Below are 115,343 nucleotides of genomic sequence, written 5' to 3' on the forward strand. Positions count from 1 at the left end.
CTTGCGAGAACCAAGTCTCAGGCGTCCTACGAGAATTGATTTATCACGGTGATCATTATCGTCTGGTCGTCGAAGTAGAGAGCGTTGGTCACTTCATCGTTAAAGTACCTAACGATAATCGTAAACACTTGCAGTTAACGCCTGGCGCAATTTGTCGTATTGGTTGGCAAAGTGACGATTGCCATGCTCTTGATGGGACACAAACTCAAAGTAGCGAGGTAGCAGCATGAGTCGAGAGCTAACCGCATTAGATTCTGTATTGGAGATCGAACGCCAAGTTCATGAGCAAGAAACCAATCTGAAAGCGCAGTTGCAAAAGGCGGAGCGCCGAAAAAAGCTTCGCTCCATTATGCTCACAACGCCATTGGTGTGTTTTATTCTGCTTACGTTTGCTTTTCCTATCCTCGACATGCTTTATCGAAGCGTGGATAACCGAGAAATATCCCTTTCACTACCACAAACTATTCAAGCCTTAGAAAGTTGGGATTATCAAGGTCAGCCTCATCAAGAAGTCATTGAGGCATTCTCTGTTGAAGTACTTGCGCTTTATCAAAGCAAAGAGCTACCGAAAATAGCCAACCGGATGAATATTGAAGAGTCTGGTATGCGCAGTTTACTCATGAAAACCGGCAGAAAGTTGTCTCGTTTGACGTCGCTGCCGATCTCGGTGACACAGCTAGCTAAGCTGGATAAGCGTTGGGCTAATCCTAAATATTGGGCGGCGTTTAAGAATCTTAGTGGCGCATTAACATTCAGTCACTATCTTGCAGCGCTAGACTTGCAAGTGAATGAGTTTGGAGACATTGAGCCCCAACCAGAAAAACGCCAAATATACGTCGACCTTTTCTTTAAAACTTTTTGGATGTCTATTTCAATCACCTTAATTTGTTTGGTGATGGCGTACCCCGTTGCTTACCTGCTTGCCAATTTACCTGATAAGCGCGCGAACTTACTTTTAATTATTGTGCTGCTGCCATTTTGGACATCATTGTTAGTCAGAACCACGTCTTGGATTGTTCTGCTGCAAAACCAAGGGGTCATTAATGATCTCCTTATTTGGTCGGGTTTTACTTCTGAGCGAATTCAGATGATTCACAATACCTTCGGAACGGTGGTGTCTATGGTGCACATTCTGTTGCCTTTTATGATCCTGCCTCTGTATAGCGTAATGAAAGGAATTAGCCCAACTTATTTCCGTGCCGCTCGTTCTCTAGGCGCGACGCCTTTCATTGCGTTCATCAAAGTTTATATGCCGCTTACGTTACCGGGGATAGGTGCGGGGGCCTTGCTTACTTTCATTCTTTCTATTGGCTTCTACATTACGCCCGCTTTGGTTGGTGGAAGAAACGGACAGATGATCTCCAATATGATTGCCTATCATATGCAGACATCACTGAACTGGGGGATGGCTGGCGCATTGGGTGGACTGCTTTTGTTCGTTGTACTGGTTCTGTTTTATATGTTCAACCGTGTGGTTGGCATTAGCAACCTTAAGGTAGGGGGATAACCATGGCATTACCAAACTATGCATCAAAAGTAGAGCGAGTTGCTTACGCAGGTTACTTAGCTTTTTGTGGGGTGGTGCTGTTCTTTTTAATCGCTCCAATTCTGACCATCATCCCGTTATCGTTTAATGCAACGCCTTACTTTACTTTTACCGAGGGGATGTTAAACCTTGACTCGGCAGCGTATTCTACTCGCTGGTATCAAGAAATGTTTACTAGTGATCAGTGGCTGTTGGCGCTGAAAAACAGCACGTTTATTGCTTTTATGGCGACACTCGTTGCAACAGGGCTAGGAACTCTGGCGGCGTTGGGTTTAGCCAGTAGTAACTTGCCTTTTCGCAATACGATTATGGCGCTGTTGATCTCACCCATGATCGTACCAGTCATTATCTCTGCTGCTGCGATGTACTTTTTCTACACACGTCTTGGCTTATCACAAACTTATCTAGGCGTCATTTTGGCACACGCCGCGTTAGGTACGCCTTTTGTTGTCATTACCGTTACTGCGACCTTAAGCGGCTTTGATCATAGCCTGGTAAAAGCGGCGGCTAGCTTAGGCGCAAACCCTGTTTATACTTTCAGACACATTACCTTTCCGCTGATTCGTCCGGGGATGATTTCTGGCGGCTTGTTTGCCTTTGGCACATCGTTCGACGAGGTTGTGGTGGCGTTATTCCTGACTGGGGCAGAACAAAAAACCGTTCCGAGGCAGATGTGGTCAGGAATTCGAGAGCAAATTAGTCCGACCATATTGGCGGTCGCTACGTTGTTGATTTTTATGTCGGTGTGTTTGCTCGTGACATTAGAAGTTTTACGTAGACGTAATGTACGCATTCGAGGCATTCAAGAATAACCAAACTTTTGCTTTGTTGGTCACTTTGCACTTTTGTTTAGGGGCACCTCAATTTTTGATCAAATGCGCCTCATTGTAGGCGCTTGTCTTTTGTGTTTATCATCAGCGATGACTGACATGTCACTCCTGTAGATTAATGCCAGCCTGCTCGAAACGTGCCAAAGGCGACTTGTTTGATCGCTGATACCAACTAGCTGGCATGTTTGGTTTAAGTCGGGCTTTCTCTTCCTTGCTAATCACAACATAGTGCAAAAACGCATTAAGTGTGGTTACCATCACGTTAAACGTCATTTCCCCATCTTTGCTGATGGATTTCAATAACCCAACGACGGTTTCCTCAGAGACTAACGGTTCAACCACCGCCTTTTTTCGCTCTTTTATTGATGTTGAAGCGGGCAGTCTTGCACGTGCCGTCTCCCAGCAAACTTTGTTGGTTTTACTGACAAGGTTGTGCTTGTAGCAGTAGTAACTGAATAAAAAGCGTGGCAGGTTTTGCCAGCGTTCGGCTTGCACTTCTAACCAAAGGTGTTGTAGCTCAATATCAGCGTCGGTCATAGGAGTTGTTTAGCAAAAAGAAAAGAAACCATTTTATAGCTTTTGTGAGGAGCAATAAAAGATATTTGAATGGAAAGATAAACAACTAGTTGATCAATATTATTAAAGCAAATCGATTTCTGGCAAGCCCGTGCAACGGCAACTCGAGTACCAAAAACTGATACCGCCACATCTAGTTGTTAACAAAATGTTTCTTCTTGTCTTGCGAGTAGATTATATGGAGATGCTCTTGCAGTAATAAGGGCAGTGGCGATGCAAAAGACGTAATGCATCTAAGGAAAACTCAATATAGAAGAAATTAGATGGAACTGAAGACTTTGAGTGTCGCGATTGCGACAACATTAACCAGCACTGGCGTATTTGCGTTAAGCGAGCCAGTTTCTCTAGTTACAGAGCAACATGCACATTCGGCTCATACACACGGTGTTGAATCCAATCGAGTTGAATACCAACCAACCGCAACTCTCCCTATTCAGCCCTCCAAGGCAACTCGAGTACAGTCACTTGAAAGCCTTGATGAGTCGAGCACTGCTTGTGATTTGGAAGCATTGGTTACCGAAAGCAGTAACCAATTGATCGGCGAAATTTTAAGTCAGGGCGCGACGTGTGTGAACCAGCTATTCTCTGCTGAAAGTCGGATTCAAGAGTCGGTATTTAGCTCCGATCATATGTACAACATTGCGAAGCGTACTACGACATTGGCGAAGGGGTATACAGGTGGCGGGAGCGATGAACTAGAAACGTTGTTCTTATACTTACGCGCAGGTTATTACGCCGAGTTTTACAATGACAACATCTCATTTATTGAATGGGTCACCCCAGCGGTGAAAGAATCCGTGGATGCGTTTGTTAACAACGCAAATTTCTACGAGAACAGCGACCGTCACGGCAAAGTGCTTAGTGAAGTCATCATCACTATGGATAGTGCGGGCTTGCAGCACGCGTACTTACCGCAAGTGACCCAGTGGCTTACACGTTGGAATGATCAATACGCCCAGCACTGGTATATGCGCAATGCGGTTAATGGTGTTTTCACTATTTTGTTTGGTGGGCAGTGGAACGAGCAATTTGTGCAAGTAATTGGTAACCAAACAGACCTTGCCAAAGCTTTAGGCGATTTTGCTCTGAGGGCGTCATCAATCGGTGCTGAAGATGAGTTTATGGCCGCGAATGCGGGGCGAGAGCTCGGGCGTCTGACCAAGTATACGGGTAACGCGAGTTCTGTTGTGAAGAGTCAGCTGAGTCGAATCTTTGAACAGTATGAAATGTATGGTCGGGGTGACGCGGTTTGGCTTGCGGCGGCGGACACCGCCTCATATTACGCAGATTGTAGTGAGTTCGGAATTTGTAATTTCGAAACTGAGCTAAAAGGCTTGGTGCTATCGCAAACTTATACCTGTAGTCCGACAATTCGAATATTGTCCCAGAATATGACGCAAGAGCAACACGCGGCCGCATGTTCTAAAATGGGTTACGAAGAGGGTTACTTTCATCAGTCTTTAGAAACGGGTGAACAGCCAGTAAAAGATGACCACAACACTCAGCTCCAAGTCAATATCTTCGATTCAAGCACTGATTATGGTAAGTACGCAGGGCCAATTTTCGATATTAGTACTGACAATGGCGGTATGTACTTGGAGGGCGACCCTTCCCAGCCGGGGAATATTCCCAACTTTATTGCTTATGAAGCCTCTTATGCGAACGCGGATCACTTTGTCTGGAACCTAGAGCACGAATACGTGCATTACTTAGATGGTCGATTTGATCTCTATGGAGGGTTTAGTCATCCAACTGAAAAAATAGTGTGGTGGAGTGAAGGCATTGCAGAGTATGTCGCTCAAGAAAATGACAACCAAGCAGCACTTGAGACGATTTTAGACGGCTCGACATATACCTTAAGTGAGATTTTCGAGACTACTTATGATGGGTTTGATGTCGATCGAATTTATCGTTGGGGGTACTTAGCTGTACGTTTTATGTTTGAAAATCATAAAGATGACGTAAACCAAATGCTGGTGGAAACACGCCAAGGGAATTGGAGCAATTACAAGGCAACGATCACCCAATGGGCGAATTTATATCAAAGTGAGTTTGAGCAGTGGCAGCAAGCCCTTGTCTCAAATGGTGCACCTAATGCAGTCATAACCGCAAACAACAAGGGGAAAGTCGGTGAAAGCATTACATTTAGCAGTGAAAACAGTACAGACCCAAACGGGAAGATCGTCAGCGTCTTATGGGACTTCGGTGATGGCTCGACAAGTACACAAACCAAGCCGACGCACCAATATGGGAGTGAAGGGGAGTATTCGGTCAGTCTAAGTGTGACAGACAGTGAAGGCTTGACGGCAACCGCCACTCATAGTGTTGTTATCTCAACGTTGGGCGGTAATGACACATTGCCACAAGACTGCGCGGTGCAAAGTAAAGTAAGCGGTGGGCGCCTAACAGCAGGAGAGCCCGTTTGCTTGGCAAATCAACAAACCATTTGGCTAAGCGTGCTAGCGGTGAATGAGAGCTCAAATCTGGCGATAACGACGGGGAATGGTACGGGCAACCTAAAGCTTGAATACAGTAACTCTGGTTGGCCGGATGATACTAATCGTCACGGGTGGTCAGATAATATTGGTAATGGAGAGTGTATTACGTTGTCAAATCAGAGTAACTACTGGGGCTACGTTAAAGTCTCTGGTGACTTTGAGAATGCCGCCATCGTCGTTGATTTTGATGCTCAGAAGTGTCGTCAGTAGGGCATTTTAACTGCATCATTTTAATTTAATTGATCGCCTCGCTAACATTGCGGGGCGTTTTTGTTTTTCACGCCGTTATCTCTATAAAAAAAACCAGCCCGAAGGCTGGCAAACAAGGAGTTTGAGATGAAAATGAAAACGTTATAAAGCTTGCTGATATCCTATTTCTCAATAAGTTGGGTTGTGCGTTGAAGCCAGTTTTTATCTTGCGTATCAAGAAAAGGGCTAAGTGCTTGATAGACTCGTGAATGGTAATGATTGAGCCAGTCTAGCTCTGCTTGATCTAGCATTGATAAATCAAGGGCGTTGGTCGCAATTGGAGCAAGAGTGATGGTATCAAAACCGTAGAACGTGCCGAACTCATTTTGTTCTACTTCTACAACTTTAAGAATGTTCTCTATTCTTACCCCGTACTCACCTTCGCGATAAACGCCTGGTTCATTGGTAATGACCATACCCGGTTTTAGTTCAACCTCGTGGTGGCTTTGCGAGAAATTTTGTGGCCCTTCGTGAACATTCAAGCAAATGCCCACGCCGTGTCCAGTGCCGCACTTGTAATCAATACCATGTTGCCATAAGACGCCACGCGCCATGATATCAAGATTGGCACCCGTAGAGCCTTTCATGAATCGAGTCTGAGTCAGTCGGATGACCGCTTTGAGCACCAAGGTATAATCTTTGCGCTGCTTAATGGTCGGTGACCCGAAGTGGAAAGTACGGGTGATGTCTGTTGTCCCGCCAAGGTATTGGCCACCAGAATCGACGAGAAAGAAGTTGCTTTCATTGACTGCCGCATTGCTTTCTTCATCGGCGGCATAATGCATTTTTGCCCCGTGAGCCGCGAAGCCTGCGATAGTGCGGAAACTGTCACTTACATAATGTCGGGTTTGACGGCGATAGTGATTCAGTTGTGCCTCAGCAGATAATTCTGTAACGAGTCCGCTTGGAACTTGCTCTTCTAGCCAGTTCATAAACCTTACGATTGCCACACCATCGTCTGTTAATGCCTGTTCTAGGCTAGTTAGCTCGGTCGCATTTTTTATGGCCTTCATTGCCGTTACAGGGCAAGCCATTGGCTTTAGATTCACATTCCGTTCAATCGAACTCACCAATAAGCTGGCTGTGTGGGTCGGGCTAAAAGCGAGCGATAATCCCTCACATTGCTGATTCAAATACTGACTTACGTAGTTGTAATGGCGAATGTGTACACTCTGCTCGGTCAGTGCTCTTTCAACGTCTTGAGGCAGTTTGGCCTTATCAATAAACAGTGTCGCAAGTGATTGCTCTACGATTAGATAGGCTTCAGAAACTGGGCAGTAATTCGTATCACCACCTCGAATATTCATTGTCCACATGACATCATCTAGCGTTGACACTAATAAGCTATCTACTTGGTTCTCGGTTAACCAAGAACGGATTCTCGCTAACTTATTTTCTGTGTCAACGCCAGCAAAAGCGGTGGGGTGCTCGAATACGGGTGCACTTGGGCGAGGTGGTCTTTCAAGCCAAATCGGTGTGAGTAAATCCAGGTCGACAATGATCTTAATGTTTTTCGTTTCAAAGGCTTGTTTGAGGCCTTGATAAAAAGCGTAACTGATGGCGCGCCCGTCAACCGCGACAATACTGTTTTCTGGGAGCGTGGTAGCCAGCCATTTGGCAATTGTCGGTGTTTCTAGTTGTTTGGCTTTAAACAGTTCAAGTCCTGTGCCGTGTAACTGTTCTTCAGCTTGAATATAGTAACGACCATCAGTCCACAGGCCACCACCTTGTTGGGTAATGACGACATCGCCTGCTGAGCCGGTAAAACCTGAAATCCAGCTTCGCGCTAACCAATGAACCGCTGAGTATTCACTGTTATGTGGGTCATTGTTGGTCACGATATATGCAGACACGTTGTGAAAGGACATTGCCTCACGCAATAACGTAAGGCGTTGGTTTACTGAGTTAGTATTGTTCATTAAATGGTTCCTAAAGTCATATTTGAGCAATAGATATGATGCTGCTCCGAGCCTGTTTTTATTGGGTTCTGTTGCCCGCATACTTCGGTGGCTTCTGGGCATCGAGTACGAAAAACGCAACCGCTCGGTGGATTAAGTGGAGAAGGAAGGTCGCCGGGCAATAGTTGTATTTCACGGTCACGTGCTAATTGCGGATTAGCTATCGGGACAGCAGATAACAGTGCTTTGGTGTAGGGGTGTTGTGCATCATCAAATACTTTATCGTAACGTCCTACTTCCATAGGTTTACCAAGATACATCACCATAACGCGGTCGCTGATATGGCGCACCACGCTTAAGTCATGCGCAATCATCACCAGTGTTAACCCCATTTCTTGTTTAAGATCATCTAGAAGATTGATGACCTGAGCTTGTATGGAGACGTCTAGCGCACTAACGGGTTCATCACACACGACCAAATCTGGATTGAGAATTAATGCTCTGGCAATGCCCACACGCTGGCATTGACCTCCGGAAAATTCATGTGGATAGCGGTTTCGCTGGCTCGCCAAGAGACCCACTTTATCCATCATAGCGATGACACGCTTTTCTACCTCTGCCCGTTTAAGCTTTGGCTCGTGGGTGAGCAGTGGTTCGGCGATGCATTCTGAGATGGTTAACCTCGGATTCAAACAAGCGGATGGGTCTTGAAACACCATCTGAAATTCTCTGCGTCGAGAGGAAAGCTCTTTTTTACTAAACCCGAGCATGTCTTGACCTTTCCAAGTCAACTCGCCATGTGTAGGTTCAATTAAGCGAAGTAAGGCGCGTGCAAGTGTTGATTTTCCGCAGCCTGATTCCCCCACAATGCCAAGTGTCTCACCTCGGTAAACATCTAAGTCGATACCATTGACCGCTTTCACGATTTTACGTCGACTTGTAATAAGATGACGTGAAACAGGAAAGTGGACGTTTAAATCACGAGCAGACATGAGGACTTCTTTTTTATTCATAACGCCTCCTTAAGCTTTTATTTGAATGGGAGTGATAACACTGGGTGCTTTAACGTGACAGGCAATGGACTGGCTCGTGTTTAATGGAGAAAACCGTGGGGTTTCGTATTGGCAACGCGTCTCTCGATGCTCGCACCGCTCTCTAAACGGACACCCTTGATGGTTAATCAACGCACTTGGTGGGTTACCTGGGATGGTTGGTAAACGCGGCATATCTTCAGTGATGGAAGGAATCGCCTTTAGCAGGCCTTGAGTGTAGGGGTGCGCAGGTTGAGCGAACAATGTCTCGGTATCTGATTGCTCCATTTTTTGACCACCATACATGACCAATACGCGATCACACATCTCGGCGACGACGCCCATATCGTGAGTGATCAGTAAAATAGCCGTATTGAACTCTTGTTGTAAGTCTCGTAATAGCGTCAAAATTTGAGCTTGAACGGTTACATCTAACGCGGTGGTTGGTTCGTCTGCAATTAACAACTCGGGCTTACACAACAAGGCCATCGCTATCATGATTCGCTGACGCATTCCGCCAGATAATTCGTGAGGGTATTGATTCATCCTAGTTTCGGGAGAGGGAATACGCACCGCATCCAACATGTGAATCGATTCAATTTTTGCTTGTTTTCGGGTCATTCCTTTATGAATAATGAGAACTTCACAAAGCTGTTTGCCAATTTTCATAAATGGGTTGAGTGACGTCATCGGATCTTGAAAGATCATTCCGATTTTCTCTGCACGGATGCGGTTGAGCTGCTTTTTAGACATCGCGAGTAAATCATCACCGTGGAACATTGCGCTTCCAGACACGGCGCCGTTATCCGCGGTTAACCCCATTAATGCGAAAACAGACTGGCTTTTTCCCGAACCTGATTCCCCAACAATCCCAAGAGTTTCGCCCGCTTTAATCGAGTAGGAGAGATTACTGACCGCTTGCACTTGCCCATCTGGCGTATCGAAGCGCACGTTCATGTTTTCAATAGATAGCATGGGTTTGTCCTTATCGGTCTTTCGGGTCAAGAGCATCACGCAAGCCATCGCCGATGAAGTTAAAACAAAAGAGGGTGGCAACTAAAAACAGAGAGGGAAAAAGCAGCATCCACAATGCAACGTCAATTGTTTTTGCGCCTTCGGAAATCAGGATCCCCCAGCTCGTGTCTGGTGGTTGAACACCAAGCCCTAAGAAGCTTAAAAACGATTCGAACATAATGAATCCTGGTACCATTAAGGAGGAATAAACCATCACGATCCCAAGAACATTAGGCAGAACATGGCGTCGGACAATTGTCAATTTAGAAACCCCAATAGAGTGTGCGGCTTCGATGAACTCTCGCTTTTTTAGACCGAAGGTGACACCACGTACAACACGGGCAATGCCCAGCCAAGATACCATTCCGATCACGATAAAAATCAGGTAGATGTTGTTGCCAAAAAGGGTAACAAACAGGATAACCATAAACATAAATGGCACCGAATCGAGCACCTCAATAATGCGCATCATTACGCTATCGACAACGCCGCCAAGATAGCCGGAAATACTTCCCCAAATCGTACCAATAACAACGGCGACTAAGGCGCCGACAAAACCCACCAAAATAGAGAGCCTGCCGCCTTGCATCGTGCGAGCAAAGACATCTTGCCCGAGATCATCGGTACCAAAGTAATGGCCACTGCTCAGTGAAGGTTTCCCTAGCTCGTATGGATCGATGAGCACTTCCCAGTCAATTTCATCATGGCCAAAAGCGGCAAGAGAGGGGCCGAAGGTGATGCATAAGGTAATGAACGCCAAAACATACACTGATGTCATCGCGGCTCTGTTTTTACGAAATCGAGTCCATGCATCCTGCCAAAGACTGCGACCTTCGACGGCTTCAATATTGTCGACGACTTGATCTTGAAGAGCTTGTGTATCCAGTTTTTTTATCGTTAACATGCCGGACTCCTAAACGCGTATACGAGGGTCGATAATCGTATATAGCAAGTCGACCACAAGGTTAAAGAAGATAGTGAGTGAAGCGACAATCAGAGTAATGCCCATTACTAGGCCGTAGTCGCGGTTGAGAGCCCCAGACACAAAGTGTTGTCCCATGCCACCTGTACCAAAGAAAATGTCGATAATTACCGAGCCTGTCACGACAGACACAAACGCAGGGCCGAGCATCGCAACGACGGGAATCAGGGATGGTCGCAAAGCGTGATGGAATAAAATGTAGGTTGTGGACAAACCTTTGGCTTTTGCCGTTCGAATGTATGGTTGGTTGAGCGTTTCAATCATTGCGCCACGCATGACGCGTGCAATACTCGCAATGGAGCCAATCGCTAGGCTGAGCACGGGAAGAACAAGAAAAGCCAGCTTTCCTCCTTCCCAACCACCAGCAGGGAACCAGCCGAGCTGAATAGCGAAGATCATGACTAAAACTGGAGCAAGCACGAAAGCCGGAACCACAACTCCAGTCATCGAAAGTGTCATCAGGCCGTAATCTAGGCGGCTATTTCGGTTCAATGCCGCAATGGTGCCAAGCAACATGCCAAGTGGAACGGAAATACAAAAGGAGAGCACGCCTAATACTGCTGAAACTGGCCATGATTGTGCGACGAGCTGTGTAACACTGAAGTCTTGATAAACGAAGCTCGGACCGAGATCTCCTTGTATGAAATTACCAATGTAAATCCAAAACTGAGTAAGGAAGGGCTGGTCCAAATGGAATTTTGCTTCGATATTCGCACGTACCACCTCTGGCATAGGCCGTTCCATATCAAATGGCCCCCCTGGTGCAATGTGCATCAGCCAAAATGATACGAGTGCGATGAATAGAAGCGTGGGGATAGCGATAGCTAATCGCTTAACAATGTACCAAATCATGATCCATCATCCTTTGGTCATCCGAAATCACTTCGAAGGGTTATGAATAAAAAAATGGTCTGAGCTCAGGTTGCCTTCTCCACCGAGAGATATGAGGAACGGCAAGTAAACATTGAACTTGCCGACTCAGACCGAAAACATGCTTTTAGTGGGCTGTTACATAGACATTCTTGCGGTAGTACGACGACTCAGGGTTTGTCAGTTCGTAGCCGCCCACGTAAGGCTTGATGAGGTATTGATCGTTACCCGGACGATAAATAGGAATAATGGCCATGTCTTCAATCAGCATGCTTTCTGCTTGTAAATACAGTTCTGATGGGTTGCTCATGGTCTTTGAGCGAGCCATTAACTCGTCGTATTGCGGGTTGTTATAACGAGAATCGTTGTACTCACCACTAGAAACGAAGATATCCAACCATGTAGAGGCTTCATTGTAGTCGGCCGTCCAGCCGCCGCGAGTAATGTCGGTCGGCTCTTTAAGTGCGTAGAACACTTTCGGTTCTAGCTGTTTTATCGTGACTTGCGCACCCAATCGGCTTTTCCACATGCCTGCCATGGTGGTTGCCATTTTTACGTCCATCGAGAAAGTTGGTACGGTAAACGTTAACTTAAGCGGATTGCTTTTATCGTATCCAGCTTCTGACAGTAATTGCTGCGCTTTTTCGATACGTTTATGGCGGTTCCAAGTTGCGAACTCAGGAGTGTGAGATTTAAAACCATCTGTTTGAGGTGGCACAAGGGTATACATTGGAACCCCACCGTTTCTCAAAATAGCACTCGTTAACAGTTGACGGTCAATGGCATATGAGAGGGCTTTACGAACCCGAACGTCTTTTGTTGGCCCTTGCTGAGTGTTGAGGTAATAGAATGTGGAGCCAAGAGACGCACTGGTGCTTGCCACCTCTTGTGGGCGTTGTTGAATTAACTTTTTCTTCTGAGCGGCAGGAATGGAAACCGCTTGGTCTATCTCACCAGCTAGGTAGCGGTTTAGCACTACGTTTGCATCACCAATTGGTAGCCAAGTGACTTTTTCCAGCACTACATTGCTTGCGTCCCAATAATGTGGATTTTTAACCATCACCAGTTTTTCGTTAACTTTCCATTCAGAGACAGTAAACGCACCATTTGTAACGATATGCTCAGGCTGGGTCCAACGGTTGCCATGTTTTTTAACGGTCGCTTTGTGAACGGGGGCAAGCACTGGATGACTTAATAGTTTCGTAAAGAAGGGAATAGGCTCTTCGAGTGTTACCTGGAATGTTTTTTCATCCAGCGCCTTCACGCCCAAAGACTCAGGCTCGGCTTCGCCCTTCATAATCGCTTGCGAGTTTTCGATATTTGGAATGGCCGCAAACCAAGCGTAGGGTGAAGCAGTGCTTGGATTCAGTAAGCGTTGCCAGCTGTAGACAAAATCTTGTGCAGTGACCGTTTCGCCATTTGACCATTTTGCATCACGTAAGTGGAAGGTATAAACCGTATTGTTGTCATTGACTGACCAAGACTCAGCAACACCAGGAATGGTTTTACCTTGCTTATCTTGAATGACCAGACCTTCAAACAGGTCTCGACCGAGATTAAAAGCGGGCTCTGCGGCTTGCTTGGCTGGATCAATAGAAGTAACTTCAGCTCCATTGTTTAGCGTAATTTCTTGTGTCTCATCGAGGGTCACACCTGCGGGATACGGCGCGGCATAGCTTGATGTTGCCAGTATTGGACTCATCATCGACGCTAATAAAAGCAACTTAGGTAATTTCATCCTTGTCTCACTCTTTTCATCCTGAAAGATGCCAAAAATGTATATTGTATAAATTGTCTACACAATCGAGTTTTAACATTACTGTAACAGGGTGTCAGGTGTTGAGCTGTCTGGTCTCAAAAAGTGAGCTAGGGGAATTTCTTTGAAGATCTGATATCAAGTTGGCATGACGGGAAGTAATTTTGCTTCGATACAAATTAAAATCCCCTTCAAACACAGGCTAGAAGGGGAAGATAGTCAGTCTCTCTTCAAAAGGCACGACGTTAACTGACTAGGAAATGTTTCACGAACTCAGTGATTTTGACCATATCACTTACCGCGATAAACTCTTCTGTCGTGTGTACTTTTGCCATGCCAGTTGAAAGGTTGACCGTTGTGAGACCTTTCTTGTTAAAGTTGTTGGCATCGCTACCGCCGCCAGTGCCTTTTGTGAAGGCGTCAATTCCCAACTCTGAAAACGCTGCTTTTATAGCGTTTACGTGTGGGTGGTTTTCTTCAATAACAAAAGCGTCGTAGGCTCGGCTAGATTCAATTTCGACTTCTGCACCGTGTTTTTTACAGACAGACTCTAATGTTGAGATCATATGATTGACCTGAGCATCTAGTTTATCGCCATTCAGGGAGCGTGCTTCTGCCACGATTTTTAATTCAGGCATAACAATGTTTGTGGCCTGACCGCCGTTAACCATACCGATGTTGGCTGTCGTTTCTTCGTCGATGCGCAGCAGCTTCATTTGGTTGATAGCATCAGCCGCCACCATGATCGCACTGATGCCTTCTTCTGGCGCAAGCCCTGCGTGTGCTGGTCGACCTTTGATTTTTGCCATGATCTTTTGCTGGCCTGGGGCTGCGGTCACAATGGTGCCAATAGGGCCACCCGTATCTAACACGATTGCTTCCGTTGAAGTGACGTGTGACATATCGAAGTATTGTGAACCGAATAAACCGCCTTCTTCATACACGGTGAAAGCAAGTTCTAACGTTTTGTGCTCACGGTTTTCCGCTTGAATACAACGAACGGCTTCCATGATGGCAGCAATACCAGATTTATCATCGCCACCGAGAATCGTATGGCCTTTTGAACGGATAATGCCGTCTTCGATGAGTGGCTCAATGCCAATACCTGGAGTGACCGTATCCATATGACAGCTCATTAGGATAGAGCCGTCTTTTTTGCCGTCTAAACGGGCGTACACGTTAAAACCGTTAGAAATGTGCTCAGGCACTGGAAGCTTGTGCACGGTAAAGCCTAGCTCGCCTAGCTGTTCTGCCAGTGTTTCTGCAATTTGTTTTTCGTTTTTTGATTCGCTGTCGATACGTACTAGTTGGCAAAAGTGTTTAACTAGGCGTTCTTGATTAATGTGTGTCATTAGATGTCTCTTTTTCTGATCGAGCGTGAAGCCTTGTGGCTCGGCTCGATAGGGAACAGAGCACCACTTATGGCACAGTTACTTTTGAATAAAACTGAGGTGAATCAATAAAGGGGTATCCATGACACGATTCTGACCGATGAGTCTTTCGAACTGTATGAAGCGTCACGAAACATTACTTTTGATGTTTTGTAGGACCAAATGAATGAAGCAGATAGAAATAGGGGGCAATAGGCTTTCTATCCCTCTTTTACTTTTTGAGCTACGTTGCCAAGATAAAATGCCAAGGTAACAACTTGTTTACATTTTTTGTGTTGGCGTAAAGCCGAAAATATCAATCTAATATATTGAAAATAAGCAGTTTGTTTGATGTTTACGAAAGTGGATTCGATGTGTCCTCTGTGTGTAACATATATTTTACAATTAGGCGTAAAAATCGCCAAGATAAAGATTTCTCCCCACGTATTCCAATTTCTCAAGACCTGCGCCAAGTTAGAAAAATAAGTCCAAACAAAAGCTACTGAGACAAGGAGAAAGTCATGGTTGATGCATACAACCCACTAGGAACAGACGGATTTGAGTTTGTTGAATATACCGCTGCAGACAACAAAGGCATTCAACAGCTTAAAGATCTGTTTATATCGTTAGGTTTTGCGGAAATCGCAAAGCATCGCTCAAAAGAAGCGTGGTTATATCGACAAGGTGACATTAGCTTTATTGTGAATGCGCAGCCGCATAGCCAAGCTGAGGGATTCGCCAAAGTTCACGGTCCGTCGGTTTGTGGCATGGCATTTCGTGTGAAAGACGCCACCGTTGCTCTGGCGCATGCGTTAGAGAATGGCGGTAAAGAATATAAAACGGAAATTGGGCCGATGGAGCTAAGCATTCCTGCTATTTATGGCATCGGTGAAAGCTTGCTTTATTTTGTCGATCGTTATGGAAAGCAGAGCATTTATGATGTCGATTTTCGTTTTTATGATGATGCTGATGAGCGTTTATCAAAAGCGAATGTTGGTCTTTACGAAATCGACCACTTAACGCACAACGTTAAGCAAGGCAACATGGATGTCTGGTCTGGTTTCTATGAGCGCATTGGTAACTTCCGCGAAATTCGTTATTTCGATATCGAAGGTAAGCTGACAGGTCTTGTCAGCCGTGCGATGACCGCACCTTGCGGCAAAATCCGAATTCCTATCAATGAGTCGTCAGATGATAAATCACAGATTGAAGAGTTTATCCGTGAATACAATGGCGAAGGTATTCAACACATCGCATTGACCACAGACGACATCTACGAAACGGTCAAAACCTTGCGTGAGCGAGGCATGGACTTTATGCCAACACCAGATACTTATTACGAGAAAGTCGATCAGCGTGTTGAAGGCCACGGTGAAGATGTAAGCAAGCTTCGTGATTTGCAGATTCTTATTGATGGTGCGCCAACGAAAGATGGCATCTTGCTACAAATCTTTACTCAAACCGTTATCGGCCCTGTGTTCTTCGAAATCATCCAACGTAAAGGCAATGAAGGCTTTGGCGAGGGTAACTTTAAAGCGTTGTTTGAATCGATAGAAGAAGACCAAATTCGCCGAGGAGTATTGAGCGATGCATAAATGGATCACATTCCCTCAACGGGAGGGAGTGTGCTCTAAACAAGCGCATGCTGACTTCCCGGAAGAGGCAATTTATGAACGTGAGGCAGGTCGAAGTGGCTTCTTCGGCCCCGCAACACATTTTCATCATCAACATGCCCCAACGGGGTGGTCTGAGTGGGAAGGCGAGCTACGTCCACGAGCATTTGATTTTAATCTAGTCGAGAAAGCCAGCCATATTACCCCTTGGGCAGTCCCGCATCTATTACACAACGCGAATTGTAAAGTTCGTGTTTGGCGTATGGATGAAAAAATGGACTTCTTGGTGAGAAACGCGGATGGCGACGAACTGCTATTCATCCACCAAGGTACGGCAGATCTCTACTGTGATTATGGTCATTTGAAAGTGAGCGAAGGGGATTATGTCATGATCCCGCGCTCAACGAGCTGGCGTTTAGAGCCAAGCGAGCCGATGTTCATTCTGATGATCGAAAATACCGATGCGGCTTATACATTGCCCGAAAAAGGCATGGTTGGAAACCACGCGGTGTTTGATCCAGCGGTTTTAGAAACGCCGTCGATCAACGATCAGTTCCGTGCTCAATATTCTGAGAATCAAACACAGGTTCAGGTGAAACGCCACGATAAAGTCAGTGTTATCACTTACCCATTCAACCCGCTGGATGCGATTGGCTGGCATGGTGATTTGGCGGTAGTAAAAGTGAACTGGCGTGATATTCGTCCACTTATGTCACATCGTTACCATTTACCGCCTTCTGCACATACTACATTTGTAGGAGCAGGATTTGTGGTGTGCACCTTCGTTCCTCGTCCAATTGAAAGTGATCCTGGAGCGCTCAAAGTACCGTTCTACCACAACAATGACGATTATGACGAAGTCTTGTTCTACCATGCAGGTGATTTCTTCAGCCGTGACAACATTGAAGCGGGTATGGTGACATTCCATCCAGCAGGATTTACACATGGCCCTCACCCAAAAGCTTTCAAAGCAGGGCGAGAGCATAAGAAGACTTTTACCGACGAAGTCGCGGTCATGATTGATACGCGTCACGCACTTCAGTTTTCGGATGAGCTGGAAAAAGTAGAAAACAAAGAATACGTCTATAGCTGGCAAGAGAAGTAAGAGGCAAGGATGAAATTAGCAACCAAGAAAAATGGCACTCGTGACGGTTTGTTGATGGTCGTGAGCAAAGACTTAACGCGCTGCGTACCTGCGACAGAAATTTTCCACCCTATGAACTTAGCACCGACGATGCAGGTGGCACTTGATAACTGGGATACGCTAGCACCACAACTGGAAGAGCTATACGTTGCACTGAACAATGGCACGGTTGCAGGGTATGAAGAGTTTGAAGCGCACTACTGTGAGTCGCCGCTTCCTCGCGCTTATCAGTGGGCTGATGGCAGTGCTTACGTAAACCACGTTGAGTTGGTTCGAAAAGCTCGCGGCGCTGAAATGCCAGAGAGTTTTTGGACGGACCCGTTGATGTACCAAGGAGGCTCTGATGCCTTTATTGGACCTTGTGACAACATCGAGTTTGCGAGTGATGAATGGGGTATTGATTTCGAAGGTGAAGTTGCTGTGGTAACTGGTGACGTACCAATGGGCGCGAGTGTTGCAGAGGCTCAGGAGTCGATTCGTTTGATCATGCTGGTGAATGATGTCTCACTGCGTGGTCTAATTCCGGCAGAGTTAGCTAAAGGGTTTGGTTTTTTCCAATCTAAACCTTCTTCTGCGTTTTCTCCTGTGGCAGTAACACCTGACGAACTAGGCGATGCGTGGTACGAAAACAAAGTGCATTTACCACTGGTCTCGACCTACAACCACAAGCCGTTTGGTCGCCCAAATGCGGGTATCGATATGACGTTTGATTTTGCAGACTTAATTGTTCATGCGACTAAAACGCGCCCGCTATCTGCTGGGGCAATTATAGGTTCTGGCACGGTATCTAATAAGCAAGGCACCGAACATGGCACTTCGATTGAGGAGGGTGGTGTTGGTTATTCATGTATCGCGGAAGTTCGCATGATTGAAACCATTCGTGATGGTAAGCCGTCGACTAACTTCATGTCGTTTGGAGATTCTATTAGATTGGAAATGTTCGATGCGGATGGCAACAACATATTCGGCTCGATTGACCAACAAGTTAGCCAATATCTCAAGCACTAACAGTGCTGGTTGGGAGACGATATGAGCGATAGCATGATTTTATACGGATACTGGCGATCATCGGCGGCATATCGTGTGCGTATTTGCTTGAATCTTAAAGAGTTATCGTATGATTCAAAATCGGTACACTTGGTGCGCAATGGTGGCGAACAACATAGTGACGAGTACCATGAGTTAAACGCTTCTGAACTGGTTCCTTTGCTGGTGGATGGGGAGGTTCAGTTAACCCAGTCACTGGCGATCATTCAATACTTAGAAGAACACTACCCGGATGTCACTGTGATCCCCGAGCAAACGCCGCTTCGATACCAAGCGCTAGCTTTGGCTCAGGATATTGCAATGGAGATTCATCCCCTGAATAACTTAAGAGTTCTACAGTATTTAGAGGGGGAGTTAGCTTGCGAGCCAGAGCGCAAAGTCGCTTGGATTCATCACTGGATCCACAAAGGTTTTACAGCATTAGAAGAGAAACTTCAGAAGCATCGTAAACTAAATGGTGATTGCAAGTTTAGCCTGACAAGCTCGCCATCTATTGTCGATATTTGTCTGGTACCACAATTTTATAACGCACAACGCTTTGGTGTAGATACTTCTCTTTATCCAACCATTAACGCTGTTGTGCAGTCATGCAATCAACTGCCAGCTTTTATTGATGCGATGCCAGAGAATCAGCCAGACGCTAATAGTTGATTCTTAGCATACATAATGTATTAACAAAATTTAAACGAGCCAATCCAAGTGTGTGATTGGCTCGTTTTTATTGGTGAGCAAAATTTTCTGTTTCTCGCTATCGTCGTGGCGCCTCAAAATTGCGAGGTTTTGTTGCTCTGCATAACATTTCCATTTACGCTTTGAGCAACGAGTTGTTTTGGATGCACTTTATTTATGACCAACATTTTTATCATTGTTGTTCTTCTGGTTTTATTCTTCTTTGTTATTCAAAAGTACGTGATTAAGCACGATGACACGCGTGATTATCCTTATCGCTCGAAAGGCCCTCTGCTCAGAGGTCAAGAGGGTGCGTTCTATAATGCGTTAAGAGCGGCGGTCGGGGAGCATGCCGTAGTATTCGCGAAAGTAAACATGTCCAGTTTGGTTACGCCAAAAGAAATCAAAAATAAGAAGCAGTTTTTTGTCGCGAACAATCGTATATCTCGAAGCTATTTTGATTACGTTATTTGTGACCCAAGGACACTAGAGCCGCGCGTTATCGTTGAATTGGATAATGGGCAGGAGCTAAACAAGGGTAAGATAGAAAGACAAAAGTTATTGATTCATGTTTGTAAGACGGCCAACCTGCCTTTAATCGGCGCTTCGATAAAGCACAGTTATCAAGTTGGGCGATTACGTCGTTTGCTTGCGGCACACATTGATTTGATTGAGCCCGATAAAGAAGTGCGCTTTTGCAAAAAATGCGGCAGTCCGATGATCATTAAAACCGCAAGCCAAGGTGAGTTCAAAGGGAGACGTTTCTTTACTTGTAGCCGTCAGCCGAATTGTACATACACCGAAAATTATAACGTTGTGTTTGAGGCGGACGACTAAACACGACAATTAACCAGCAGAAACAAGGGGCTTTGATTAGAGATGATCAAAGCCTTTTTTGTATCAGTCATCAAGGCAGGGCCTATACTTTGAAAAAGAGGGCAGAATAGGGCAGCCATATGCGATACGGATGGATTTTATCGGCGTTGTTCATCGCATCGAATGCTAGTGCGATACCTAATTTGAAACCACTGGAGTGTGAATTGACAGAGACACCCCAAGATCATTTCTTGTTTTACCGAGAGCAAATGGTTTACCACAGTGAGCAGTTTGTCATATTTCAAAACTTCAAAGGCAGGGTGAGCACTCAAGTAGACGTCAAAACAGGAGAGTTGATCCGTACAACCTATATCGGCGAACCATTTAAACCTAAATATCAGATTTTGTTCGGCACTTGCCCTAAGGTATCGCAAATCTTACAGATTTGGATGCTCAGTGAAGTGCCTTACGACAATTAAGTGAGATAATAAAAGTTATATAGATCACACTTTTAATCCATGAAGGATTCAGCTTTGCTGATAAAATCATCTGAAAACGCGTGTTGAGTTTACATTTTCGCCAAACGGTTCAAAGTTGGTAAATTTGTGCTTGCACCACCGTTCGCTTATAGCTAATATCCTCGTCGTTCCAGAGAAATGCGTCCGTAGCTCAGCTGGTTAGAGTATCGCCTTGACATGGCGGGGGTCGGTGGTTCGAGTCCACTCGGACGCACCATTCTGAATTGAATGGTTAGGAACATAAAAATTTGGGTCCGTAGCTCAGTTGGTTAGAGTACTACCTTGACATGGTAGGGGTCGGCGATTCGAGTTCGCCCGGACCCACCAAATTTTAAAAAAGCCCACCTTTTGGTGGGCTTTTTTGTGTCTGTAATTCATTGATACTCAAGTAAAACTACTTCTTTTCTTGTCCCTTGTTTTTGCTCTGCTTTAGCCCCTTGTTAGAGATAAAAGCGCACTACTTGATCCGCAACACAACCTCAAAACCCTAAATGCAATGCATAAGGTGTATACGCTTCAAACCCACTAGAGCCGTCTATAAATCATGTTGCGTGCCACTAGCCGTGGCATTAGAGACAATGACTATTAATCTAAATTATCTGGCGTGTGAAGATTAGTGCCGCATATTGTACATTTGTAGTCACCAGTCGCTTCGCCTTCCATTAATGAGCCAATTATTGCTGCAAATAGACCAGAGAAGAAACCTTTAGCTTTTTTCTCGGTCTTTTCCTGCGCTTTAGAGAAGCTTTCGTACCGATGTAGCGTTACTTCTTTACAATTACAGCAAAACGCTCTTGTCTCTTCAGAACCGTACATTTTTACCAATTGATTTACTCCCTGTAAGTTAATTTCCCCAAGTGGCGTTATGTTCAAGGGTAAGTCGCACAAGACTGATGTGTGACTTACCCTAAACACTAAAACTAACGTAATGTAAAACACCACATGTTATGAATGATTATTTAACGCCTTGTTATCCGAGCTTGCTAACTCTGCTGATTGAATAGTTGTGGCAATAAGCTCTTCAAACAGCTCTAATTGCCCAGCAGGTATCAATTGATTTTGTATAGCTTTTCGTTTGTTTGAGTCAAATAGCCGCTCTGTTAACCAACCAATTAGATACATCAGTGAAAGGCAGCCACCGGCCGTCGCTACATTACCGTCTATCACGAGAGGCAGATCCTGAACATCTCCTCCCATACTTTGTAGAACATCCTTTGCATCTGGGTTTGTTGTTAATCGCTTGCCTTTTAGTAAACCGAGTTCATGGAGGATGAATGATCCCGCACAAATCGAACCTATTAGCTGCCTATTTGGATCAAGATTCAACGCTGACATAAATTCAGCATCTTTTAAAGCGGCTGGAATACCCTGTTTGCCGCTTGTAATAAGAACGACATCTTGATTCGTCACCTCAGAAAGGTGTCCGTCTGTTTTAACTTTCATACCGAGGTGGGAATGATGTTCAGATTTAGTTCCAAGTATACTTACTGTCCAACTGTCGGTTGTGCGCCCCAGCAAGTCATACATAAGAAAGAAATCGACATCCGTGAAATCATCAAATAAAACAACGCCGATTTTATACATAACATTTATCCTTTTGGACTTACTCGTAAGTCGCAAAATGTGTAGTAGGAGGGGAGGGGCATTCAATACGCAAGCTTCTGCTGAGCACCTTAAACACCAAAGGCGGTGCAAACTAACAATGCCATGTGTGCCAAATCCCTATTATAAAACTTTGTTATGTTTGTTTTATGAGCCCGCCCAGAAAAACTCAACCCTAATACCACTTAGGTCGTAACACATTAAATGTTTTGCGGGTCCTGTTTTAACAAGCTCGGGACCAAACTCAATTTCGATTCCCGACGCCATAAATTGATCACGCAACTCATCGAGTTGCTTCTCAGTCTCTACCAGTAAAGCTAAGTGATGCAAACCAATATTCGTTTTTCTGTCAAATGGAGTGGCGGCATCAGCCTTAGCCGCCCATAGTGTAAGCATGATATGCCCATCACTCACAAATATTGCCGGGTAGTCTGGATTTCTTTTTACTTCACTCCAACCTAATTGTTCAGTGAAAAACTTCGCGCTTGCTTCTAGGTTAGATACGGTTAAACCTACGTGGTGTATGCCTTTTGTTAACACAGTCACTTTGTTTCCTTACTCGTTTTAATGGCTATCAAACAAAGATAACTCGATAAAAAGTAAGCATCAATACACATATATTGATTAACTTCGTCAATCTATTCGAATACGGTAATCCAACTGGAAACATAACATTGTAAACAAGAAACCCAATCTTGAACTAAAAATTAAACTTAGAGTTCATTCTTAAGTACTGTATTAATCAAATACATTAATAGCCATAATATTTAAGCCAGCCTATAGGGCATATCATTCCATTAAAGGTTTGAATGTTCTTATCCAAGCTAACGTCTTCCAATTTGTAACAGTGAACAACATTACTAGTCGAAGTAGATGCTGGTGTTGAATACGTTACAGGTTTAGAAGCGTTTGCTTTATGTATTTCATGTGCTCGCTGTTGGTCTATCGCCACTTGATTCTTATGATTGTTAACTTCTCGCAATCCAGATTCTAGGGGTAGGTGCCAATCCTTACATGTTGTTCCTAAACCATCATTCTGAGACTGATATTCTGATAACGCTACACGAGCTTCATTTACAGACTGATCGATATCGGACTGATCGACTAGCCAAGTAGAAAAAGAATAGTTAATGGCCTCTCGATAGTTTACCGATTGCTCTAAGCTATAAGCATCGGAATGAAAACAGGCTTCTACTACTGCCCATTGAGTCGATAGGTTTGATAATACGTTTTCAGGTATAGGCTGTAGCTGGCTTTGCGTAGACTGGCAACCGGTTAGAAGAAAAGGGACAGGGAGTAGTTTTAGAAAAAATTTTTGGTTCATTTTAATCTTAAAATTAATGCAATCCTTTTCATTATCATAATACAGGACGATTGAAGAAAGTAGCATTTCTATCAGTAAGGGAATGTGGCTAACGCACTGATAAGGTGTGAGTAAAGCGATATCAAAGCCCTCAACACACCTTAACTACGAATACTACCGCATAACAAAGATGCTATGCGGTAACGGTAGTATTCAGGCTTGAACAGTTTGTCGCACGTTGCTCTCGCCTGACAGCACGGAAATTCTCTCAAAATCTCGACTCGGGAAGTCAGGGTCTACGTACACAAACATACGACTTATCATTTTTCCTTCAAACTCAAATACACTACAAAAACGCCCTGTGGAAACTTTGTTGTCCGGCCAAGAGGTACCATCACTCATTACGCCGCCTTCCTGTCCTTCAACAATGACCTTGTTTCCAGCAGTCGTTATTTGAAAGCCGTCTATGTCGTGCCAGATACTAATCAACGAGCTACCAATCCTATTGCCAAACTCCACTAAGGCACTCTTTCCTTTCGCTTGCCCAAATTTAGGAAAGAAAAAATCAACATCCTCTGAGAATAGATCCAGATAGCTAGGATCACCGGCATCTATTTTCTCGAAATACTTAACTACTAGCCCAACTAAATCGTCTTTTTCCATAATTATTTCACACCCATATTAGCTTTACGCACAACGCAGGGTTAAGTAGTAAGCGGAGCGACCACTCAACCTGAACGTTTGCATCTTAAACACCGAGTACATTTAAACTGAAATTGCCAAGAGTTGCGAATCTTATTGAAGTGCTTTGTTAGATGTAATCCGTTTAGCCTACGTATACTCCATTGAAGTACTCGACGCGTTCTAACGTCATTCTTAACTTACACTCTTCAATCTGGACACCTTGCCAGGGTGAGGGTGTGGAAGACAGGCCCGTAAATTCACATTCGGCGTCTCTGTATTTTAGCCAAGCTCTTTGGGCCTTTCGAAATGGCTCTACCAGTTCGGTCTGAGACCATGTTTCCCTTAGTGCTTTTTCTTCCTCACCTATTCTAGCGATTGCTTCCTTGTAACTTTCGTTAAGCTCTTTATCTGCAGATTCCATCTTCTTTTCTACACACTGATAACCAGCCATAACGCCACCGCCTTTTACTTTGCAGGGATCTTCAACATCAGCAGAAGCCAAGCAAGGTAAAGAAACCAACGCAAATATCATAAGTAATTTGTTCAAAATTGCCTCCAAGCTCCGAGTGCTTGTTAAACCGTTATCAGCTATTTTTCCTTTTTAATCATGCAGCTTTTTGTCTGTGCCTTCAAAGATAAAATAGAAGGTTAGTGATTCTAATGCCTAAACAGAAGGTAAAAGAGATTGATACACGGGTTAAATGACTCCTTAATCTGAGTTACTTTTAGTGGGCGTTTTGTATCAATCTTTTCTGTGGAATCATTAGTTTGATGGCGACTGAGGACGTTAAGATGACTCCCATTGAATTTATTATCGCCCTGAAACACCTAGGTTGAATTAAGTGGTGACTATTCCCCTCCAATCATGAAGTTGGTTCAAAGGTAGGGCGATAAATGTTGCGATTCGTAATAAAAATTTATGCCAAGTGCAGTTCGCTATCGCGGCTTATATTGAGTTGGGCAATAACCTCTAATGATGTCTGAGTTTCGTAGCTTGTTGTGTTTTGTATTGCGCCCCGAAACCCTTTTACGCCACAATTTAAAGCTACTTGATTTGAGCCGGCTACGCATAAACTGAATCACGTCGGATTCATTCAAACCAAATTGGAATTCGATAGCCTCAAATGGGGTGCGGTCTTCCCATGCCATTTCTATTATTCTTGACTCAGTTTCCGAGGTCAGTTTCATTTCAAATAACCTATTTTAGAAAAGAGATTTCTACGACGGAAATTGAGTCTTGGTTCAAATGTTCTTATATGCGTGCTTAGTGTTTAGCGACTTAACACCTACAAAAACTTCTCAATAAGGACTTCGTCTACGTATTTCCCACGAACTTTTGCATGCTTCTTCGCGGTCCCTACGATTTCGAAGCCTTGTTTGAGATAGGCTGATAACGCTCGCTCATTATCGCTGCGAACGTACGCAAATAGTTTTTCGTAACCCTTTTGTTTGGCTACTTCGAATGTCGATTTGAAAAGCTGTTTAGACACACCTTGGCCACGAGCACCGTCACTAACAAACGTACCAATTATGCCAACATGGTCAAAAGCTTTTGTATATTGTGCAAAGGGCTCGATATTTTGGAAACCAATGACTTGTGAGCTATTTTCGGATAAAGCGACTGTAAACACGCCCCGTTCTGGGAAATGAGTAATGAACTCTTTTTCTTCTTCAGGTGTGAAAGGCGTATCTAATACAGTGTATAAACCTTCAATAATGATGGGGTTGAGGACGTTTGTAATGCCTTCAGCATCACCTAAAGTTACCTGACGTACAATTAAATTCATGCCACTTAGCTCCTATTAAAATTAGGGCTGTTTTGTACATGAGTTGGAGACTTGCGGCAACAAGTAACGTCATTAAGTCGTAAAGAATATACCTATTACACTTAAACGGCGGTTAATAGTGCTGATTGTTACTTTAGTATTTCTGATATATCACTTTTTAAGTGACGGCTTAACTTCTACAGAATATTTCCACATCACGATCCCGTTTTCTACAAGATCATAACTCGCGCTTTGACCCTCGGAGTTGATTACAAATACCGGCATTTCCATCCTTGACGTAGCGCCATCTCGGTTGCATGACATGGTAGCTTCAAGCTGTACGCTATTTTTGCTCGGTTCTGAAAGGGTTCCTAAGTACGTGCAGCCGTCGACAAAACTGGTTTTGCTTTTTCCTTTAGAGGATATTTCAAAAGTCGGAAAAATGAATGTTGATTGAGGCTCTGTTACTACGACATTGACTTGATAGTTCGTCGCTGAAAAAGCATTGAAATGAGCTCCAAGCATAAGTAAGAACAAGATTTTTGATTTCATAAACTCTTCTTTATTTCGATATTACTAGTTTGGTTACGGCGCTATTAACGTGACCACTTAATCTAAAACTTTACTGCGGAAGCATTAAAAAGGATACAAAGGTAGAGTAGTTGAATATGGTTAATCGGCCGTAAATAGTTTTATTAAGCGATTTTACATACCTAAAAGAGGTAAGTTCTTTCGCTTTTGATAGGTTAATGCTAATTCTAAACAGGTCTTGATTGAAGCTTCTGGCAAAGGCGCTGATAAAGATAGAATTATTGCTCGATTACCCTGAAACTCAAGTGAGTCACTATACAGTTCGCGGAATGTGTCGACGAGCTTAGTTTGGCAATTAAAGAACAGATAATAACGACTAGGCGTTTTCTGTTTCCAATCCATCCTTACCGGGCTACCTGTTTTCACACTGTAGCTTGGCTCTCCCCATTTTAGAGATTCTTCAACTTCCCCCAGTTTTAATTCAGAAGCGATAGTTAAGACGATATTTCGTAGCTCTTCTATCCGAATACGCACATGTTTTGGATACTCATCAAATCTTGCCTTCACTGCATGGTTCATTGGTATCTCCTATAAATAGCGCTGTTTTGGGGTGAAGCCCAAGCATACTTTGGCTATGTAGCAATTACGTCATAATGTTATTAATCAATAAATCTAGCACATAGCCAAAATACTAAGCGTAAGGGTTTCCCTCGGTTACGTTTAGGATGCTCTGGGTGAAAACATGATGATTGACATGCCAAGCATAGCGACAGAAACCCCCACTATGTCCCAGAGCGTTGGTCGAACGCCGTCGATACACCACAACCATAGAATTGCGACAAAAATATAGACACCACCGTAAGCGGCATAAACTCTGCCAGTTGCGGTAGGATGTAAAGATAGAAGCCAAGCAAACATAGCAAGGCATAGCGCTGCTGGTACCAAAAGCCAAACTGACTTATCTTCCTTTAACCAGAGATAAGGTAAGTAGCAGCCTAATATTTCTGCAATGGCGGTTATAAAGAAAAGCCCAATGGTTTTGACTTCAGTCACTTAAACATTCCTATCTTTCTCTACAAATATATGATGCTTGTTAAATGGGCAATTGCTCGGCTCATTACATTTCGCCCAGCTTAATCTTGGATTGAGCCTCACTCACGGTTTGTTTACCGAATAACAAATCCATCATCGAAATGATTCGTTTGTTGTCTTTACCCCATTTATCTGGATTCGCGCTGTTTGGTGCTTTAAATTCAACTTGTCCTACTTTTTCGTTATTTTTGTAGGCTTTAATCTGAGCATCAGCGATAAATGTTCTAAAATCCCAGCTCCAGCGTGATACGTAAGTAAGTGTCAGCTCAGAGCTAACAGGAGGCGTGCCATCGCTTACGACTGTGCATTTATGGGCGGTATCCAAACACCAGTCTTGCATCGAATCTAAGAAAACATCTCGCGTGGCGTTGTCTTTTACGATGGTGATTTCCTTGCTCTGATTTTCTTTCGAGATTGTTTCTACAGTATACTTTGGTGCCGCACATGCAGCTAATAGAATAGGCAAGCTTAGAATGATGAGTTTTTTGTGCATCTTATGTCTCTTTATTTAAATTTATATATTCAAACAACTTCAAGATACTGAGTTCAACGAGAATAACTAACAAGCATGGCAACTGTTATTAACAAAACCTTTAGAGTAGAAGGGTTTGTTTCGGGAGTATGCCAATGTCTCGAAGCAAATTATTAGTAAGAGATTGCTATTGCGTTATGTTAACTCTTGAACTTATGTCCGTATCAATGTCCAGAATTCTTCGCATTGAAGTTTTTTGAAGTGCAATTCTAACGGAATTTTAAATTGCTGCATAATGCTCAATTAAGAGGAATAGGGGAGCTTATCGTTAAACATAACGTGTAGTGCTGTAAATTCGTCCCTAAGACTAAGCTAAAAGGGCCTAATGTTTTAAAATAGCTTCTTGTCTATTCTGTTGTGTGAGTTTTCAATGTTGTCTCATACTAGCCACTTAAAAGAGCGCTGTAAGAACTCGTCTGCATTATCAAGGACGATTTCGCCGTGAGCCATAACCAATATATTAGGTTTCCAAGACAGCAATTTATTTAAGTGTTTTCGAGCCTCTTGTTTGCTAAACATAAAACTTAGGCGCCAATCCAAAGGCATTTTTCCATTCGGAGCAAGAATACCGGCCCCTTTAGCCACAAACCGCTGCCAGTAGTTAAAGTTCTGGCCAGAAAAATTCTCGACGAGGTCAGTAACAATTAAGGTCTTTGAAAGTCGATGATAAAACACACACTCTTCCATTAATGGAGAGCCAGAAAATAGTTCTTGTTCAATCTCAGAGTTCCAAGTATTACCGCCTTGGTTAAGTGAAGCGTGAAAGTGTATATCACGGCACTTCTTAATGACTTCATTTGTGCCATAAACTTCTGCGCTAGGATAGGCAGATACCCATTCAGATAAGAACAAGTGGTGTAAATGATTAGGAGCGATTAAGTATTTCACTTGGCCTAGATTGTTGATTTGCTCTCTAATCGAATTTGATAACTTAATTGGACTATGAATCCAAAGGCCACCATCAGAAAGCCTAACAATAGTCATACGAGTGGTGTATGGGAGTCCTAAGAATTGGACGGGATCTCCGTCAAATATCCATATCTCATGGGCTAACTTTTTCATGTCTCTCCAACCGTTAACACTGTATTAAGGCGGCATTTAAGTTACTCAAAAGCTGCCTTGTTGCACAATAAACGCTTCGCTAAGCGTAAACCAAAAATATTAGGTTTACCAAACCCTTATTGAGTGCAGCTGTACATCTTTGAGTATTTTTATACTGAACGCGCGTAAAGTAGTTTTAAGAGGATCATTTGACTTGATAGAACAAAACCCCGCTATTTTTGAGCAGGGTTTTGCAATTAGATAAAGGGGCTAACCGATGATGAAGAAGAAAATCGCGGTTGCAACAATACCAATCAACGCATAAGGAAACTGTGTGGTTGCGTGTTGCATTGCTGTACAGCCTGAACCTTGTGCAGATAACACGGTTGAGTCACTAAAGAAACAAGAGTGGCTCCCTGCCGCTGATGCTGAAAGCAGCGCTGCAACGGTTAAGTGTAGAGGCACACCAAGCTGTTCGCCCAAAGGTAGAACAATTGGCATCGCTACTGCAAACGTTCCCCAAGACGATGCCGTTGCAAATACCAACGCGCCCGTAATCATAAAGATAATCGCAGGGAAGTAAGACGCTGACAGGTAAGGGCTGACGGTCTCAATGACATACTGCGTGACGCCCAATGAGTCGTTGACCGATTTCAACATGAAACCACCAATAACGGTCGCAAGCGGCAGTAGCATAACTTTAATGCCATCATAAACAGCTTCGAACATGTCGTTCATCGAGATCAGTTTTTGTGCGCCGTAAAAGCTAATAGTAAAGATTAACGCGACGAAAACACCAGCAAGTAGATCGATACCAAAATACCAACTTGCGGCAACAAGTACGATCATTGGTAACAAGAAGTTGACAAGGCCCATGGTTGGGTTGGTATGTGCAGATACATCGGGACCAAAGTCGACATCTGTTGCACCGTCTGGACGAACTTGACCATTCTTCGCACGCTTTTCTGCCTTTTTCATCGCACCTAGATCTGGGATCTTTTCCATTGCAACCAGCAAAACAATCACCAGCGTTACCCAGCCGTAAGCCATGTATGGAATAGCTTCAATGTATGCTTTGATACCATCTCCCGCTTCTGCTACTCCGTTTGCTTCTAGCAACGAACTGAAGAAAATTGCCCAAGTGGAAATCGGTACGAGGATACAGATAGGCGCGGCGGTTGAATCCACAAGATATGAGAGCTTTTCACGCGAGATTTGGTAGCCGTCCGTAACTTTTTTCATTGAGGAAGAAATTGCAATCGCATTCAAATAATCGTCGATAAAGATCAGAATACCTAAAGCAAAGGTCATCAGCATCGATTGCTTACGGCTTTTTACTTTCGTGACTAGCATGTCGGAGAAGCTTAAGATACTGCCGCCTTTCTCCAAAATAGCAATTAGGCCGCCCATCAAACCACAAACTAGGATGATCCAGGCAATAGTTTCATCCATCATTACACTCATGGAAATATCAACAATCTGTTCCACCGCTTCAGTTGGGTTAAGCAGAAGAACACCGGCAATAGCGCCGCTAAAGAGGGCTTCCACAGTTCGGTGTGTTGTCAGCGCAAAGACCAATACCAACGCCGTTGGTAAAAGACTCATCCATCCGTAGGCTTCGCCTTCCTCATGGTTCAAACCGATTGTGGTAAAAAAGACAAACGTCGCAACCGAGATTAAAGAAACAATAATGTGTTGAGAGTTGATTTTAAGAGGCGCATCCAGCGCCTTGGTCTGCGTAGTCATAAAGTTCATTTCCTTTGTTTATGCCGAGTGCAACATCCAGTCGATTTCCAATGGAGTAATCGCTCGCTCAAATTCTGCGAGTTCACTCTGTTTGCAAGCTAGATACAAATCGATAAAATCTCTTGAGATGTATTGAGCTAGCTCACTGTGCTCCAGTCGCTCTAGAGCTTCTGACATACGCAGAGGTAACTCAATTGCATCATCACTGAGAGTCGGTGGACATTGATCTTTGGTGTAGCTTTCACTCGCTAATACTGCGGAAAGTACTACTGCAGCGAGAATGTATGGGTTAACGTCAGCGCCTGCTATACGATGCTCTATACGGCGATTTTTGCTATCGCTGATAGGCACACGCAACGCAACACCGCGGTGGTTTTCTCCCCAATCGGCTTTGGTCGGGACGTAAGCGCCAGGAACAAAGCGACGGTAAGAGTTAACGTTAGGACAGATTAGGGCCATGGCATCGGATGTTTGTGACAGCATCGCTGCCATGGTTTGATAGAAGAAGGCGCTCGCTTGACCGTCTGGCTGGCTAAAGTGGTTGTTACCATCTGTATCAACCAAGCTGAGGTGAATGTGCATGCCATTACCCGCTTGCTCACTAAAAGGTTTCGCCATAAATGTGGCGTCAAATCCGTGCTGATGAGCGACTTGGCGAATCAAGCGTTTTGCGATGATGATTTCATCACATGCTCGAAGTACATCTTTAGAATGGTTGAAGTTGATTTCGAACTGCCCTGGTGCCGATTCAGATAGGGCTCCGGAAGTGTTTAAACCTTGTTCTAATGCAATTCGATTAAGGTCGGCCAAGAAATCCGCGTAGTCATCTAGTCCATCAAGGTCGTAAACCTCGGTATCTTTTTCTCGAGTTTTTTTCGTGGGGTTAATTGCCGTTAATGGTTCGCCATTTTCGCCGCGGGTTTTGTCTATTAAATAGAACTCCAGCTCGAGCGCGACACAAGGATATTGGTCTTTAGCATGCAGTGTTTGCAATATAGAAGCGAGAATGTTTCGGATGAACAGTGGGTTAGGGTGCTGCCCGGTTTCATCCATCATACTAAGCAGTAGCTGACCAACTTGTTCTTTTGCCGTCGGCATTAAGGTGCCGCTGATTGGATAGCAGAGATTATCTGGCTCTCCGAGATCTTCTCCCAACCCGGCCGTTTCAACGACGTTACCTTTGGTATCTAGGGTGATGGTCGAAAGGGGGAGGGCAACACCTTTATTCAGTTTTTCTAGAGCATCTATCGGGATGCGTTTTCCTCTTGGGGTGGCATTTATATCGGTAAAGATGAGATCGATAAATTCAATATCGGGCCATTTTTGTTTAAAATTTTGTACTTCCTGTAGATACGATTCCATTTTCTTCTCCAAATAGCCTGACGAGTAGAAATTAGAAATAACCAAATTAACAAATAAGTTACAGCACTCTGAACGAGTTGTTTGTTTTTCAGGTTATTTTTAATTTAAACATGCACTTACACTGTGCTTTTGATGTTTAACGGCTGGTTTTTATGTCTTTCTGTTAACTATTTTGTAACAGTTGGTTTTGTTTTGTTCAATATAATGAGCATAAATATTCAGTTTTGAAGCCTAAAAAGTGCGTCAGATCACGTTGTGACGATAATAATGGTCATCTGTGTTGATAATTTTGTACATGGTTTGTAGGGTTTGTGTTAAATAAATTGAACATGGACATATCATGGCAGATACACACAAACCCATCATTGGTGTGGTTAGCTGCGCTAAAGAGTTGGGTGGCTATCAGATACAAGCGGTCAACGACTTTTACCTTCGCGCCATAAAGGATTTTGGAGGACTACCGATTATGTTGGCTCCCGACATGTCGGGCGATGACGTAACCACCATCCTAGACATATGTGATGGTTTTCTTTTTCCTGGCAGCCACTCTAACGTTGCGCCACATCGATACAATGCAACGCACGAAGAGAGCTACAAAGATGAAGCTCGTGATGAGCTCTCATTCACGTTAATTCGTCATGCGGTTGACCAAAACATTCCGTGCCTTGGTATTTGCCGCGGCTTTCAAGAGATGAATGTCGCACTCGGTGGCTCGTTAAACCCAGCCGTTCATGACTCCGGCTTCAATGACCATCGTGAAGCGCCTGTTGAAGATTTCGAACAAAAATACGCGCCAGCACACGCTGTGCTAGTTCAAAAGCAGAGCTTATTTGAACAATGGCTGGTGCAAAATCATTGGGAAAATACCACCTTCTTTGAAGTGAACACACTACACAACCAAGGCGTCGATCAGCTTGCTCCTCTATTACAAGTAGAAGCTAAAGCCCCGGATGGCTTGGTAGAAGCATTTAGTCTTCCTAATCAAAAATTTTTCGTTGGCGTGCAGTGGCACCCAGAATGGGAAGCAAAAACCAATCATTTCTCTCAAATTTTGTTCAATGAATTTATGATGGCTACCTCTCGTTAAACGTTTGGAGCTGTATGAATGGACAATCAAGAGATTGGTAAAAATATTGTTCAGTTACGAAAAAAACATGGATTGTCACAAAGGGAACTAGCCGAGCGCGCTGGTATTACCCACAGTGCAATCTCATCCATTGAAAATGGCAAAGTGAGCCCGTCGGTCAGCTCACTACAAAAAATCGTTAATGTATTTTCTTTATCGTTATCAGAGTTTTTCACTTTTGAACAACCTTCGAACGATGAAGTGAAAGTAGTCATCAAGCCGTCAGATCTTGTGGAAATCGGGAGCGAGACGGTGTCCATGAAACTGGTAACGAATGGCGACAAAGATCAAGTCATCGGATTCTTGATCGAGGAATACGCACCTTATGGAACCACTGGTGCGGCAGAAATCAAACACGAAGGCGAAGAGATTGGCACCGTATTAGAGGGTGAAATCACTCTGGAATATAAAGGGCAATCTCATGTCATAACAGCGGGCGAGTCGTACATTATTGATACGACGAAGCCCCATCGATTTACAAATCACACAGACAAGGCTTGTCGAATGATAAGTGCGCATACGCCAACCACATTTTAGTGGGGGCTTGCCTTGTGTGATCACAAGGAGAGCGTATGAAAACCCAAGAGCAATGGATTGAACTAAAAAACAATCTAAACATCGAAAACAGGGCGTACATTAACGGTGAATACAGTGCCGCTTTAACAGGGCAAACCATCCCGGTAGTTAACCCAGCAACAGATGAGATATTCACCGAAATCGCCCGTTGCCAAAATGAAGATGTTGATCTCGCGGTTTCATACGCTCGCCAAGCATTTCAATCCGGTCAGTGGAGCGAGAGCAGCCCAGCTCATCGCAAAGCAGTGCTTAAACAGTTTGCTGACTTGATTGATCAACACCAAGAAGAATTGGCTCTGCTAGAAACGCTTGATACCGGTAAGCCTATCTCTCACAGCTTCTCTACCGATATTCCTGGCGCGGCGAGTGCATTACGCTGGTACGCAGAAGCAATCGACAAAGTATACGGCGAAGTTGCCCCAACCGAAAAAGATGTACACGCTTTTATTTCTCATCAACCAATTGGTGTGGTTGCTGCGGTTGTACCGTGGAACTTCCCCCTTTGGCTTGCGTGCTGGAAGCTTGGTCCTGCTTTAGCCGCTGGTAACAGCGTGATTCTAAAACCGTCAGAAAAATCTTCTCTCACCGCGATATTTCTAGGTCAACTTGCTTCTCGAGCGGGCTTACCAACAGGCGTTTTCCAAGTCATTACGGGTTTTGGTCATGAAGCTGGCGACGCGCTGGCGAAACACCAAGACGTAGACTGCATCGCCTTCACAGGCTCGACGCGCATTGCAGGCCAACTGATGGTCAGATCGGGTGAGAGCAACCTAAAGCGCGTGTTTGCAGAAGCGGGCGGCAAGAACGCGAACATCGTGTTTGAAGATTGTGATGATTTAGACCGCGCAGCAGCAGAAACCGCCGCAGGGTGTTTCTACAACCAAGGTGAGGTGTGCGTCGCGGCAACCCGCCTGCTTGTTCACGAAAGCATCAAAGATCAGTTCTTAGAAAAAGTTATTCAAGCGTCGAAAGCGTTCACGCCAAAAGACCCAATGGACCCAAGTTCATCCATGGGAGCGCTTATCGATCAAGATCATAAATCAAAAGTATTGGAATACATCTCGTTAGGTGAATCAGAAGGTGCAAACGTACGTTGTGGCGGCGATGTCGATGGGCAAGGTGCATTTGTTTCCCCAACCATTTTAGACAACGTCGACAACAAGATGCGTGTCGCTCAGGAGGAAATTTTTGGTCCGGTGCTGTGTGTCATTCCATTCAAAGACGAAGCGCAAGCAATTGAGATCGCTAACGATTCGAAGTACGGCTTAGGTGCTGCACTTTGGAGCAGCAATATCAACCGCGTTCATCGCGTAGCAAAACGACTGCAAGCCGGCTCGGTTTGGGTCAACAACTACAACGAAGGTGATATGACGGTCCCATTTGGCGGATTCAAAATGAGCGGAAATGGTCGAGACAAGTCTCTCCACGCGATTGAAAAATTCACCGAAACCAAAACCACTTGGATTCGCCTCCATCCTTAAGCCTGCTGACGATTACGATAAATAAAGGAATAGTTCTATGAACAAGCATACGGATTCGTTCTACGCGCACTCTGTGCCAAACATGCCGGAATACCCACAGTTGCAAAACGACATCGAGTGCGATGTGTGTGTAGTCGGTGCGGGATTTTCTGGTCTTTCTTCTGCACTACACCTTGCAGAAAAAGGTTTTAAAGTCGTTGTGCTAGAAAGCGCAAAAGTGGGCTTTGGAGCAACTGGTCGTAACGGTGGTCAAATCGTTAACAGCTACAGCCGAGATGTTGACGTGATTGAAAGCCGTTACGACCAAAACCAAGCCAAAGCTCTGTGCGATATGATTTTTGAAGGCGGCGATATCATCCGTGGTCTGATCGACAAATACGACATCAACTGTGATTACAAGCAAGGCGGCTTGTTCACGGCACTGAACAGTAAACAACTCAAAGGGCTAGAAGAACATAAGAAGAACTGGGAGCGTTACGGCAACGACCAACTGACTCTGCTTGACGCAGGAGAGGTAGAACAAGCGGTAGGTACGAAAGTGTACACTGGCGGTTTGCTGGATATGCGCGGTGGTCACATTCATCCGCTAAAACTGGCATTAGGTGAAGCCGCTGCGTTTACGTCTCTAGGTGGTCAAATCTTTGAGCAGTCGGCGGTCGTGTCGATTGACAAAGGGATTAACCCAGTAGTGAAAACGGCGAAAGGCAGCGTGAAGAGCAAGTACGTGGTACTGGCAGGTAACGCCTACCTTGGTGGTTTGGCACCTAACATCAGCAACAAAGCGATTCCGTGTGGCACACAAGTGGTGGCGACTCAGCCTTTGAGTGATGAGCAGCTAAAACAAGTGCTGACCAGTGACTACTGCGTTGAAGACTGTAACTACTTGCTTGATTACTTCCGCTTAACCGCCGACAAGCGTTTGTTGTTCGGAGGTGGCGTGGTTTACGGCGCACGTGACCCAGAAAACATTGAAGCATTGATTCGTCCGAAGATGGAGAAAGTCTTCCCACAATTGAAAGGCATCAAGATTGATTACACTTGGACAGGTAACTTCTTGCTGACTTACTCACGCATGCCGCAATTTGGCTCGTTTGCAGACAACATTTACTACCTACAAGGCTACAGCGGTCACGGTGTAACGTGTACTCACCTAGCAGGTAAGTTGCTGGCCGAAGCTCTGACCGGACACGCTGAACGTTTCGACGCGTTTGCTGCACTGAAACATTACTCCTTCCCGGGTGGCCGCCACTTCCAAATTCCGTTTACGGCAATGGGCGCGGCTTACTACAACCTACGTGACAAACTGGCGATTTAAGAGATAAGGAATATCCAATGAGCAAAGTGGTGAAATTTGCAGCCCTTCAACTGACGAAAAGCTGGGATCTGGAAGATAACCTAGCCAAAGCAAAAAAGGCGATTCGTGAAGCAGCACAAAACGGTGCGAACGTGATTCTTCCGCAAGAGCTGTTCGCTGCGCCTTACTTCTGCAAAAAACAAGAAGCGAAGTATTTCGAGCTTGCAGAAGAAACGGAGAATTGTCGTCTTATTAAAGAGATGAGTGCGTTGGCTAAAGAGCTCGGCGTGGTGATTCCTGTCAGCTACTTTGAAAAAGCGGGCAATACGTTTTTTAACTCGCTAGTAATGATAGATGCCGATGGCACGGTACTAGATAACTACCGCAAGTCACACATTCCTGACGGCCCGGGCTACAGCGAGAAGTACTACTTTAGCCCTGGCGATACCGGTTTCAAAGTGTGGCAAACCAAGTTCGGTAAGTTCGGTGCTGGCATTTGCTGGGACCAATGGTTTCCAGAGCTTGCACGCAGCTTGGCTCTGCACGGCGCGGAAGCGATTTTTTACCCAACTGCAATCGGTTCTGAGCCTCAAGATCCGACACTGGATTCACGTGACCACTGGCAACGTACAATGCAAGGTCACTCGGCAGCAAACCTCGTTCCAGTGATTGCGTCAAACCGAGTGGGCACTGAAGTCGATGATGGTATCGAGACGACGTTCTACGGCTCTTCTTTTATCACTGACCACACTGGTGCAAAAATTGCCGAAGCACCGCGTCAAGGTGAAACCATCATTTACGCAGAAATCGACCTAGCTACGACAGCGAAAGCGCGTCACGCGTGGGGCTTGTTCCGCGACCGTCGTCCAGACCTTTACACCAGCGTTGGCAAACTAGCCGTTTAAAGAGGCGTTAAAATGAAGTTATCGACAACACCAGCGCAAGATGGCTTCTATTTTCCGGCTGAGTTTCAGCCAGTTAGTGAAGTTTGGCTAGCGTGGCCAGAAAGGAAAGACAACTGGCGTGATGACGCATTACCCGCGCAAGAAACCTTTGCCAGAATCGCGAACTTAATCGCGGATGTGACCAATGTGTGCGTGGCGGTATGCTCGCACAACTTTGACCGAGCGCGTCAAATGCTCCACTCAGACGTACGTTTGGTGGAAATCCCATTTAACGATGCGTGGATGCGCGATATCGGGCCGACCGTGCTTGTTAACCGAGCGGGCGAGCGCCGTGGGATTAGTTGGCAATTCAACGCGTGGGGCGGCGAATACAACGGGCTTTACGACAACTGGCAGCAGGACGATCTTGTCGCTGGCTCGGTGTGCGACATCATCGGTATTGATTATTACCGCGCACCGTTTGTACTTGAAGGTGGGGCGATTCACACCGATGGTGAAGGCACCCTTTACACCACAGAGGAGTGCTTACTCAGCCCAGGACGTAATCCGCAGTTGAGCAAAGCGCAAATCGAAGAGCAGTTAAAGGCGTACCTCGGTATCGAAAAAGTCATTTGGTTGCCAAATGGTTTATTCAATGACGAAACAGACGGCCATATCGACAACCTGATGCACGTTATCGCCCCGGGTAAAGTGGTACTAAGTTGGACCGATGACCCAAGCGATCCGCAATACGCGTTATCTCGTCAAGCGGAACAAGTACTGAAATCTCAGCACGATGCGAGAGGGCGCGAGATTGAAATTGTCCGTTTGCCATTACCGGGTCCGTTGCATTACAGCGAGCGTGAAGCCAATGGCATTGACGCCAGTTCAGGAATGAGTCGACAAGCTGGCGAACGCCTAAGTGCCTCTTATGCCAACTTTCTTATCGTCAACGAGCATGTGTTCTTGCCGATGCTGGACGAAGAGACCGACGCTATGGCGATCGATATTTTGCAAAACGCGATGCCGGAATACCAAATCATCGCGATACCGTCGAGAGAGGTTCTACTCGGCGGAGGGAACATTCACTGTATTACGCAGCAGATCCCTGCTTAAACATAAACTCGCCGCTGGCTTAGCGGCGATGATGAGTTGTCAAAAGGAATGACCATGCAACAGATACAAAACCAAAGCCTTGTTTCGTTTATGGTAGCGAATCCACAACAGGGCATTGCAGTGACTAATCCGGCGACCGGAGAACTCCTCGGGTACGCACCAGTCTCAACCGAAAACGACATTTTAAATGGCATTGAACGTGCCAGTGTGGCGCAGAAAGAGTGGGCGGCACTGCCAGCAAAAATGCGTGCTGGCATGCTCAATCGTTGGTTCCAACTTCTGTTAGAAAACAAAGCCGACCTTGGCCGTTTGATGACGTTAGAGCAAGGTAAGCCGCTAGCGGAAGCTCAAGGTGAAGTGCTTTACGGTGCGAGCTTTATCGAATGGTTTGCTGAAGAAGCGAAACGTACCTACGGTGAGACGATTCCTGCCCCAAGTGCAGACAAGCGTTTGGTGACCATCAAACAGCCAATTGGTGTCGCCTGTGCGATTACACCGTGGAACTTCCCAATTGCGATGATCACGCGCAAAGCAGGTCCAGCTTTAGCGGCAGGCTGTAGCTTTGTCGTAAAACCATCTGAATCTACGCCGCTGTCTGCGTTTGCGGTCGCAGAGCTTGCCTATCAAGCGGGTATCCCTCGCGATGTGCTGCAAGTGGTATTGGGGGAAAACTCCCGTCAGGTCGGTGCTATCTTCACTTCGCATCCGTTGATTCGTAAGTTGTCTTTCACTGGCTCTACCCAAGTTGGTAGTGTGCTGATGCAGCAAAGCGCGGCGGACATTAAACGTACCTCAATGGAGCTCGGTGGCAACGCGCCGTTTATCGTATTCGATGATGCCGACATTGATGCAGCCGTGGCGGGTGCGATGGCGTCGAAGTTCCGTAACGCAGGCCAAACGTGTGTTTGTGCGAACCGTTTCTACGTACACAGCAAAGTGTATGTCGAGTTCGTTGCTAAGTTTGACGCTGCGGTTCAGCAGCTCAAAGTTGGTAACGGATTGGAAGAGGGGGTCAACATTGGTCCAGTGATCAGCGAGTCAGCGAAGCAAGGCATTCAGACGCTTATTGATGGTGCTATCGAGCAAGGCGCGAAGCCGGTTTCAGAACTTAAAAAGCTCGATGGTCTATTTATGCAGCCAGTGGTTCTCAAAGACGTTACTCACGACATGAAGATTGTCTCCGAGGAAATCTTTGGCCCTGTCGCGCCAGTGATTCGTTTTGACAGTGACGCACAGCTGATCGAAATGGCGAACGACACCATTTACGGTCTTGCGTCGTACTTCTACAGCCAAAACATCCACCGTGTTTGGAAAATCGCAGAAGCGCTCGAATATGGCATGGTTGGCATTAACGAAGGCATGATTTCTACTGAAGTCGCTCCTTTCGGCGGTGTTAAGCAGTCCGGCATCGGACGCGAAGGAGCAAAACAAGGTATCGATGAATATATGGACGTGAAATATCTCTGCTTTGGCGGCAACTAATTAAGGACAAAACAATGACAAACCAACAACTGCACGAAAGAAGAAGCCAAGTTATCGCTCAAGGCATGGGCGCACTGTACCCACTTTACGTAGAGAAAGCAGAAAACGCTTACGTATGGGATATCGAAGGCAACAAATACATAGACTTTGCAGCGGGTATCGCGGTAACTAACACCGGGCATTCTCACAAGCGCATTAGCGAAGCGGTAAAAGCTCAGCTGGACAATTTCTCACACACGTGTGCGATGGTTACGCCATACGCGTCATTCGTAGAGCTGGCTGAAAAGCTGACAGAACTTGTACCAGGTGAGACTAAGAAGAAAGCGATCTTTCTAACCACTGGCGCCGAGGCGGTCGAAAATGCCGTAAAAGTGGCACGCGCTCATACAGGCCGTAGCGGCGTGATAGCGTTTAAAGGCGGCTTTCACGGTCGCACAAACATGACGATGGGGTTAACTGGTAAAGTTGCGCCGTACAAAGCGGGCTTTGGTCCTTTCCCGAACGAAATCTACCACGCGCCTTACCCAAATGCGTTTCACGGCATCAGCGTTGAGCAAAGCTTACAAGCGATCGACGATTTATTTGCTTGTGATATTGAACCATCACGTGTTGCGGCGATCATCTTCGAGCCAGTACAAGGTGAGGGCGGCTTCTACAAAGCACCTGAAGCGTTTGCACAAGGCTTGCGTCAGCTATGTGACAAGCACGGTATCATGCTGATTGCCGATGAAATCCAAACAGGGTTTGCTCGTACCGGTAAAATGTTTGCAACAGAATACCTAGGCATTGAACCTGACCTAATGACAATGGCGAAAGGCATTGCTGGTGGTTTCCCAATCTCAGCGGTGGTTGGGAAAGCGGATGTGATGGATTCTGCACTACCTGGTGGTTTAGGTGGCACTTATGCGGGCTCGCCACTTGGCTGTGTTGCTGGTCTTGAAGTACTGAAAATTATCGAAGAAGAAAACTTGTGTGCTAAAGCAATGGGTATCGGTGAAGTGGTCAATGCTCGTATGACAAAACTGCAACAGTCAGTGCCTGCTATCGGTGAAATCCGTACTACAGGTGCGATGATGGCGATTGAATTTACTGATCCTGAAACGGGTGAGCCGCTACAAGAGATGACCAAAGCGGTGATTTCTAAAGCGCAAGAAAACGGCCTTATCCTGCTTTCTTGTGGAGTAAAAGCGAACGTGATTCGTCTGTTACCTCCACTGACCATCGAATCTGACGTGCTAAATGAAGGCCTAGATAAGTTGAAAAAAGTGATTCTTGAAGTGGCGTAATTCACGCGCTTTTAAATAGCAATAACAAATCAAGGAAGCGGTTGACATCAATCGTTTCCTTTTTGTTTTTTAGCGTATCTGCTGCCTATCTAAAGAGCATTGCTCAAGCTCCAAGTCGTCACTTTTATTACGGATGACTTAATAATTGTGCTCGTTCTTACTTTCCACTTAGTCGCTACTTTGTTCTCCTCGAATGTGGTTTGGTGCTCACATTCTAAATCCCGACATCTGAAAGCCACTTGAGCCTATCATTTTATTGAGCGTCATTCCTCACTTTTTGGACTATAAAAATGAGATAGTATTCATATCCCACTTAGGTTGCTTGACAGATTAGCAGGACGAACTTTGATAACAAAGAATACAAGGTATGCCACTTTACTCGGCTTAGTTCCCATCGCCATATTTGTAGTGGCCTTTCATTCGATAACCAACTTTTACGTCAACTCGGTAAAAGCGTCGAAAATAGATGCTTACGTAGATTATTTAAATCAAAGGTCTGCCTATTTGGACGGAGCAATAGTGAAGCAGATTGCTCAGTTAGATTTTACTTGTAGTGATAGTGATGTAAGAACTTTACGCGACTCACGTTTTTATAACCGTTACATTCGTTTTATTGCGATGACCACAGAAGGCGGAAAAACGTGTTCCACGGTTGGTAGTGAAGTGTCTCGCCCATCTAGTAGTGAACGATTTCAGATGGATGAGAACTTTTTCGCATCACTTATTTTGCCGCAACAGAATGACCAAATAGAGTGGATGGTCATTTATGATAATGAACACGTTGAAGTTTTCTGGGTGCTTGATAACAGTTGGGTTAACGAGGTAATAAAAACGCCTTGCAAAGACTGCCTATTTGTAGAGTTTAAGTATGATGAACCAATATTTGGTGATTTAACGATAAGCCGTGGCAAAGCGAATATTGCAGGAGAAGAAAGCGCACTCTCAAAAGAGTTTTTCTTTTCAGGAGAGTCTCAAGCCAACATGCTCATCAAGATATACAGCGGTGAAAAACTTAAAAATTATGCTCAGGAAAGAGTACTTTTGTGGGGCGGTCTTGTAAGTGTGCTTGCTGGTCTTGTGACTGCCTTTGCATACATATCTGGTAAAAGCTTGAGAAAATCCATTACAGGTCTAATTGAAAATGGGATTAGTAATGCAGAATTTATTCCTTACTACCAGGCGATTGTCGATAGTCGCGATGGTAAGACAGTAGGATATGAAGCTCTGATTCGATGGTCGCGGCGTGATGGAATGGTGCCACCAAATATGTTTATTGGTGCTGCAGAAGAAAGTGGCCTGATTATCCCGATGACGAATCAGCTTATTCGTAAAATCATACAAGACTTAAGTGACTTACCCGAGCATACGTGGGTCAGCATCAATATTGTTTCCTCCCATTTAGAGTCAGGTGTATTAACGAAGTTGCTGTCGGAGTTAAATTGGCCAATCTCTAATAGAATTCATTTTGAATTGACCGAGAGAATACCAGTAAAAGACACTGAGGCCGCGAAAAAAGAGATTTTGTATTTAACGAATAAAGGCTACAAGTTCAAAATTGACGATTTTGGTACCGGATATGGTGGCTTTTCTTACCTACAAGATTTGGGCATCCGGTGTGTAAAAGTGGATAAGATGTTCATTGATCCAATAGGATCTGACGACCAAAAGTTGAAAGTGCTAGACTCAATTGTGTCTGCAGCGAACAAAGCGGAATGTGAGATGATTGCAGAAGGTGTAGAGAGCCAGGCTCAAGTCGAATACCTGGCTCAGCATGCGATTTACCTTATTCAAGGTTATGTTTACGCTAAACCAGAGCCCCTGACTAACCTTGCAAGTGCTTAATAGCCATAACGTCATAACATCCCGCTTTAAAGGTGCCAGTTTCCTAGGTTAGCGCTGATTTCTGCTGGTGGGCTCACGCTTGAGGATTCCTAACACTCTCATTACTCCTAGAGTGTTAGGAATTAACGTTACTTAGGAGGAGAGTGCGGCTCTTTTCGTTTTGATTGACGTAATGAGCTGAGGTAGTAATGACATTACGATCATTCCCAGCATTAAGCTGTATTGCAGAGGAGTGAACGTTTCCCCCAATAGCAGTAGGCCCGAAACAATGCCTGCGACTGGGTTTGCAATACCACCAAAGGTAAAATCTACGACCGACATCCGCTGTAATAACCATACATACATGCCATACCCTAATGCGGTGTTCAGAATAATTACCCACAGTAACCCTAGAATATTCGTCATGGATACGTCCTGAACGACCGTAGCATATGGCTCTGGATTGTTTATCGCCTGCACACTTGTTGCGATAGACATAATCACGCCACCCAAAATGAGCTGCCATGTTAACACTGTCCACCAGTGCATTTTTGTACCTAGTGACTTTGTTACGCTACTTCCTATCACGATGCACATAATGGCGGAGATCATCGCAAGTAAGCCCACGGGGTCGAGAGAAATAGAGCTAGGATCAAATAAGAACCAAGCTAAAGCAATCAAAGTTGCGCCGCTTATCGCTTGAATGCCACTAGGTTGACGTTTGTAGACCGCCCAACCAAACAGCATCGCAAAAACGGGGACCGAAACCATACCAACACCAGAGATGGCAGAAGGAAGCGTTAACGCCATGACAAAAATAAGACCAAAGAAGCAAGCGATGTTGATGGTTCCTAAAACAAGCAGCACCTTCCACTCACTTCTTTTTGGAAACGAGGGCTTTATTGCCAGCAACAAAAGACCCGCAGGCAGTGCCCTTAGAGCGCCAAGTAAAACGGGAGGCCAGTCCGGTAGAGTAAACTGAGTAACAGCGTAAGTCGTCCCCCAAAAAAAGGCAGGAATCATCGCAAGTAAAATGTTCATGTTAAATATCTTTATGTAGAGATAATTAAATGTAACGATATCGGCAAGGTGGCTTTTTGTAAAGTATCTTTATGTTAAAATAAAAAATATATGATGTTTGGAGAGAAATAATGGATGCAATTGATAGAGTGGTAGAGCAGTGGGCTAGGGAGAAGCCAGACCTCGACACTGAACCGATGGCAATAATGGGTCGACTAATGCGAATTGCAAAACACATGGAATCTAGGGTCGCCGAGCTACATAAGAAGTACGATCTGAAAATGGGTGAATTTGATGTGTTAGCGACACTGCGTCGAGCTGGTTCACCATATTGTCTTACTCCTTCAGCGTTAATAGAGTCGATGATGCTCACTTCGGGTGCGATGACCAATCGCTTAGATAAACTTGAGAAGAAAGGGTTTATTACCAGAACCCATAGTAAAGAAGACCGACGTAGCGTCACCGTTGAACTAACAGAGCAAGGCTTAACCTTAATTGACAAGCTAATTTTGGAGCATGTAGACGTTCAGCAATCGTTATTGCATGGTCTAGAAGGCAATGAAAAAGCGCAGGTTAACCAGGCGTTAAAATTGCTATTGCCACAATTTGAGTGAGAACGCAGAAGGAGGTAGGGGATATGAAAAGCAAAGAACTAGAACAATACTTAAGTACCTTCATGTGTGCAGAAAGTGATTTCCCATTTGGGCCTGAAGCGGTTGTATACAAAATCAAAGGCAAGATGTTTGCCATCATTGCAGAGAGAAACGGTCGGGAGTATGTCAGCGTAAAAGTAAAACCAGAAGATGGAGAAGTCTTAACGTCGCAGTTTACGGATATTATCCCGGGTTATCACTTAAATAAGCGTCATTGGATAACGGTTTATTTTAACGGTGATGTCGAGGATGGGTTGATTCAAGATTTGTGTGAACGCTCTTATGCTCTTGTCGTTGCCAAGCTGCCGAAAGCACAACGAGCGTTGCTTGGTGAGTAATCGGCAACGCACTGGCCTCTGTTGTCTTGTCGCTCGTTGCTCGTAGCCTTTACGGAAAAATTCGCACCTTTTTCATCCTCGGGCTATATAAGAATAAGAAGGTGGAAAAGGGGAATGATATGCGAGCATTATCTGAATGGCTAAAAGAATATGGTGAGAGTCACCAAAACCCTATCAACCAAAAGATTCACACAATCGCAGTTCCAGGTATTTACCTTTCTGTGGTTGGACTTATTTGGTCGATTCCCCAGATTTCATTATTAGGCTTCGAACTTAATTGGGTTTGGGTAGCGGTGATCCCCACTTGGGTTTTCTATTTTCGTTTGTCTCTGAGCGTATTCATGATGATGATCGGCTACACATTAGCGTGCATTGGCCTTATTTGGTCTCTAGAGGTATTGATGTTGCCCGTTCTGCATATTTCTATGCTTTTGTTTGGCGTATTGTGGATATTGCAATTTATCGGTCACAAGATTGAAGGTAAAAAACCGTCGTTTTTTGAGGATTTACAGTTTCTACTCATCGGCCCGATTTGGGTGTTCAGAAAACACTAGCGATAAGCAAAATCAGGCATCATCCGAATGACACAAGACATATAACGTTCAGAGATTATGTAGCTCTTACTACAGAATACCTCTCCTTCTTATTGCCACGACAAGCATTCACTTTAGATACGCACTATGATTAAAGAGGTGCCAACGCACTTTACGCTATCGAGATGCTTAAACTTACGGCAAGTTTACTTTAGGGGGGGATGAATGTACGATCGACAATATAAATATGCCTATTGGAGAGAAGAGCGTAAAAAAGGCAAATGGCACTATATATTAAAGTCCTTCTTTATGATTTGTTGTGCATTACTGCTTGGTAAAGTCATCGGTTTGTTCATTTTTGGAGAGCTGCATTCTTTAAGCGACATTTGGGAACAACTCCCAGCGGATGTTTTTATTATGATGCTCGTGGGCTTTCCAATTAGTGTCCTTGGTTGGTACCACGAAGAGTCAAAGTTTTTCCGGGCACTGCGACGCAAAGAAAAGCGGTTAAAAGGCAATCAAAATAAACCGAAATAGAGTAACCTTTGTCTCTGTTTGGATTGCCACTTACCTATCTGATCGATTCTATCCCTTCCAGTTGTTTAGCGTTTAGTTACGTGTTGCAAAAAGCCTTCTTAATACAACAAACAGCCCCCAGTGTTGTGGAAGTTGGTACTGTAAGAAACATTAAAAAACGAAGTTGAGCATTAGCGTATAAAGGCTCGCACTGTCATCCTTTGGGGCTGATGAAAACGCGCCAGAGCTATTATTGTAGGCGTTGAACCTTTGCCATTCTGCGTTTAGGGAAACGTTGTAATCTAGGTCGTATCTCAATCCGAGTAAGAAACTGTCTCCACTTTTTTTATCCCGACTATTAAACTGCTGACCGTAAACAATATAAGGAGTCAGCTTGTTTACATTATAACTTGTTGTCGCGTACCAAGATGAGGAAAGATTGCTGGTCTGTCCTTCTGCCATAATCACAATGTTATCGAGCTCGTATCTTAACCCTAGAGAGAACAGATCGATCGTGTTGTTTTTTTCTGTTTCAACTAGACGGTCAATGATTGTGGTTCCGCCACCGGGAGTGGACTGCTCAATGTTAGAGAGCGTCGTTGTTTGATCATAATCGCCGTGGAGGTAGGAAAAATTCCAACGATAGCTCTCTCCGCTTAGCGTTAAGTTCATCCCTGCAGTATTGTTTGACTCAATTTCCAATTCAGTACGTTCATTGATGGTTACGTCACTATTGTCTTTAAACCCGACAAACGGCATGGCAGTAAGTACGATTTGCTCATTGAGGTCATGAATCCAGCGTGCAGATAGGCCGTTATAAGCCGTGATACCTAGAATGCTGTCATATACCTCATTCGGTGGGCGGGCTTGGGTAAAAGCGTGGCCGACATAGTTGTACTCAGACATCAAAAACAGTGGCAGTCTTAAGCGTCCTCCTCGTATTTCTATGTTTTGATAGGTATAAGCCAAATACGCCCACTCGAGCTGAGGCGAGCTCCAATGGTCTTGCGGGCGCTTTACGACTTGTGCGGATGCCCGAAATGCCTTGTGAAAATAATCGAGCTGCATGCCGAAAGTGGTATCGCAATCGAAACAAGATTCATCGCCAATAAAGCGGTTAACTAGTAACGTAGTTGGGTTATCGGATTTTGCCCACGAAGTAGAGCCAAAACCACTTAAAGAAAGTTGTTCTGTTAGTTCAATCGTGGCTGAGCTCGGAAAGGTCGCGATACTCAGCGATAACATGGTTAAATATTTTTTCATATCAATTCTCCGAGCTAACCACACATAAAACATGAGCATTACTAGGGACGCTCGATGTTGGGGCATAACCAATTCTATTCGGCTTCTCTTGCATCCATGCTATGAGGTCATCAATGCTGGAGCGTGCAATCACTTTTGGCGGTCTAGCTTTACCTGAAAAAGACAAGCTTGCCCAATGCGCGTTCATTTGCGCTAAATTTTTGTTGAGAAGATAACGATAGAACTCAGCTCTTTCTGTTGATGTCGCAGGCCAGTCAGAGAGTTCAATTCGCTGGCCTTGTAAAAGTTGCGTCTTCCCTCTGTACAACTTTCGCGCTTTATTGACAGTGAGCGGAGAGAATTCGTCATTAAATGAGAAAACGGCGTAGCTCTCTGCAGCGAGAGCTTGGCAATTTAATGAAAGAAGGGCAATCAGAATGAACAGATAGCGTTTTATGTAACGCAAAGGAAAAGCAACGCGAGAATGATTTCTACTCATAGAATCCACCTACATTGCTTGTTCAATTTGATACAACAGTTTTTCTTTGCGCACAGGCTTTGGTACGTAGGCATCCATTCCTGAATCAAAGCAGCGTTGAATATCATCATCAACGACGCTTGCTGTTAATGCGATAATGGGCGTCTTAGCTAATCCTTTACTCGCTTCATAAGCTCTAATTTGCCTAGAAGCTTCAAACCCATCCATTATGGGCATCATGCAATCCATCAAAATAACATCAAACTTTCCATCTTTTTGGAACATTTCGACTGCAATTTGTCCGTTTTCTGCGACTTCGAATTGATAGCCTGCTTTAGATAGCAATAGAGAAGCCACTTTCTGGTTCACTCTATTATCTTCGACAAGCAAGATGCGTTCGGAGCGAATAGGCGTTACCGTTGCTTCTGGTTGCTCAGAACTTGCAGGTAGTTCATGAGTTTTATCGGGGGTGGTGTTCTCTTGGTGTGGTTCAGCAGGCGTCGTGTTGGAAACACGTAACCCAATTGCCTTATCTAACTTCTCTTTAAGCAACCCTGCTTTAAACGGTTTGGGCACATAGTCATCCATTCCAACGTCAAAGCATTTTTGTATATCGTCATCGACCACACTTGCCGTTAGAGCAATAATCGGAATTCTGAAAGCGCGTTTTTCTTTTACTTCTATTTGACGAATTATTTGGGTGGCTTCAAATCCATCCATTACGGGCATCATGCAGTCCATTAAAATTAGGCTGTATTGATTCTGTTGAAATTTCTCAACCGCTTCTTGTCCGTTTACAGCGACATCAAAGTCGAAGCCAGCTTTTGTGACGTGTAGCCCCGCGATTTTTTGATTGACCGTATTGTCATCAACAACCAAAATTTTCGGCAGAGATTTAACATGTTGCGCTGAAGTGCTCTCTTGTTGTGCGTGCGAGAAATTTGCCGCACAACTTTCAAGTGCTTTAATTAAGCGCTGCCCTAGTAGTGGCTGAGTGACCAAGGCGCTGATACTGTTTCTAAAGTCGAATTGTGGGCTATGAAGGTGCTTGATGAGGCAGACACGAATGTTTCGTTTACAAAGGCTTTCTATCTCATCGATATGCATCGCCGCTGCATTTGGTGATGCTTCTACATGAATAACGATAACGCGCTCGTTATCAATCCACGTTGGCAACGCACTTAAGGTATCTACTGACTGCGTTATATTGATGTTGAAAAAACTTAACTCGTTACGCAGTTTTTGTTCTAGTTGAGTACTGCTGCATACAATCCATATATCGTTGTGATTCAGAGCGTGATAAGCGTTAAACTCTTGCGTCACAACAGGAGCAGTTAGTTCAAAGAAGAAGCGACTGCCTTTACCTTTCTCGGATTCAAGTTGAATTTCTCCACCCATTAGCTCAACTAATTGCGTGCTAATGGCAAGCCCAAGTCCAGTTCCCCCAAATTGTCGGGTAGTAGAGTTATCCTCTTGGGCAAATGGAGCAAATATTTTCTTTTGCTGCTGGGCATCAATACCAATCCCAGAATCTTTAACGGAAAACTCGATGACCGCTTCACCATTTTTAATTTCGCGGGTGATGACCGATAGCTCTACACTGCCTTGTTCGGTAAATTTTACCGCGTTAGACATGAAGTTCATGACAACTTGGCGTATACGATGGTCATCCAACATTACGTGGTAAGGCGTGTTACGGCTAATGTTGACTTGCACATCGATGCCTTTTTCCTTTGCTTTCGGTGAAATGATAGAAGCAATGTCATAGATAGACTCTCGAACACAAGTTGAATGTGGGCTAATGAGCAACATCCCAGATTCAATTTTTGAGAAGTCTAGAACGTCATTAATTAAACTCAAAAGCAGTTGGGAGGAGGTTTCAATCGTGTCGACGTAATCGCGTTGTGTGGCAGTCAGGGAAGTATCGGATAACACTTCAGAGATGCCAATAACGCCATTTAGCGGCGTGCGGATCTCGTGGGACATGTTGGCCAAAAAGCTACTTTTGGCTTTACTCGCCTTAATTGCATCATCTTTTGCTTGTTCTGCATCTTCTTTAGCTTGTGTGAGCTTTAGTCTGGACAACATCCGCTCATCACTAAGCTTTTTTACCTCTCGAGCAAACTTACTCAGCTCGTCTTTACCCTTTATTAGTTGAGCAAGAGGTGAATTTTCAGTGTTACTTTGTTCATTGCTTTCGTTACTGAGAAATTTGAGGACTAGATTCAAGTTTCCAGTAACTTTTCGCACCAATCTTAGCGTTAAACTTACGACCAACAGCGTTAAAAGGCTCATCATTGCGATAAAGGTAAAGCGGTGCTGTGTCGTCGTGTTGATTGTCTTTGATATATCATCACTCAGCTGTTGTTCCATTTTGTCGTCAACACTTTGTAATAACGATAAGCGTTTGTTGAGTGCAGATAACCCCGCATCAATCTCATCCGGGGTTAATGATTTGAGTTGAGCTGGTTGCAATAAATAAGCACGAAACTCTTGGCTTTTGATAAAGACTTCACCCGTAAACGTCTCAATGAGCAGATCTACTTGTTGTTGATTGGCATTTAGCGTCACAAAACGCTCTAGAAATAGTTGTTGGTTCTGGATTAAAGATTGGATAGAAGCCTGTGTTGTGAGGTCATACTCGTTATTTTCCTCTGAAGATCGAATCAAATATTCGCTTAATCTATGCTCTTCAGTGGACCAAAACATCAACCATTCAAGTTGCATCAAAGAAGAAAGGTGAGTGTTTGTTTCATAACTCACATTTCTAAAATAGACTTTGTCTAAGCTCATGAGGATTTCTTTGAACGTATCAGCGCGCCACTCTGCCGCATCTAACTTTTCTTCTTGATTTTGCGAAGAGAGCATCGAGAGGGTTGCTTCCTCAAAGCTTGTCAACTGGTTTAGTATCTCAGCGTTTTCACCGAATACTGGTGCAGCGGTGTCGCGTAACAATTGAGATATCTGCTGAGTTTTTAGTTGCTTATCTATTACATCAGGGTTATTCGGTAGGTGATAAAGCGAAGATACGCGGTCGATGTAGACAGAGAATAACTGTGCTTTTTGTAGTTCCTGAGCCTGGATAGAAAGGCTTTGTACATGTTTACCCGCGAGGACAAGCAACAATAAAATTGGCAGCAAAACCAACCCAAATAGCTTTTGTTTTACCGACAGGTTGTTCCAAGAAAAGATTCCTACCACGCGCATTTCCATATCCAAGAAGTTGATATGAAAAGTGTAGTTTATTTATCTCAGATGTTAGATTTTAAGAGAAAATTCATATTAATGAGGTGGGGGAAGTGTGACCGATATTGCATTACGAGTACTAACGCGCTAAGCGGCAATAGTTAACAAAACGGCGTTCTAAGCAAAGTGATTGACGCTTTGAGCGCCACTCCCTCGTTGGTATTCAAATGCAATCAATTCCTCAGCAGGTACAGGCCTACCTAAGAAAAAGCCTTGTACGACGTCACAGTGGAGAGACTCCATTCGTGTGAGTTGAGTTTGAGTTTCTACGCCTTCGGCTACTACTTTCATTCTTAGGTTGTGAGCCATGGATACAATCGCGCGAACTAATGAATCGTCTTGATCGCTTTTTCGGATTTGAGCGATAAATGAACGATCAATCTTGAGCCCGTCAAAAGCCATATGTTGTAGGTAGGCAAGGGCTGAATACCCCGTACCAAAGTCATCTAGCCAAACTTCCACTCCGATACTTTGTAGTTTTTTAAGCACATATTGAGCTTTCTCTGTATCATCAATAAAAAGTGACTCTGTCACTTCAACATGAATGGTTTGAGGGGCGACATCATGTCGTCGTAAATACTTAGAAAATAATTGACTTAAATCTTGGCGATAGATTTGTCTTGGGGACAAGTTTAATGCGATGTGAAAATCAGTACCGAAATGTTCTGCCCAAATTGCCCGCTGAGCAACTGCCGTCTCAATGATATGTTCTCCAAGCTCCAATATTAAATCACTTTGCTCTGCGATCGGGATAAACGATTCTGGACTGATATAGCCTTTCTCGGGATGATTCCACCTAACCAATGCTTCGACCCCAATTAGGCGATAGGTTTTTAGATCAAATTGTGGTTGATACCACAGCTCGAATTGAGACAAGTCACGTACTGAACGACGCAGTTCTCGTTCTATGTATAAACGTTGTTTAATCGTTTCATCAAACGTGGAATCGTATATCGTCATAATGTCTTTACCGCGTCTTTTAGATTCCTGCGCCGCAAGAGAGGAAAGCTGTAAAAGAGACTCAGCGTTTGAACCAAATTCTGGATACACAGCAATTCCGAGGCTTGCCGTAATTTGAATATCGTTCTCTTCCAAACTAAAGGGAGAGAGTAGTTGGCGATGAATAGCGTGCGCTTTTTCTCTAGCTTCATGATTGTCCGAGCACGGAAAGGCCAGTACAAATTCGTCCGCACCTACTCGACTTACGATGGTAGAAAGGCGGTAAAGCGGCTTAAAATAACTCGGCAAACGGCTTTGAAGCTCTGAGGCAAGATGGCCTAGCAATTTATCCCCAATGTTATGTCCATAGTTATCGTTAATGTGCTTAAAGTCATCCAAGTCAATAAACACAACCGCGAGTGAGGGGGATTTGTGGTCAGTTATTTGCGTTTGAATATCAATGAGTAACTTTTCTCGGTTTGGCAGGGAAGTCAGAATATCGTGGTACGCCATGAACTCAACTCGGCTGGTGTATCGGTTCACTTTGTTTGACATTTTGTTGTACGCCGAAATAAGTTCTCCCACTTCATCTTTGCTTTGTATGTCGGTGACTGGCAGCGCTTGGGTATTTGACTCTGAAAATTGATCTTTTAGTTGCTTGAGTGGTTTAGTTAACGACCGCCCCAAAGCATAAGCGATGATGCTACCGAATAGAACGGATATCCCACTGATCGTTAGCAGCAAGTTAAACATCTTCTGTTTATCGTTTGAGGTAATCGCTTGGACTTGTTCAATGTTCTGTTCTTTCTCTTCCAGTAGATGTATCAAGTTAAGCTCAAGATACACCGCCCCAAGAGTAATGTTTGATTGCTGAATCGGCGCTGCGATCTCCAACTGATGCTTGGAAAAGGAAACGAGAGTTCTAGATTCTTCTATTGCTTTCAAAATAAAAGGAGAGCGGTAATGAGGTTGGGCAAACATCCTTAGCTGAGTAGTGCCGTCGTGAAAGATTAGCCCTTCATTGTCAACAACATGTATTTTCGAGACATCTGGCTGGCTCAATGTTGCCTTAATTTGCTCATACGCTTGACTGATATTGTCTGTATAGAGTGGATCAAAAAGCTGTTTTGATAATAGCTCTGCATAAACCAACCCTTTTTGCTTAACGTAAGATTCTGTTTTTTCTTGAGAGTTGTTCGTGATCTGTTGAGTTAAGCTATTTGAATACGCATCGTAACCGTGCATGTATAACGCAAGATTTATCACCACAACAAACAAGACAACGAACATTGTCGAGCAAATGTATTTGGTTTCGAGTGAGAGCTTTTGAAACATCAATCCACCTTCGGTAACAAGTGAACTGACTTGCGCACTGTACTTAAGGAGGCTCGCATTTCTGGAGTAAGCGCGCTGAATTTTTTGGTGTTCTGAAACTTTTTAAGTGCGAGAGAGCCTTCGTGAGTTGTATCCATATCAAGCAGTATGGACGTGATTTTACGCTGTTGCTCTAGGCTCATGCTTGGAGAAGCGAGAATTAAATCCCTGGGTATTTCAACAGAACGAGAAAAAATCGCTAGTTTGTCTTTCATGTTCTCTGGCAAATCTTTGGGATTGTTCCAGTTGAAGTTACTGAATGCTCCTGCTGCAACTCTCTGTTTATATACCCATACAGATAGGTTGATTTCATTTGACTGAGCGAGTTGCTCATCAAGGAATAAATAACCAATGCTGTCTTTGGCCGGTTTGTCATCAGGAGAGGGAAGGTATTGCAGTTTTTCTCCGTGATTCAGCAATGTAATCGCAGGTAGGTAATAGCTGCTGGTAGACGTGCGCTTTTCGAAAACAAGCGTTTTTCCGCGCAGGTCAGAAAATGACTCAATGCCACTCTCTTTATTAGTAAAGAACACCGTATGATATTTTTGCAGGCCTTTTTTCCATCGTATAGCGAGGACTTGGCTATTAGACTCCTTTTCTAAGGTCATCGCATTAAAGGGGGTCGCCGTTGCAATTTGAACGGTGCCATTTTCAAGCGCAACCGCGAGCTGACGATAATTTTTAAATACCTTTACCGCCCCTTTTGCGTAACCATATTCAGCCATATTTTCAGTTACATACTGGGTAAGGGGCGTCGCTTTTTTGATTTTGCTTTGGGCTTTATTCGACACAATGCCAAACGTGAATGTTTTCTCAATATTATCTTGTGCACTGACGACAAAAGGTGAACTCAGCAAAGTGAGTAATAACAGAGTGCAGGCAGGTTTCATCCGGCTTCAACTTCCTTCTGGTGCATGTCAGTAATATTTAGTATTTATCAATGTGCCGAAATCAATCTTAAAAACAGTATGATGTACAAATTTCGTTGTGTGCGCACTTTTTATAATGTGACTTGGTCACTTATTCCGTTCAAATAGTACCGAATTTGACGTTTATGTACAGGATGAATGTATCACCGTGAGTCTGAATTCACTGGATTCTTGGTCAAGCGCTGTATTGGCTGTGAGCTAATGCGCCTTATGTATCGCTATTTTGTACTAAGAAAATTTTTCCAATTGTTTTTGATACTTTTTCTCGAGAGCTTCATTGCCTGCTGCACGTTCAAGTTGAATCATGAGTTGCAAAGAGGGCTTCTTCACGCCATACATTTGATTGAATCTCATTAATCGAATTCTAGCTTCAGTATAATCACCGCTATCAATTTCTATTTTAGCGAGTTGCAAAATCGATTTTGGTCTATGGGGATCATGATCGATAGCTCTAGTAAAGTAGTATCTCGCTTTGTCTTTATCTTGTGATTTTAGAGCACAAAAAGCTGCATTCTCATAGCTCGCTGGAATAAGGTAGTAATAAGGCTGCTCAATGGCTCGATTAAACATCTGATCGGCTTTTTCGAAGGCACCTCGCTTGCAAAGAAAAGTACCGTAGTTATTGAGCACATTTCCGTTTTTAGTGTGTTGGCGTAGAGAGCGTTTATACATCTGTTCGGCTTTAATATCTTCACCAACCGTTTCGTAGTAGTGAGCCATAGATAATTGCGCGCGATAGTATTGAGGTGCGTGGTTTAAGGCTTGTTGTAAGTTATCATGCGCGCGAATCATGTTACCGCCGTCTAAATAACCTAAGCCAAGTGCGATACGTGATTCTGCCATTGCCACAGGATCGGCTTTAACGACAGGGCTTCCATCTTCTTTCACCGTCACGCAACCCACGAGTGCAAACTGAGACAATAATATTAGTGCACCGAGCTTTGCTGTTTTCATTCTTTATCCCTACATCCCTGAATCTTTCTGCATGATATGAATTACTTAGCAAAAGCCTATTGAGGAAAAAACACTATGCGATCAGGTTTGCAAACTGTTATGAAAAAGCCGCCATATGGCGGCTTGGTTCACATATTACATTTCGGTAATGATGAGTGCTTTGTTTGCTTATTTTGAAGCTAATCGTCTTTAGTGAAAGCATCTTCACTGAAGTGATCGAGGTCGTACGGTGTTTGCTGATAAACACAGTAGTTCAGCCAGTTTAAAAAGAGGAGGTGTCCATGGCTTCTCCAGCTTGCAATTGGTGGGTTATCTGGGTTGTTGTTTGGGTAATAGTTGACAGGAATAGCGGGCTCCATACCTTCGCTTAAATCTCGGATATATTCATTATGTAAGGTGTGAGAATCATACTCAGGGTGTCCTGTGACAAAGACATTGCGTTTGTCTTTTGTGGTGGCCAAGTACACACCTGCGACATCCGATGTCGCTAAAATGTCTAAGTCAGTATGCTCTTCTAGAAAGTGAGGCGAAAAATCTGCGTAACGCGAGTGAGGAGCCAAAAACGTGTCATCAAATCCACGTAAGATAGGGTGAAATTGATGATGGATTTGGTGATGATACACGCCTGAAAGTTTTTCTTTACGCGTTTTTTTAGGTAGATCGTAGAGTAGCTTTAGTCCTGCTTGCGCAGCCCAGCAAACATAAAGAGTGGATGTCACATGATCTTTTGCCCACTCCATGATGGTTTTGAGATGATCCCAATAAATGACATCTTCAAATTGCACCAAACCTAATGGAGCTCCAGTAATGATCATGCCATCGAAGTTTTTATCTCTCACCATTTCAAATTGGCGATAAAACGTGTCTAAATGTTCAGTTGGCGTATTTTTACTCGGGCGGTTATCAATGCGCAGTAATTCGACGTTAACCTGTAGTGGGCTGTTTGAGAGTAGACGCAGAAACTGAGTTTCAGTCTCTATTTTTTTTGGCATCAGATTAAGGATCAGCACTCTTAAAGGACGTATTTCCTGACTCGCTGCACGCGTTTCACTCATCACGAAGATGTTTTCTGTCCTTAATACATCGGTAGCTGGTAATTGATCTGGAATTCTAATTGGCACGACTTTCTCTCCCTAAGTATAGTCAATCTAGACGTCTATACTTCTAAAGCTAACTTAATTAAGTTTAGATGTCGATACGAAATCCGACTTTTCAATCTACTCTTTACATTATGGTAAACCGTACTCGGGGTTGTCACACAATTGTGACTAAAGCAGAGTTTCTGATGAGATAGGTTTGAAACGCAGTGTGTACTATTTGCTGGTAATTATGCGATCACGTTAATATGTGAAGGTGACTTCGTAGTAAGGAAGTCTCAAATTAATGAGCCATACTAAAAACAATCAGCTCACCATTTTGCATTAATGTGCATATTTGGAAACATCGTCAGTGGAGGACATTATGTTCGGTATTTTCAAGAGAAAGACAAAGATTCAGAGCATAGCTCAAGAAGTTCCTTGCGTGCTACTGCATTCGTTTGGTGATAAAGACATTTATACGCCGGAAGAGATTGATCAAGCTCTTCAAAAGCTGGGTTATGATAAGAGCAAGGATATCAGTCATTATCAGTATGCGTATGGAATGTTTGCCGATGAAGCCTCTTACGAGCTCCTAGAACTAACGGATGAGCTAGGTAATTATGGTCATTTCCAACGTGAAGTAGGTAAGATGCTACTCAATACACCTGAGCCGATTGATATGCATATCTACTTTGAAATTTCTCGTCAGCACCAAAACGTCAGCCTTTCACCTGGTCATCAAAAAGTAAGCGAAAGTGATGGTGTGTAAACATCGTTAGTGGTATTCCATCGTGAGATGAGTTGGGTATAATGCGCGGCCTAATTATCCGGACATGTTGTCGGTTACATTTCTGTTGAGCGTTAATGCCTTATGTTCAAAATGCTTGTCTCTATGCCACCAATGTTGGCGCTGTCGATAGCGATTGTATGTGAAGTGATTGCCACTTCTTATATTCCCAAAACAGAGCAATTTACGAAAGTAATGCCGAGCACAGTCGTTTTGATTGGTTACGGCATCGCTTTCTTCTTGCTTTCCGTCACAGTGCAAACAATGCCTGTCGGGGTTGTTTATGCCATATGGAGTGGTGCTGGGATCGTTTTGGTTGCGACGGTTGGTTACTTTGTTTACGGACAGCGGCTAGACTTACCAGCCCTAGTTGGTATTGGGTTTATCATCGCTGGTGTGTTGATCGTAAATTTATTATCCAAAACAGTAGGGTACGAATAACGCCACTCTACTTGTTAAGTGAATAAGAAGCCGCAGCGAGAAATTGCTGCGGCTTTTTAGTACAAATTCAATCGCTAATGGCGAGTATTGATATGATGTCTTATTGTTGCATTCATCACGGTCGCATTATGTGATTGAACAATAGGCATTATTTAGCGCATTGAAAATACAAAGTTATGTTTCTTCAAACTTTAGGAAAGGGCAGTAGATAAATCACTCCGATAGATGTTAACGTGGCGACTCATCTTTACTGCTTTTTCATTCCCTACATATTTCTGCAAAGTTCTTATTGTGTAGTGTGTCGAAGAACCATAGAATCCGCGCGCTTTAATTTATGTTATTAGCGTTATCAATGATAAAAGTGCAGTCCATTATCATTGTTTTTATCACTTATAGATGGGCACATCTGACAATACTTACATGAACAAATACAAAAAGCCTGCATTCAAGGCCGAATTTCTTTTGCCTCGTTACTGGGGAACGTTAATTATCATTAGCGTGATGTACTTACTTAGCCTCCTTCCTTTTAAAGTTCAACTAGCTTTGGGACGCAACATTGGTCGTTTAGCTATGCGAATCATGAGAAAACGTCAAGTTACTATCAGACGCAATCTTGAGCTTTGCTTCCCTCATATGGAAGAATGCCAACGCGAAGCAATTCTAAAAGACAACATCGACAATACTGGCATCGCACTTTTTGAGACCGCAATGGCATGGTTTTGGTCAGATAAACGGGTAAACAAACACGTCACGATAAAAGGCATGGAGCATCTAGAGGCTTTAGAGAAGTCAGGCAAAGGTGCATTAATGTTGGCCGTACACTCAATGAATCTAGAGTTAGGTGCTCGAGCTTTTGGCATTAAAAAGTCTGGAACCGGTGTTTATCGCCCAAACAATAATCCGTGCTTTGATTATTTTCAGTATAAGGGACGCTCTCGCTCTAATCGTACACTGATTGATCGTAAAAACGTCAAAGCCATGCTTGAATCACTTAAAACGGGTGAGCGGGTTTGGTATGCACCGGACCACGATTATGGTAACCGACGCTCGACATTTGCACCGTTATTTGCCGTTAAAAATGCTTGTACTACGACAGGTACAAGTTTGTTGGTTGATTCTACAGATTGCGCCATTGTGCCTTTTACGATGGTAAGAGGAAAAGACGGACACTATACCCTAACCATTAGTGCGCCCGTCGACGGTTTCCCGAAAGAGGATCATCAACGTGCCGCCGCATTCGTGAATCAAATAGTTGAAACATCAATCATGGCAAGTCCGAGCCAGTATATGTGGCTTCATCGTCGGTTTAAAACTAGACCAGAGGGTGAGGACTGTTTGTACAAGCCTAGGCTCATCCCTAGCTTGGCATAACACATAGAGAGCCTACAAAAAGCCCAAGGAACATACGAACCTTGGGCTTTTACTTTCTATTCTTTTCGCTTTATAAGTAGCGATCTTTTAGGTGAGCTTGAAAGTGTTTAGCATTCAGTGTTTCACCCGTGGCTTGTTTTACCAATTCATCAGTGGTGAATAAGCTACCTTTACTCCAGATGTTTTCCGAGAGCCAATTGAATATCGGAGCTAAGTCGCCAGAACGAATAACCGCATCTACATCGACGGTTTGTTTCATTGCTGCCATAAATTGTGCTGCGTACATCGCACCGAGCGTGTAGGACGGGAAATAGCCAAAACTTCCGTCTGTCCAATGTATAGTGATAACTTACATTTTGTGGTATGGTGTAACTATGAGAAAAGTATACAGTTATATGCGCTTTAGCCGCCCAGAGCAGGCTAAAGGCACATCAATCGAACGCCAGTCGAGTTTCGCTGAGCAATACGCTCTTGCGCATGGTTTAGAGCTTGATAAGAGCTTAACTATGATGGACAAAGGGCTTAGTGCATTTCATGGAATGCATAAGACTAAAGGCGCGTTTGGTCAATTCTTAGCAGCAGTAACGGCAGGCAAAGTTCCGTCTGGCTCAGTGTTGGTGGTTGAGTCATTAGATCGTTTAAGTCGTGAAGACCCGTTGATTGCTCAAGCTGCGCTCACCGATTTAATATTGTCTGGTATCACAGTCGTTACAGCCGCAGATAATCAAGTTTATTCTCGGGAAGAGATTCAACAAAACCCATTCAAGTTAATCATGTCCCTTGTGGTAATGATTCGAGCGAATGAAGAATCTGAAACTAAACAGCGTCGGTCTAACGCTTTCTTAAAGAGTGCTTTGAATCAATATCAAGCGAATGGGAATATTCGACGACTCGGTGCTGACCCTAGTTGGCTTGATTTCAACAAAGACGATAATACGTACTCCTTTAATGCACGTGTAGACGTAATTCGCCGAATACTAAGTTTGTACAATCAAGGAATAGGTTCTCTCAAGATAGCTAGGCAACTGACAGAAGAAAGCATACCGACGCTATCAGGTAAGCGTAACGCTTGGGGACAGACAACAGTTGCAAACATCGTTAAGTCTCATGCTCTATATGGAATGAAGCGAATCAACGTTCAAGGTGTTGACTACGATCTTGAAGATTTCTATCCCGCGTTGATTACAAAATCAAAGTGGTTGGCATTACAACAACACAGATCAAAGCGAAGTAAAACAATGCATGGTCGAGGTGAGGTTGTTCACTTGATTACTGGTCATGGTAAAGGGTTTACAACTTGTGGGTATTGCGGTGGTGGGTTAGGTGCTCAAACACAAAAGCAATATAAACGCTCGGGTGAATACAGTAGAACCGTTACAAGATTACATTGTTTAACGCATAAAGAAACAAGTTCATGTTGTTCATCTGTGTTTCTTCAGCCTGTAGAAAGTGCGGTATTGTTTGCAGTTTGTATCGGTGTTGAACCTCAGTCTTTAGTGCCTACCGTTAACAATGTTAACTACTCTGCTTTAATCGACGAAGTAGAGAACAAAGTTAAACATATTGTCGAGCAGGTTACAGCAGGTGCACCTTGGGATTTGTTCAAAGATGTTCACGACAGACTGAAGTTGGAAAAGCAAAAACTGATTAAAGAACGCGATTCACAAAAGCCAGATGTTAATCAAAGTGATGTTCAAAAATGGGTGAATAAGCTGGTAGAATTGGCTGATAAAGCACGAGCGAATGATAAAGAAGCTAGATTGAAATGTAGAACGCTAATCAACAGCATTTGTAAGAGTATCGTGATTAAGTTACGGGGTCATGATTTAAAATCAGAGCCAGTGGTTACGATTACGTTTGTTACTGATGAGCAGTTTGAATTTAAAGTCGGCAAGAATGGAGCAGTAAAGTTTGTTGATAATGGTATGGCAATCAACAGAAGGCTAAAACCGCTACTGGCTTAGTATGTTCATTGATGATTTGAGAGGGAAGCTTTTCGCTTCCCTTTTTAGTTTTGAATAGGTCTACTCAAACAGCGAATTGGCATCGGTGCCTAACACGACACAAAAATCCCTGATCATCTCGTCAGTCACACGAATCATTCCACTTTCAATCTTGGCAAGCTTACTACGTGTCATATCAATGCCACGCAGACTACATTCCCGCTCTACGTCTGCTTGAGACCAATCCCTACTTAACCGTATCTCTTTGATTCTAATGCCAGTAATGTTCTTTTTTTCTGTGACTTGGTTCATGATTTCTTCTGCACCATTATGGGTGCAAATAGAGTTACATATAAGATAGTGCTTCATTGCACCCATATGGGTGCTTGATGTTTTTATTTGAGATATTTATGAACAATGAAGTGAAAAAAGTGCAATTTGTTAAAACTGGTGTAGTCAGTGCGTTATCGGTAGTTGTATTGGCTGGCTGTCAAACTACTACAGTGCAGAGAAATGCTGAGAAGCAAATTGAAGGCAATCGATATCAATTTGTTAAGAACCCTAAAACGGTTGAAGAAGTATTTGGTGACATGACTTGTAACGAGTTTATGCAAATAGACAAAGGTCAGAAAGTTGAACGTTTTGGCGATTTGAACTCTACTGGGTTATTAATAAAACAACGTAATGCGGCTTATATTACTAATTCAATGTTGGCTGCCATTCATTGGGACAAGCGTAGATTCAATCACCCATACGGCAATACGTTGAGTGCTGAAACTACGAGAGAGTGCTTAAAAAAGGGTAGTGAGTCATTTGTTCATCAAGTGATTTCAGAGTCTAAGTTTTTAACACCAGATGTGATGACCGATCACGGCGACTACAAAGTAGCGAGTACAAATGATGTTCTTTATGCTGTGTATACAGGTTCTAAAGAAAGAAACGCAGTACTTCAAGTGATTCCTAGCGCTATACCTAAAAAGGGGAGCCGAGAATATAGAAATAGAGATAAAATAGCTAAGATTAACTCATTCTACATTCATACAGATATTAAGTGTGAAGACATGAATTACTACAATGTTTTGCCTAGTATCAACAATAAAAAGTATTACGTTCAGAACACTTGTGGTGAAAACAAAAGAATGCGTACGTTCGTTAGATACAATGCTGGTGATAAGTCTGCTTTGAATCTTCATGAACTCATTTCAAAAACGAATGACGACATCGTTATTGATTATGATGGAATGAAAACCTATCGTTTTAGTTCAAAGGGTTATACTGCTGCTTTGAATCAAGGAAGAAAATTAAATCAAGTGTTTCAGTTTGGCTATGAAGATGAATGGTTTAATTACAAAGTGAAGCAATCTGCTTTGTTAAACAAGTAAAAAACAAGACTCGTCTTTATTAAATTTTACTTAATTAACGTCGTATTCAATAAAAGCCGCCTAAAATGGGCGGTTTTTTATTGGTTTCAATCTGTTGAATAAATATATCTGTATTAATGAACAGGTTGAACAAGTATGAAAAAAGAAAATCTTCATTTCACTGATAATGAGAAAGCCAAAGAAGCAGGGCGACGCAGTGGTGCTGCGAGGCGCAAGAAAGCCGCGGAACTACAAAAGCTAGAACGCAAAGCAGAATTGCGAGACATCGAAAATCGAGAGAAGAAGTTAAAAGATATGTCAATGCCTTTGACTGGTGCTGGTGACATCGACACAAGTCAAATTCTTAAAATGGTGTTGTCTGGTGCGTTTGGTGTAGTACTAGCTGAAAGAGCAATCACAGCGATCTGTGAAGCTGAAATAAAACGAGTTACTAACCGTGCGTCCAAGTTGGAATTATCAATCATCAATGACTTGTCGCGGTCGGAAAAAGAAGCTCTTCTTGCTTCACTTGAAGCTGATTTGGAGGCGCTATGAGTTTCTTAAATTTAGTTCGAACTAACAGTAGCAAAGAAGAAGATGAACAGGGATGGACTGGCAATTCTCTTGATTTGTTGAGAATGGTCGGTTCTTTAGATGAGTATCGTCGAGAACAGCTTAAAGACCAAGAATACCAAGAAGAAGCTGAGAAACGAATCAACGCCATTCGAGAGAAGATGAAACAACACGAGCAAAGTCGTTTGGTGTCGCAAGAAGAAGCGTTACTTGAGCAATCAGAGCGAGAACGGAAACGTAGAGAACTACTTGAACAATTGGGTGGTATAGATGAATAGATTACTAGCTGGGCTGTTAGTCATTGTTATGCCTTTAGCGATTTCAAATATTTCGTTTTCAAATAACTATGGTGAACTGCATTCAACACTTGATACTCTGGCGACACAGCAAGAAGTGGTGTTGGAAAGAACAAATATCATTCTTGATGATATTGATCTTGTAAAGGCAACGACTAAACACAATGGTGAGCGAATTGAATCACTTGAAAGACTTCTTGCCGATTAAACTAAGCCCTCGTAGAAATACGGGGCTTTTTGTATTCATTTGACTACTGTCTAAGAACACACTTAGATGAATACGGTAACTGTATTCATTACGGTTGCTATCGGCCATGAATACAGCCTATTGTAGTCGTATCTAGAGTTCAATGAATACGGTGAGTGAAATATGAGCAAGGTCGGTTACATTCGTGTGTCTACGGTACAACAAAATATAGTTCGACAATTGGACGGTATTGAACTTGATAAAGTGTTCGTCGATAAATGTGGTGGTTCAACAACTGATAGGGAAGAACTCAAGCGTTTAAAAGAGTATGTACGTGAGGGTGACACGGTTGTTGTTCATGATATCTCACGTCTTGCTCGTGATATGAAAGACCTACTAGGTTTGATTGAGTTCTTTAACAATAAATCAGTAGCGGTTCAGTTCATTAAAGAGAATATGTTGTTCAGTGCTGACAAAAGCAACCCAATGAATGAGCTATTACTGAACCTACTAGGATCTGTCTATCAGTTTGAGCGTCAAATGCTTCTTGAACGTCAGGCTGAGGGTATTGCTAAAGCAAAAGCGGCAGGTAAGTACAAAGGTCGTACTGCCACAGTAGATAGGCAAGCTATCATTGATTGCCTCGAAAGCGGGCTATCGATTCGCAAAACTGCTCAGAAGCTAGGTGTCGGCGTGTCTACGGTACAGAGAGTAAAAGCAGCAGTTTAACGACACTCTTGTACAAAGTGAAATAGCGGCATAGTGCCGCTATTTTTGTATATAAAGCCGAATAAATGTGAAGTTAATCGATAAAAGTTAAGTTTGTATTTGGTATGTTCAATGCTTTTATTTGTTGAGTAGTAACATGAAGTTAAAGCAATCAACGTTAGACGCAATCAAACGCTTGGGTAAAATTAATGATGGGCTTATTTTGCACGAAGGAAAACAACTTAGATCGCAAGATAACCTTAACAAGGTTATCGCGTATATTGATATCGAAGATGAGTTTCCACGTACATTCGGTGTGTATCATGTAGAAGAGTTTTTGAAATCGATCAAGCTGGTTCATGATGCAGAACTTACTTTCGAAGATACACACGTACTGATTACGAACAAAGAAGGAATAGAACTGGTTTATCAATACGCTGACACTGATTTCGTCACCGAAGCTCCTGAAAAGGTGAACTTCCCGTATGTAGATCCGCAATCTCACGATGAAGATTTTATTAACTTTTCTATTGATTATGATGCCATCGAACAAGTTATTAAAGCTTGTAAAACTCTTGGTCTAGGGCATATTCGATTTTACTCAGAATCAGAGTCTGAAACCATTTATATCTCTGCATACGATAGGTCAGGTTCGAAGAAGCACACATTCAAAATTCCACTTGATAATTTTGATTCAAAGCGTGTCGTTGAAGCCGTTTTTCATCTTGATAGATTAACAATTCTAGCTAAAGGTGACTACTCTGTAAGTATACACACGGCAGGTATATCTCAATTCAAAAATGACACTCACACTTATTATCTAGCGACTGAAGCCGTTTAAGAGGACTACAAAATGACAGAGCAATTGAATGAAGTAGAAGAAAATAAAGAAGTCGAATCTAAAGATAAAGACCAGCAACTAAAAGACTTACTGCAAGAAAACGAAAACGCACTAAAGGCACAGCGAGAGCGAGACGAAAAAATCGCGAAACTTAAACTTTCAATAAAAGAAGATGCGTTAGATGAATTCGAAAAAACGTACCATAATTTGAATATAACACCGCAAGATTTAGCGAAGCGCTTCGGGTTTAAAATTGCTGAAGAGAAAGAAAAAGTTGAGCCAGAGAAGACAAAAAGTAAACGCAAAACTCAAGAGCATATTTCATTCTTGTATATCAAGGACGGTGTTCAATACGAACGTAAAAGCTCAAGCCCTAGAACATTTCTAGTAGAACCGTGGAAGTCGTTACTATTCGACGGTAATATCAATGATCATTGCACGTTGTGGTATGCAGATGTTCCTGAAGAAGAAATTAAAGTTAGTGGTAAGTATGACGAAGCCGTTAAGACTGTCAAAGTTACACGAAAGTACTTTACTCAGGCTATGATTAATGACGGGGAAAAACTACCAGAGAAGAAGATCGACATTGAACGTATTGATAATAAAGTAATTCAAGATGTTGAGGCATTAAAGGCTTCAGTTCGTTCAATGATGTGAAATGGACACTACGTTAATGACGAAAAGCTAGTTCGTCTACTGGTTCAAAATCTAAACAAAGTGAAGAAGCAGTATGTCAATCAACTAAAAAATAGTCTTGATGTACACGCTTTTGATAACTTCAAGAAACATTCTGATGATGTCGGTTTAGACTACGGGGCAGGGGTTCATACTTATGGTCAAGTTAATGCTGACGATATACTTTCAAATTATGTTGAATGGTATACGTATTTTGATGACTCAGCACTTGCTGAAGAGTCATTTAGGAAAGCTCATGACGATAGCAAGATCTGGTGTGACATTGAACTAAGTGAAGATGAACTAAAAGACGTAGTACAACCTGATTTAAATGAAGTTCGTTTAGAGCTTTTAAAGACTCGAAAATTCAAATCTGACGCTGATAGCTCAAATGTTCAGTGGTAACGATAGCCCCGAGAGTTCGGGGCTTTATTCATTTACATTCACGGTATAGATTTACACATCTTTCTTTAAAACCAAAACACAATGATAGAGGAGTGCTTTGATGATATGGTTCAGGCTATGAACTTCACGAAATAGAAGAAGCATTTTTCTCAAGAAGAGCATAAAGCTCATTTCAATAGTTTTATCTCTAGTCAGACCTTCTTTAGCCGAACTGTATGTGATGATTTGAGTCGCTTCGTCGTATTCATACTTGTAGTGCGCTATGCCATTCCTTAAACGCGTGTCTATAGCATTTTCATCAAAATTGAAGAAAGAGTTATCTATAGCAGCGAGTTTTCTTCCTAAGTCAACGTTGGCATATTCGGCTAAAGAAGAAAATTCTTTTATCACTTTATCTTTTTTATTTATTCGAATTTCGTCTGAAAACAAATTGAAGTCACCTCGATGTATCAAATTGTTTAAACCTGCGACTAAAACTAGTTGTCTTGAATACACTTCGGCGAGGTCTTTATATGTATTATTACAATTGTCGAAGCTTTCTGTTGAAACTCTAGCAGGAACGTCACCAAGTTCTTCTTCAGAGTAGTCATAATACAAAGCTGGGCGAAGAGGTAGTTCTAATTTAATTAATTTAGGGTAAAGGCTTATACAGTCATGGTGAACTGTCTTTAGAAACCCTGTTTTGAGTAGACTATCGAAGAAGGCGTTTAAGTTTTCGTTGTGTTCAGTATACAATGTAGAAAGCAATTTCGGCATCCCCTTACTTAGTTCAGTATTGTGTTCATGCACTGTAAGAGGAGAAGACATAATCGAAGTAGCAGAATACAGAGCAGCAATAACATCTTCTTTTTTGTGAGACTTGAGTTTTACAAACTCTAAATCAGCAAGGCTTTTAACTACTTTCTCAAATGCCTTTATGTCGTCACGTTTGTATTGAGATATTAGTCTACGCAAGTTTCGGTGTTGACCACTTAATCTATTAAGCAAATCTAAACGAGTAAACAAATGGCGATAAGAATCTTGTCCTATTGAATGGATAACACGCATAAACGCAGTATTCCCTTGCTCATAGTTACCGAATGACACTGGAAAGTCTAAGTGTAGGTCTATAAAAGGGTTCTCACCTGAAAATAGACCTTCAAAGTTTTTTATTTCAGTAGCACCTTCAAGATCACCACAGCCTAGAGTGAAAGTAATTTGCTCGTGACATTCTGGACACGCGAACTGAAATGGTTGGACTTGACGGTTAGACATTCCAATACGGCAGTCGATTAAGGTATCGCAAGTGTCACATTGAAAACGAGTACAGATATTCATGTTAAATCACAGATTGTTATGCTTTAACGTCAATTTTTCTCGTTTGTAAGCCTCAGTCAAGTGAAAAATGTATAATTAGTATAAGTATTCTTGCTAATGTGACCGGTAATAACTTTTACATAGAACCGTCCCATTTTTAATATTTTCAAGGCTCTATCTGTTCTTCAAGCATTTCAAATTGCGCTTCCTCTTCAGACCAGTTTTTCTCAGCTAAGGCAGCACTGGCTAAGCGGTATTCTTCTTCGGTGATAATGTCTTCGGTTTGTTGAAAGTTTTCATTGCAGAACATCAAGGGATAAAACTGAGTAATTTTCTCAATCGTGAACCTATCTGGCAGCAGTCTCATGCCTTTATCAAGTAGCTTAACTAGGTCTTCAATGTATTCAACATGCTCAGGTTTAACTAATGGCTTAATCGTTTTTAGTAAGTCTCGGTTGTAGTTAATCGCTAATGAACTGATCATTTTGTCGATTCGTTGTTGGTCTACTTCTGGATCATTCTCGAATAAAGCTTCAATCTCATTCTCTTCGACGAGAAGTTCAATTTCTTCTACTTGCCAGTTCAAAGTTAGACTAGCCTCAACAGGAATACGTTTTGGTTTCGACTCAAGCACTTCTTGTCCCTCGTTGTTATTTTTAATAATCGATAGTATTTCGTCTTTTGAACGACTAAATGTATCGCAAGCATTCTGGACAATTGCGTCGAAACTGAGTTCATCATTGATTAAAAGAGTTGAAGTCTCTTTTAGTTTGCCGTGTACGTTTTTTGCGTCACCGTTATGAACTTCACCTATTTTGTTTTTATCAACACATGTAACACAAGCTATTTCAATTTCATGAGTATTGATATCGGCAAATAGTACTTGGGCGGTAGTCGCGTCAAGAGCAATAAAGTAATTACCAGTAGCTGCCGTATATAAATCGGAAGTGCTGTGTAGTTTACGGGAAATCTTCTTAGACAGTTGATCATGCTTTGAATCAAGCTGTTTATCTTTGCGGTCGTACTCAATCAATGTACGGACATTCAACTTATCGGTTTTGTTCAAAGTTACACGTTTGACCAAGTCTTTGTATGCGCGTTGACCTGTTTGTTCTTGCAAACGAACTTGAATCAAGTTGTTATTGGTGAATAGTGTTGCTTTTTTAGTTAATGATTGATTCATTTTTCTTCTCTCTATTCTCTTTGGAATTTGTGTTAGATAGTTTGGTGTCAGTTAAGTCTGCAATGATTCGGGTAATTGATTTGTTGTTGTATTCAGGTAGTTCTTGTAGTGCTTCAGCTATAGCAATTGGAATGCTGACTTTTAAGTATGCCTTATCTCTCATTTTCAATTTCTCTCACGATTTTGTAGATAGTCGATGTTGATATTTTGTATTGCTTGCTTATCTCATCGATGGTCAATTCGCTGTTCAAGTACAAGTCGTAAATGACTTGCTTTTGTTCTGAGGTTCTACGTGGCTTTCTGATTCTCATCTTTTCAATTTCTCTCTTTTTCATGTTCTTACAATTCTATTTATATCGATGAAATCGATGAACGATGTGGTTTTAGTAAAAAAGTTGAAATTATTTTCAAATAGACAAGGTGAGGAAGAGGAGTGGGTTATAACTTCGCGTACGTTTTGACGTACACTTTGACTAAATCTCGCGTACGTTTTGACGTACACTTTGACTAAATCTCGCGTACGTTTTGACGTACACTTTGACTAAATCTCACGTACGTTTTGACGTACACTTCAAGTACACTTTCGCGTACGTTTTAAAAGGAATACTCAATTAAAAACAATAAGTTATGATTTGACATTCAAGGGGAACATAAACACAAGCAACGAGAAAGAGAACGAGAGTCCAGGGAGGACAACAAGAAGAAAACGGGGAGCGAAGCGACCGACGCGAAGCGTCTAATTGGTCGTTTTTGGAACGCGGCTTCAATAGGTCTTCAATTGGGGCTTCGCCCGTTCGCCTTCGGCTCACCTTGTTATCGCTTCGCTTATTACAAGTAGGTGGTACTTGGAGTAGTGTTGAAGTGGTTTCGACTGGTAGACTAAGAGACTGCTACGCAGTCACCGTCTTTCGATAGCACTACGTGCTACCGGACAGTTTAGTTTTTGATTGCTTGTTAGTTATCTTTGACTTGTATAGCGTAAGCTAGATGCATCTTCAATGCGATTCTAAGACGGTTTCAACTGGCTAGTAGTGTGCTTTGTTAAATAAGTCTTTAAATTCGCTTAGAATCGGTTCTAGACGGTATTTGACTTGTATAGCGTGAGCTAGTGCTTTTCAACTAGAACTGACTCATTTCTAATATTACTAATATCTCTAACTTCACTAAAACTACTAATACTACTAAGATGATGCGGAATTTTTCGGTTCTTCCAATTTGGTTCTTTCAAGTCTTTAATTGGTGCCTTCGGCACGTTCGCTTCGCTCACAATGTCTTTGACTTGTATAGCGTAAGCTAGATGCTCTTCAACGCGATTCTAAGGTGGTTTCAACTGGCTAGTAGTACGCTTTTGAATGAGCATTTAAAAACTGCTTAGAATCGGTTCTAGACGGTAAAATGCTTTTGGCATACATTTGCGTTTTATAAATACAGTTGAATGTTTTCAGAATGCTTGATTGTAAACCTTTTAGATGTTTTTAAGCTGTCTACCAGACTGCTTATATAAATACGATTGAATTTGTAAATTCACTTCAATCGTAAAACCTCTCGTTTTGTTAAGCAGCCTTGCGGCTGCTTTTTTTTGGCTTGAATTTTAAGGACAGCTAAATACAACAAACGAACAAGAGGTAAATAAAAATGCTTTGTCCAAGCTTATTATCAAGTCAAAACATCAATCCAGAAGAACACTTTTCTAGTCAACAATTCGACCGTTCTTATTTTGTTGAACGTATCTGGGAACAAATCTACGAAACCGATCAAAAGAGAAAGAATGGTTTAACTGATAACGATTGTCAGTACTTTGAACGAGTGTTAACGGCTATCTCCGAATGGAGCCAAGAAGAGTTATTGGAGCTCGCAGATGCAACGCCTAGTGAGTTTAGAAAAGAATTCAGGGGGTGGTAGACATGCTTCTTGAGCCAATCAGATCCGTGACGCATGAACCAGCCATACGTTTCAAGACTGAAGTAAGAGAAGCTCGTCAACGTGTCGTAGACCTCGCTGTAGCTGAAGTCCGAAAGAAAGCGGAGCAAGGTCAGATTTCAGTAGTGTTGACGCTTGACCACATCGTAAACGCTAAGTATCAGCTAGTTGATTGGTTACGGTCGTATTTTATCAAGGAAGGGTTTAGTTTCAGAGTATGTCAACGCCAGAGCGTGTAACGGTCATGATCAAATGGTAATGTTGATTTTGAAAATAAATGAATTACACTGTATATAAAAACAGTTGTTCGCATTGTGTAAATGAGTGCATAAACATATAAATTCAATAGATTAGCGGTTACAATCACACTTTATTTCATCAACGTGTTAACAATTATATGAACTTTTACGCATTACGAGTTTCACTGGTCGCAGCCGATCCTCAGTTGTTTATTGACGAAAACATGTCTAAAGATATCTTTTCATTTGAAGATGCTCTTCGTTATTCGGTTGAAAATCCACCCCAAGATGAGCACGGTGATACGATCTGTTCGATAAAAGTTCAAGTTGAAGGGCGTGAAGAAGGGGTAATGGCTGGCATCGTTTCAAGAGCTAAAGCACTTCATGGTCATGACAAAGAGTTTAATGAGTATAGTGTTGATGACTTTCCACCTTTGGTTTGGTTTTGGGATCGACAACAACAAGTAATACTGGTAGAGAAAAAAACGAGCGTTTTGTCTACGCCAACCGCTGCTTGCAAAGTATTTAAGAAGCTAGCAAATAACTTAGAGTTAGTTGAAATCGGTCTTCGGGCAGAGATAGAGCCAGTCTTGAATGAAAAGGATCATAGTTTTTGGGAAGAGTATGATCGTTTTGAGTTTGTTGAATCAGTTTCTTTCGAGCTTACGCCACCTAACCTTTTCGGCGAGACTGAAAAAGAAATGAAAAAGGCTTTGAAAGATACGGCAGCAAATACAAATGCAAACAAAGTCACCACTATTTTTGAAAATAAAGATAAGCAACTAAATCTTAAAAGTGAAGGTTGGCTTAACAACATGGTCAACTGGTGTCGAAAAGGTGGTGGACATTGGCTAATGAAAGGTCGTCTTTTTGGTCATAAGAAACAGATTACTAGTGTAAAAAGTGAGAAGACTGCAAAGGTAGTTGTCATGGAAGGCAAAGGCGTTACAGAGTTGACTCTAAGTGGGTATGAGGCTCATGATGTGAAAGATATTCTTGATTTGTATAGACCCCAATTCCAATATGAAGATATAACTGAAGAACAGCAAGATGAGTAGAATCGTATTTACATTAGCTACTATATTGGCTGTCAGCCTAGTCTTTTCTAGTGATAGCAAGGAAGCATATGTATTAATCGAATCAGCTACACCAGGTATTCTTGGAGCGATTCTAGGTGGTTTAACTGCTGGTATCTCTATTATCTTTAGTGTGTTGCTTACCTCCGCATCTGCACCTAACTCTAAAGTGGAACTTGGGAGGTTCAAAGGGTTTTTATCAAGCTTGAGGAAAGATATCATATGTCTTCTTCTCTGCTTGGTTGCTTCGTTACTGCTCCCATATTTGAGAGTGACAGGAATTCCCTTACTTAGTTACCCAGTTCACGAATTAGTGCCAAGTAGAGATATGTTTTATACAGCAGTAGAGTTAGCAGTTATTGCTGTATCAGTCGCTATTATAATTGAAGTATTTAATGTGATGTTTACATTGTTCTCTCATTTTGCGACATTGTTTGATAACAAAGACTCTTAATAGTCGCTATTACTTTTTGAATCTATCAATACACATACTAAGAAGCGAGCATTAGCTCGCTTCTTTCATTATTACTAATGCCATTTCAATGGCTTGTAGTTCTTTTTCCAGTTCAATAACTTTCTTCTCTCGTCTAGTCACTGCTGACTTCAACACTAGATTGTCGTAGTTGTCTAGTTCTTCAATAATGGCTTGGTGAATTCTAATCAAACCTAGCAGTTCCTCTTTCTCGACTTCAAGTACTTCTTTATTCATTATCTTCACTCAATATCTTTTCAATAGCTTGTTCTATCTGCTCAAATGAACCATTCATTCGCGCCTTCCTCAAAGCCACTAAATCAGACAACTTGCCAGCTGAATTGTTAAGAATTGAAGTGGCATCATGTTTTAACAAATCATCGGTAAAGTCAGACACGTCCATTTCTTCTTGAACTCTATCTAGTTCAAATAAAGCATTAAAAACAGCAAGTTGAGTAGTTACTTTTGAACCTAGTACGGACTTAATCGAAACGTCACGAGCTAATTGACCGATAGCTGTTGCTGAACAACTAGCTGCTTTAGTTCTCATTAACTGCTTTTCGTGATCAAGTACTTGTTGTGGCGTACGGCAATGAATGACTTGCCAACGTAGTTCGCCAAGTGCATCAACTTGACCAGTACTCAAGTACTGTGATGCGGCAACTGAGTCATCAATAGCGCGGCTATGTTGTTTAAAGCTAGTTAACTCGACAGGCTTAACCGTAATGCTTGATTTAGTAACCTTCTGTTCTTCAGCTTCTTCTAAGCGTTCCAATTTTAACTCGGCAGAGTACAAGGCGGCTTCAAGTTCAGCGATTCGTTTTTGTTCTTTAGTTAGTCGCATGTCCAATATCCTTTAATTATTTTCTATTGATTCGAAGCCAGTCTCGGAAAGCGTGACTATCTGTTTTAGCTACTGGTTTAGGCATGCTAGAGTAGTGCTGACACTCGCGCATGAACTGGTCGAGGTGCTTGCCATGAAGCAAGTACTTAATATCATCGGCTAAGTCTTCCATATTCCTTTTACTGCCTATTCGTTTTTCGACTGTTGCTAGGTATTCAATTGATTTGTCTTTTAATACGATTTCAAATTCGTGTTGATATACCTTTACAGCGTTTGGTGACTGTTGTTCAAGTGTTGCTAATCGACTAACAACGCTATACAGAAAGCCACTGTCCAACGCTGAAGCTGCCTTTTTTAATTCTTGAAAATACATGTTTAAATCCCGTTTTTTATGATTATTGTTTGTGCCTTCGCTAGCCAGTAGTTGGCAGCTAACAAATCTTCTCGTTGTGACACCGTAATGTCTTTACGTTCTAGTTGACGTTGAACCCAGTTCTTAAACTGAGAATCAGTAAACGTCATTTGCTCGCGGTCTAACGTCGTTCTACCAACAGCGAACTTAAGATCGTCGTTTGCTTTGTCGTAGGCGTAGAGTACTTGTGACTGTTCTTTAGTTCGTTTGCGTTCTTCATATTCGGCTTGCCTTTGAACTTGCTCTAGTTCATTTGAATGAGCAGATAAGAGTATTTCAAGCTCTTCTTCGTCTAACCATTGATTAAGTCCACCAGCAACACGACAAGAAGCTTGAAACGCTTCCGGTGCTTGATATTGAACAGCATCAAGAACAGCACTAGCAAGCCAACGATTTGAAGTATCACGCTGAACGTGATTGAGATTAATTTGCTGCATAACCGAGTCCTTTTAAACGTGCTTTAAATCGATTAACGTACTTGGTTACAGTGTTCCGTGAGCAATTGTTTTCACGAGCTAATGAACTAATCGATTTGATACCAAGACAAGACAATATTGCCAGTTCGGCACTGGCTATCTCATCAAACCGTTCTGGTCTGCCACCTGCTTTTTTCATGTTATTGCCTCTTTTGTAAATTAGAATTGCCGCATTTCGCACCAACCAGCGCGGCTCACTGGGTGGAATCATTCGGTGCAATGAGAAGATGCATTTCTCATTTCATGCTTGTATTTATAAGGGTTATTGAGCAGAGGTTTTTGAGCATGAAAAGCCCTCGACGTGGTGCGAGGGCTAGAGGGATTAAAGTTTAGCGTTGATGATGAAATGTAGTTGTTTACTAGCGGCTTCTACGTTTTCTATTGCTAGAAATGCAGCTGCCTTTGATGTCTGGTCACAGAGCTTTTCTATTGCCTCAAGTTTGCGAATGGCTTCGGCGTATAACTTCTTATCGATTTTGCCACCACGAGCGAGTTTACCGCCTCTAGTGCTTGAACGGCGGTAGTCTTCTAGAGTCGTTAAAAACTGGCTGGTCATCTGCCTTGTTTGTATTGCAAGGACTTTAAGCTGCTTAGATTGATTGGTTTGGTCGTTGGTGTCGTTAACGACTGTTTTAGCGAGTTGTTGCAGTTCTTCAAATGAAGCAACAAGAGTCGTTGTGTATGAGTTGATCTGACGACTTAACTTGGTTGCTTCACTTGGCTCAAACAAGCTTGATAAAGCGCGTTCAAGTAGTAGTTTTAGTCTTTTGTTGCGTACTTTACCTGTTTTAGCTGTGTTCTTTCGTAACCATTTACGAGCAGCGTCAAGTGTACGTGATTCCGCAAGGTATTCGTCGAATGTCAGGGTGGTTGGTGTTGGCTTCATGTAAATATCTCCCATTTTGAAGATATTTATGGTTGGGTCAAAATTGCGTTGATACTAGGGAGAATTGCGCGTAATGCTAAGCTGTAGTCCGATCATGTTTCCATCAAAAATATCTATGTATTTCTTTGATTTAGTGATGAATATAGAGGAAAATGCGTAGATATACGCGAAAAAGGGTGGGGTGGCTTTGTTTTTAACTACTGAACAACGTTTAACTGAAAAGCTGAACGAAGAAAAGGGATATCTTTGGAAAGCGGTTGAAGAACTCAAAGCCAAGATTGACGAAACCAATAACCAGTTGAACTTACTTGAGCAGAGCGCACCTGATCATTTTTCCAAGGTGCTTGGTGCGAGACAGAGAGTCAGCGAAGTCAAGAATAAGGCTGAAGAGCGCTTAGGAGAGATCGACGCCATCTATAAAAGCGTTGAAGCGGCAAAGGAGCTTGTAACATCGTTGAAAGAGGAAGCTGAGTCAAATCTGGCTACTGTTAAAGAATATGAATCAACAGCTTCCGATAAATCAGAGTCTATAGCTCAATACCACGAGCAATATTTGGACTCTAAGGCGGAAATAGATGAAGCTCTAGTTGAACTTAATCGTCTTGTTGCTGAGAAAGAGCGTTTAGCTGCCAAAGTTGAGTCGCTATCTGAACAAGTGACCAGTACCGAACTGGTAGCAAATAAGTTGAAGTCTTTACTGACTACTGCAACTAAGCAAAAAAGTGAATTTGATACTCTTCATGGAGAAATCTTTGGTTTTAAATATGAAGATGAAAACGGCGAAGAAGTTGAACAAGCTGGTTTAAAAAATGAGCTTGAGATTGCTTATTCTAAAGTCAAAAGTGACGTTTCTTCATTGAACGAAGAAGTTTCAAACATAGAACAACGATACAATGAAAAGCTAGATACTATCGAAGGGAAATATCAAGAAGGCTTACAGTCTTTTGTGTCTAAAGCCGAAAAGCAATACAGTTCTATCGTCGAGCAGATAAAATCACTTCTTCCCGATGCTCTAACAGCCGGTCTTTCTGGTGCATATATCGACAAGATCAAAGTTGAAAAAGAACAACTGGAGAAACATGAAGCTTCATTCAATAAAGCGATTGGTTGGTTAATTATATGTTCTTTGCTGCCCGTTGCGTTCAGTATGGTTCGAGTGATTTTTTTAAATGAGCCGTTTGAATCAGTTATTCAAGATGCACCGATGATTTATTCGATGATGCTACCGGTTTATGCACCAATTCTTTGGGTGGCTTACTCTTCAAATAAGAGCTACAAGCTTAGCAAACGACTAATCGAAGAGTACACACATAAAGAAGTTTCGAGCCGAACATTTGAAGGGTTGTCAAATCAGATTGACAACATCGGTGAAGATGATACGAGTGGTGAGTTGAGAACTAAATTGCTTTTCAACTTACTTCAAGTTAACAGTGAAAACCCAGGTAAATTAATATCTGATTACAACAACTCTGATCACCCAATCATCGACGCTATCGATAAAAGCTCAAAGTTAGCCGATGCGATTAATCGACTAGATAATGTACCTTTGGTTAGTCCATTGCTACGACATCTTAATGCGAAAGAAAGAAACAAGATTGAGCAAAAAGAAAAAGATATGTTGAATGTAGTTGATGTAGCGATGATTCCCGAAGGTAAGGCTCAAGAAGAAGAGTCGTCCAATAAAACAACCTAAGTCGGCTAATTGAACAACTTGTAAAAGGTTCGTTAGCTTGAATACTAACGAGCCTTTACATTGAGAATTAGAGGTAACGACTTCGTAAGTGTTCTTTAAAGTAGTTGGCGTTCAGTGTCTCGCCAGTTGCTTGTTTAACTAGCTCATCGGTAGTTAATAAGCTGCCCTTGCTCCAGATCTTCTCTGACAACCAATTAAAGATTGGCGACAAGTCACCAGAGCGTATAGCTCCGTCTACATCAACAGTCTTCTTCATGGCAGCCATGAACTGTGCGGCATACATAGCACCTAGTGTATAACTCGGGAAGTAACCGAATGCACCTTGAGTCCAGTGAATGTCTTGTAAGCACCCGTCTTTGTAGTTATGCACTGTACATTTGCTTTCTGTCCAATGGATATCTTGCATACAGCCATTTTTGAAGTTTCCTTCGGTTGATAGCCCCAAGTACGCTTTCATCTTTTCGTTCCAGAGTTCTGGTACATCTGTATGTTTGATGACGCCGTTCATGAGATCTCGCTCAATTTCATATCGAAGAATAACGTGAGCAGGATATGTTAGTTCGTCAGCATCTACGCGAATAAAGCCTTTTTCTACGCGAGTGTAAATTTTGGCTAAATTGTCTTTTTCGAATTCACTACCAGAAAAATGGTTAGAAGCCAGTCGAGCGAGGTGATCGATAAACGCGCTGCTTCGTCCTATTTGCATTTCAAAGAAGAGTGATTGTGATTCATGAATACCCATAGAGCGAGCTTCTCCCGCGGGTGTTCCTGATAAATCTTTTGGTAGCCCTTGCTCGTATCGAGCATGGCCGGTTTCGTGGACAATCCCCATCAATGATTGGACAAACTCGTTTTCATTATAACGTGTCGTAATACGCACATCTGTCGGTACACCGCCACAAAATGGGTGGGTACTCTCATCAAGTCGACCGTGTTCAAAATCGAATTGAAGTAGCTTCATGACTTCCAAACCGAGCGCTTTTTGCTTTTCCGTAGGGTAGTGCGCAGTTGGCAATAAGATGTTGTCTGATTGTTGTTTTTCAAGCGCTTCATCGATCAAAGTAGGAAGCCAGGTTTTCACGTCAGCAAAAAGAATGTCTAACGACGCAGACGTTGTGCCAGGCTCATAAACATCGAGCATGGCATCATAAGGAGTCGTGCCATTTGCTTCGGCTCTAATTTGCGCTTCTTCCTGCGATAGCTTTACGACTTCAGCCCAGTTCTTTTCAAAACCAGCCCAGTCGTTTTCTCCACGCTGTGTACGCCATGCATGTTCACATTTGGAGCCAGCAAGAGATTGAGCTTGAACTAATGATTCTGGTAGTAAGTTAGCTTGCTGCCACCCACGCTTCATTTCTCTTAGGATAGATTTTTCTTTTGTAGACAGCGTCTCTTCTTCTGCCTGAGCGAAAAGCTCTCCCAAGTGCGGTTGAGTCATTAAAGAATGGATATGTACATCGAGCTCTGCCGTGGCATTCGAGCGTGCTTCAGCGCCACCAGGTGGCATGACCGCTGCTTGATCCCAATCTATGATGGCAGATAGATGCTCAAAATTTGCCACTTTTTTGGAATGTTCAACGAGTTTTGTAAATGCGTTCATGTGACTACTCTTATTCTTTTGTTCTTTCCCTAAACACCCGATAACGGGTCCTTCATATGGTGTTGCACTAAGCAACCTGCGTTAATTTACTAATAATTAACAATTAACTCCAACCCATTGTCCATAAACTCACCCAGTTGTATAGCTCTCTTAAAAAAGAAGCTTGCGAATCTTGTGGATTGGCGGTATTGATGAAGGATTGACAATTAATTATCACGATAATATGGATATTTTGAATTTCGAGGCATTTATTATTGCCATTACGATTTTAACGTTAACGCCAGGTTTAGATACTGCACTTGTTATCCGTAACACTAGCCGATCGGGCCTAAAAGATGGATGTACAACCAGTCTAGGGATTTGCTTTGGCTTATTCGTACATGCTTTTTTTTCTGCGGTTGGTATCTCGGCGATTCTTGCGCAATCAGCAGAGTTGTTCCAAATCGTAAAAATGATTGGCGCAGCTTATCTTATCTGGCTTGGTTTGAGCAGTTTAAAAGCGCTAATGTCGTCGAAAGATGGATTGACCGTGACCGAGCAGATTCACGAAGTGTTTAATGGTAAGCGCTCTTTTAGAGAGGGCTTTCTTTCTAACGTCTTGAACCCGAAAACGGCGGTCTTCTATTTGGCTTTCTTGCCACAGTTTGTGAATCCAGAAGGTTCACCCTTGCTTCAATCAATGATGATGGCATCTGTACACTTTGCTATTGCGATGGTTTGGCAGTGTGGTTTAGCTGGCGCGCTTAACTCGGCTAAAAATCTACTAAAGAATGCAAGCTTTATGAAGTGGATGGAAGGCGCGACGGGCGCAGTATTAGTCGCACTTGGTGTGAAGTTATTAATTGAAAAACCCGTTTAATGCGTAATATTTATCGATTGTTGATACTACTCGCTGTATTTATTGTGGGGATAGGTGCCGCTGTTGCTTGGCATACGTGGCCACAAGTACAGTTTGCGCAACGCGGCATGATCTGGTCTTGGCACTGGGGCTACTTCGAGCCTTTTGCTAATGGAATACAACAAACGCGAACTCAAGACACTAAACAGTTATTGCTCAGGCGTGTGTATTTGCATGACGCTATTGTCGTTTTTGTTTCGACAACTATGGACAATAAATTTGAGGTCGACGTTGTAAAAGAGCAAACCTGTGAACCTAAAACGACGACTTGGGCTTCGGTCTCTGTCAATCATCAACGTGTCAGGCATGTACCTATGGTGTGCGATGCGTTTGGGCAAGGCTACTTTTATCGCTACATCGGGAAACATCTGGAATCGATTGAGGTTGGTGTCGGCGACTCGTTTGTAACAGAAGCATTTTTAGACTGGCCGCTATCAGAGTTGAAAGCGGATCAATTCAAGCAAAAAAATGCGAAGTTTTTTGAAGAACGTGGAGAAAACGTTGAGCATCAATGGTTGAGAGATTAACCATTTAACCGAAGATAAATAAAGCCCGCTAAATAATAGCGGGCTTTATGTTTTTACCATTTCTAATGTGCTTTGCTCTCCGTTACTGGTAGTTTGTGACCGAACAGCTGTCATTTCACTAAGCTTTCACTGCTTCAACTTCACCTGATTGCGATGTTGAGCTAAAGAACAGTTTGGTTTCTGCCAGTACGACGTGACGCAGTGCGATCAAACCAATCAGGTTAGGAATTGCCATCAGACCGTTTACGATATCAGCCAGTAGCCAAATCATATCGAGGTGAAGGAATGCACCAGATGCAACCAAGCCAACGAAAATCAGTTTGTATGGAAGCACAGCTTTAGTTCCGAACAGGAACACAACGCAACGCTCACCGTAGTAGTTCCAACCAAGAATGGTGGTAAAAGCGAAGAACATCAAACCGATTGAGACGAGCATAGGGCCAAATGTATCTGCATTTAAACCCACCGCAAAAGCATGAGTCGTCATCGCGGCGCCTGCTAGGTCACTTTGCCATGCACCGGTCAGGATTAGAGCAAGGCCTGTCATGGTACAAATAATGATGGTATCGAAAAAGGTACCCGTCATTGAAATTAGGCCTTGTTTAACACAAGAGTCTGTCTTCGCTGCTGCTGCTGCCATAGGCGCGCTACCCAAACCTGATTCATTTGAGAACACACCGCGAGCGATACCTGATTGGATTGCCAACATGATGCTTGCACCTAGAAAACCACCAGTCGCTGCTGTTGATGTAAAGGCTGAAACCAGCACTAATTCAACGGCATTGAACAATTGGTCTGCATTCATGATGATCACGCTTAAACACGCCAACACATAAAATACAGCCATGGTAGGAACCACTTTTCCTGCAACGTTAGCAATGGATTTGATGCCACCCAAAGTTACGAAAGCAACCAAAAGAGTTAGTACAAAGGCAGATAGCTCACGGTTAACACCAAGAGATATCTCACTTGCATCCAGAATCGCGTTTACTTGTGGAAACGTACCGATACCAAAACAAGCAACACCTAAAGCAAACACTGCAAACATGATCGCGAGAGCTTTTGAGCCAACACCGTATTGCAAGTAATACATTGGGCCACCAATCATTTGGCCTTTATCATCGACTCTTCGGTACTTAACCGCCAACAAACATTCGGCGTATTTAGTCGCCATTCCGAAAAGGGCAGCGAGCCACATCCAGAATAGAGCGCCTGGTCCACCGAGTTTGATTGCTGTGGCAACACCAACAATGTTACCAGTACCAATTGTTGCTGAGAGCGCAGTACAAAGAGCTGCAAAGCTAGAAACGTCACCTTGAGTATTAGATGACTTATCTTTACTGAATACCATCGCTAGCGCTGTTGGGAGGTGTTTAAACTGGATCAAGCCAAGGCTAAAAGTGAAGTAAACACCTGTACCCACTAGCAAAATAAGCAGCGGTGGACCCCAGACAAAATTATCGATGGTTTGTAGTAAAGATTGTAGGTTGTTCATGATTTCCCCTTAATAAAACAACTAATAAGGAGAAGAGGGAAAGGACGAGATCAACGATCTCTAAAAGAACTAAGCTATTGGCTGTAGGCGGGAAGGCCAAGCAAAATAGTTAGGTTGTAACTTTCCACTCCTCTGTCCTTTTGCCTGAGAGTTTCACCTTGCGTGAGTGCAAGACTTGCTCCTTCGGCGACCGATTTAACGGTTCTCTCCAGAGGTTCCTCCAACTACAGTCCCCGCTACCTAGGTAGCACCTGAAATAGTTAATTCTTCGGCGAGTTATGCTAATCAAATGTTAAAATTTGATTAATAACCACTCTCCTGCAGTCTTCATCGGAACAATTACTCAATTAAATGAGTAAAGGTTAGTTAATGATGCTGGTCATCATTAACGTGTGAACTCTATCATGTTTTTGGTCCATTTCAACACCCTATGTCAATTTATTTTCAATGAAATAACCTTATCTATTTTCATGAAGGTATGTTTGCCAATCTTTTTGTGCGAGTCACGGCATAAATAAAATTTATTGGGTTAGGGAATGGAACCCAAAAACACTTCAGAACGATAAATGTGTTTCGATCGTTACGACATAAGTTATTCAATTAAGGACACAAAATTGATTAAAATCGGAGCACTTATTTTAAAATCTACGCTAAGTTGACCTTATGGTACGTATAAATGGGTTACAATGAATCTTTGTGAAACAGTCTACGGACCTAGGCAGTTTTTCATGAGTGGACAAGGAGGCGGTATGACCAGATTATTAGCCATTGCGGTGTTGATTGCAGTAGCATTTGTGCTGTTTCGTTATCGAACCAATGAAAAAGTCCAAAAAGCGACCGTTATAACATTAATTGGCGCATTTCTGATTTATACAGCATCAATTATGTTTGCGGAATTGATCCGCTAGCAAAGTAAAAGAGTCCTTGGAGTAGTATACGGTGAGTTCTCAGAACAAAATGGAAGAGCAAGACGACGTAGTTGTCATTGAAGAGCGTGACAAACGTACGCATATCTATATCGCAATCGCTGCGGTGTTAGGCTTGGCATTTGGTGGCCTTGTTGGATCGGTTGTCACTGCGAACAAGTGGGAATCGACTTACCACGTATTAGAAGAAAAGTATCAAGCACTAACGCAAGATAAAACCCAGTTGGAATCTCAAGTAAAAGTGCGTGAAGAGGCGCTTGACCAAGAAATACAAAACCAAGTTAGTGAGTTACTTGCCGCGAAAGACGAAGCGCACCAGAAAGCACTTAAGAAGTTGCAAAAGCAATTGACTGAGGTCGAGAAGGTCAACTTGTCACTAGAGTCTCAATTGAAGCAGCAGGCAGATAAGATCAACACGACGAAGTCAGAAAATGAGAAGTTGAGTCGTCAAGCGGATATGCAAGCGACTATGTTTGAGCGGTCCCGCGAAGTATTCCAGAAAGAGCTGAAAATTTCGCAAGAATTAGAGTCTCTCGAGAAAGAACGGTCGAAATTATTACCTAAGATTGAGAAACTCAAGAAAGAGTGTGACGTATTTTTAGAAGGCAAATCTTGGGACGTGAAGTCGGACGCGTGTGATAAACATGATGAAGCTAATTCACGACTAAGTCAGGTCGATCAAATGATTGAAGTCTATAAAATGGACCTCAAACAAATCAAAGCAATAACGGAAGATATCGGCCTTTAAGTCTTTTGTATCCGGTTTTGAAAAGCAAAAGGAGCTCTTTAAGAGCTCCTTTTTCGTTGTTAGCTATGACTTTTAGCCTGTCGCGTATATTAGATTCGTGAGGCGTCATAGCCTGAGGCGAGCAGGAGCTCTCGTTCGTGTTTAATCAGCTGAGCTCGATCTTCAATTAGTTCATTGAGTGCTTGAGATGGCTTACCTGCTAATGCTTTGAACGAAGCAAAAGATTCCGCGGTGTCGATTTTATCAATCATCTGACTGATGACATTACGAGCCTCACACGGGTTACTCGTCGTTGTAAAGTATTCTACTTGCTTTGCTGCCGATTTCATCTCAGTTAATAGCTCAAGCGGGCTACTTTCTTTGGCTACTGCCATGTAGTTATCCAGCACGCGCTTTGCATAAAGCAGTTCTTTGAGGGGGATATCTCTTCCGCTCTCGATTAGGGATTCGCTAAGGATCATACTTGAGCTCATGGGCATTCCTTCTTATTACTACGCCGCTTTTGATATTTCCTTGAGTCTAATTTATTGAAGTCACATTGGGAATGGGTAAAAAGCATTTTTAACGCATTTTTATTCATTTATGAAAACACGAATGCGATGCTTATCTGGATCGATAGCCATAAAATTTAACCCATACACTGATGTCGCTGGTGGTTGAACAAACTCAACACCTAGGTCTTTCCAGCGCTTGTAAATGCGCTCTAGCATATGACTATTGGGCACCGATAAAGGCAACTCGGTGCCACCACCTCTAATTCCGCTGTAGGGTGAAAGATTATCTCTTTGCTTGAGTGTCAACGTTAAGCCTTCGGTCAGTGGAATAGCGGCGAAGGTTGGAGACAACTGCGTGACTTTGCGTTCGAACAGTTTCGAATAAAAAACTTGGCTTATGTGGATGTCCTCAACGTAGAGAACGAATGAATTGATAGTCAGCATGGTTTGTTCCTTAATCAATTAGAAATAGTAGGGGCAATCTAACGGAAAGGAACGACAGGAGTTGTCAGTAGAACATTCTCGAAGGTAAGTGACAGAATAAGAAAAAGGAGCCGTTTAGCTCCTTTTTATCAGCGGAATCATTGGTGTTAATGAGTGTGTTTGGAAGAATACCAGTTGTTTTGATACGCTTTAGATGCAAATAATGCGTTTGCTTTTGCACGCTCGACAATAGACTCGTCCACCTCTAGCGGCTCCATGGTTTGGTCTTTAAAGTCGTACGCCAGGGTCGATACCTTTTCACCAGGGGAAAGCACAACGAGATTGTCGCGCGTTAAATAACCAAAGTTTTTGTCGTATTGCATCATTGCGCGTTCATCTTCGCGAGCTAGTGGCTTCGTTAAATCACGACCAATCATCGGTGTTTTAGCATCTACCCCAATCAGAGATAACAGTGTAGGCGGCATGTCTATGTTGTTTGCTATGCGGTCATCTTTACGTGGTTGAATGCCTTTACCAAGGATCAATGCTGGAATGTGAAAGTGCTTAACTGGAACAAGGTTAGCGCCAGAAACACGTGCATCATGATCTGCAATTACAATGAAAATGGTATCATCCCAATAAGATGACTTTTTCGCCTTTTCAAAGAAAGTACCCAAAGCGTAATCGGAATATTTAACGGCGTTCTTACGCGTCATATATTCTGAATCGTATGGCTCAATTTTGCCTTTTGGATACTCATAAGGGCTATGATTACTTGACGTAAAAACTAAGCTAAAAAAAGGTTTGTCGCTTTTTGAAAGGCGTTCAAACTCTTCGTTTGCTTTGTTATATAGATCTTCATCACTAACACCCCAAGAGCCAACAAAGCTTGGGTTGTTATAATCGTCTTCTTCTACTATTTGATCAAAACCGTTACCAAAGAAGAAAGTTTTCATGTTGTCAAAGTTGGCTTCACCGCCGTAAATAAATTGCGTGTGATAGCCTTGAGCTTTCAGTAAGTCCGCGATGGTAAAGAAACCCGTTTGGCTTTTACTCAGCTTCACTACCGCGCGAGACGGAGATGGAGGAAAGCCCGTGGTTACGGCTTCAATTCCACGAACAGAACGAGTACCAGTGGCGTACATTTGTGTGAACTGCCAACCTTCCTTCATGAGTTCATCAAGGTTTGGTGTTAGAGGCAAACCACCCAAAGCACCGACAAATTGGGCGCCTAAGCTTTCTTGTAGCAAAATCACTAAGTTTTTATGTTTACCCTGGTAAGTCGCGGGGTTACTGTTCATGGTTGGGAGTAATGAAGGGGTGAAGTCGGACTTTGTTGATGAAGTGCGAACTAATTCCAACATCTTTTGAGTGTCCATTTTTCCGTAGAACTGCTCCGCGCTCTTTTCTGACTTCATGCTATTAACCGCAAACAACAATGAGTAAGATGAGTTCAGTGCTAAGTCGTTAAGCAGTGGATCGTTAGAAAAGGCGACCATAGCAGGATTTAGCGGGCGGTGCCCTAAAGATGAGCGAGCACCTGCAACCCCAAAAAGAACAACGAAAAGTGCCAATAGTGGTCGCCATTTCCAGTTGACCTGCTGCGCCTTATCGGTCAGTTTCTTGCTCCACTTCCAACCTAAAGTGATGGTTAAAACTGTACCTAACGCACCAATAAACAGTTCTAATTTGTAGCCAGTCCAGAGCATACTCATGACTTCTTTTGGGTAGATTAAGTATTCCACAAACAGGCGGTTTGGACGTAGGTCGTATTCCTGAATGAATGGCGCTGTTGCTAGCTCCATGTATACAAGCACCCAAAGCCCTAAAACCATCCATATGCGTAATATTCGCTTCCAACACTCTCCCATCTTACCGGTTAATGGCATGAAGGTTGATAACAGTGCTGGAAGAATAAATAACCAGCAAAGCGTTGCAATATCTACGCGCAAACCTTGACCTAGGATGTAAATTAAGTCGTTTAGAGAGTCAATACGGTCAATCTGCCAAAAAGCTAGCAAAACTCTTGAGATAGACAGAAATAGAAGCGAAAACAAAGAAAAGGCAGCAATTGGCTGCAAAGGCCCCCACACAGAGCTCTTTGATAAGTTTTTCATATTTATTCGAATAGTTTAATTGTTATGTTGTGTTGTTTTTAGCAAAGCAAGCGTGAAATAAACGTGAATTATAATGTGGGTTTATGGTCGAGTAGTGTAAGTGTTGGTATGTCTATGTAAGGGGGAGGGGCGTTTGTGTAAAAAAAGAGCCAGTTGATAACACCAACTGGCTCTAGAGGTTGATAAAGGCATGATTACATTGCGGCTTTCTTCGCTTCTTCGACCCATGCGTCGAACTTTTTCTGGTTCGCTTTGATCCAGCCATTTACATGAGACTCGATGTCCGCTGAGCTGTTCTTACCTTGGCTCATCATCATATTCTGAGCACTAACATCATTGATATTTAGTTTGATGATTTCAAACAGCTTTGCAGCAGCAGGGTTGTTTTCTGTAAACTCTTTATTGGCAACGATACGCATAGAGTTCATCTCGAAGCCGTAGTTCTTACCGTTCTCTAGTGTCGTATCAATGTCCTTACGCTCACCAGGAAGTGAAGAGAATGGCACTTCTAACCACACAACATCTTTCCCTGGAACTAAAACGCCACTTACCCAGTACGGTGTCCAAGTGTAGTAAAGAATCGGATCGCCTTTTTTGTAACGTGAGATCGTATCAGCGATAATCGCCGCGTAGTTACCTTGGTTGTGTGTTACTGTGTCACGAAGTTTGAAAGCATCCAACTGATGCTCAACAACCATTTCACAACCCCAACCTGGGTTACAACCAGTTAAGTCCGCTTTGCCATCGCCGTTTGCATCGAATAGCTTCGCCAATTTTGGATCTTTTAACTGACCAATGTTAGTGATGTTATATTTTTCCGCGGTTTTCTTATCGATCAAATAACCTTGCGCAGCACCACTTACGTATTGGCCTTTACGGAAGAACTTATCATCACCGCCAGACATCGTGTACTTATCGGCGTGAAGAGGGAACCAACCAACCGCTAAGAAAGTAGCATCACCTTTAGCAATAGAGGTGTAGCCTACGTTGTAGTCCACTTCTTTGGTCGGTTTAACATCGTAACCAAGCTCTTCAAGTGCGCGGTTTACGATCAACGTTTGAAATGTTTCTTCTGCAACGGTTGATTGAACAGGCTGAACAGTGACACCTTCACCCGGTAGTTCACTTGCCACACCATAAGTTGAAAATGCGATAGTACTTAGAGCTCCAACAGAGAGCGCTTTCTTCCATGAATTATTCATTGATGTTTCTCCTAAGTTTTAGATCGTCTTGGTTCGTCTTTGTTTTCAGTTTTAATAGGTATGAAACAGGACCTGTGTGATACCAGCGAAGTTTAGTGTTGCCCGCATTAACCCCTAACACCTGGGTGATACGGTCTAACAAAATCGCAAGAATAACGATGCCTAAGCCACCAACGGCAGCAAGACCCATATCAAGTCGGCCAATACCACGAAGTACCATTTGGCCTAAGCCGCCAACAGCAATCATTGAAGCAATCACTACCATAGAAAGTGACAGCATTAAGGTTTGGTTTACACCTGCCATGATAGTTGGTAACGCCAACGGTAACTGGATGCGATAAAGCATCTGTTTTTTGTTTGCCCCGAAAGAGTGGCCAGCTTCGATAAGCTCTTCAGGTACTTGCTGAATACCCAAAATAGTCAGGCGCACAACGGGAGGCAGGGCGAAAATGATCGTTACTACTACGCCAGGAACGTTACCAATACCAAACAACATAACAATTGGTACAAGGTAAACGAACGCGGGAGTCGTTTGCATTGCATCTAATATTGGCCTAACAAATTTGGCAGCGGTTTGGCTCCTTGCCAACCATATCCCCATTGGTAGCCCTATAAGCAAACAGAAGAAAACGGCGGTTAACACCAGTGCTAGCGTTGTCATCGCTTGTGACCACGCACCAATTAGGCCGATGAAAACAAGGGATACAAGAGTAGAAAAACCAAGTTTTACATTGGAAAACTGCCACGCTAGCAAAAATAAAATGAGTACCATTATAGGCGCAGGTGTAGACACCAAAGCAGTTTCAAACGACGTTAGAATAAAGTCGATTGGAACTCGTATTGCTTGGAAAACAGGTCGACCATGTTCCACCAGCCAGTTCAAACCGGACTCTACCCAGCTATCGAGGGGTAAAACCGCATCTTGGAATGGGTTCATAATATCGAATGGTGCTTGCTCTACAGTTTCTGAGTTGAGCCAATCATTACTTGGCGCGGCCTCTGTACCTTGCGACCAAGGATCATCTTGCGCAGGAGCAGTATTTGACCAGGGATCATTGTTAGTTTGCTCTGAAGACATCGTGTTAATCCTTATCTAGTGTTTGTAGAAGACGTGATTTAGTCACGACACCAAAGTAAGTTCCTTGCTCATCTACGACAGGCACGGCATAAGGAACACCAGCAACCAGACCCAAAATGTCATTAATTGACTGATCAGGCTGAAGAGTAACTTCATCCGGTAATTGAGCACTGGCTAACGAACGGTTTTCTTTATGAGCCAAACGTAGTGAATCAAGAGATACGATGCCGGAATATCGGCTAGATTTATCGACGACAATACCGTAATCACGGTCGTGATCCATCAGAATCTGCATCGCAGAGCCTGGACCGTCATTTTCCGATTTCTTAAAAACAGCCGCTGGCTTCTTGCGCGCGATATCTTTTGCTGTCAAGACACTTGCGATGTTTACGCCGCGGAAAAAGGCTTCGACATAATCATTTGCTGGACTGTGTAATATTTCATCAGGTGTACCAACCTGAACAACCTCACCGTTTTGCATGATGGCGATACGGTCGCCAATGCGCATTGCTTCATCCAAATCATGAGAAATGAAGACAATTGTGCGTTTGTCATCGTTCTGTAGACGAATAAGCTCATCTTGCATCTCAGAACGGATCAATGGGTCTAAAGCGGAAAACGCCTCGTCCATTAATAGGATGTCAGGGTCACAGGCTAACGCTCTCGCTAAACCAACGCGCTGTTTCATACCACCGGATAATTCGTCAGGGAAAGATTCTGCATAAGGGTCTAAACCCACTCTTTCTAAGGCGGAAAGGGCACTTTTCTGACGCTCATTAACGTCGATGCCGGCAAGTTCTAAACCAAAGGCGGCATTTTCAATCACCGTCATGTGTGGCATGAGTGCGAAACTTTGAAACACCATTGAGATATTGTTACGACGAACTTCTCGAAGTTCATTTTCGGAGATGTGGGCGATATCTCTTCCTTTGAGATAAACACTACCTTTAGTCGGCTCAATGAGCCGGTTAAGAAGTCGAACAAGGGTGGATTTCCCGGAGCCAGAAAGGCCCATGATTACGAAAATTTCCCCTTCATTTATGGTGAGAGATACATCGTTTACGCCGACTGTTAAACCTGTCTGTTCAAAAATACCGTCTTTATCGACGCCTTTGTCGATAAGCGAGAAGGCTCTCTCTGGGTCTTCTCCAAACACTTTATACAGTCCCTTAACTTCCAGTATGGGATCCATGTTATCTGTCCTTTTTCGTGTGTTTATAACTGTTTAACGATTTGTACTCTAATTAATTTTAGTTCAACTTTCAACGAAAGGGGGTTGGTTAACTAGTTCTGCCGTGCATAGAGAATTCGTTGAGCAAGGTATGTTCAATTCTTATTTTTTATATTTAAAACAATTGCTTGTGATGTGTTTTTATCCGCCATAACGTTGCCCTGACGTAGGGTTGAATTTATTTTGAATTTTTTTGTACATTTCAACTCAACTCGCTTGCATAGATATAAGCTGTGATAGCTTAGAACTCTACATATAAAAAGGTTAGAGCTCTAATTTTTGGTTAAGGCTTGGTCCTGTGAAATCGGTTAGGTACTGTTATCCTTAGATTTATTTATTGCTTGATTTCACTCAGGGTGATATTTATCGCTGTAGTTTAGGCAACGTATGGAATAAAAAATGGAAGCCGAACAGTTAGAAGTGCTCAATTTCATTAGCCAGTACCCACCTTTTGATGACCTACCTGAAGAGCAGCTTAGAAAAATTGCTCTCAATGCCGAGGTTGCATACTTTCGGCAAGGAACAAAAATTCTTAACTTCGGAGATACGATCCGCGACTTGTATATGGTGAGAAGTGGGGCGGTAGAGATTTATCGACGTAAAGGTGAACTTTACAACAGGATTGATGCTGGTGGACTGTTTGGTCAGATGGGGTTGTTGATGAACAACCGCGTACGTATGCCAGCCAAAGCGATAGAAGACACTCTCGTTTACTGTATTCCGGAAAACATCTTCAATGAACTTTGTGATGAGTTTGAAAACTTTGCGGACTACATGGAACTGGAAGATAGCGCGCGTTTGCGAAGCGCAATATCTAGCCGCTCCGAAAGCAATGACTTTACCACCGCTAAGGCACGTAAAATCTTAGCAAGAGATCCAGTAACTCTGGAGGCAACGGCTTCAATTCAGGAAGCTGCGATACTAATGGCAGAGGAAAATGTCACCTCTCTGCTCATTATTCGCCCGACAGAGGAGCTCACAGAAGAAGATGATGAACAGCTGCTTGGAATATTGACTGATCGCGATCTTTGCATTCGCGTACTAGCTCAAGGTATTGATACCAATATTCCAGTGAGTGAGGTCATGAGTTATGACGTGGTTTCATTGGATTATAACGCCTATGTGTTTGAGGCCATGTTAACCATGTTGCGTTACAACGTGCATCATTTACCAATTTTAAAAGATAAAAAGCCGATAGGAATTATTGGCATGACGGACATCGTTCGTTACGAATCTCAGAACAGCCTATTGCTAGTGAGCTCTATTTTTCAGCAAACCAGTGTCGAGGATCTCAAGCAGGTTTCTGAACAAGTAAAAGACTGTTTCGTAAGAATGGTCAATGAAGATGCCAACGCGCACATGATTGGTCGAGCCATGTCGGTTATAGGCAGTAGTTTCAAACAACGCCTCGCTGAATTAGCTGAGCAAGAGTTCGGCCCAGCGCCCATTCCTTATTGTTTAGTCGCAATGGGTTCAATGGCGAGGGATGAGCAGCTAATTGTAACGGATCAAGATAACGCCCTTATTCTCGATAACAGTTATGACGTTGAGATTCACGGAGAGTACTTTGAAAAGTTTGCTAAATTTGTTTGTGATGGTTTAGCGGCATGCGGCTATGCTTATTGTACTGGAGACATTATGGCTACCAACCCAGAATGGCGAAAAACTCGTGCAGAATGGGAAGAATGCTTTGGAAACTGGATAGACAATCCAACCCCTGAGAGATTGTTAAATAGTAATATCTTTTTTGATCTCCTCGGTGTGCATGGGCGAGTGAAATGGGCGGAGCAATTAAGCAGCTTTATTGTGAGACGAGCGAAAAGAAATAACCGCTTTCTTGCTTGTATGGCGTATAACGCAATACGTAGGACGCCTCCACTGGGCTTTTTCAAAGACTTTGTGATGGAGAAAGATGGTCGTCATCGCAACTCGATTAACTTGAAGCGAAGGGGGACGGCTCCGTTGGCCGATTTAATACGGGTGCATTCTCTGGCAATCGGTTCGCGATCGCAAAACTCTTTCGACCGTTTAGATGACATTAATGATGCTGGCATTTTACCGAAAGGTCGAGGTTTGGATTTAAGGGATGCGATGGAGCTAATCTACATGGTTCGAATTCGTCACCAAGCCCTTGATATAGAAAATGGAGAAGAGCCAGACAACAATATTGAGCCGGAGAACATGTCTGAATTTGAACGTCGAAACTTAAAAGCAGCATTTCAAATTCTAAGTAACGCTCAGAACTTCATTAAGTTTCGATACCAGAGAAGTAGCAAATAATGTGGTTCTCAAAAAAAGTAGAAAAAGAACAGCCGTTGTTGGATACATCCCAGACGCCAGAGTGGTCAATGTTGTTCAAACAACTAGCTAAAGAAGCGAAAGACGAGAGGCTCAAACGCTACTATTCGACACCGATGGTTAATGGGGAAACACCAATTGAACAAGTGCCATTTGTCTCGGTAGACTTTGAGACAACAGGATTGAACTCGGAAGAGGATGTCATTCTCACGATCGGACTTGTGCCGTTCACTATTGATCGTGTTCAATGTAATGGTTCTGCTCATTGGGTCGTTAACCCAAACAGAGAGTTAAACCACGAGTCTGTCATTATTCACGGTATCACTGACTCTGAGGTTAAAAACGCGCCGCAGCTGTCTCAGATCTTGGGTGAAATATTGGATGCGTTGTCAGGCAAAGTGGTACTTGTTCACTACAAGAACATTGAAAGGCAGTTCTTTAATAACGCCTTGCTAAATAGCATCGGAGAGGGGATACAGTTTCCTGTTGTTGATACGTTAGATATTGAGTATGCGATACAACGCCGTGAATGCAGAGGTTTTATCAATAAGTTGAAAGGCAAGAAACCCGGTTCTGTACGATTAGGGCACGCTCGTGAAAGATATGGCCTCCCTGCTTATCAACCTCACCATGCCCTGACGGATGCGTTAGCAACTGCGGAGCTGTTTCAAGCACAACTGCAGTATCACTTTAATCGAAACATGCCAATATCTTCGGTTTGGCAATAGGCGTTATTTATGGTGAAAACAATAAAATGCAATGAGAGATAGGGGGCTTTAAGATTATGATGGCGGATTGAGTAACCGCTTATAAGAACAATGTTTTATGAACATGTGCTTGGTAGTGATGAAGACGTTTCATTACTCGAACTCCGACGAAAGTAATTTAAACTTGGTCACGTATTTTTAAGGAGATTATCCGTGAGCACCGATAATAACGGTGGCATTCAACGCCCCGATGGAAAAGTAAACGCAATAGATACTGACTATCAAATTGGTCAGGATAACGTTGCGCTAAAGGTAGGCCCATTTGGCCTTGATATTCACAACCGTGTTTTTGCAATTTCTGGCTTAGCAATCGTCATGTTTGTTGTGATAACACTATTATTCCGAGAACAGGTAGAGCCGTTTTTTGCAGACCTACGAGCGGGTTTGTTACACAATTTAGACTGGTTTTTTCTCGCTTCAGGTAATATTTTTGTCATTGTCTGTGTCGGATTGATCTTCACACCATTGGGCCGTGTGCGAATCGGTGGTACTGAAGCAACACCGGATTATTCCTATGCCGGATGGTTGGCAATGCTATTTGCTGCAGGTATGGGCATTGGTCTCGTATTCTTCGGTGTATCAGAACCGATGTCCCATTTTAGTTCTGCGATTGGTGGCGTGAGCGTTGAGAATGGTGTACGTACTGACTGGGCACCGCTAGGTGGTGCAGAGGGCGATGCAACTGCAGCTTCGGCATTAGGGATGGCTGCGACGATTTACCACTGGGCACTTCATCCGTGGTCAATATACGCGCTCTTGGCTCTTGGACTGGCTATCTTTTCATTTAACAAAGGTTTGCCACTCACCATGCGCTCAATTTTTTACCCTTTGTTTGGTGAGCGTGTATGGGGTTGGACTGGTCATATTATCGATATTCTTGCAGTGGTAGCGACGGTTTTTGGTTTAGCAACATCGCTAGGCTACGGTGCGTCTCAAGCCGCAACGGGTTTGAACTTCCTGTTTGATGTCCCAATGACCAATACCACGCAGGTTATATTGATTATTGGTATTACTGCGCTCGCTTTAATCTCTGTTGTGGCTGGACTCGATAAGGGCGTGAAAATCTTATCTGAAATCAACATGGGTCTTGCAGCGCTGCTATTGCTATTTGTTATTGTTGTTGGCCCGACGATTGCGATTTTAACTGGTTTCTTCGAGAACATCGTTTCCTATGTGGCTAATATCCCTGCCTTATCTATGCCATTTGGACGAGAGGATGTGAATTACTCTCAAGGCTGGACGGCGTTTTACTGGGCGTGGTGGATTTCTTGGTCACCATTTGTGGGTATGTTCATCGCACGTGTGTCTCGCGGTCGTTCAGTTCGTGAGTTTATTATTTGCGTTATTCTTATCCCATCTTCAGTTTGTGTGTTATGGATGACGGCTTTTGGCGGTAACGCAATTAGCCAATACGTTAATGATGGCTACGAGGCGGTGTTTAACGCAGAACTACCTTTAAAACTTTTTGCCATGTTAGATGTTATGCCATTGGCTGAGATAACATCTTTTGTCGGCATTATCTTAGTCGTGGTGTTCTTCATTACCTCTTCTGACTCAGGATCACTGGTTATTGATACTATTGCTGCGGGCGGTAAGGTCGATGCACCAACGCCACAACGCGTGTTCTGGTGTACGTTTGAAGGTTTGGTTGCGATTGCATTGATGTTGGGTGGTGGTCTAGCTGCTGCTCAAGCAATGGCGGTGACGACTGGTTTACCGTTTACTATTGTTTTACTTGTTGCAACGGTATCTTTGATAAAAGGTTTGATGGATGAACCTCGTCCAAAGGCGGTTTCTAAGAAATCAAAATAACTAGTATCAGCAGTTAAATTATTGATAAAAGCGGTATGCGAAAGCATGCCGCTTTTTTTTGGATTTCTATTTTTCTCTGAGAAATGAACAGCATGGAAAACGGTCTTATTCTGGTTGTTTTTTGTACTGTGCATTTAGGTGACTATTTAATAAATTAGACCTCGAACTATTTTAACTTTTGGTTAATAGGTTTATTTTTGTGATTTGAATCACAAAAATACCGATAAAAAGGCGAATTATTTGATTTTTAGTCGCGAGGGATGCCCATAATAAAAAGGAAATTTAATTAGACCTCAAAGGATATGTATTTTCACATGATCACATCAGCACCTTGGGTCCTTTATCCAGAGATTGGAGAAGACTCAAGTAAAAAATGGATTTTTCGTGAGCCTAAAATCTCTGATGGTGACGACATTTACAGCTTGATTGCAGACTGTCCTCCATTGGACATGAACTCATCTTATTGCAATTTCCTACAGTCTACGCATTTCAGCAAAACCAGTATTTTGGTTGAGCAAAAAGGCGAAATCGCAGGTTTCATTTCCGGTTATCAGAAACCAGACGAGCAAGACGTTTTATTTGTCTGGCAAGTTGCAGTCTCACCTCGCTTTAGAGGTCATGGTTTAGCATTCCGCATGTTGAAAGAACTTCTCACCCGAGAGGAATTAGGCGGTGTTAAATCGGTAGAAACTACCATCACGGAAGATAATAAAGCCTCTTGGGCACTGTTCAAAAAGTTAGATGCGATGAACGGCAATTCTGGCCAAGTAAGCACATTTTTGGATGAAGAAGCCCACTTTAAAGGCAAACACGATACAGAATATTTGTATCGCATTCCTCTCAAATAATCCTCAAACAATAGGAATTAAAAACGGTCTCATCATGGATATTTTCAAAAAGCAGGAATCCAACGTACGCTCATATTCAAACAATTTCCCGGTCGTTTTTCGTAAAGCGAAAGGCTGCTGGCTAGAAACAGAACAAGGTGAACGATACTTAGACTTCCTTGCTGGAGCGGGATCTCTAAATTACGGCCATAACAATCCAGTACTAAAACAAGCGTTGCTTGAGTACATTGAAATGGACGGTATTACTCACGGTTTGGATATGCACTCAGAAGCGAAAGCATCGTTTCTGGAAGCGTTGGATACTTACATCCTTAAACCAAGAAACTTGGATTACAAGGTTCAGTTTACGGGCCCAACAGGCACTAACGCTGTTGAGGCGGCATTGAAGCTGGCTAAAAAAGTAAAAGGCCGCGACAGCGTCGTTGCGTTTACTAACGGTTTCCATGGTTGTACTGCTGGCGCACTGGCTGCAACGGGTAACCAGCATCACAGACAAGGTAACGGTTCTAGTCTAAGTAACGTCACTCGTATTCCATTTGAAGGTTACGCTGGCGTAGATGGTCTCGCGCTGTTCGAAACCATGCTAAATGATAACTCTGCAGGTATGGATAAACCAGCCGCTGTACTTCTTGAAACTGTGCAGGGTGAAGGTGGTTTAAATGCTGCTTCAAACGAGTGGTTACAACGTTTGAGCAAAATCTGTAAAGCCAATGACATTCTTGTGATTGTCGATGACATTCAAGCAGGTTGTGGACGTACCGGTACTTTCTTTAGTTTCGAGCCGTCTGGTATCCAACCGGATATCGTGACGCTATCGAAGTCGATCGGTGGTTACGGTTTGCCGATGGCTGTCGTATTACTTAAGCCTGAGCTTGACCAGTGGAAGCCAGGCGAGCATAACGGTACGTTCCGTGGCAATAATCACGCCTTTATTACTGCTGCAAAAGCACTAGAAATTTACTGGGCAAACGATGATTTTGAAACACACATCAAGCAGTGTTCAGACAAGGTAAGTGCTGTTATTGACCGTTGTGTTCGTCGCTTTCCACAAATGTTTGTGCAGAAAAAAGGCCGCGGCATGATGGTTGGTATTGAATGTATCAATGGTGACATGGCATCTGAAATTGCGAAAAACTGTTTCGAGAATGGAATGGTGATAGAGACAGCGGGTCCAGACGATGAAGTTGTGAAGTTCTTCTGTCCACTAACCATCAGCGAATCAGAGCTAGATCAAGGACTAAGCATCTTTGAAAATGCAGTAGAGACTATCGCTGCGAAACATTTCAAACAAGCATCTTAATAAGGATTTTAATTATGATCGTCAGAACTCTAGATGAATGCCGCAACAGCGAACGACGTGTTGTTTCAGATAACTGGGAAAGTGTCCGCATGTTGTTGAAAGACGACAACATGGGTTTCTCTTTCCACATCACAACGATTTATGAAGATACAGAAACTCATATTCACTATCAAAACCACCTTGAATCGGTGTTTTGTATGAGTGGTGAAGGTGAGATTGAAGTTGTAGGTGGAGAAACGTACCCAATCAAACCAGGTACATTATACATCCTTGATAAACACGATGAGCACTACTTGAGAGCTTATAAGAATAAAGAAATGGTAATGGCGTGTGTGTTTAACCCACCGATTACTGGCGCTGAAGTGCACGATGAAAACGGTGTTTATCCTCTCGTTGACTAAAAGATGATGGTGGGGTGCTTTGCCACCCCACACTTTACTATCTCTTCTTTTTAAAGTTACCAATCAAAAAAGGCTTATCATGACATTTACCGTAGAAAAAATCGGCGGTACATCAATGACAGCATTTGATGCTGTTCTCGACAATATTATTCTTCGTCCCAAAACACCATACAATCGTATTTTTGTCGTATCTGCATACGGTGGTATGACCGATGCGCTGCTTGAGTGTAAAAAAACCAGTAAACCAGGCGTTTATCAGCTTATCGCGAAACGCGACGACAAATGGGAAGAAGCGTTAGCGTACGTTGAAAGCCGTATGTTGCTGACCAATGAAAATATTTTTGCGGACCCAATGAATCGTATCCGTGCGGATAAATTCATTCGCTCCCGCATTGCTGAAGCGAAAAACTGTATCGCGAATATTTTAGAAACCTGTCAGTACGGTCAATTTTCGTTGCGCCAGTACTTGCCTCAAATTCGAGAGTTTCTCTCGTCTATCGGTGAGGCACATAGTGCTTACAACACAGCACTAAAACTAAAAAATATGGGTATTAACGCTAAGTTCGTTGACCTGTCTGGTTGGGATAATCAAGCGCCAAGAAGCCTTGATGAGTCGATCAGTGACGCGTTTGCTGATATCGATGTATCAAAAGAACTGCCAATCGTGACAGGTTATGCTTACTGTAAAGAGGGCCTAATGCACACTTATGACCGGGGTTATAGTGAGATGACATTTAGCCGAATTGCAGCAATAACAAAAGCGGATTTAGCAGTAATTCACAAAGAGTACCACTTGAGCTCAGCGGACCCACGCGTTGTTGGCCCTGAAAAAGTATTACCAATTGGTAGTACAAACTATGACGTAGCAGACCAACTTGCCAACCTTGGCATGGAAGCGATTCACCCAAATGCCGCTGCGGGTTTGCGTGAAAGTGGTATTGAGCTACAGATTAAAAATACATTCGAACCTGAACACGAAGGTACTTTGATCTCTTCAAGCTACCGCCCAGAAGAAGACAAAGTCGAGATCATCGCAGGTAAAGAGAAAGTATTTGCACTGCATTTGTTTGACCAAGCAATGGTAGGAAAAGCCGATAACGTTAGTTACGAATTGATGGAAATCATCTCCGATGCTCGTGTAAGTTTGGTTGGTAAAGAGATGAACGCTAACTCTATTACTTACTATCTAGGTGGCAGTACAGATAGCTTAAACAAAGTATTGTATAAAGCCGAGAAACGTTATCCGAATGCCTCGATTAAAGGTCGTATGGTCGCGCTTATCTCAGCCATCGGTTCTCAAATTGATACCAACAAGACGTTGGCGAAAGGTGTGCTTGCATTGATGAATAATGGCGTTACGCCAGTTGCACTGCACTCATCATTGAGAAATGTAAATGTTCAATTTGTTGTCGGTGATAAGGAATACCAGCACGCGATTTGCGCATTGCATGATGAGTTTTTCCAAAGTAGCAGTTTAGCTAAATCGGTTAATGTGGCTTAGTTTATCCACGGTTAAAATACAAAGGAGAGCAGGTTAGCTCTCCTTTTTTGTTTTTCAGTTTGTACTTTTGCATAGTCTAAACAGACGATTTAAGTAAGTTCCTATGTGGCGATACACATAAGCCAGCAGAATGGTCTGCTGGCTTAATGTTACTGATTAACTAACGTTAACTTAGTTTACTTAAACTTGCTGATTTCTTGTTCAACTTTGTCTAGTTGCTGCAGCTTCTCTTGCATTTTTAGAGAGTCGTAGTTTAGTGAAGCAGGGTTCATCGCTGTGCCACGTTGCATTGGGTATTCTGGAAGTGTTTTAAAGAACTCTCCCACAACGTCTTGAACAGGTACAAATAGCCACATGTTGTCAGCCATCCAACGCAAGTACATTTGTGATTCGCTTGGGCCTTTTTCGAATGGGTCAGCGCGTAGGTGGATGATTTTAGGCCAGTTCGGAGCAAAACGAACTGCGTTACTTAGGTTCCCTTCAAGCGTTGCAAAGTGAAGTTTCCAGTCATTCCAGCGGACAGCGTTTAATTCACCATTAGACGTAAAGTAAAGCAGCGACTCACGAGGGCCTTTTTCTTCCTTACCTTCAAAGTATGGCATGAAGTTATAACCATCTAAATGTACACGCCACTCTTTGCCATTTGCTTTGTAGCCTTCTGCCAGTTTTTCTTTTACATCAGGTACGCCAGCAGCTGCCAATAATGTAGGCAACCAGTCTTGGTGTGCCATCATTTCATTGATCTTGGTTCCTGGCTTAATGACGCCTGGCCAACGAACCAGTTGAGGAACACGCATACCGCCTTCCCAAGTTGTACCTTTTTCACCATGGAATGGTGTTGCGCCACCATCTGGCCAAGTCATGGTTTCTGCGCCGTTGTCCGTTGAGTAGATAACGATAGTGTTGTCTGCAACACCTAGCTCATCCAGCTTGTCGAGTAAAACACCTACATGATCATCATGTTCCAGCATACCATCGGCATAAATGCTTACACCTGATTTACCTTGGTATTTTTCCTGCAAGCGAGTCCAAACGTGCATACGAGTGGCGTTATGCCAAATAAAGAAGGGTTTATCCGCCTTAACTGCTTTTTCCATAAATGCCAAAGAGCTCTCTAGGAACTCTTCATCTGCGTGCTCCATACGTTTTCGTGTCATCGGGCCAGTGTCTTCAATCTTACCGTCGGCATAAGACTTAATGACACCACGAGGGCCATAGTTTTTACGAAACTCTGGGTCTTTAGGGTAGTAATAAGTTTCAGGCTCTTCTTCTGCGTTTAGGTGATATAAGTTACCGAAGAATTCGTCAAAGCCGTGTTTGGTCGGTAAGTGCTTATCTTGGTCACCTAAGTGGTTTTTACCAAATTGACCCGTCATGTAACCTTGTTCTTTTAACAGATCTGCAATGGTTGGCGCCCAATCAGGTATACCGTGGTCAGAGCCTGGCATACCAATTGTTAACAAACCCGTACGAAATGGCTCTTCACCTGTAATAAAGGCCGCGCGACCAGCAGTACAAGACTGTTGTCCGTAGTGATCTGTGAACAACGCGCCTTCATTCGCTATACGGTCGATGTTTGGCGTTTTGTAACTCATCATACCTTGGTTGTATGCGCTGATATTCCAGTAGCCGATATCGTCACCAAAAATTGCCAGAATATTCGGTTTGTCGGCTGCCATAGCGGCACTGGACGCCGCTAACATTCCTGCGCCTACAGCGATTTTGCTCAATTGATTTGCCATAAAAACTCCAGATTGTTGAGAGTAAAGATAAGCACAAGTGAGCCTTATGCTTAGTTGCTGCATAAGTTAATGATGTATATAGAAAAATCCTCTTATACTCGATATAACCATAAGTTATTTCTAGGTTGTAACCATTTGTTAATTAAAAAGAAATAGGATTGTTCTGTTAGTTTGTAGAGATTCGTAAAGTAGATTTAGATCACTTAAGAGCCTTATTTTTATTGCGTAGTAGAAGAGGGGATGGAAATGAAAAACAATAGGATGCTCGCTTGTTTTACGGTCCTAAAGCAATACTAAAGTCGTTATGTATTGCTTGTAATTATTTGTATAACCAGTGATTTAGTGTCTATATTGATTTAGGTTGTACATTATAAATATAAGGATATCTATGAGTCAGTGGGCAGGCCGGTTTCGCATTTTATTGCTGGTCAACGTTGTTGTCAGTTTTATGGCTTTTTCTCAAGAGTTATTAACAGAGAAACCAAATATTCCTTCAGGCTTAAATCCAGAATATGCTGGCACACAAGCTTGTATAGATTGCCACCAAAACGAGGTGGAGGCTTGGAAAGGGTCACATCACGATATGGCCATGAAGCATGCAAGTACAACCTCTGTACGTGGTGATTTTGATAACCATGTTGTAACGCACAAAGGAATGCCTAATCGTTTTTTTAAAAAAGGCGGCGAATATTGGGTCAACATTCAAGGCTCTGACGGGCAATGGCATGACTATAAGATCAGCTATACATTTGGCTGGGAGCCACTACAGCAGTACATGGTCGAGTTTGAAGATGGCCGCGTGCAGCTTATTCCTTTTGCTTGGGACACAAGAGCTAAAGTTGAAGGGGGACAGCGTTGGTTTCATCTTTATCCAGAAACGACAACAACGGATGAATTCTATTGGACCAATACCGGGCAAAATTGGAACTTCATGTGTGCTGATTGCCATTCAACGAACCTAAAGAAGAATTACGACGCTGACAAAAACACTTACAACAGCTCATGGTCAGAGATTAATGTGGGATGCGAAGCATGCCATGGTCCCGCTAGTCAGCACATAGAACTGGCCAAGAAATACAAAAATGCTGGCACTTCTTTTGAGCATGACAGCCATTATGGCTTTGATCGAAAATTGTCTAAAGCAGTGTCGGATTGGGTGTTTGAGGAAGGCCATAGTACGTTACAGCCGAAATCAATTGAAGCAACCAATCAAGTGCAAACATGCGCTCAATGCCATAGTCGCCGAACCCAGTTAAATGAAACAGGTGATCATGTTAAAGGTTCCTTTTTTGATAAATATCGCTTAAGTCTTATAACACCTGAACTCTACTATCATGATGGACAGATTTACGACGAAGATTATGTTTATGGTTCGTTTCTTCAATCTGAAATGGCGGAGAAGGGGGTCACGTGCACTAATTGCCATGATCCACACACGGCAGAGTTAACGATCCCAGAAGAGGCAGTATGTTCGCAATGCCATATTGCATCGGAATATACACCTGAAAAGCATACCTTTCATAAGGCTGGATCTGAAGCATCGCAATGTACGACTTGTCACATGCCAGAAACGACTTACATGCAAGTCGATCCTCGTAGAGACCACAGTTGGCATATTCCACGACCGGATTTGAGCAAACACATTGGAACGCCCAATGTTTGCATGTCATGCCATGAAGATAAAAGCAATCAATGGGCCGATGAACAGATAGCAGAATGGTACCCGAATTCGAGGTATCGTAATCAACAACATTTTGCTGTTGCATTTTATGCGGATTCAATTGGTCATCAAGGAGCAGCAAATGCGTTGGCATACTCTGCTCAGGATTCGTCGTTAAAAGACATTATTCGTGCTTCAGCCCTGGAGAGAATGGGGGGCAACACTGACCAAAATACAACAGTATCTTTGGCTAGGGCCGTTAAGAATGAGAATGAAATGGTTCGATTAGGGGCAATTTCAGGCTCGTCTGGTTATGAATTTCATGACCGGTGGCGGATTCTAGAGCCATTGCTTGGTGACCCGGTGCTTTCAGTGAGAGCGGAAGCTGCCTCGGTGCTGGTAGCGAGCTACGCACAAATGACCCCTTTACAAAAAGATATCATTAAATCACCTTTAGAAGAGTACATGGAAATTCAAGAGTTTAATGCCGATCGTGGTTTCGGAAGAACCAATTTGGCGAATGTGTACCGCAGCTTAGGTGAAATCGACAAAGCGGCCGAGCTGTATAAACAAGCGATCAGCATCGAACCCTATTTCGAAAATAGCTACGTTAACCTAGCAGATTTGTATCGTCACCTAGGTAAAGAAGAAGCTGCGCTCACGGTGCTACAACAAGGGATGAAAGCTCAACCTAAATCCAGCACGTTACCATACAGCGCAGGTCTTTCTTTGTTGCGTCAAGGCAAAGCTGATGATGCGAAAAAGCTACTTAGACGCGCCGCAGAAATTGGTGAAACTAATGCTCATTATTGGTACGTGTACGGTCTAGCTCTAGAAAAAAGCGATGTTCTAGAAGCCAGTAAAGCGTTGCAAACAGCATTTGAAGTCGGTGGCAATCCACAGCACTTGTATGCTCAATGCGAGGTTCTAGCGAGAAATCATAAAAAAGGTGCTGTCGCTTTTGCTTTCGATAGGTGCATACAAGAGCTTAGTCACTATGCACCTAAGCAAGCTATTGATCAGCTTAAAGCCTCTATTGTTGGGGTCAATAGGAGCTAATTACCAAAAGTGGAGCTTTTATCGCTCCACTTTTTTCTTACTTAGTTTAATCAGCGTCTTTCGCTAATCTCAGCCCCATGTCGGACATGATGACTGACTGGCTAGCAAAATCGCGACGATAGTTTTCGGATTCGTCAGCATCATAGGCAAAGCTACCACCTCGTACAGACTTGTGTGCCAGGCTTTCTTTTTCATCTTTTGCGTTTACCGGATTATCACTTGGTGCTGATTTGTAATAGCCTTCATCAAACGCATCAATAACAAACTCACCAACATTACCCGTCATATCGTATAAGCCAAGCTCATTCGGTTTTTTCTGACCTACCTTGTGTGCCTTATTGTTTGAGTTACTGGCATACCAGGCAACGTCGTTAATATCATCAGACCCCGCGTAAGTGAATCCTTGACTTAGATTCCCCCCTTTCGCTGCAAACTCCCATTCTGCTTCTGTGGGTAAACGATAGTGCTCTCCCGTTTTTTCATTCAATTTCTTTATAAAATAATTGGTTTGTTGCCAGCTAATGTTATTCACGGGCGTATTTGGGTTTCTAAAATAACTCAGAGAAGAGCCTGTAACCGATTCGAATAACTCTTGGGTTACCTCAAATTTTGCCAAATAGAAATCATCCACGCGAACGGTGCGAGCCGGGCGCTCGGATTTATTTGCTGATGGATTATCCGAGCCCATCATAAATTGTCCACCTTCAATAAGAACCATATCTTGATCGATTTTTTGAGCAAGAGGGCTAGGTTGTGTTGTTGCACATCCAGTGATAATTAGCGAAATCGAAATAGTGGCACCAAGGTAAAGAGTATTACTTTTGGAATGCTTCATAGGGGAGCTCCATCAACATTTATGATCAAAAAATTTTATCAGGCAAGTCTATGAAAAACAGTTATACACACTATAACAAGCGCCACGAATAATTGAACATTATCATCACACTAGGCGATTAACTTAATGATTAGTCTTAACGCCGTTGGGCGCAGGCTAGCAACTAAGAAGGTGATGAATGCACATAACTCAAGGTCCGCAGTTCAATGGAAAAGCATCCAAGCGATTACATGTCATGGCGAAACCTATCGGTGCAGTGTGCAATATCGATTGCACCTATTGTTACTACCTAAGCAAACAAGATTTACTTGAGTACAAGCCAGGCTGCTCACCAGTCATGGATGAGGAAACGCTCGAGACCTATATCCGTCAATATATAGCGGGACAGAATACACCTGAAATCATTTTCTCTTGGCAGGGTGGTGAGCCGACAATGCTAGGTTTGGATTATTTCAAGACAATTGTTGAGCTACAGAATAAATACCGTCCCGATGGTATTACGATCTCCAATGATCTCCAGACTAATGGCACACTGCTTAACGATGAATGGTGTGAGTTTTTAAAGGCGAACAACTTTCTCGTCGGTTTAAGCATTGATGGCCCAGAAATGATGCACAACGCTTATCGAACAAACCGAGCTGGTAGAGGCACATTCCGGCAAGTTATGAATGCGGTTGAATTATTACATAAGCACGAAGTAAAGTTTGCTACGCTCACTTGTGTTAACAACTTGACCAGCCGTAACCCACTTGAAGTTTACCGATTCTTGCGAGATGAAGTACGCTCCCCTCAAATGCAGTTTATTCCAATAGTTGAGCAGAAAACATTCAGAACAACCGCCCCTCAAACCTGGGAGCCAAACGAGCAACTAAAACAAGGAGATAAACGGTTGATCCCAGGTCATAAAGATGCCGTTGTTGAGCCTTTTTGCGTTGCGGATGAAGCATGGGGAAATTTTCTGATCGCGATTTTCAATGAATGGGTTTTACACGATATCGGCAACGTGTTTGTTCAGTACTTTGAAGCCAGTATCGAAACCTGGATGGGCAGAAAAAACCCACTGTGTACGTTAGGTGAAATCTGCGGGAAAGGCTTAGCAATGGAGCCTAATGGTGATGTGTTTGCGTGTGATCATTACGTGTACCCAGAATATAAGGTTGGAAACATTCATCACGAAAAGCTCGATACGCTCGCTTATAGCTCTGAGCAGCAGAAATTTGGGTTTGCTAAAAGTCGTACGCTGCCCCAACAGTGCCTTCAATGTGATTATCAATTTGCATGTTTTGGAGAATGTCCCAAAAACCGTTTTATCCGTACTAGGCAAGGTGAGCCTGGTCTTAATTATCTCTGCGCGGGTTGGAAGAAGTTTTTTACCCATGTTGATCAGTCGATGGCGTACATCTTACGAGCGACAGGTAACCCAGTGGTTCACGGTAAATACAGTGACCAGACTCTACGCCAGCAAGCTACTCAAACACAGACTGTGTTTGAAACGAAGTTTTAAGATAGTCACTACGCCTGCTACAGGCCCGGAAATGAAAGAATATAGGTTATTGAATGCAAAAAATTAAGCTGCTCTCTAAATCATTACTCGTGATCTCGATCGGCATTGCTACGAGTCAAACAGCAGTGGCACAAGAAACAACATTGCTAGACCCAGACCAGGTATCGCCGACAACGGTTGTCACTCCACAAGAAGCTCAAATGACACCGGCGCAACGAGTCGAAAAGCTGTCTTATGATGCGCAAAATAAAAAGTTGTCTTCAGAAAAACGTATTGATGCTTTACGTGAGTTAGCCAACTATCCAAGCCAAAATGCGTTGGTTGCAGTTGCGCGTGGGTTGCAGGATGAAGATGCAGGTATTCGCGAAGCTGCGATCGTGGGAGCACAGCCATATATGATTGAGCACCGTTGGCGTTTGATTTCACCATTATTGAGTGATGACGCCGCCATGGTGCGAATTACAGCAGCGATTAACCTCGTTCGAGATTACGCCAATTTGAGTTCGGAGCAACAGCAGTCACTTGAGGGGACTGTTTCAGAGCTGACAGCACACTTGTCCAGTAAGAACGATAATGTTTCCAAGTTATTACTTGCAGACGTTTACCGTTGGCATCGTGATTGGGATAAAGCGGCGTTGATATACCCAGAGTTAACTAAGCTTGAGCCAAACAACCCTCAAGTTTGGTTAAGCTATGCAGACAACTTCCGAGCGCAACAGCTAGACCAAAAAGCTATCAACGTGCTTGACGAGGGTATCAAGCTAAATTCAGAAGATGCCTCGCTGCATTATTCTAAATCTCTCGCTTTGGTTAGATTAGACAAAAAGAAAGAAGCGGCGTTTGAAATAGACAAAGCTGCGACGATGGCAAAGACGAACAGTTACTTTTGGTACTTAAATGGTGTTCTGCAAGAAGAGTTAGACTTGAAGAAGTCTGTCAACGCTTTTGAGCAAGCGTATTTGATATCCGGTGCTCCAGAACAATTGTATGCCGTGTGTGACATCTATGTTAGATACGGCAACCCTAAAACGGATGACTGCTTAACAGAGCTAACGAAGGTCGCTCCCGACTATGTTATTGAAGAGCTCAATCAGAAAAAGGGACGTAAAAGTGCCTCTACATCAGTTGAAGCCAATGAATTTAAACTCTAATCGTTAAATTCCATGTTTCTATTTTAATAAAATAGTGGACTAGATTGGTGACATTGTCACTTTTTGGTGGCCGTTGCATATTTCAGTTCAATATGCGCCTGTTTCAATTGAACTATACTTTTGATTGGATTCGCACCTAGCACCTCAATATAAGGAATTAAGATGGCTATAAAGTTAAAGGCGATTGTCTTAGCAACAGGTTTTGCTCTGTCTAGTTACGCTGTTGCTGCTGATATGCAAGATCCACTTCCGTCATGGAACAACACTGACGCTAAGCAAGCTATTATGGCGTTTGTTACGAAAACAACGACCCAAGGTTCGGATTCCTATGTGCCTGAAAGCCAACGAATCGCGACGTTTGATAATGATGGAACACTTTGGGCAGAAAAGCCTGTTTATCTACAGTTGTTTTTTGCGATCGATAGAGTAAAAGAAATGGCCTCTGAGCATCCTGATTGGAAGACAACCGAACCCTTTGCTTCCGCATTAAAAGGTGACATGGAGGGGATTGGTAAACAAGGACTCGAAGGTGTAATGAAGCTTGTTATGGCAACCCATTCTGGAATGTCTACTGAACAGTTTCATCAAGAAGTTAAGGAATGGTTGAAAACGGCTGTCCATCCAACAACGGGTAGACCATACACTGAAATGGTCTATCAACCTATGCTCGAACTGCTCGACTATTTAAGAGCGAACGACTATCAGACCTACATCGTTTCTGGAGGCGGAATTGAATTTATGCGCGTTTGGGCGCCGGACGTATACGGCATTCCAACGCAAAACATCGTGGGAACGACGTTAAAGGCGGAATATCAAAGTGTTGATGGAAAACCTACCATCCAACGCATGCCGGAAATAGACTTCGTCAATGACAAAGCAGTAAAGCCTGTGACGATCCAAAACTTCATTGGCAAACGTCCGGTCATGGCGTTTGGTAATTCTGATGGTGATTTACAGATGTTAGAGTGGACGAAAGCAGGTTCAGGTCCAAGATTTTCTGCGATTATCCATCACACGGATGACAAGCGCGAATGGGCGTATGATAAAGATTCTCATGTTGGTAAGTTAGATAAATCGTTTAAAGTAGGTGAAGAGCAAGGTTGGCTATTTGTCGATATGAAACAAGATTGGAATCAAGTGTTTAAAGAGAGCACTAAATGATAATCTTTGTTTGACCATAACTTGCTGCAACCAAACAATTGCAACGAAATAAAAGGCCTCACAATTGAGGCCTTAGTTAATTCCACAGTAGCTTCGATACCTAGGGTCTAGTTTCTAGGTTGCTGTGTCATTGTTTCTACCACTTTTTCAATACTTAACGAGCTACCTTTCGTTGCAGGGAACTCCTTAAATGTCTCTAGGAACTTACGCACGATAGCTTGAGCAGGAACGAACATCCACATTTGATCAGCGTAAAAATGTCTGACGTAAAGTGCTGCATCTGGACCGACCTCAAATGGATCCATACGAAGGTTTACAATCAAAGGCCAACTCGGTGTTTTGCGGTATGCCTCATTAATGGCACCCTCCATAATACTGAAGTGGATCTTCCAGTCTTTATAACGAACGGCGTTTAAATTACCACCAGCATCGAAGTAAAAGATTTCTTTGCGTGCGCCTTCATCAGCTTTACCAGTCAGCAGATCAAGTTGGTTGTAGCCATCTAAATGTGCTTTAAAGGTTTTGCCCGCTGCTTTATGACCCTTCAATAGTTTTTCTTTCACATCAGGTTCGCCCACAGCTGCGAGTAGAGTTGGCATCCAGTCTTCTTGTGAAAAGATATCGTTGATAACCGTTCCTGGTTTAATGTTTCCAGGCCAGCGTACCATCATCGGAACGCGGAATCCGCCTTCCCAAGTCGTACCTTTTTCGCCCTTGAACGGTGTAGTACCACCATCTGGCCAGGTAAATTTCTCAGCGCCATTATCAGTACTAAAAACAACAATGGTGTTATCTGCTACGCCTAGCTCTTCAAGTTTATCAAGCATGACACCTACTTGATCATCTAGGTCCATCATGCCATCGGCGTATAAGCCGTAACCTGACTTCCCTTGATATTCTTCACTCAAATGTGTCCAGACGTGCATACGGGTTGAGTTATGCCAAATAAAGAATGGTTTGTCTTCTTTTACTGCTTTTTCCATAAATGCCAAGCTAGCATCCATGAACTCTCGGTCTACGTTTTCCATACGCTTACGAGTAAGGGGACCTGTGTCCTCGATTTTGCCATCCGCAGTCGCCTTCAACACGCCTCGAGGTCCGAATTTTTTACGAAACTCTGGATCTTTTGGATAAAACTCAGACTCAGGCTCTTCTTCCGCGTTTAAATGGTATAGGTTACCAAAGAACTCATCAAACCCATGGTTAGTTGGTAGGTGCTCATCTTGATCACCAAGGTGGTTTTTACCAAACTGACCAGACACATAGCCGTGATTTTTAAGTAACTCTGCGATAGTAGGATCTTTCGATTGAATACCCTCTTTTGCGCCGGGCATACCAATAGTCAATAGACCGGTACGAAACGGATGTTGACCCAGAATAAATGAGGCTCGTCCGGCAGTACAACTCTGTTGTGCGTAAGCGTCTGTGAAAATGGCACCTTCATTGGCGATTTTATCAATGTTAGGAGTCTTCCCTCCCATCATACCATTGTGATACGCACTAATGTTGTATACACCTACATCGTCACCCCAGAACACAAGGATGTTGGGCTTATCGGCAGCAAAGGCTGTGGACGCAGCTAATGTACCGACCAATGCCATTACCTTTTTAATCGAGTTTCGCATGAAAATCCTCCGCGATAAATGAATCCATTATCGTTATATAACGTTACTAATTGTGTTCATCATGGCGAAGTCGAGTGAGATGACACCAAATGAGACAATGTAGTCAGTTGAATATAGTAGAGGTTTTTTGTTGCTTCCAAGTAATCCCTGTTTTTCAAAAATGTTAACTAACATGGACTAGACTTTAGTGTGTTTTAAGTGTGATAAGACGCACTTACAGGATTGAATTTCAATGAAAGGCGACACTATGAAAAATAAACTAGCAACTATCCTGTTTCTATGTATCCCGTTAGAAGTGGCTGCGGAAGAGACACCAAATGTCGTGGTAATGTTGGTTGATAACCTTGGGTGGGGGGAACTAAGTTCCTATGGGAGTACCAGAGGTGTTGAAACTAAAAACTTAGATCAACTTGCTAGAGAAGGTGTACGCCTTACTAATTTTAATGTGGAACCGCAATGCACGCCAACTCGCTCCTCATTCATGACGGGGAGGCGAGCGCTTAGATCTGGGACAGATAAGGTTGTTTGGGGAGTACCTTACGGTATGGTGAACTGGGAGATAACCATTGCAGAGAAGTTTAAGGAACAAGGATATAACACGAGCCTTTACGGGAAATGGCATTTGGGAGACCAAAAAGGGCGCTTTCCAACGGATCAAGGCTTTGATGAATGGTATGGCATTGCAAATACGACGGATGAGTCAGAATATAGCTCTCAACCCGGTTATAAAGCTATATTACCTAAACCTCAAATCCTTTCAGCTAGAGCAGGGCAGGATCCTAAAGGGGTCAAAGAATATAATTTGGACTCACGTAGAACGATTGACAGTGAGCTAGTTGAACATGCCACAGATTTTATAAATCGAAATGTGAAAGAGAATAAGCCATTTTTCTCTGTAATTACTTTTACTCAACCACATTTACCGACGCTACCTCATCCTGATTTTATTGGTAAAACAGGCAAAGGAAATTACTCAGATGTGTTAGCTGAGATAGATTTTCGAGCTGGGCAAGTTATTGGTGCAATAGAAAAAGCAGGAATTAAAGACAATACACTAGTGATTTGGTTTTCTGACAACGGTCCAGAGTGGCATATGCCATACCAAGGCTCTAGCGGACCATGGCGTGGTGCGTACTTTACGGCTCTTGAAGGCTCTCTCCGAACACCATTTATTGCCTCTTGGCCTAACCACATCAAACCGGGCAGAGTGAGTGATGAAATTATCCATGTTGTGGATCTATTTGCCTCACTTTCTCATGTCGGTGGATACAAATTACCAAGCGATAGAACAATAGATAGTATTGATCAGTGGGCCTTTTTAAAGGGAGATAGTGAAAAGTCTAATCGAGATGGTTTTATCGTTAACAATGGCTCTGAAACCTACGCTTATAAGTGGGAAAATTACAAGATGCACTTTATTGATCAAGATATCATGCCGGAGAAAGGGCGCCCATTACAGATCCCTGAAATATACAATTTGATTGATGACCCTAAAGAGGAGTTTGATTTAAGAAATAATGCCACATGGTTATTTCCTATCATGATAGGAAAGAGAGTAAAGTTTGAATCTTCCGTTGCAACAAGCTGCGATACGATTCCTTTCCCTGCTCCATTTGGATATAAGCCCGATTGTAGCAAGGGGAATTTCAATCAATTTCCAGTGGATGGGTTACGCCAGAAGTAGTTTACCCCAATGGCTCTTTCTCGCATACATGAGGTATGTTTTTGGTTCAATATCTCATTAGAGCCATTTAGGGCCATGTTTTTTCTAGTTTCATTTGAACAGTCACATTCGTCGACCATACTTAAAGTTCGTTGTTTCATATGGGGCGAATTATGCAGCCAATACTCTACATTCAAGTCGGTAATGTTCTTTGGGCGGTTTTAAGTGACGGTTCTTGGATCCAAATGTTGCCTAACGAACAATTAGTTCCAGAAGTAGAGGTGGTTGTTCTTAATACTGACATTCTCGATATTGCATTTAATGAAGATACAACAAGTGAGGATGAATCGAGTTCGAATGATCTTTTAATTGCATCTCAAAACGGTATTGAATCCACTTTTAATCAGAGCGTTCGAGATTTTAGTGAGTCTTCTGGCGGGTTAAGTTTTGTTGCCTATATTCGCGCTGTTTTACCTGAGCAACTCGTTTCTAATGGCTATGTTACTAGGCCAGCAGTGCAAGAAAGAGAGAACCCAACTTCTGAGACTCAGGCTCCTGAGCGGTTGAATCCCGATGCTATATTAACGGTGGATATTCTTGATGGCGGCGATGGATACGAAAACCAGTTTGAAGTTCCTAGTGTCACGATTCAAGGTGACGCACTCAAGATAAGCGATGAGTGGCTTGTTACTATCACCATTACCGACAGTCTCAATAATTCCATTACTGTTACAACGACCGTAGAGAACGAGGCTTATACCCTATCAGGCGTTGATCTGTCTTCTCTTGCTGAAGGGCCGCTTACGGTGATTTCTGTGGTTTCTGACATTTATGGCAATAACCTGAACGCCGTCGATACGACCATTAAAGATACGCTTGCAACGGTGAACGTCAATTTTGATGGTGGAGGGGATGAGTATTTAAATCAGTACGAAATCGCGACTACTCGCCTCGAAGGGACGATTGAAAACATTGAAGATGGCCAGCGTATCCAAGTTACGGTAACCGACTCGTTAGGAGCGGTCATAAACTTAGAAACGGTGGTGACTGGTGGAAGTTGGTCTCTGGACGACGTTGACCTTTCTGGATTGTCTGAAGGTACGCTGACCGTTGTTGCTGAGAGTATAGATATAGCGGGCAACCCTGCAACCAGTGAAAACACCATCATCAAAGATACGCTCGCAAGTGTGACGGTGGACGTTGACGATGGCGGAGACGGCTATTTAAACATTGAAGAGCGCCAATCTGTCACTTTGTCAGGGCAAGTCAGTGATGTTGAAAATGGTCAGACGGTTTCTGTCACGGTTCAAGACAGCTTGGGGGCGATGCTCTCGTTCAATGCCGTTGTCGTTGATGGTATGTGGCAAGTCGAAGGGGCGAACTTATCCACGTTAGCCGATGGGGCGTTAACCGTATCTGCCTCCGTGAATGATGTGGCGGGCAACCAAGCGAAAGCGATGGATGAGGCTACGACCATAGATGCCACTGCTCCCACCATTGATATCGATACGGATTTTTATATTAGCGGTGGTCTTGCCATTGATGATTTCCGTGAGGGTATAGTCACGGAAATGAGAGGGACAACCAGTGGTGTAGAGCAAGGTCTGGCGGTGACGATTCGGGTAAGTGACGGAGACAGCACGCTGAATCTTACTGGCCTTGTTGATGCATCAGGTTCGTGGACAGTAACCGGAATTGACGTAAACACTCTCAATCTAAACAGCACGTGGACCATTGAAGCTGAAGTGTTGGATGCCGCCGGCAACCATGCGGTCGATACCATGCCGACAATAGTGCTACCCGGTTCAACGGTATTTTCTGAAAACATCGTTGGATTTTTTGGTGAGCAAAGCAGCTCGGCAGCCATCAACATAGAAAATGGTGTGCCAGCACTGCATGCAGAGCAACCAAGTTTGAGTGCGCTTACATCGGTCGGTCAATCTATTAACGTTGTTGTTGCAGAAGATGGGTTGAGCTTACAAGGAACATCGACTGACGACCGATTAGTTTTCTCAGCAGAAGTCAATGATGATGGTACGGTTCAAATTACTTTTTATGAAGCGATTGATCATGGTGTAGGTCAAGATGAGCTGGTGACTAACGTATTGGTTGAAAGCACTCAAAGTGATGCTGATGGTACACAAGAAACGGTTGTGGCCCCCCTAGAAATCGCCATCCTTGATGCCGATCCAGTGATCGCAAATGAGTCATATAGTGTAACCGAAGGCCAAGTCATTTCTGGCAATGTACTGGAGAATGACATTGATATTGATGGTGACTTGTACATTCGATATGTCAGAGCCGGAGGAGAGATCCAGTCTGTCCCTGATGGTGGCTCAGTAAGTTTTAGTCTAGAGAAGGGTGAATTAACCGTATTTTCAGATGGCTCTTGGCAGTTGAATGCCAGTCGCAACTTAGATCACACGGTTGAGCAAAGTCTCGTTTTTGATTATCTCGCAGCCGATGATTCAAAAGATTACGGTGTAGCAACCGCAACTATCGACATTATAGATGGCCAAGCGGGTTATGTAGGCAGCGCTACTATAAACACAGCAGAAGTACCTCTGGGAGAGGCATTATTAACCACCGAAGGCAGTGTTAATGTGATTGCTGGCTCTGATAACCCTGATCCGACTAGTTTGTATTTTGGTGGGGCATCCATTACTAAGTTAGAGGCATTAGGGCTTACAAGCTCAGTCTCTGATAATGAGCTTAGCTACACGTTAAGTTCCAGTGGAAAGCAAATCACAGCATTTGCCAATGGTGTGACTGTATTTACGTTAACATTGAGTGGCATTGAGTCGGGTAACGATGTACTAGCTTCAATCTCGCTTACTCTTGATCATCCTATCGACCAATTCAATAGTAGTGATACGGTCACTTTCCCGCTGACCATTGGAGGGACAGATCTAGACTCCACACCGCTTGTAGAGAATGAAATTGATTTCGTGTTGAAAGATGGTGTTGATCCTACGTTGAGCAACTTGACTGTTGTTGCAATCGAGGAGATTAATCTAGAAAGTGGGGCAATCTTTAAGACTGGGAGCCTTCAACTCGATATCGGGAGTGATTATGTTGACTCTCTTCGATTTAGCGAATTAAACCAGCCCACATTAGTGAGTAGTGAAAGTGAGTTGCTTTACCGTCTGTCTGATGACGGTACGACAATTACTGGCTATATCTTAGAAGGTGGGGTGGAAGTAAATATTTTTCAATCGAAACTATTATCCACATTACCTTTAGAGTCGAGTAGTGAAATAGAGTATTCCTTTGAATTATATCGCTCTTTCGATCTGTCAAAAGATCAAATCCTGGATATACCATTGTTAGTTAATGCAACAGATTCAGACGGTGACACCACCTCCGTAACATTGGATATTACCTTAGAGGCAATTGAAGGTTTGAACGATGATGCCTCTTTAACGGTGGATATTCTTGATGGCGGCGATGGATACGAAAACCAGTTTGAAGTTCCTAGTGTCACGATTCAAGGTGACGCACTCAAGATAAGCGATGAGTGGCTTGTTACTATCACCATTACCGACAGCCTCAATAATTCCATTACTGTTACAACGACCGTAGAGAATGAGGCGTATACCCTATCAGGCGTTGATCTGTCTTCTCTTGCTGAAGGGCCGCTTACGGTGACTTCTGTGGTTTCTGACATTTATGGCAATAACCTGAACGCCGTCGATACGACCATTAAAGATACGCTTGCAACGGTGAACGTCAATTTTGATGGTGGAGGGGATGAGTATTTAAATCAGTACGAAATCGCGACTACTCGCCTCGAAGGGACGATTGAAAACATTGAAGATGGCCAGCGTATCCAAGTTACTGTAACCGACTCGTTAGGAGCGGTCATAAACTTAGAAACGGTGGTGACTGGTGGAAGTTGGTCTCTGGACGACGTTGACCTTTCTGGATTGTCTGAAGGTACGCTGACAGTTGTTGCTAAGAGTATAGATATAGCGGGCAACCCTGCAATCAGTGAAAACACCATCATCAAAGATACGCTCGCAAGTGTGACGGTGGACGTTGACGATGGCGGAGACGGCTATTTAAACACTGAAGAGCGCCAATCTGTCACTTTGTCAGGGCAAGTCAGTGATGTTGAAAATGGTCAGACGGTTTCTGTCACGGTTCAAGACAGCTTGGGGGTGATGCTCTCGTTCAATACCGTTGTCGTTGATGGTATGTGGCAAGTCGAAGGGGCGAACTTATCCACGTTAGCCGATGGGGCGTTAACCGTATCTGCCTCCGTGAATGATGTAGCGGGCAACCAAGCGAAAGCAATGGATGAGGCTACGACCATAGATGCCACTGCTCCCACCATTGATATCGATACGGATTTTTATATTAGCGGTGGCCTTGCCATTGATGATTTCCGTGAGGGTATAGTCACGGAAATGAGAGGGACAACCAGTGGTGTAGAGCAAGGTCTGGCAGTGACGATTCGGGTAAGTGACGGAGACAGCACGCTGAATTTTACTGGCCTCGTTGATGCCTCAGGTTCGTGGACAGTAACCGGAATTGACGTAAACACTCTCAATCTAAACAACACGTGGACCATTGAAGCAGAAGTGTTGGATGCCGCCGGCAACCACGTGGTCGATACCATGCCGACAATAGTGCTACCCGGTTCAACGGTATTTTCTGAAAACATCGTTGGATTTTTTGGTGAGCAAAGCAGCTCGGCAGCCATCAACATAGAAAATGGTGTGCCAGCACTGCATGCA

General features: G+C 43.1%; 108 protein-coding genes, 2 tRNA genes, 1 pseudogene and 1 riboswitch (2 of these 112 running past the window's edge). Of the genes and pseudogenes, 58 read left to right on the forward strand and 53 right to left on the reverse strand.

Annotation, left to right across the window (positions count from 1 at the left end; translation table 11 throughout):
• The 3 genes in view from H9L11_RS13480 to H9L11_RS13490 are tightly spaced (at most 2 nt apart) and all read left to right on the forward strand, a layout consistent with a single transcriptional unit that may run on beyond the window.
• A protein-coding gene (locus H9L11_RS13480; RefSeq protein WP_054730116.1) for an ABC transporter ATP-binding protein crosses the window boundary here: on the forward strand, positions 1 to 230 show its final stretch. It extends 892 nt beyond the left edge of the window; only the last 230 of its 1,122 coding nucleotides appear in the window; its start codon lies off the left edge, out of view; its stop codon occupies positions 228 to 230.
• Positions 227 to 1,507, forward strand: coding sequence for an ABC transporter permease (locus tag H9L11_RS13485; protein ID WP_054730117.1), 1,281 nt, complete (start codon positions 227 to 229; stop codon positions 1,505 to 1,507). The genes H9L11_RS13480 and H9L11_RS13485 overlap by 4 nt, the downstream gene beginning before the upstream one ends.
• Before the next feature lie 2 nt (positions 1,508 to 1,509).
• Positions 1,510 to 2,358, forward strand: coding sequence for an ABC transporter permease (locus tag H9L11_RS13490; RefSeq protein WP_006741629.1), 849 nt, complete (start codon positions 1,510 to 1,512; stop codon positions 2,356 to 2,358).
• A gap of 120 nt (positions 2,359 to 2,478) precedes the next feature.
• On the opposite strand, the gene H9L11_RS13495 is transcribed toward H9L11_RS13490, so the two are convergent.
• Positions 2,479 to 2,913: a hypothetical protein gene (locus H9L11_RS13495; RefSeq protein WP_042521922.1), complete on the reverse strand. Its 435-nt coding sequence runs from the start codon at positions 2,911 to 2,913 to the stop codon at positions 2,479 to 2,481.
• Positions 2,914 to 3,215: 302 nt separating this feature from the next.
• Between H9L11_RS13495 and H9L11_RS13500 the strand changes: the two genes are divergently transcribed.
• On the forward strand, positions 3,216 to 5,660 hold the full coding sequence (locus H9L11_RS13500) for a collagenase (protein ID WP_086046693.1): 2,445 nt from the start codon (positions 3,216 to 3,218) through the stop codon (positions 5,658 to 5,660).
• 161 nt (positions 5,661 to 5,821) lie between these two features.
• Here H9L11_RS13500 and H9L11_RS13505 read toward each other — a convergent pair whose 3' ends face one another.
• The 7 genes from H9L11_RS13505 to H9L11_RS13535 form a co-directional block, all read right to left on the reverse strand.
• Positions 5,822 to 7,618, reverse strand: a complete 1,797-nt coding sequence (locus tag H9L11_RS13505; protein ID WP_205390832.1) for an aminopeptidase P family protein — start codon at positions 7,616 to 7,618, stop codon at positions 5,822 to 5,824.
• A complete protein-coding gene (locus tag H9L11_RS13510) occupies positions 7,618 to 8,610 on the reverse strand; it encodes an oligopeptide/dipeptide ABC transporter ATP-binding protein (protein ID WP_054730121.1) in 993 nt (330 codons plus the stop codon). Before H9L11_RS13510 ends, H9L11_RS13505 begins: the two co-directional genes overlap by 1 nt.
• A 9-nt stretch (positions 8,611 to 8,619) precedes the next feature.
• Complete coding sequence (locus H9L11_RS13515; RefSeq protein ID WP_205390833.1) at positions 8,620 to 9,603, reverse strand: oligopeptide/dipeptide ABC transporter ATP-binding protein; 984 nt, start codon at positions 9,601 to 9,603, stop codon at positions 8,620 to 8,622.
• Positions 9,604 to 9,613: 10 nt separating this feature from the next.
• Positions 9,614 to 10,546 carry an ABC transporter permease subunit gene (locus H9L11_RS13520; protein WP_005377839.1) on the reverse strand — a complete coding sequence of 311 codons (933 nt, stop codon included), beginning with the start codon at positions 10,544 to 10,546 and terminating at the stop codon, positions 9,614 to 9,616.
• A 9-nt stretch (positions 10,547 to 10,555) separates the two neighbouring features.
• Positions 10,556 to 11,476 carry an oligopeptide ABC transporter permease OppB gene (gene oppB / locus H9L11_RS13525; protein WP_005377838.1) on the reverse strand — a complete coding sequence of 307 codons (921 nt, stop codon included), beginning with the start codon at positions 11,474 to 11,476 and terminating at the stop codon, positions 10,556 to 10,558.
• Positions 11,477 to 11,621: 145 nt separating this feature from the next.
• Positions 11,622 to 13,232, reverse strand: coding sequence for a peptide ABC transporter substrate-binding protein (locus H9L11_RS13530; RefSeq protein WP_161441560.1), 1,611 nt, complete (start codon positions 13,230 to 13,232; stop codon positions 11,622 to 11,624).
• 263 nt (positions 13,233 to 13,495) lie between these two features.
• Positions 13,496 to 14,602 (reverse strand): M20/M25/M40 family metallo-hydrolase, encoded by a 1,107-nt coding sequence (locus tag H9L11_RS13535; RefSeq protein WP_086046697.1) that lies wholly within the window; start codon positions 14,600 to 14,602, stop codon positions 13,496 to 13,498.
• 539 nt (positions 14,603 to 15,141) lie between these two features.
• Between H9L11_RS13535 and hppD the strand changes: the two genes are divergently transcribed.
• From hppD to H9L11_RS13575, 8 genes are all read left to right on the forward strand, one after another.
• Positions 15,142 to 16,215, forward strand: coding sequence for a 4-hydroxyphenylpyruvate dioxygenase (gene hppD, locus H9L11_RS13540; protein WP_005377835.1), 1,074 nt, complete (start codon positions 15,142 to 15,144; stop codon positions 16,213 to 16,215).
• On the forward strand, positions 16,208 to 17,338 hold the full coding sequence (locus H9L11_RS13545) for a homogentisate 1,2-dioxygenase (protein WP_005377834.1): 1,131 nt from the start codon (positions 16,208 to 16,210) through the stop codon (positions 17,336 to 17,338). Before hppD ends, H9L11_RS13545 begins: the two co-directional genes overlap by 8 nt.
• Positions 17,339 to 17,347: 9 nt before the next feature.
• On the forward strand, positions 17,348 to 18,385 hold the full coding sequence (locus H9L11_RS13550) for a fumarylacetoacetate hydrolase family protein (protein WP_025766743.1): 1,038 nt from the start codon (positions 17,348 to 17,350) through the stop codon (positions 18,383 to 18,385).
• A 21-nt stretch (positions 18,386 to 18,406) separates the two neighbouring features.
• Positions 18,407 to 19,075 (forward strand): maleylacetoacetate isomerase, encoded by a 669-nt coding sequence (maiA, locus tag H9L11_RS13555; protein ID WP_005377832.1) that lies wholly within the window; start codon positions 18,407 to 18,409, stop codon positions 19,073 to 19,075.
• Positions 19,076 to 19,270: 195 nt separating this feature from the next.
• On the forward strand, positions 19,271 to 19,930 hold the full coding sequence (locus H9L11_RS13560) for a DUF2726 domain-containing protein (RefSeq protein ID WP_005377831.1): 660 nt from the start codon (positions 19,271 to 19,273) through the stop codon (positions 19,928 to 19,930).
• 119 nt (positions 19,931 to 20,049) lie between these two features.
• Positions 20,050 to 20,388, forward strand: coding sequence for a hypothetical protein (locus tag H9L11_RS13565; protein ID WP_205390834.1), 339 nt, complete (start codon positions 20,050 to 20,052; stop codon positions 20,386 to 20,388).
• 179 nt (positions 20,389 to 20,567) lie between these two features.
• Positions 20,568 to 20,644, forward strand: a tRNA-Val gene (locus H9L11_RS13570).
• A gap of 33 nt (positions 20,645 to 20,677) precedes the next feature.
• Positions 20,678 to 20,754: transfer RNA gene (locus H9L11_RS13575), tRNA-Val, on the forward strand.
• A 258-nt stretch (positions 20,755 to 21,012) separates the two neighbouring features.
• Here the strand turns inward: H9L11_RS13575 and H9L11_RS13580 are convergent.
• From H9L11_RS13580 to H9L11_RS13650, 15 genes are all read right to left on the reverse strand, one after another.
• On the reverse strand, positions 21,013 to 21,243 hold the full coding sequence (locus tag H9L11_RS13580) for a hypothetical protein (RefSeq protein WP_005377829.1): 231 nt from the start codon (positions 21,241 to 21,243) through the stop codon (positions 21,013 to 21,015).
• A gap of 129 nt (positions 21,244 to 21,372) precedes the next feature.
• Entirely contained in the window at positions 21,373 to 22,011 is a 639-nt protein-coding gene (locus H9L11_RS13585; RefSeq protein WP_205390835.1) for a DJ-1/PfpI family protein, read from the reverse strand.
• Positions 22,012 to 22,176: 165 nt separating this feature from the next.
• Positions 22,177 to 22,575 carry a VOC family protein gene (locus H9L11_RS13590; protein ID WP_205390836.1) on the reverse strand — a complete coding sequence of 133 codons (399 nt, stop codon included), beginning with the start codon at positions 22,573 to 22,575 and terminating at the stop codon, positions 22,177 to 22,179.
• A 205-nt stretch (positions 22,576 to 22,780) separates the two neighbouring features.
• Positions 22,781 to 23,353, reverse strand: a complete 573-nt coding sequence (locus H9L11_RS13595) for a hypothetical protein (RefSeq protein ID WP_021033853.1) — start codon at positions 23,351 to 23,353, stop codon at positions 22,781 to 22,783.
• A gap of 192 nt (positions 23,354 to 23,545) precedes the next feature.
• Positions 23,546 to 23,995 (reverse strand): nuclear transport factor 2 family protein, encoded by a 450-nt coding sequence (locus H9L11_RS13600; protein ID WP_005377826.1) that lies wholly within the window; start codon positions 23,993 to 23,995, stop codon positions 23,546 to 23,548.
• 163 nt (positions 23,996 to 24,158) lie between these two features.
• Positions 24,159 to 24,548, reverse strand: a complete 390-nt coding sequence (locus tag H9L11_RS13605) for a lysozyme inhibitor LprI family protein (RefSeq protein WP_054865629.1) — start codon at positions 24,546 to 24,548, stop codon at positions 24,159 to 24,161.
• A gap of 404 nt (positions 24,549 to 24,952) precedes the next feature.
• Entirely contained in the window at positions 24,953 to 25,204 is a 252-nt protein-coding gene (locus tag H9L11_RS13610; protein WP_005377824.1) for a TIGR03643 family protein, read from the reverse strand.
• 98 nt (positions 25,205 to 25,302) lie between these two features.
• A complete protein-coding gene (locus H9L11_RS13615; RefSeq protein ID WP_017633971.1) occupies positions 25,303 to 25,803 on the reverse strand; it encodes a GNAT family N-acetyltransferase in 501 nt (166 codons plus the stop codon).
• 150 nt (positions 25,804 to 25,953) lie between these two features.
• Positions 25,954 to 26,334 carry a hypothetical protein gene (locus H9L11_RS13620; RefSeq protein ID WP_136976937.1) on the reverse strand — a complete coding sequence of 127 codons (381 nt, stop codon included), beginning with the start codon at positions 26,332 to 26,334 and terminating at the stop codon, positions 25,954 to 25,956.
• A gap of 153 nt (positions 26,335 to 26,487) precedes the next feature.
• Positions 26,488 to 26,892, reverse strand: coding sequence for a DUF1801 domain-containing protein (locus tag H9L11_RS13625; protein ID WP_017633973.1), 405 nt, complete (start codon positions 26,890 to 26,892; stop codon positions 26,488 to 26,490).
• 141 nt (positions 26,893 to 27,033) lie between these two features.
• Positions 27,034 to 27,366: a YnfA family protein gene (locus H9L11_RS13630; RefSeq protein WP_005377819.1), complete on the reverse strand. Its 333-nt coding sequence runs from the start codon at positions 27,364 to 27,366 to the stop codon at positions 27,034 to 27,036.
• A gap of 64 nt (positions 27,367 to 27,430) precedes the next feature.
• Complete coding sequence (locus H9L11_RS13635; protein WP_005385757.1) at positions 27,431 to 27,898, reverse strand: Sbal_3080 family lipoprotein; 468 nt, start codon at positions 27,896 to 27,898, stop codon at positions 27,431 to 27,433.
• A gap of 417 nt (positions 27,899 to 28,315) precedes the next feature.
• Positions 28,316 to 28,999 (reverse strand): DUF4336 domain-containing protein, encoded by a 684-nt coding sequence (locus tag H9L11_RS13640; RefSeq protein ID WP_205390837.1) that lies wholly within the window; start codon positions 28,997 to 28,999, stop codon positions 28,316 to 28,318.
• Positions 29,000 to 29,248: 249 nt separating this feature from the next.
• A complete protein-coding gene (locus H9L11_RS13645; RefSeq protein WP_005377816.1) occupies positions 29,249 to 30,724 on the reverse strand; it encodes a Na+/H+ antiporter NhaC family protein in 1,476 nt (491 codons plus the stop codon).
• A gap of 18 nt (positions 30,725 to 30,742) precedes the next feature.
• Entirely contained in the window at positions 30,743 to 32,086 is a 1,344-nt protein-coding gene (locus H9L11_RS13650; protein ID WP_017820915.1) for a glutamine synthetase family protein, read from the reverse strand.
• A gap of 340 nt (positions 32,087 to 32,426) precedes the next feature.
• Here H9L11_RS13650 and H9L11_RS13655 point away from each other — a divergent pair, with 340 nt between their 5' ends.
• From H9L11_RS13655 to H9L11_RS13695, 9 genes are all read left to right on the forward strand, one after another.
• Positions 32,427 to 33,173, forward strand: coding sequence for a gamma-glutamyl-gamma-aminobutyrate hydrolase family protein (locus H9L11_RS13655; RefSeq protein WP_005377814.1), 747 nt, complete (start codon positions 32,427 to 32,429; stop codon positions 33,171 to 33,173).
• Positions 33,174 to 33,191: 18 nt separating this feature from the next.
• The gene (gene puuR / locus H9L11_RS13660; RefSeq protein WP_005377813.1) at positions 33,192 to 33,749 is read left to right on the forward strand and encodes an HTH-type transcriptional regulator PuuR; all 558 of its coding nucleotides are present in this window, start codon (positions 33,192 to 33,194) and stop codon (positions 33,747 to 33,749) included.
• Positions 33,750 to 33,784: 35 nt separating this feature from the next.
• Positions 33,785 to 35,269 (forward strand): aldehyde dehydrogenase, encoded by a 1,485-nt coding sequence (locus tag H9L11_RS13665; protein WP_170897120.1) that lies wholly within the window; start codon positions 33,785 to 33,787, stop codon positions 35,267 to 35,269.
• 37 nt (positions 35,270 to 35,306) lie between these two features.
• The gene (locus tag H9L11_RS13670; protein WP_005377810.1) at positions 35,307 to 36,584 is read left to right on the forward strand and encodes an FAD-binding oxidoreductase; all 1,278 of its coding nucleotides are present in this window, start codon (positions 35,307 to 35,309) and stop codon (positions 36,582 to 36,584) included.
• A 17-nt stretch (positions 36,585 to 36,601) separates the two neighbouring features.
• Positions 36,602 to 37,468 carry an N-carbamoylputrescine amidase gene (gene aguB / locus H9L11_RS13675; RefSeq protein ID WP_047100674.1) on the forward strand — a complete coding sequence of 289 codons (867 nt, stop codon included), beginning with the start codon at positions 36,602 to 36,604 and terminating at the stop codon, positions 37,466 to 37,468.
• A 12-nt stretch (positions 37,469 to 37,480) separates the two neighbouring features.
• The gene (aguA, locus tag H9L11_RS13680) at positions 37,481 to 38,563 is read left to right on the forward strand and encodes an agmatine deiminase (RefSeq protein WP_005377807.1); all 1,083 of its coding nucleotides are present in this window, start codon (positions 37,481 to 37,483) and stop codon (positions 38,561 to 38,563) included.
• Between the two features lie 54 nt (positions 38,564 to 38,617).
• A complete protein-coding gene (locus tag H9L11_RS13685) occupies positions 38,618 to 40,045 on the forward strand; it encodes an NAD-dependent succinate-semialdehyde dehydrogenase (RefSeq protein WP_005377806.1) in 1,428 nt (475 codons plus the stop codon).
• 14 nt (positions 40,046 to 40,059) lie between these two features.
• Complete coding sequence (gabT, locus tag H9L11_RS13690) at positions 40,060 to 41,331, forward strand: 4-aminobutyrate--2-oxoglutarate transaminase (protein WP_205390838.1); 1,272 nt, start codon at positions 40,060 to 40,062, stop codon at positions 41,329 to 41,331.
• Between the two features lie 519 nt (positions 41,332 to 41,850).
• The gene (locus tag H9L11_RS13695) at positions 41,851 to 43,173 is read left to right on the forward strand and encodes an EAL domain-containing protein (protein ID WP_081107508.1); all 1,323 of its coding nucleotides are present in this window, start codon (positions 41,851 to 41,853) and stop codon (positions 43,171 to 43,173) included.
• 132 nt (positions 43,174 to 43,305) lie between these two features.
• On the opposite strand, the gene H9L11_RS13700 is transcribed toward H9L11_RS13695, so the two are convergent.
• Positions 43,306 to 44,193, reverse strand: coding sequence for a DMT family transporter (locus H9L11_RS13700; RefSeq protein ID WP_033905202.1), 888 nt, complete (start codon positions 44,191 to 44,193; stop codon positions 43,306 to 43,308).
• Between the two features lie 110 nt (positions 44,194 to 44,303).
• Between H9L11_RS13700 and H9L11_RS13705 the strand changes: the two genes are divergently transcribed.
• The 4 genes from H9L11_RS13705 to H9L11_RS13720 all read left to right on the forward strand — a co-directional run bounded on the left by H9L11_RS13705 (position 44,304) and on the right by H9L11_RS13720 (position 46,233).
• Positions 44,304 to 44,786 (forward strand): MarR family transcriptional regulator, encoded by a 483-nt coding sequence (locus tag H9L11_RS13705; RefSeq protein WP_053350391.1) that lies wholly within the window; start codon positions 44,304 to 44,306, stop codon positions 44,784 to 44,786.
• Positions 44,787 to 44,809: 23 nt separating this feature from the next.
• Positions 44,810 to 45,163: an MmcQ/YjbR family DNA-binding protein gene (locus tag H9L11_RS13710; protein WP_005377801.1), complete on the forward strand. Its 354-nt coding sequence runs from the start codon at positions 44,810 to 44,812 to the stop codon at positions 45,161 to 45,163.
• 119 nt (positions 45,164 to 45,282) lie between these two features.
• Positions 45,283 to 45,717, forward strand: a complete 435-nt coding sequence (locus H9L11_RS13715; RefSeq protein WP_005377800.1) for an Mpo1-like protein — start codon at positions 45,283 to 45,285, stop codon at positions 45,715 to 45,717.
• A 204-nt stretch (positions 45,718 to 45,921) separates the two neighbouring features.
• Positions 45,922 to 46,233 (forward strand): hypothetical protein, encoded by a 312-nt coding sequence (locus tag H9L11_RS13720; protein WP_005377799.1) that lies wholly within the window; start codon positions 45,922 to 45,924, stop codon positions 46,231 to 46,233.
• A gap of 150 nt (positions 46,234 to 46,383) precedes the next feature.
• Here H9L11_RS13720 and H9L11_RS13725 read toward each other — a convergent pair whose 3' ends face one another.
• From H9L11_RS13725 to metA, 7 genes are all read right to left on the reverse strand, one after another.
• Entirely contained in the window at positions 46,384 to 47,475 is a 1,092-nt protein-coding gene (locus H9L11_RS13725; RefSeq protein WP_193837416.1) for a sulfate ABC transporter permease, read from the reverse strand.
• 1 nt (position 47,476) lies between these two features.
• Positions 47,477 to 47,953: a hypothetical protein gene (locus H9L11_RS13730; RefSeq protein WP_017633987.1), complete on the reverse strand. Its 477-nt coding sequence runs from the start codon at positions 47,951 to 47,953 to the stop codon at positions 47,477 to 47,479.
• A gap of 9 nt (positions 47,954 to 47,962) precedes the next feature.
• Positions 47,963 to 51,139, reverse strand: coding sequence for a response regulator (locus tag H9L11_RS13735; RefSeq protein WP_080276910.1), 3,177 nt, complete (start codon positions 51,137 to 51,139; stop codon positions 47,963 to 47,965).
• Positions 51,140 to 51,295: 156 nt separating this feature from the next.
• A complete protein-coding gene (locus H9L11_RS13740) occupies positions 51,296 to 53,452 on the reverse strand; it encodes a GGDEF domain-containing phosphodiesterase (protein WP_033905205.1) in 2,157 nt (718 codons plus the stop codon).
• Positions 53,452 to 54,381, reverse strand: a complete 930-nt coding sequence (locus H9L11_RS13745; protein ID WP_033905206.1) for a phosphate/phosphite/phosphonate ABC transporter substrate-binding protein — start codon at positions 54,379 to 54,381, stop codon at positions 53,452 to 53,454. Before H9L11_RS13745 ends, H9L11_RS13740 begins: the two co-directional genes overlap by 1 nt.
• Before the next feature lie 267 nt (positions 54,382 to 54,648).
• Complete coding sequence (pilW, locus tag H9L11_RS13750; protein WP_033905207.1) at positions 54,649 to 55,374, reverse strand: type IV pilus biogenesis/stability protein PilW; 726 nt, start codon at positions 55,372 to 55,374, stop codon at positions 54,649 to 54,651.
• A 179-nt stretch (positions 55,375 to 55,553) separates the two neighbouring features.
• A complete protein-coding gene (metA, locus tag H9L11_RS13755; protein WP_005377792.1) occupies positions 55,554 to 56,495 on the reverse strand; it encodes a homoserine O-succinyltransferase in 942 nt (313 codons plus the stop codon).
• 340 nt (positions 56,496 to 56,835) lie between these two features.
• Between metA and H9L11_RS13760 the strand changes: the two genes are divergently transcribed.
• From H9L11_RS13760 to H9L11_RS13770, 3 genes are all read left to right on the forward strand, one after another.
• The gene (locus H9L11_RS13760) at positions 56,836 to 57,222 is read left to right on the forward strand and encodes a DUF6559 family protein (protein ID WP_005377791.1); all 387 of its coding nucleotides are present in this window, start codon (positions 56,836 to 56,838) and stop codon (positions 57,220 to 57,222) included.
• A gap of 102 nt (positions 57,223 to 57,324) precedes the next feature.
• A complete protein-coding gene (locus H9L11_RS13765) occupies positions 57,325 to 57,681 on the forward strand; it encodes an SMR family transporter (RefSeq protein ID WP_033905208.1) in 357 nt (118 codons plus the stop codon).
• Positions 57,682 to 58,101: 420 nt separating this feature from the next.
• A complete protein-coding gene (locus tag H9L11_RS13770) occupies positions 58,102 to 59,052 on the forward strand; it encodes an LpxL/LpxP family Kdo(2)-lipid IV(A) lauroyl/palmitoleoyl acyltransferase (RefSeq protein WP_031778977.1) in 951 nt (316 codons plus the stop codon).
• Between the two features lie 70 nt (positions 59,053 to 59,122).
• Here H9L11_RS13770 and H9L11_RS13775 read toward each other — a convergent pair.
• Positions 59,123 to 59,392, reverse strand: a pseudogene (locus H9L11_RS13775) (carboxypeptidase M32); the annotation flags it as partial.
• 34 nt (positions 59,393 to 59,426) lie between these two features.
• On the opposite strand from H9L11_RS13775, the gene H9L11_RS13780 reads away from it, so the two are divergent.
• Positions 59,427 to 61,016, forward strand: a complete 1,590-nt coding sequence (locus H9L11_RS13780; RefSeq protein ID WP_205390839.1) for a recombinase family protein — start codon at positions 59,427 to 59,429, stop codon at positions 61,014 to 61,016.
• A 60-nt stretch (positions 61,017 to 61,076) separates the two neighbouring features.
• Here the strand turns inward: H9L11_RS13780 and H9L11_RS13785 are convergent, their stop codons facing one another.
• The gene (locus tag H9L11_RS13785) at positions 61,077 to 61,307 is read right to left on the reverse strand and encodes a helix-turn-helix transcriptional regulator (protein WP_086047132.1); all 231 of its coding nucleotides are present in this window, start codon (positions 61,305 to 61,307) and stop codon (positions 61,077 to 61,079) included.
• Between the two features lie 98 nt (positions 61,308 to 61,405).
• On the opposite strand from H9L11_RS13785, the gene H9L11_RS13790 reads away from it, so the two are divergent.
• From H9L11_RS13790 to H9L11_RS13825, 8 genes are all read left to right on the forward strand, one after another.
• Positions 61,406 to 62,377: a hypothetical protein gene (locus H9L11_RS13790; RefSeq protein ID WP_086046708.1), complete on the forward strand. Its 972-nt coding sequence runs from the start codon at positions 61,406 to 61,408 to the stop codon at positions 62,375 to 62,377.
• Between the two features lie 135 nt (positions 62,378 to 62,512).
• A complete protein-coding gene (locus H9L11_RS13795; protein WP_086046709.1) occupies positions 62,513 to 62,911 on the forward strand; it encodes a hypothetical protein in 399 nt (132 codons plus the stop codon).
• Positions 62,908 to 63,207, forward strand: a complete 300-nt coding sequence (locus H9L11_RS13800; protein ID WP_086046710.1) for a hypothetical protein — start codon at positions 62,908 to 62,910, stop codon at positions 63,205 to 63,207. The genes H9L11_RS13795 and H9L11_RS13800 overlap by 4 nt, the downstream gene beginning before the upstream one ends.
• Positions 63,200 to 63,433 carry a hypothetical protein gene (locus tag H9L11_RS13805; protein WP_086046711.1) on the forward strand — a complete coding sequence of 78 codons (234 nt, stop codon included), beginning with the start codon at positions 63,200 to 63,202 and terminating at the stop codon, positions 63,431 to 63,433. The genes H9L11_RS13800 and H9L11_RS13805 overlap by 8 nt, the downstream gene beginning before the upstream one ends.
• A gap of 162 nt (positions 63,434 to 63,595) precedes the next feature.
• A complete protein-coding gene (locus H9L11_RS13810) occupies positions 63,596 to 64,141 on the forward strand; it encodes a recombinase family protein (protein WP_205390840.1) in 546 nt (181 codons plus the stop codon).
• Between the two features lie 136 nt (positions 64,142 to 64,277).
• A complete protein-coding gene (locus H9L11_RS13815) occupies positions 64,278 to 64,961 on the forward strand; it encodes a hypothetical protein (protein WP_086046713.1) in 684 nt (227 codons plus the stop codon).
• A gap of 12 nt (positions 64,962 to 64,973) precedes the next feature.
• On the forward strand, positions 64,974 to 65,618 hold the full coding sequence (locus tag H9L11_RS13820) for a hypothetical protein (RefSeq protein ID WP_086046714.1): 645 nt from the start codon (positions 64,974 to 64,976) through the stop codon (positions 65,616 to 65,618).
• 60 nt (positions 65,619 to 65,678) lie between these two features.
• Complete coding sequence (locus tag H9L11_RS13825) at positions 65,679 to 66,041, forward strand: hypothetical protein (RefSeq protein WP_086046715.1); 363 nt, start codon at positions 65,679 to 65,681, stop codon at positions 66,039 to 66,041.
• 51 nt (positions 66,042 to 66,092) lie between these two features.
• On the opposite strand, the gene H9L11_RS13830 is transcribed toward H9L11_RS13825, so the two are convergent.
• The 3 genes from H9L11_RS13830 to H9L11_RS13840 all read right to left on the reverse strand — a co-directional run bounded on the left by H9L11_RS13830 (position 66,093) and on the right by H9L11_RS13840 (position 68,683).
• Positions 66,093 to 67,295, reverse strand: coding sequence for a hypothetical protein (locus H9L11_RS13830; RefSeq protein ID WP_240199930.1), 1,203 nt, complete (start codon positions 67,293 to 67,295; stop codon positions 66,093 to 66,095).
• 208 nt (positions 67,296 to 67,503) lie between these two features.
• Positions 67,504 to 68,520: a hypothetical protein gene (locus H9L11_RS13835; protein WP_205390842.1), complete on the reverse strand. Its 1,017-nt coding sequence runs from the start codon at positions 68,518 to 68,520 to the stop codon at positions 67,504 to 67,506.
• The gene (locus tag H9L11_RS13840; RefSeq protein WP_016791685.1) at positions 68,501 to 68,683 is read right to left on the reverse strand and encodes a hypothetical protein; all 183 of its coding nucleotides are present in this window, start codon (positions 68,681 to 68,683) and stop codon (positions 68,501 to 68,503) included. The genes H9L11_RS13835 and H9L11_RS13840 overlap by 20 nt, the downstream gene beginning before the upstream one ends.
• Before the next feature lie 1,472 nt (positions 68,684 to 70,155).
• Between H9L11_RS13840 and H9L11_RS13845 the strand changes: the two genes are divergently transcribed.
• From H9L11_RS13845 to H9L11_RS13855, 3 genes are all read left to right on the forward strand, one after another.
• Positions 70,156 to 70,422 carry a hypothetical protein gene (locus H9L11_RS13845; protein ID WP_205390843.1) on the forward strand — a complete coding sequence of 89 codons (267 nt, stop codon included), beginning with the start codon at positions 70,156 to 70,158 and terminating at the stop codon, positions 70,420 to 70,422.
• Between the two features lie 481 nt (positions 70,423 to 70,903).
• Positions 70,904 to 71,737 (forward strand): hypothetical protein, encoded by an 834-nt coding sequence (locus tag H9L11_RS13850; protein WP_225473234.1) that lies wholly within the window; start codon positions 70,904 to 70,906, stop codon positions 71,735 to 71,737.
• Positions 71,730 to 72,209 (forward strand): hypothetical protein, encoded by a 480-nt coding sequence (locus tag H9L11_RS13855; protein WP_078580698.1) that lies wholly within the window; start codon positions 71,730 to 71,732, stop codon positions 72,207 to 72,209. The genes H9L11_RS13850 and H9L11_RS13855 overlap by 8 nt, the downstream gene beginning before the upstream one ends.
• A 51-nt stretch (positions 72,210 to 72,260) precedes the next feature.
• Here H9L11_RS13855 and H9L11_RS13860 read toward each other — a convergent pair whose 3' ends face one another.
• The 6 genes from H9L11_RS13860 to H9L11_RS13885 form a co-directional block, all read right to left on the reverse strand.
• On the reverse strand, positions 72,261 to 72,464 hold the full coding sequence (locus tag H9L11_RS13860; protein WP_086046722.1) for a hypothetical protein: 204 nt from the start codon (positions 72,462 to 72,464) through the stop codon (positions 72,261 to 72,263).
• Positions 72,457 to 73,071, reverse strand: a complete 615-nt coding sequence (locus H9L11_RS13865) for a hypothetical protein (RefSeq protein ID WP_086046723.1) — start codon at positions 73,069 to 73,071, stop codon at positions 72,457 to 72,459. Before H9L11_RS13865 ends, H9L11_RS13860 begins: the two co-directional genes overlap by 8 nt.
• Before the next feature lie 16 nt (positions 73,072 to 73,087).
• Entirely contained in the window at positions 73,088 to 73,444 is a 357-nt protein-coding gene (locus H9L11_RS13870; protein WP_086046724.1) for a hypothetical protein, read from the reverse strand.
• Between the two features lie 2 nt (positions 73,445 to 73,446).
• On the reverse strand, positions 73,447 to 73,920 hold the full coding sequence (locus H9L11_RS13875; protein WP_086046725.1) for a hypothetical protein: 474 nt from the start codon (positions 73,918 to 73,920) through the stop codon (positions 73,447 to 73,449).
• Positions 73,907 to 74,098 (reverse strand): hypothetical protein, encoded by a 192-nt coding sequence (locus H9L11_RS13880; protein ID WP_086047133.1) that lies wholly within the window; start codon positions 74,096 to 74,098, stop codon positions 73,907 to 73,909. Before H9L11_RS13880 ends, H9L11_RS13875 begins: the two co-directional genes overlap by 14 nt.
• Before the next feature lie 183 nt (positions 74,099 to 74,281).
• Positions 74,282 to 74,845 (reverse strand): hypothetical protein, encoded by a 564-nt coding sequence (locus H9L11_RS13885; RefSeq protein ID WP_205390844.1) that lies wholly within the window; start codon positions 74,843 to 74,845, stop codon positions 74,282 to 74,284.
• A gap of 187 nt (positions 74,846 to 75,032) precedes the next feature.
• On the opposite strand from H9L11_RS13885, the gene H9L11_RS13890 reads away from it, so the two are divergent.
• Positions 75,033 to 76,538, forward strand: coding sequence for a hypothetical protein (locus H9L11_RS13890; protein WP_157664636.1), 1,506 nt, complete (start codon positions 75,033 to 75,035; stop codon positions 76,536 to 76,538).
• 67 nt (positions 76,539 to 76,605) lie between these two features.
• Here the strand turns inward: H9L11_RS13890 and H9L11_RS13895 are convergent, their stop codons facing one another.
• On the reverse strand, positions 76,606 to 78,138 hold the full coding sequence (locus tag H9L11_RS13895; protein ID WP_205390845.1) for a carboxypeptidase M32: 1,533 nt from the start codon (positions 78,136 to 78,138) through the stop codon (positions 76,606 to 76,608).
• A gap of 223 nt (positions 78,139 to 78,361) precedes the next feature.
• Between H9L11_RS13895 and H9L11_RS13900 the strand changes: the two genes are divergently transcribed.
• Together H9L11_RS13900 and H9L11_RS13905 are read left to right on the forward strand one after the other, a co-directional pair.
• On the forward strand, positions 78,362 to 78,997 hold the full coding sequence (locus tag H9L11_RS13900; RefSeq protein WP_017820932.1) for a LysE family translocator: 636 nt from the start codon (positions 78,362 to 78,364) through the stop codon (positions 78,995 to 78,997).
• Entirely contained in the window at positions 78,997 to 79,563 is a 567-nt protein-coding gene (locus tag H9L11_RS13905) for a hypothetical protein (protein WP_005385713.1), read from the forward strand. The genes H9L11_RS13900 and H9L11_RS13905 overlap by 1 nt, the downstream gene beginning before the upstream one ends.
• Before the next feature lie 118 nt (positions 79,564 to 79,681).
• Here the strand turns inward: H9L11_RS13905 and H9L11_RS13910 are convergent, their stop codons facing one another.
• Positions 79,682 to 81,058 (reverse strand): sodium:alanine symporter family protein, encoded by a 1,377-nt coding sequence (locus tag H9L11_RS13910; RefSeq protein WP_005377785.1) that lies wholly within the window; start codon positions 81,056 to 81,058, stop codon positions 79,682 to 79,684.
• 122 nt (positions 81,059 to 81,180) lie between these two features.
• Positions 81,181 to 81,280: riboswitch (glycine riboswitch) on the reverse strand.
• A gap of 527 nt (positions 81,281 to 81,807) precedes the next feature.
• Between H9L11_RS13910 and H9L11_RS13915 the strand changes: the two genes are divergently transcribed.
• Together H9L11_RS13915 and H9L11_RS13920 are read left to right on the forward strand one after the other, a co-directional pair.
• Positions 81,808 to 81,966, forward strand: coding sequence for a hypothetical protein (locus H9L11_RS13915; RefSeq protein ID WP_005377784.1), 159 nt, complete (start codon positions 81,808 to 81,810; stop codon positions 81,964 to 81,966).
• Positions 81,967 to 81,997: 31 nt separating this feature from the next.
• Positions 81,998 to 82,732 carry a chromosome partitioning protein ParA gene (locus H9L11_RS13920; RefSeq protein ID WP_033905210.1) on the forward strand — a complete coding sequence of 245 codons (735 nt, stop codon included), beginning with the start codon at positions 81,998 to 82,000 and terminating at the stop codon, positions 82,730 to 82,732.
• Positions 82,733 to 82,821: 89 nt separating this feature from the next.
• Here H9L11_RS13920 and H9L11_RS13925 read toward each other — a convergent pair whose 3' ends face one another.
• The 6 genes from H9L11_RS13925 to proV all read right to left on the reverse strand — a co-directional run bounded on the left by H9L11_RS13925 (position 82,822) and on the right by proV (position 89,238).
• Complete coding sequence (locus H9L11_RS13925) at positions 82,822 to 83,205, reverse strand: hypothetical protein (protein ID WP_005377782.1); 384 nt, start codon at positions 83,203 to 83,205, stop codon at positions 82,822 to 82,824.
• A 99-nt stretch (positions 83,206 to 83,304) separates the two neighbouring features.
• A complete protein-coding gene (locus H9L11_RS13930; RefSeq protein WP_064376931.1) occupies positions 83,305 to 83,670 on the reverse strand; it encodes a VOC family protein in 366 nt (121 codons plus the stop codon).
• 146 nt (positions 83,671 to 83,816) lie between these two features.
• Positions 83,817 to 85,766, reverse strand: a complete 1,950-nt coding sequence (locus tag H9L11_RS13935) for an LTA synthase family protein (RefSeq protein WP_064376932.1) — start codon at positions 85,764 to 85,766, stop codon at positions 83,817 to 83,819.
• A gap of 194 nt (positions 85,767 to 85,960) precedes the next feature.
• Entirely contained in the window at positions 85,961 to 86,968 is a 1,008-nt protein-coding gene (proX, locus tag H9L11_RS13940) for a glycine betaine/L-proline ABC transporter substrate-binding protein ProX (protein WP_005385703.1), read from the reverse strand.
• The gene (gene proW, locus H9L11_RS13945; protein WP_005377778.1) at positions 86,961 to 88,046 is read right to left on the reverse strand and encodes a glycine betaine/L-proline ABC transporter permease ProW; all 1,086 of its coding nucleotides are present in this window, start codon (positions 88,044 to 88,046) and stop codon (positions 86,961 to 86,963) included. The genes proX and proW overlap by 8 nt, the downstream gene beginning before the upstream one ends.
• A 4-nt stretch (positions 88,047 to 88,050) precedes the next feature.
• On the reverse strand, positions 88,051 to 89,238 hold the full coding sequence (gene proV, locus H9L11_RS13950) for a glycine betaine/L-proline ABC transporter ATP-binding protein ProV (protein ID WP_017633996.1): 1,188 nt from the start codon (positions 89,236 to 89,238) through the stop codon (positions 88,051 to 88,053).
• 438 nt (positions 89,239 to 89,676) lie between these two features.
• On the opposite strand from proV, the gene H9L11_RS13955 reads away from it, so the two are divergent.
• The 7 genes from H9L11_RS13955 (at position 89,677) to H9L11_RS13985 (ending at position 98,204) form a co-directional block, all read left to right on the forward strand.
• Complete coding sequence (locus H9L11_RS13955; protein ID WP_005377775.1) at positions 89,677 to 91,557, forward strand: DUF294 nucleotidyltransferase-like domain-containing protein; 1,881 nt, start codon at positions 89,677 to 89,679, stop codon at positions 91,555 to 91,557.
• A complete protein-coding gene (locus H9L11_RS13960; protein WP_017820938.1) occupies positions 91,557 to 92,303 on the forward strand; it encodes a 3'-5' exonuclease in 747 nt (248 codons plus the stop codon). Before H9L11_RS13955 ends, H9L11_RS13960 begins: the two co-directional genes overlap by 1 nt.
• 192 nt (positions 92,304 to 92,495) lie before the next feature.
• The gene (locus tag H9L11_RS13965; protein ID WP_005377772.1) at positions 92,496 to 94,154 is read left to right on the forward strand and encodes a BCCT family transporter; all 1,659 of its coding nucleotides are present in this window, start codon (positions 92,496 to 92,498) and stop codon (positions 94,152 to 94,154) included.
• 314 nt (positions 94,155 to 94,468) lie between these two features.
• Entirely contained in the window at positions 94,469 to 95,002 is a 534-nt protein-coding gene (gene ectA / locus H9L11_RS13970; protein WP_005393379.1) for a diaminobutyrate acetyltransferase, read from the forward strand.
• Positions 95,003 to 95,036: 34 nt separating this feature from the next.
• Positions 95,037 to 96,302 carry a diaminobutyrate--2-oxoglutarate transaminase gene (gene ectB / locus H9L11_RS13975; protein WP_017820939.1) on the forward strand — a complete coding sequence of 422 codons (1,266 nt, stop codon included), beginning with the start codon at positions 95,037 to 95,039 and terminating at the stop codon, positions 96,300 to 96,302.
• 14 nt (positions 96,303 to 96,316) lie between these two features.
• The gene (locus H9L11_RS13980; RefSeq protein ID WP_005377769.1) at positions 96,317 to 96,703 is read left to right on the forward strand and encodes an ectoine synthase; all 387 of its coding nucleotides are present in this window, start codon (positions 96,317 to 96,319) and stop codon (positions 96,701 to 96,703) included.
• Between the two features lie 79 nt (positions 96,704 to 96,782).
• A complete protein-coding gene (locus H9L11_RS13985; protein ID WP_005377768.1) occupies positions 96,783 to 98,204 on the forward strand; it encodes an aspartate kinase in 1,422 nt (473 codons plus the stop codon).
• Between the two features lie 176 nt (positions 98,205 to 98,380).
• On the opposite strand, the gene H9L11_RS13990 is transcribed toward H9L11_RS13985, so the two are convergent.
• On the reverse strand, positions 98,381 to 99,946 hold the full coding sequence (locus H9L11_RS13990; RefSeq protein WP_186584300.1) for an arylsulfatase: 1,566 nt from the start codon (positions 99,944 to 99,946) through the stop codon (positions 98,381 to 98,383).
• 388 nt (positions 99,947 to 100,334) lie between these two features.
• On the opposite strand from H9L11_RS13990, the gene H9L11_RS13995 reads away from it, so the two are divergent.
• A complete protein-coding gene (locus tag H9L11_RS13995; protein ID WP_205390846.1) occupies positions 100,335 to 102,665 on the forward strand; it encodes a tetratricopeptide repeat protein in 2,331 nt (776 codons plus the stop codon).
• A gap of 46 nt (positions 102,666 to 102,711) precedes the next feature.
• Here H9L11_RS13995 and H9L11_RS14000 read toward each other — a convergent pair whose 3' ends face one another.
• The gene (locus H9L11_RS14000) at positions 102,712 to 103,500 is read right to left on the reverse strand and encodes an SUMF1/EgtB/PvdO family nonheme iron enzyme (protein ID WP_205390847.1); all 789 of its coding nucleotides are present in this window, start codon (positions 103,498 to 103,500) and stop codon (positions 102,712 to 102,714) included.
• Between the two features lie 178 nt (positions 103,501 to 103,678).
• Here H9L11_RS14000 and H9L11_RS14005 point away from each other — a divergent pair, with 178 nt between their 5' ends.
• The 3 genes from H9L11_RS14005 (at position 103,679) to H9L11_RS14015 (ending at position 107,316) form a co-directional block, all read left to right on the forward strand.
• Entirely contained in the window at positions 103,679 to 105,004 is a 1,326-nt protein-coding gene (locus H9L11_RS14005; protein WP_205390848.1) for an anaerobic sulfatase maturase, read from the forward strand.
• Positions 105,005 to 105,057: 53 nt separating this feature from the next.
• Entirely contained in the window at positions 105,058 to 106,155 is a 1,098-nt protein-coding gene (locus tag H9L11_RS14010; RefSeq protein ID WP_205390849.1) for a hypothetical protein, read from the forward strand.
• Between the two features lie 162 nt (positions 106,156 to 106,317).
• Positions 106,318 to 107,316: an HAD family hydrolase gene (locus tag H9L11_RS14015; RefSeq protein ID WP_064368365.1), complete on the forward strand. Its 999-nt coding sequence runs from the start codon at positions 106,318 to 106,320 to the stop codon at positions 107,314 to 107,316.
• Positions 107,317 to 107,423: 107 nt separating this feature from the next.
• Here the strand turns inward: H9L11_RS14015 and H9L11_RS14020 are convergent, their stop codons facing one another.
• Positions 107,424 to 108,941 carry a sulfatase-like hydrolase/transferase gene (locus H9L11_RS14020; RefSeq protein WP_005377761.1) on the reverse strand — a complete coding sequence of 506 codons (1,518 nt, stop codon included), beginning with the start codon at positions 108,939 to 108,941 and terminating at the stop codon, positions 107,424 to 107,426.
• Positions 108,942 to 109,188: 247 nt separating this feature from the next.
• Between H9L11_RS14020 and H9L11_RS14025 the strand changes: the two genes are divergently transcribed.
• Both H9L11_RS14025 and H9L11_RS14030 read left to right on the forward strand, forming a co-directional pair.
• Entirely contained in the window at positions 109,189 to 110,625 is a 1,437-nt protein-coding gene (locus H9L11_RS14025) for an arylsulfatase (RefSeq protein ID WP_240199931.1), read from the forward strand.
• A 152-nt stretch (positions 110,626 to 110,777) separates the two neighbouring features.
• Positions 110,778 to 115,343: the beginning of an RTX toxin gene (locus H9L11_RS14030; RefSeq protein ID WP_205390851.1), read on the forward strand. Its footprint extends 7,575 nt past the window's final position; the window shows 4,566 of its 12,141 coding nt (coding positions 1–4,566); the start codon lies at positions 110,778 to 110,780; its stop codon lies beyond the right edge, outside the window.

The organism is Vibrio sp. sp1, from assembly GCF_016920955.1.
In the GTDB taxonomy this organism is placed as follows: domain Bacteria; phylum Pseudomonadota; class Gammaproteobacteria; order Enterobacterales; family Vibrionaceae; genus Vibrio; species Vibrio alginolyticus.

Coding starts and splice junctions, on each gene's coding strand:
- H9L11_RS13495 (WP_042521922.1), bottom strand. CDS start 2,913: ATGACCGACGCTGATATTGAGCTACAACACCTTTGGTTAGAAGTGCAA.
- H9L11_RS14015 (WP_064368365.1), top strand. CDS start 106,318: ATGGCTATAAAGTTAAAGGCGATTGTCTTAGCAACAGGTTTTGCTCTG.
- H9L11_RS13610 (WP_005377824.1), bottom strand. CDS start 25,204: ATGAAACTGACCTCGGAAACTGAGTCAAGAATAATAGAAATGGCATGG.
- H9L11_RS13885 (WP_205390844.1), bottom strand. CDS start 74,845: ATGAAGCCAACACCAACCACCCTGACATTCGACGAATACCTTGCGGAA.
- proX (WP_005385703.1), bottom strand. CDS start 86,968: ATGAATAATTCATGGAAGAAAGCGCTCTCTGTTGGAGCTCTAAGTACT.
- H9L11_RS13720 (WP_005377799.1), top strand. CDS start 45,922: ATGTACGATCGACAATATAAATATGCCTATTGGAGAGAAGAGCGTAAA.
- H9L11_RS13530 (WP_161441560.1), bottom strand. CDS start 13,232: ATGAAATTACCTAAGTTGCTTTTATTAGCGTCGATGATGAGTCCAATA.
- H9L11_RS13925 (WP_005377782.1), bottom strand. CDS start 83,205: ATGAGCTCAAGTATGATCCTTAGCGAATCCCTAATCGAGAGCGGAAGA.
- H9L11_RS13730 (WP_017633987.1), bottom strand. CDS start 47,953: ATGAGTAGAAATCATTCTCGCGTTGCTTTTCCTTTGCGTTACATAAAA.
- H9L11_RS13545 (WP_005377834.1), top strand. CDS start 16,208: ATGCATAAATGGATCACATTCCCTCAACGGGAGGGAGTGTGCTCTAAA.
- H9L11_RS13535 (WP_086046697.1), bottom strand. CDS start 14,602: ATGACACACATTAATCAAGAACGCCTAGTTAAACACTTTTGCCAACTA.
- H9L11_RS13685 (WP_005377806.1), top strand. CDS start 38,618: ATGCAACAGATACAAAACCAAAGCCTTGTTTCGTTTATGGTAGCGAAT.
- H9L11_RS13615 (WP_017633971.1), bottom strand. CDS start 25,803: ATGAATTTAATTGTACGTCAGGTAACTTTAGGTGATGCTGAAGGCATT.
- puuR (WP_005377813.1), top strand. CDS start 33,192: ATGGACAATCAAGAGATTGGTAAAAATATTGTTCAGTTACGAAAAAAA.
- H9L11_RS14010 (WP_205390849.1), top strand. CDS start 105,058: ATGCAAAAAATTAAGCTGCTCTCTAAATCATTACTCGTGATCTCGATC.
- H9L11_RS13600 (WP_005377826.1), bottom strand. CDS start 23,995: ATGGAAAAAGACGATTTAGTTGGGCTAGTAGTTAAGTATTTCGAGAAA.
- H9L11_RS13705 (WP_053350391.1), top strand. CDS start 44,304: ATGGATGCAATTGATAGAGTGGTAGAGCAGTGGGCTAGGGAGAAGCCA.
- H9L11_RS13520 (WP_005377839.1), bottom strand. CDS start 10,546: ATGTTAACGATAAAAAAACTGGATACACAAGCTCTTCAAGATCAAGTC.
- H9L11_RS13505 (WP_205390832.1), bottom strand. CDS start 7,618: ATGAACAATACTAACTCAGTAAACCAACGCCTTACGTTATTGCGTGAG.
- pilW (WP_033905207.1), bottom strand. CDS start 55,374: ATGAAAACAGCAAAGCTCGGTGCACTAATATTATTGTCTCAGTTTGCA.
- H9L11_RS13650 (WP_017820915.1), bottom strand. CDS start 32,086: ATGGAATCGTATCTACAGGAAGTACAAAATTTTAAACAAAAATGGCCC.
- H9L11_RS13785 (WP_086047132.1), bottom strand. CDS start 61,307: ATGAACCAAGTCACAGAAAAAAAGAACATTACTGGCATTAGAATCAAA.
- H9L11_RS13870 (WP_086046724.1), bottom strand. CDS start 73,444: ATGTATTTTCAAGAATTAAAAAAGGCAGCTTCAGCGTTGGACAGTGGC.
- ectB (WP_017820939.1), top strand. CDS start 95,037: ATGGATATTTTCAAAAAGCAGGAATCCAACGTACGCTCATATTCAAAC.
- H9L11_RS13635 (WP_005385757.1), bottom strand. CDS start 27,898: ATGCACAAAAAACTCATCATTCTAAGCTTGCCTATTCTATTAGCTGCA.
- H9L11_RS13770 (WP_031778977.1), top strand. CDS start 58,102: ATGAACAAATACAAAAAGCCTGCATTCAAGGCCGAATTTCTTTTGCCT.
- H9L11_RS13850 (WP_225473234.1), top strand. CDS start 70,904: ATGTCTAAAGATATCTTTTCATTTGAAGATGCTCTTCGTTATTCGGTT.
- H9L11_RS13855 (WP_078580698.1), top strand. CDS start 71,730: ATGAGTAGAATCGTATTTACATTAGCTACTATATTGGCTGTCAGCCTA.
- H9L11_RS13640 (WP_205390837.1), bottom strand. CDS start 28,999: ATGAAAAAGTTAGCCCATGAGATATGGATATTTGACGGAGATCCCGTC.
- H9L11_RS13645 (WP_005377816.1), bottom strand. CDS start 30,724: ATGACTACGCAGACCAAGGCGCTGGATGCGCCTCTTAAAATCAACTCT.
- H9L11_RS13760 (WP_005377791.1), top strand. CDS start 56,836: ATGTTCGGTATTTTCAAGAGAAAGACAAAGATTCAGAGCATAGCTCAA.
- H9L11_RS13725 (WP_193837416.1), bottom strand. CDS start 47,475: ATGAAAAAATATTTAACCATGTTATCGCTGAGTATCGCGACCTTTCCG.
- proW (WP_005377778.1), bottom strand. CDS start 88,046: ATGTCTTCAGAGCAAACTAACAATGATCCCTGGTCAAATACTGCTCCT.
- H9L11_RS13735 (WP_080276910.1), bottom strand. CDS start 51,139: ATGCGCGTGGTAGGAATCTTTTCTTGGAACAACCTGTCGGTAAAACAA.
- H9L11_RS13830 (WP_240199930.1), bottom strand. CDS start 67,295: ATGTCTAACCGTCAAGTCCAACCATTTCAGTTCGCGTGTCCAGAATGT.
- ectA (WP_005393379.1), top strand. CDS start 94,469: ATGATCACATCAGCACCTTGGGTCCTTTATCCAGAGATTGGAGAAGAC.
- H9L11_RS13810 (WP_205390840.1), top strand. CDS start 63,596: ATGAGCAAGGTCGGTTACATTCGTGTGTCTACGGTACAACAAAATATA.
- H9L11_RS13955 (WP_005377775.1), top strand. CDS start 89,677: ATGGAAGCCGAACAGTTAGAAGTGCTCAATTTCATTAGCCAGTACCCA.
- H9L11_RS13875 (WP_086046725.1), bottom strand. CDS start 73,920: ATGCAGCAAATTAATCTCAATCACGTTCAGCGTGATACTTCAAATCGT.
- H9L11_RS13490 (WP_006741629.1), top strand. CDS start 1,510: ATGGCATTACCAAACTATGCATCAAAAGTAGAGCGAGTTGCTTACGCA.
- H9L11_RS13880 (WP_086047133.1), bottom strand. CDS start 74,098: ATGAAAAAAGCAGGTGGCAGACCAGAACGGTTTGATGAGATAGCCAGT.
- H9L11_RS13935 (WP_064376932.1), bottom strand. CDS start 85,766: ATGAAAAACTTATCAAAGAGCTCTGTGTGGGGGCCTTTGCAGCCAATT.
- gabT (WP_205390838.1), top strand. CDS start 40,060: ATGACAAACCAACAACTGCACGAAAGAAGAAGCCAAGTTATCGCTCAA.
- maiA (WP_005377832.1), top strand. CDS start 18,407: ATGAGCGATAGCATGATTTTATACGGATACTGGCGATCATCGGCGGCA.
- proV (WP_017633996.1), bottom strand. CDS start 89,238: ATGGATCCCATACTGGAAGTTAAGGGACTGTATAAAGTGTTTGGAGAA.
- H9L11_RS13860 (WP_086046722.1), bottom strand. CDS start 72,464: ATGAATAAAGAAGTACTTGAAGTCGAGAAAGAGGAACTGCTAGGTTTG.
- H9L11_RS13910 (WP_005377785.1), bottom strand. CDS start 81,058: ATGAACAACCTACAATCTTTACTACAAACCATCGATAATTTTGTCTGG.
- H9L11_RS13500 (WP_086046693.1), top strand. CDS start 3,216: ATGGAACTGAAGACTTTGAGTGTCGCGATTGCGACAACATTAACCAGC.
- H9L11_RS13865 (WP_086046723.1), bottom strand. CDS start 73,071: ATGCGACTAACTAAAGAACAAAAACGAATCGCTGAACTTGAAGCCGCC.
- H9L11_RS13515 (WP_205390833.1), bottom strand. CDS start 9,603: ATGCTATCTATTGAAAACATGAACGTGCGCTTCGATACGCCAGATGGG.
- H9L11_RS13550 (WP_025766743.1), top strand. CDS start 17,348: ATGAAATTAGCAACCAAGAAAAATGGCACTCGTGACGGTTTGTTGATG.
- H9L11_RS13625 (WP_017633973.1), bottom strand. CDS start 26,892: ATGAACCATGCAGTGAAGGCAAGATTTGATGAGTATCCAAAACATGTG.
- H9L11_RS13765 (WP_033905208.1), top strand. CDS start 57,325: ATGTTCAAAATGCTTGTCTCTATGCCACCAATGTTGGCGCTGTCGATA.
- H9L11_RS13790 (WP_086046708.1), top strand. CDS start 61,406: ATGAACAATGAAGTGAAAAAAGTGCAATTTGTTAAAACTGGTGTAGTC.
- H9L11_RS13560 (WP_005377831.1), top strand. CDS start 19,271: ATGACCAACATTTTTATCATTGTTGTTCTTCTGGTTTTATTCTTCTTT.
- hppD (WP_005377835.1), top strand. CDS start 15,142: ATGGTTGATGCATACAACCCACTAGGAACAGACGGATTTGAGTTTGTT.
- H9L11_RS13715 (WP_005377800.1), top strand. CDS start 45,283: ATGCGAGCATTATCTGAATGGCTAAAAGAATATGGTGAGAGTCACCAA.
- H9L11_RS13510 (WP_054730121.1), bottom strand. CDS start 8,610: ATGAATAAAAAAGAAGTCCTCATGTCTGCTCGTGATTTAAACGTCCAC.
- H9L11_RS13620 (WP_136976937.1), bottom strand. CDS start 26,334: ATGAAATCAAAAATCTTGTTCTTACTTATGCTTGGAGCTCATTTCAAT.
- H9L11_RS13845 (WP_205390843.1), top strand. CDS start 70,156: ATGCTTTGTCCAAGCTTATTATCAAGTCAAAACATCAATCCAGAAGAA.
- H9L11_RS13605 (WP_054865629.1), bottom strand. CDS start 24,548: ATGATATTTGCGTTGGTTTCTTTACCTTGCTTGGCTTCTGCTGATGTT.
- H9L11_RS13710 (WP_005377801.1), top strand. CDS start 44,810: ATGAAAAGCAAAGAACTAGAACAATACTTAAGTACCTTCATGTGTGCA.
- H9L11_RS13960 (WP_017820938.1), top strand. CDS start 91,557: ATGTGGTTCTCAAAAAAAGTAGAAAAAGAACAGCCGTTGTTGGATACA.
- H9L11_RS13595 (WP_021033853.1), bottom strand. CDS start 23,353: ATGAACCAAAAATTTTTTCTAAAACTACTCCCTGTCCCTTTTCTTCTA.
- H9L11_RS13740 (WP_033905205.1), bottom strand. CDS start 53,452: ATGTTTCAAAAGCTCTCACTCGAAACCAAATACATTTGCTCGACAATG.
- H9L11_RS13655 (WP_005377814.1), top strand. CDS start 32,427: ATGGCAGATACACACAAACCCATCATTGGTGTGGTTAGCTGCGCTAAA.
- H9L11_RS13900 (WP_017820932.1), top strand. CDS start 78,362: ATGGATATTTTGAATTTCGAGGCATTTATTATTGCCATTACGATTTTA.
- H9L11_RS13485 (WP_054730117.1), top strand. CDS start 227: ATGAGTCGAGAGCTAACCGCATTAGATTCTGTATTGGAGATCGAACGC.
- aguA (WP_005377807.1), top strand. CDS start 37,481: ATGAAGTTATCGACAACACCAGCGCAAGATGGCTTCTATTTTCCGGCT.
- H9L11_RS14000 (WP_205390847.1), bottom strand. CDS start 103,500: ATGAAGCATTCCAAAAGTAATACTCTTTACCTTGGTGCCACTATTTCG.
- H9L11_RS13840 (WP_016791685.1), bottom strand. CDS start 68,683: ATGAGAGATAAGGCATACTTAAAAGTCAGCATTCCAATTGCTATAGCT.
- H9L11_RS13665 (WP_170897120.1), top strand. CDS start 33,785: ATGAAAACCCAAGAGCAATGGATTGAACTAAAAAACAATCTAAACATC.
- H9L11_RS13915 (WP_005377784.1), top strand. CDS start 81,808: ATGACCAGATTATTAGCCATTGCGGTGTTGATTGCAGTAGCATTTGTG.
- H9L11_RS13990 (WP_186584300.1), bottom strand. CDS start 99,946: ATGGCAAATCAATTGAGCAAAATCGCTGTAGGCGCAGGAATGTTAGCG.
- H9L11_RS13815 (WP_086046713.1), top strand. CDS start 64,278: ATGAAGTTAAAGCAATCAACGTTAGACGCAATCAAACGCTTGGGTAAA.
- H9L11_RS13820 (WP_086046714.1), top strand. CDS start 64,974: ATGACAGAGCAATTGAATGAAGTAGAAGAAAATAAAGAAGTCGAATCT.
- H9L11_RS13670 (WP_005377810.1), top strand. CDS start 35,307: ATGAACAAGCATACGGATTCGTTCTACGCGCACTCTGTGCCAAACATG.
- H9L11_RS13565 (WP_205390834.1), top strand. CDS start 20,050: ATGCGATACGGATGGATTTTATCGGCGTTGTTCATCGCATCGAATGCT.
- H9L11_RS14020 (WP_005377761.1), bottom strand. CDS start 108,941: ATGCGAAACTCGATTAAAAAGGTAATGGCATTGGTCGGTACATTAGCT.
- H9L11_RS13745 (WP_033905206.1), bottom strand. CDS start 54,381: ATGAAACCTGCCTGCACTCTGTTATTACTCACTTTGCTGAGTTCACCT.
- H9L11_RS13795 (WP_086046709.1), top strand. CDS start 62,513: ATGAAAAAAGAAAATCTTCATTTCACTGATAATGAGAAAGCCAAAGAA.
- oppB (WP_005377838.1), bottom strand. CDS start 11,476: ATGATTTGGTACATTGTTAAGCGATTAGCTATCGCTATCCCCACGCTT.
- H9L11_RS13985 (WP_005377768.1), top strand. CDS start 96,783: ATGACATTTACCGTAGAAAAAATCGGCGGTACATCAATGACAGCATTT.
- H9L11_RS13700 (WP_033905202.1), bottom strand. CDS start 44,193: ATGAACATTTTACTTGCGATGATTCCTGCCTTTTTTTGGGGGACGACT.
- H9L11_RS13930 (WP_064376931.1), bottom strand. CDS start 83,670: ATGCTGACTATCAATTCATTCGTTCTCTACGTTGAGGACATCCACATA.
- H9L11_RS14005 (WP_205390848.1), top strand. CDS start 103,679: ATGCACATAACTCAAGGTCCGCAGTTCAATGGAAAAGCATCCAAGCGA.
- H9L11_RS13995 (WP_205390846.1), top strand. CDS start 100,335: ATGAGTCAGTGGGCAGGCCGGTTTCGCATTTTATTGCTGGTCAACGTT.
- H9L11_RS13980 (WP_005377769.1), top strand. CDS start 96,317: ATGATCGTCAGAACTCTAGATGAATGCCGCAACAGCGAACGACGTGTT.
- H9L11_RS13580 (WP_005377829.1), bottom strand. CDS start 21,243: ATGTACGGTTCTGAAGAGACAAGAGCGTTTTGCTGTAATTGTAAAGAA.
- H9L11_RS13835 (WP_205390842.1), bottom strand. CDS start 68,520: ATGAATCAATCATTAACTAAAAAAGCAACACTATTCACCAATAACAAC.
- H9L11_RS13905 (WP_005385713.1), top strand. CDS start 78,997: ATGCGTAATATTTATCGATTGTTGATACTACTCGCTGTATTTATTGTG.
- H9L11_RS13800 (WP_086046710.1), top strand. CDS start 62,908: ATGAGTTTCTTAAATTTAGTTCGAACTAACAGTAGCAAAGAAGAAGAT.
- H9L11_RS13895 (WP_205390845.1), bottom strand. CDS start 78,138: ATGAACGCATTTACAAAACTCGTTGAACATTCCAAAAAAGTGGCAAAT.
- aguB (WP_047100674.1), top strand. CDS start 36,602: ATGAGCAAAGTGGTGAAATTTGCAGCCCTTCAACTGACGAAAAGCTGG.
- H9L11_RS14025 (WP_240199931.1), top strand. CDS start 109,189: ATGAAAAATAAACTAGCAACTATCCTGTTTCTATGTATCCCGTTAGAA.
- H9L11_RS13780 (WP_205390839.1), top strand. CDS start 59,427: ATGAGAAAAGTATACAGTTATATGCGCTTTAGCCGCCCAGAGCAGGCT.
- H9L11_RS13585 (WP_205390835.1), bottom strand. CDS start 22,011: ATGTATAAAATCGGCGTTGTTTTATTTGATGATTTCACGGATGTCGAT.
- H9L11_RS13805 (WP_086046711.1), top strand. CDS start 63,200: ATGAATAGATTACTAGCTGGGCTGTTAGTCATTGTTATGCCTTTAGCG.